This window comes from Paraburkholderia sp. TE9906 (genome assembly GCF_056279605.1).
The window spans coordinates 399696-514295 of record NZ_JBWCCT010000002.1 but is presented as its reverse complement, the minus strand read 5'-3'; the positions used below and the strand labels follow the sequence as shown (position 1 = coordinate 514295).

Annotated in this window: 102 protein-coding genes and 2 pseudogenes (1 of these 104 cut by a window edge); 49 read left to right on the top strand and 55 right to left on the bottom strand. The window is 63.9% G+C overall.

Going from position 1 to position 114600, the window contains the following annotated elements; translation table 11 throughout:
• A protein-coding gene (locus tag ACZ9H4_RS06200; RefSeq protein WP_408141546.1) for a c-type cytochrome crosses the window boundary here: on the top strand, positions 1-133 show its 3' portion. 209 nt of this gene lie to the left of the window's left edge; the window shows 133 of its 342 coding nt (coding positions 210-342); its start codon lies off the left edge, out of view; it ends in the stop codon at positions 131-133.
• 74 nt (positions 134-207) lie between these two features.
• On the opposite strand, the gene ACZ9H4_RS06195 is transcribed toward ACZ9H4_RS06200, so the two are convergent.
• From ACZ9H4_RS06195 to ACZ9H4_RS06185, 3 genes are all read right to left on the bottom strand, one after another.
• The gene (locus ACZ9H4_RS06195) at positions 208-1014 is read right to left on the bottom strand and encodes a DUF2486 family protein (RefSeq protein ID WP_476118497.1); all 807 of its coding nucleotides are present in this window, start codon (positions 1012-1014) and stop codon (positions 208-210) included.
• Between the two features lie 108 nt (positions 1015-1122).
• A complete protein-coding gene (locus ACZ9H4_RS06190) occupies positions 1123-1539 on the bottom strand; it encodes a DNA polymerase III subunit chi (protein WP_408324611.1) in 417 nt (138 codons plus the stop codon).
• 64 nt (positions 1540-1603) lie between these two features.
• Positions 1604-3130, bottom strand: a complete 1527-nt coding sequence (locus ACZ9H4_RS06185; RefSeq protein ID WP_408152903.1) for a leucyl aminopeptidase — start codon at positions 3128-3130, stop codon at positions 1604-1606.
• A 137-nt stretch (positions 3131-3267) separates the two neighbouring features.
• Here ACZ9H4_RS06185 and lptF point away from each other — a divergent pair, with 137 nt between their 5' ends.
• The 4 genes from lptF to ACZ9H4_RS06165 all read left to right on the top strand — a co-directional run bounded on the left by lptF (position 3268) and on the right by ACZ9H4_RS06165 (position 7037).
• Positions 3268-4365 carry an LPS export ABC transporter permease LptF gene (gene lptF / locus ACZ9H4_RS06180; RefSeq protein ID WP_408141542.1) on the top strand — a complete coding sequence of 366 codons (1098 nt, stop codon included), beginning with the start codon at positions 3268-3270 and terminating at the stop codon, positions 4363-4365.
• A 3-nt stretch (positions 4366-4368) separates the two neighbouring features.
• The gene (gene lptG, locus ACZ9H4_RS06175) at positions 4369-5517 is read left to right on the top strand and encodes an LPS export ABC transporter permease LptG (RefSeq protein WP_408141541.1); all 1149 of its coding nucleotides are present in this window, start codon (positions 4369-4371) and stop codon (positions 5515-5517) included.
• Between the two features lie 11 nt (positions 5518-5528).
• Positions 5529-5909 carry a sirohydrochlorin chelatase gene (locus ACZ9H4_RS06170; protein WP_408324613.1) on the top strand — a complete coding sequence of 127 codons (381 nt, stop codon included), beginning with the start codon at positions 5529-5531 and terminating at the stop codon, positions 5907-5909.
• Positions 5910-6584: 675 nt separating this feature from the next.
• Entirely contained in the window at positions 6585-7037 is a 453-nt protein-coding gene (locus ACZ9H4_RS06165) for a hypothetical protein (protein ID WP_476118495.1), read from the top strand.
• 119 nt (positions 7038-7156) lie between these two features.
• Here ACZ9H4_RS06165 and cobA read toward each other — a convergent pair whose 3' ends face one another.
• The 6 genes from cobA to ACZ9H4_RS06135 form a co-directional block, all read right to left on the bottom strand.
• A complete protein-coding gene (gene cobA / locus ACZ9H4_RS06160) occupies positions 7157-7912 on the bottom strand; it encodes a uroporphyrinogen-III C-methyltransferase (protein ID WP_476118493.1) in 756 nt (251 codons plus the stop codon).
• A 100-nt stretch (positions 7913-8012) separates the two neighbouring features.
• Entirely contained in the window at positions 8013-9329 is a 1317-nt protein-coding gene (locus tag ACZ9H4_RS06155) for a sulfate adenylyltransferase subunit 1 (protein WP_408141537.1), read from the bottom strand.
• 21 nt (positions 9330-9350) lie between these two features.
• Positions 9351-10313 carry a sulfate adenylyltransferase subunit CysD gene (gene cysD / locus ACZ9H4_RS06150; RefSeq protein ID WP_476118491.1) on the bottom strand — a complete coding sequence of 321 codons (963 nt, stop codon included), beginning with the start codon at positions 10311-10313 and terminating at the stop codon, positions 9351-9353.
• 119 nt (positions 10314-10432) lie between these two features.
• Complete coding sequence (locus ACZ9H4_RS06145; protein ID WP_476118490.1) at positions 10433-11176, bottom strand: phosphoadenylyl-sulfate reductase; 744 nt, start codon at positions 11174-11176, stop codon at positions 10433-10435.
• Positions 11173-11712, bottom strand: a complete 540-nt coding sequence (locus tag ACZ9H4_RS06140; RefSeq protein ID WP_408141534.1) for a DUF934 domain-containing protein — start codon at positions 11710-11712, stop codon at positions 11173-11175. The genes ACZ9H4_RS06145 and ACZ9H4_RS06140 overlap by 4 nt, the downstream gene beginning before the upstream one ends.
• 22 nt (positions 11713-11734) lie before the next feature.
• A complete protein-coding gene (locus ACZ9H4_RS06135) occupies positions 11735-13414 on the bottom strand; it encodes a nitrite/sulfite reductase (protein WP_408141533.1) in 1680 nt (559 codons plus the stop codon).
• A 235-nt stretch (positions 13415-13649) separates the two neighbouring features.
• On the opposite strand from ACZ9H4_RS06135, the gene ACZ9H4_RS06130 reads away from it, so the two are divergent.
• The 4 genes and pseudogenes from ACZ9H4_RS06130 to ACZ9H4_RS06115 all read left to right on the top strand — a co-directional run bounded on the left by ACZ9H4_RS06130 (position 13650) and on the right by ACZ9H4_RS06115 (position 16973).
• Positions 13650-14591 (top strand): CysB family HTH-type transcriptional regulator, encoded by a 942-nt coding sequence (locus ACZ9H4_RS06130; RefSeq protein WP_149671579.1) that lies wholly within the window; start codon positions 13650-13652, stop codon positions 14589-14591.
• Between the two features lie 35 nt (positions 14592-14626).
• A complete protein-coding gene (locus ACZ9H4_RS06125; protein ID WP_408141532.1) occupies positions 14627-15787 on the top strand; it encodes an ABC transporter substrate-binding protein in 1161 nt (386 codons plus the stop codon).
• 27 nt (positions 15788-15814) lie between these two features.
• Positions 15815-16633 (top strand): annotated as a pseudogene (locus tag ACZ9H4_RS06120) (efflux RND transporter permease subunit); the annotation flags it as partial.
• A gap of 79 nt (positions 16634-16712) precedes the next feature.
• Positions 16713-16973: a hypothetical protein gene (locus ACZ9H4_RS06115; RefSeq protein ID WP_408141531.1), complete on the top strand. Its 261-nt coding sequence runs from the start codon at positions 16713-16715 to the stop codon at positions 16971-16973.
• Positions 16974-16988: 15 nt separating this feature from the next.
• Here ACZ9H4_RS06115 and ACZ9H4_RS06110 read toward each other — a convergent pair whose 3' ends face one another.
• The 6 genes from ACZ9H4_RS06110 to ACZ9H4_RS06085 form a co-directional block, all read right to left on the bottom strand.
• On the bottom strand, positions 16989-18140 hold the full coding sequence (locus tag ACZ9H4_RS06110; RefSeq protein ID WP_476118488.1) for a Gfo/Idh/MocA family protein: 1152 nt from the start codon (positions 18138-18140) through the stop codon (positions 16989-16991).
• 14 nt (positions 18141-18154) lie between these two features.
• The gene (locus ACZ9H4_RS06105; protein WP_408141529.1) at positions 18155-19204 is read right to left on the bottom strand and encodes a sugar phosphate isomerase/epimerase family protein; all 1050 of its coding nucleotides are present in this window, start codon (positions 19202-19204) and stop codon (positions 18155-18157) included.
• 81 nt (positions 19205-19285) lie between these two features.
• Positions 19286-20248 carry a substrate-binding domain-containing protein gene (locus ACZ9H4_RS06100; RefSeq protein ID WP_408152910.1) on the bottom strand — a complete coding sequence of 321 codons (963 nt, stop codon included), beginning with the start codon at positions 20246-20248 and terminating at the stop codon, positions 19286-19288.
• Between the two features lie 112 nt (positions 20249-20360).
• Positions 20361-21374, bottom strand: a complete 1014-nt coding sequence (locus ACZ9H4_RS06095) for an ABC transporter permease (RefSeq protein WP_408141527.1) — start codon at positions 21372-21374, stop codon at positions 20361-20363.
• Positions 21355-22842: a sugar ABC transporter ATP-binding protein gene (locus ACZ9H4_RS06090; protein ID WP_408152911.1), complete on the bottom strand. Its 1488-nt coding sequence runs from the start codon at positions 22840-22842 to the stop codon at positions 21355-21357. Before ACZ9H4_RS06090 ends, ACZ9H4_RS06095 begins: the two co-directional genes overlap by 20 nt.
• Before the next feature lie 2 nt (positions 22843-22844).
• Positions 22845-23921, bottom strand: a complete 1077-nt coding sequence (locus tag ACZ9H4_RS06085) for a LacI family DNA-binding transcriptional regulator (RefSeq protein ID WP_476118485.1) — start codon at positions 23919-23921, stop codon at positions 22845-22847.
• 358 nt (positions 23922-24279) lie between these two features.
• On the opposite strand from ACZ9H4_RS06085, the gene ACZ9H4_RS06080 reads away from it, so the two are divergent.
• The 5 genes from ACZ9H4_RS06080 (at position 24280) to ACZ9H4_RS06060 (ending at position 28624) form a co-directional block, all read left to right on the top strand.
• A complete protein-coding gene (locus tag ACZ9H4_RS06080; protein ID WP_408141524.1) occupies positions 24280-24933 on the top strand; it encodes a protein-L-isoaspartate O-methyltransferase family protein in 654 nt (217 codons plus the stop codon).
• 71 nt (positions 24934-25004) lie between these two features.
• Complete coding sequence (locus ACZ9H4_RS06075) at positions 25005-25328, top strand: rhodanese-like domain-containing protein (RefSeq protein WP_121316736.1); 324 nt, start codon at positions 25005-25007, stop codon at positions 25326-25328.
• Between the two features lie 86 nt (positions 25329-25414).
• Positions 25415-26257: a TolC family protein gene (locus ACZ9H4_RS06070; RefSeq protein ID WP_476118483.1), complete on the top strand. Its 843-nt coding sequence runs from the start codon at positions 25415-25417 to the stop codon at positions 26255-26257.
• A gap of 376 nt (positions 26258-26633) precedes the next feature.
• Positions 26634-27092: a DUF2844 domain-containing protein gene (locus ACZ9H4_RS06065; protein ID WP_476118482.1), complete on the top strand. Its 459-nt coding sequence runs from the start codon at positions 26634-26636 to the stop codon at positions 27090-27092.
• Positions 27089-28624: a DUF3443 domain-containing protein gene (locus ACZ9H4_RS06060; protein WP_476118480.1), complete on the top strand. Its 1536-nt coding sequence runs from the start codon at positions 27089-27091 to the stop codon at positions 28622-28624. The genes ACZ9H4_RS06065 and ACZ9H4_RS06060 overlap by 4 nt, the downstream gene beginning before the upstream one ends.
• Positions 28625-28770: 146 nt before the next feature.
• Here ACZ9H4_RS06060 and ACZ9H4_RS06055 read toward each other — a convergent pair.
• Positions 28771-28935, bottom strand: a pseudogene (locus tag ACZ9H4_RS06055) (omega-aminotransferase AptA); the annotation flags it as partial.
• 302 nt (positions 28936-29237) lie between these two features.
• On the opposite strand from ACZ9H4_RS06055, the gene urtA reads away from it, so the two are divergent.
• The 13 genes from urtA to ureG all read left to right on the top strand — a co-directional run bounded on the left by urtA (position 29238) and on the right by ureG (position 42097).
• Positions 29238-30536: an urea ABC transporter substrate-binding protein gene (urtA, locus tag ACZ9H4_RS06050; protein ID WP_408144477.1), complete on the top strand. Its 1299-nt coding sequence runs from the start codon at positions 29238-29240 to the stop codon at positions 30534-30536.
• A gap of 343 nt (positions 30537-30879) precedes the next feature.
• Positions 30880-32529: an urea ABC transporter permease subunit UrtB gene (urtB, locus tag ACZ9H4_RS06045; RefSeq protein ID WP_408144475.1), complete on the top strand. Its 1650-nt coding sequence runs from the start codon at positions 30880-30882 to the stop codon at positions 32527-32529.
• 1 nt (position 32530) lies between these two features.
• Complete coding sequence (urtC, locus tag ACZ9H4_RS06040; protein ID WP_408144473.1) at positions 32531-33724, top strand: urea ABC transporter permease subunit UrtC; 1194 nt, start codon at positions 32531-32533, stop codon at positions 33722-33724.
• A complete protein-coding gene (urtD, locus tag ACZ9H4_RS06035; RefSeq protein ID WP_408144471.1) occupies positions 33721-34584 on the top strand; it encodes an urea ABC transporter ATP-binding protein UrtD in 864 nt (287 codons plus the stop codon). The genes urtC and urtD overlap by 4 nt, the downstream gene beginning before the upstream one ends.
• A 62-nt stretch (positions 34585-34646) precedes the next feature.
• Positions 34647-35339 (top strand): urea ABC transporter ATP-binding subunit UrtE, encoded by a 693-nt coding sequence (gene urtE / locus ACZ9H4_RS06030; RefSeq protein WP_408144469.1) that lies wholly within the window; start codon positions 34647-34649, stop codon positions 35337-35339.
• A gap of 164 nt (positions 35340-35503) precedes the next feature.
• Positions 35504-36409 carry an urease accessory protein UreD gene (locus ACZ9H4_RS06025; protein WP_476118477.1) on the top strand — a complete coding sequence of 302 codons (906 nt, stop codon included), beginning with the start codon at positions 35504-35506 and terminating at the stop codon, positions 36407-36409.
• 249 nt (positions 36410-36658) lie between these two features.
• Complete coding sequence (locus ACZ9H4_RS06020) at positions 36659-37471, top strand: transporter substrate-binding domain-containing protein (protein WP_408144465.1); 813 nt, start codon at positions 36659-36661, stop codon at positions 37469-37471.
• 238 nt (positions 37472-37709) lie between these two features.
• Complete coding sequence (gene ureA / locus ACZ9H4_RS06015) at positions 37710-38012, top strand: urease subunit gamma (protein ID WP_042327793.1); 303 nt, start codon at positions 37710-37712, stop codon at positions 38010-38012.
• An 18-nt stretch (positions 38013-38030) separates the two neighbouring features.
• On the top strand, positions 38031-38336 hold the full coding sequence (locus ACZ9H4_RS06010; RefSeq protein WP_121316726.1) for an urease subunit beta: 306 nt from the start codon (positions 38031-38033) through the stop codon (positions 38334-38336).
• 63 nt (positions 38337-38399) lie between these two features.
• Complete coding sequence (ureC, locus tag ACZ9H4_RS06005; RefSeq protein WP_408152919.1) at positions 38400-40106, top strand: urease subunit alpha; 1707 nt, start codon at positions 38400-38402, stop codon at positions 40104-40106.
• Positions 40107-40108: 2 nt separating this feature from the next.
• Entirely contained in the window at positions 40109-40765 is a 657-nt protein-coding gene (gene ureE / locus ACZ9H4_RS06000; RefSeq protein ID WP_476118475.1) for an urease accessory protein UreE, read from the top strand.
• Positions 40752-41432, top strand: coding sequence for an urease accessory protein UreF (locus ACZ9H4_RS05995; protein WP_408152978.1), 681 nt, complete (start codon positions 40752-40754; stop codon positions 41430-41432). Before ureE ends, ACZ9H4_RS05995 begins: the two co-directional genes overlap by 14 nt.
• Positions 41433-41443: 11 nt before the next feature.
• Positions 41444-42097, top strand: a complete 654-nt coding sequence (ureG, locus tag ACZ9H4_RS05990) for an urease accessory protein UreG (RefSeq protein WP_408324850.1) — start codon at positions 41444-41446, stop codon at positions 42095-42097.
• Here ureG and ACZ9H4_RS05985 read toward each other — a convergent pair.
• The 5 genes from ACZ9H4_RS05985 to ACZ9H4_RS05965 form a co-directional block, all read right to left on the bottom strand.
• The gene (locus ACZ9H4_RS05985) at positions 42052-42849 is read right to left on the bottom strand and encodes a Fic family protein (RefSeq protein WP_408324852.1); all 798 of its coding nucleotides are present in this window, start codon (positions 42847-42849) and stop codon (positions 42052-42054) included. The genes ureG and ACZ9H4_RS05985 overlap by 46 nt on opposite strands.
• Positions 42850-42977: 128 nt before the next feature.
• Entirely contained in the window at positions 42978-44291 is a 1314-nt protein-coding gene (gene waaA / locus ACZ9H4_RS05980) for a lipid IV(A) 3-deoxy-D-manno-octulosonic acid transferase (protein WP_476118474.1), read from the bottom strand.
• Between the two features lie 109 nt (positions 44292-44400).
• On the bottom strand, positions 44401-45285 hold the full coding sequence (locus ACZ9H4_RS05975; RefSeq protein ID WP_408144452.1) for a Kdo hydroxylase KdoO: 885 nt from the start codon (positions 45283-45285) through the stop codon (positions 44401-44403).
• A gap of 48 nt (positions 45286-45333) precedes the next feature.
• Positions 45334-46335, bottom strand: coding sequence for a lipopolysaccharide heptosyltransferase I (gene waaC, locus ACZ9H4_RS05970; RefSeq protein WP_408144450.1), 1002 nt, complete (start codon positions 46333-46335; stop codon positions 45334-45336).
• Between the two features lie 251 nt (positions 46336-46586).
• Entirely contained in the window at positions 46587-47981 is a 1395-nt protein-coding gene (locus tag ACZ9H4_RS05965; RefSeq protein WP_408144448.1) for a phosphomannomutase/phosphoglucomutase, read from the bottom strand.
• Between the two features lie 290 nt (positions 47982-48271).
• On the opposite strand from ACZ9H4_RS05965, the gene ACZ9H4_RS05960 reads away from it, so the two are divergent.
• The 8 genes from ACZ9H4_RS05960 to ACZ9H4_RS05925 all read left to right on the top strand — a co-directional run bounded on the left by ACZ9H4_RS05960 (position 48272) and on the right by ACZ9H4_RS05925 (position 57803).
• Positions 48272-49534: an oligosaccharide flippase family protein gene (locus ACZ9H4_RS05960; protein WP_408144446.1), complete on the top strand. Its 1263-nt coding sequence runs from the start codon at positions 48272-48274 to the stop codon at positions 49532-49534.
• The gene (locus ACZ9H4_RS05955; RefSeq protein ID WP_476118473.1) at positions 49531-50361 is read left to right on the top strand and encodes a glycosyltransferase; all 831 of its coding nucleotides are present in this window, start codon (positions 49531-49533) and stop codon (positions 50359-50361) included. The genes ACZ9H4_RS05960 and ACZ9H4_RS05955 overlap by 4 nt, the downstream gene beginning before the upstream one ends.
• 38 nt (positions 50362-50399) lie before the next feature.
• On the top strand, positions 50400-51548 hold the full coding sequence (locus ACZ9H4_RS05950; RefSeq protein WP_408144442.1) for a glycosyltransferase family 4 protein: 1149 nt from the start codon (positions 50400-50402) through the stop codon (positions 51546-51548).
• Between the two features lie 13 nt (positions 51549-51561).
• Positions 51562-52584: a UDP-glucose 4-epimerase GalE gene (gene galE, locus ACZ9H4_RS05945; RefSeq protein WP_476118472.1), complete on the top strand. Its 1023-nt coding sequence runs from the start codon at positions 51562-51564 to the stop codon at positions 52582-52584.
• A 256-nt stretch (positions 52585-52840) separates the two neighbouring features.
• The gene (locus ACZ9H4_RS05940; protein WP_476118471.1) at positions 52841-54055 is read left to right on the top strand and encodes an ABC transporter substrate-binding protein; all 1215 of its coding nucleotides are present in this window, start codon (positions 52841-52843) and stop codon (positions 54053-54055) included.
• Positions 54056-54206: 151 nt separating this feature from the next.
• Complete coding sequence (locus ACZ9H4_RS05935) at positions 54207-55082, top strand: branched-chain amino acid ABC transporter permease (RefSeq protein ID WP_408144437.1); 876 nt, start codon at positions 54207-54209, stop codon at positions 55080-55082.
• Positions 55083-55090: 8 nt separating this feature from the next.
• On the top strand, positions 55091-57031 hold the full coding sequence (locus tag ACZ9H4_RS05930) for a branched-chain amino acid ABC transporter ATP-binding protein/permease (RefSeq protein ID WP_476118470.1): 1941 nt from the start codon (positions 55091-55093) through the stop codon (positions 57029-57031).
• 37 nt (positions 57032-57068) lie between these two features.
• Positions 57069-57803 (top strand): ABC transporter ATP-binding protein, encoded by a 735-nt coding sequence (locus tag ACZ9H4_RS05925; RefSeq protein ID WP_408144433.1) that lies wholly within the window; start codon positions 57069-57071, stop codon positions 57801-57803.
• A 120-nt stretch (positions 57804-57923) separates the two neighbouring features.
• Here ACZ9H4_RS05925 and ACZ9H4_RS05920 read toward each other — a convergent pair whose 3' ends face one another.
• Positions 57924-59483: a methyl-accepting chemotaxis protein gene (locus ACZ9H4_RS05920; RefSeq protein WP_476118468.1), complete on the bottom strand. Its 1560-nt coding sequence runs from the start codon at positions 59481-59483 to the stop codon at positions 57924-57926.
• Positions 59484-59777: 294 nt separating this feature from the next.
• Here ACZ9H4_RS05920 and ACZ9H4_RS05915 point away from each other — a divergent pair, with 294 nt between their 5' ends.
• Entirely contained in the window at positions 59778-60878 is a 1101-nt protein-coding gene (locus tag ACZ9H4_RS05915) for an MraY family glycosyltransferase (RefSeq protein ID WP_408144429.1), read from the top strand.
• A gap of 71 nt (positions 60879-60949) precedes the next feature.
• Here the strand turns inward: ACZ9H4_RS05915 and ACZ9H4_RS05910 are convergent, their stop codons facing one another.
• Genes ACZ9H4_RS05910 through ACZ9H4_RS05900 form a run of 3 tightly spaced genes read right to left on the bottom strand, consistent with a single transcriptional unit; the run spans position 60950 to position 64874 of the window.
• The gene (locus tag ACZ9H4_RS05910; protein ID WP_476118467.1) at positions 60950-62830 is read right to left on the bottom strand and encodes a polysaccharide biosynthesis protein; all 1881 of its coding nucleotides are present in this window, start codon (positions 62828-62830) and stop codon (positions 60950-60952) included.
• Between the two features lie 11 nt (positions 62831-62841).
• Positions 62842-63870: an MraY family glycosyltransferase gene (locus ACZ9H4_RS05905; RefSeq protein WP_476118466.1), complete on the bottom strand. Its 1029-nt coding sequence runs from the start codon at positions 63868-63870 to the stop codon at positions 62842-62844.
• A 44-nt stretch (positions 63871-63914) separates the two neighbouring features.
• A complete protein-coding gene (locus ACZ9H4_RS05900; protein ID WP_476118465.1) occupies positions 63915-64874 on the bottom strand; it encodes a UDP-glucose 4-epimerase family protein in 960 nt (319 codons plus the stop codon).
• Between the two features lie 285 nt (positions 64875-65159).
• On the opposite strand from ACZ9H4_RS05900, the gene ACZ9H4_RS05895 reads away from it, so the two are divergent.
• From ACZ9H4_RS05895 to ACZ9H4_RS05855, 9 genes are all read left to right on the top strand, one after another.
• The gene (locus ACZ9H4_RS05895) at positions 65160-66128 is read left to right on the top strand and encodes a glycosyltransferase (RefSeq protein ID WP_476118656.1); all 969 of its coding nucleotides are present in this window, start codon (positions 65160-65162) and stop codon (positions 66126-66128) included.
• Positions 66129-66336: 208 nt separating this feature from the next.
• Positions 66337-68493, top strand: a complete 2157-nt coding sequence (locus tag ACZ9H4_RS05890; protein ID WP_408324868.1) for a glycosyltransferase family 2 protein — start codon at positions 66337-66339, stop codon at positions 68491-68493.
• Between the two features lie 4 nt (positions 68494-68497).
• Positions 68498-71038 (top strand): glycosyltransferase family 4 protein, encoded by a 2541-nt coding sequence (locus tag ACZ9H4_RS05885; RefSeq protein WP_408324869.1) that lies wholly within the window; start codon positions 68498-68500, stop codon positions 71036-71038.
• A complete protein-coding gene (locus tag ACZ9H4_RS05880; protein WP_476118464.1) occupies positions 71035-72099 on the top strand; it encodes a glycosyltransferase family 4 protein in 1065 nt (354 codons plus the stop codon). Before ACZ9H4_RS05885 ends, ACZ9H4_RS05880 begins: the two co-directional genes overlap by 4 nt.
• A 151-nt stretch (positions 72100-72250) precedes the next feature.
• Positions 72251-73228 carry a glycosyltransferase family protein gene (locus tag ACZ9H4_RS05875; RefSeq protein WP_476118463.1) on the top strand — a complete coding sequence of 326 codons (978 nt, stop codon included), beginning with the start codon at positions 72251-72253 and terminating at the stop codon, positions 73226-73228.
• A complete protein-coding gene (locus tag ACZ9H4_RS05870; RefSeq protein ID WP_476118462.1) occupies positions 73225-73872 on the top strand; it encodes a histidine phosphatase family protein in 648 nt (215 codons plus the stop codon). Before ACZ9H4_RS05875 ends, ACZ9H4_RS05870 begins: the two co-directional genes overlap by 4 nt.
• A gap of 3 nt (positions 73873-73875) precedes the next feature.
• On the top strand, positions 73876-74919 hold the full coding sequence (locus ACZ9H4_RS05865; RefSeq protein WP_408324875.1) for a glycosyltransferase family protein: 1044 nt from the start codon (positions 73876-73878) through the stop codon (positions 74917-74919).
• Positions 74920-74934: 15 nt separating this feature from the next.
• Positions 74935-75813: a hypothetical protein gene (locus ACZ9H4_RS05860; protein WP_476118460.1), complete on the top strand. Its 879-nt coding sequence runs from the start codon at positions 74935-74937 to the stop codon at positions 75811-75813.
• 66 nt (positions 75814-75879) lie between these two features.
• Positions 75880-76776, top strand: a complete 897-nt coding sequence (locus ACZ9H4_RS05855) for a methyltransferase domain-containing protein (protein WP_408324878.1) — start codon at positions 75880-75882, stop codon at positions 76774-76776.
• Positions 76777-76847: 71 nt separating this feature from the next.
• On the opposite strand, the gene ACZ9H4_RS05850 is transcribed toward ACZ9H4_RS05855, so the two are convergent.
• From ACZ9H4_RS05850 to ACZ9H4_RS05755, 20 genes are all read right to left on the bottom strand, one after another.
• The gene (locus tag ACZ9H4_RS05850) at positions 76848-80033 is read right to left on the bottom strand and encodes a hypothetical protein (RefSeq protein ID WP_476118459.1); all 3186 of its coding nucleotides are present in this window, start codon (positions 80031-80033) and stop codon (positions 76848-76850) included.
• 50 nt (positions 80034-80083) lie between these two features.
• Positions 80084-80881, bottom strand: coding sequence for a glycosyltransferase family 2 protein (locus tag ACZ9H4_RS05845; RefSeq protein ID WP_408324882.1), 798 nt, complete (start codon positions 80879-80881; stop codon positions 80084-80086).
• A gap of 36 nt (positions 80882-80917) precedes the next feature.
• The gene (locus ACZ9H4_RS05840; protein WP_408324884.1) at positions 80918-81274 is read right to left on the bottom strand and encodes a DMT family transporter; all 357 of its coding nucleotides are present in this window, start codon (positions 81272-81274) and stop codon (positions 80918-80920) included.
• Complete coding sequence (locus ACZ9H4_RS05835; RefSeq protein ID WP_476118457.1) at positions 81271-82104, bottom strand: sugar phosphate isomerase/epimerase family protein; 834 nt, start codon at positions 82102-82104, stop codon at positions 81271-81273. Before ACZ9H4_RS05835 ends, ACZ9H4_RS05840 begins: the two co-directional genes overlap by 4 nt.
• A complete protein-coding gene (locus ACZ9H4_RS05830) occupies positions 82101-82895 on the bottom strand; it encodes an NAD-dependent epimerase/dehydratase family protein (protein WP_408324887.1) in 795 nt (264 codons plus the stop codon). Before ACZ9H4_RS05830 ends, ACZ9H4_RS05835 begins: the two co-directional genes overlap by 4 nt.
• Positions 82892-84031: an NAD(P)/FAD-dependent oxidoreductase gene (locus ACZ9H4_RS05825; RefSeq protein WP_408324888.1), complete on the bottom strand. Its 1140-nt coding sequence runs from the start codon at positions 84029-84031 to the stop codon at positions 82892-82894. The genes ACZ9H4_RS05830 and ACZ9H4_RS05825 overlap by 4 nt, the downstream gene beginning before the upstream one ends.
• A 20-nt stretch (positions 84032-84051) precedes the next feature.
• Entirely contained in the window at positions 84052-85065 is a 1014-nt protein-coding gene (locus ACZ9H4_RS05820) for a glycosyltransferase (RefSeq protein ID WP_476118655.1), read from the bottom strand.
• A gap of 342 nt (positions 85066-85407) precedes the next feature.
• The gene (locus ACZ9H4_RS05815) at positions 85408-86538 is read right to left on the bottom strand and encodes a glycosyltransferase (RefSeq protein ID WP_408324892.1); all 1131 of its coding nucleotides are present in this window, start codon (positions 86536-86538) and stop codon (positions 85408-85410) included.
• 11 nt (positions 86539-86549) lie between these two features.
• Positions 86550-87809: a glycosyltransferase gene (locus ACZ9H4_RS05810; protein ID WP_408324894.1), complete on the bottom strand. Its 1260-nt coding sequence runs from the start codon at positions 87807-87809 to the stop codon at positions 86550-86552.
• Positions 87802-88923 (bottom strand): non-hydrolyzing UDP-N-acetylglucosamine 2-epimerase, encoded by a 1122-nt coding sequence (gene wecB / locus ACZ9H4_RS05805; RefSeq protein ID WP_408324896.1) that lies wholly within the window; start codon positions 88921-88923, stop codon positions 87802-87804. Before wecB ends, ACZ9H4_RS05810 begins: the two co-directional genes overlap by 8 nt.
• Positions 88920-90497, bottom strand: a complete 1578-nt coding sequence (locus tag ACZ9H4_RS05800; RefSeq protein ID WP_476118456.1) for a polysaccharide deacetylase — start codon at positions 90495-90497, stop codon at positions 88920-88922. The genes wecB and ACZ9H4_RS05800 overlap by 4 nt, the downstream gene beginning before the upstream one ends.
• Positions 90494-91876 (bottom strand): phenylacetate--CoA ligase family protein, encoded by a 1383-nt coding sequence (locus ACZ9H4_RS05795; protein WP_408324900.1) that lies wholly within the window; start codon positions 91874-91876, stop codon positions 90494-90496. The genes ACZ9H4_RS05800 and ACZ9H4_RS05795 overlap by 4 nt, the downstream gene beginning before the upstream one ends.
• A 279-nt stretch (positions 91877-92155) precedes the next feature.
• The gene (locus ACZ9H4_RS05790; RefSeq protein ID WP_121316686.1) at positions 92156-92932 is read right to left on the bottom strand and encodes an ABC transporter ATP-binding protein; all 777 of its coding nucleotides are present in this window, start codon (positions 92930-92932) and stop codon (positions 92156-92158) included.
• A gap of 4 nt (positions 92933-92936) precedes the next feature.
• Positions 92937-93755 (bottom strand): ABC transporter permease, encoded by an 819-nt coding sequence (locus ACZ9H4_RS05785; RefSeq protein WP_408324903.1) that lies wholly within the window; start codon positions 93753-93755, stop codon positions 92937-92939.
• A gap of 1 nt (position 93756) precedes the next feature.
• Positions 93757-95172 (bottom strand): mannose-1-phosphate guanylyltransferase/mannose-6-phosphate isomerase, encoded by a 1416-nt coding sequence (locus tag ACZ9H4_RS05780; RefSeq protein WP_476118454.1) that lies wholly within the window; start codon positions 95170-95172, stop codon positions 93757-93759.
• A gap of 288 nt (positions 95173-95460) precedes the next feature.
• The gene (rfbD, locus tag ACZ9H4_RS05775) at positions 95461-96387 is read right to left on the bottom strand and encodes a dTDP-4-dehydrorhamnose reductase (protein ID WP_476118453.1); all 927 of its coding nucleotides are present in this window, start codon (positions 96385-96387) and stop codon (positions 95461-95463) included.
• 12 nt (positions 96388-96399) lie between these two features.
• On the bottom strand, positions 96400-96951 hold the full coding sequence (gene rfbC, locus ACZ9H4_RS05770; protein WP_408324909.1) for a dTDP-4-dehydrorhamnose 3,5-epimerase: 552 nt from the start codon (positions 96949-96951) through the stop codon (positions 96400-96402).
• Positions 96936-97829 carry a glucose-1-phosphate thymidylyltransferase RfbA gene (gene rfbA, locus ACZ9H4_RS05765; protein ID WP_408324911.1) on the bottom strand — a complete coding sequence of 298 codons (894 nt, stop codon included), beginning with the start codon at positions 97827-97829 and terminating at the stop codon, positions 96936-96938. Before rfbA ends, rfbC begins: the two co-directional genes overlap by 16 nt.
• 10 nt (positions 97830-97839) lie before the next feature.
• Complete coding sequence (gene rfbB, locus ACZ9H4_RS05760; RefSeq protein WP_408324913.1) at positions 97840-98901, bottom strand: dTDP-glucose 4,6-dehydratase; 1062 nt, start codon at positions 98899-98901, stop codon at positions 97840-97842.
• Between the two features lie 494 nt (positions 98902-99395).
• Entirely contained in the window at positions 99396-100307 is a 912-nt protein-coding gene (locus tag ACZ9H4_RS05755; RefSeq protein WP_408324914.1) for a GDP-mannose 4,6-dehydratase, read from the bottom strand.
• 202 nt (positions 100308-100509) lie between these two features.
• Between ACZ9H4_RS05755 and ACZ9H4_RS05750 the strand changes: the two genes are divergently transcribed.
• On the top strand, positions 100510-101382 hold the full coding sequence (locus tag ACZ9H4_RS05750; protein WP_408324916.1) for a symmetrical bis(5'-nucleosyl)-tetraphosphatase: 873 nt from the start codon (positions 100510-100512) through the stop codon (positions 101380-101382).
• Between the two features lie 123 nt (positions 101383-101505).
• On the opposite strand, the gene ACZ9H4_RS05745 is transcribed toward ACZ9H4_RS05750, so the two are convergent.
• The 8 genes from ACZ9H4_RS05745 to ACZ9H4_RS05710 all read right to left on the bottom strand — a co-directional run bounded on the left by ACZ9H4_RS05745 (position 101506) and on the right by ACZ9H4_RS05710 (position 108670).
• Positions 101506-102339 carry a lysophospholipid acyltransferase family protein gene (locus ACZ9H4_RS05745; protein WP_476118452.1) on the bottom strand — a complete coding sequence of 278 codons (834 nt, stop codon included), beginning with the start codon at positions 102337-102339 and terminating at the stop codon, positions 101506-101508.
• Positions 102340-102404: 65 nt separating this feature from the next.
• Positions 102405-103685, bottom strand: coding sequence for a dihydroorotase (locus ACZ9H4_RS05740; protein WP_476118451.1), 1281 nt, complete (start codon positions 103683-103685; stop codon positions 102405-102407).
• A 167-nt stretch (positions 103686-103852) separates the two neighbouring features.
• Positions 103853-104878, bottom strand: a complete 1026-nt coding sequence (locus ACZ9H4_RS05735; RefSeq protein ID WP_121316675.1) for an aspartate carbamoyltransferase catalytic subunit — start codon at positions 104876-104878, stop codon at positions 103853-103855.
• A 187-nt stretch (positions 104879-105065) separates the two neighbouring features.
• On the bottom strand, positions 105066-105584 hold the full coding sequence (gene pyrR, locus ACZ9H4_RS05730; RefSeq protein WP_408324918.1) for a bifunctional pyr operon transcriptional regulator/uracil phosphoribosyltransferase PyrR: 519 nt from the start codon (positions 105582-105584) through the stop codon (positions 105066-105068).
• A complete protein-coding gene (gene ruvX, locus ACZ9H4_RS05725; RefSeq protein WP_408144374.1) occupies positions 105571-106011 on the bottom strand; it encodes a Holliday junction resolvase RuvX in 441 nt (146 codons plus the stop codon). Before ruvX ends, pyrR begins: the two co-directional genes overlap by 14 nt.
• A complete protein-coding gene (locus ACZ9H4_RS05720) occupies positions 106008-106586 on the bottom strand; it encodes a YqgE/AlgH family protein (protein WP_408144372.1) in 579 nt (192 codons plus the stop codon). Before ACZ9H4_RS05720 ends, ruvX begins: the two co-directional genes overlap by 4 nt.
• Positions 106587-106827: 241 nt before the next feature.
• Positions 106828-108249: a FimL-related protein gene (locus ACZ9H4_RS05715; protein WP_476118450.1), complete on the bottom strand. Its 1422-nt coding sequence runs from the start codon at positions 108247-108249 to the stop codon at positions 106828-106830.
• Positions 108250-108499: 250 nt separating this feature from the next.
• Complete coding sequence (locus ACZ9H4_RS05710) at positions 108500-108670, bottom strand: rubredoxin (protein WP_006047743.1); 171 nt, start codon at positions 108668-108670, stop codon at positions 108500-108502.
• A gap of 289 nt (positions 108671-108959) precedes the next feature.
• Between ACZ9H4_RS05710 and ACZ9H4_RS05705 the strand changes: the two genes are divergently transcribed.
• The 3 genes from ACZ9H4_RS05705 (at position 108960) to cysC (ending at position 111876) form a co-directional block, all read left to right on the top strand.
• Positions 108960-109820 carry a hydroxymethylpyrimidine/phosphomethylpyrimidine kinase gene (locus ACZ9H4_RS05705; protein ID WP_408144369.1) on the top strand — a complete coding sequence of 287 codons (861 nt, stop codon included), beginning with the start codon at positions 108960-108962 and terminating at the stop codon, positions 109818-109820.
• Positions 109821-110020: 200 nt separating this feature from the next.
• Positions 110021-111232, top strand: a complete 1212-nt coding sequence (locus ACZ9H4_RS05700; protein ID WP_408324921.1) for a sulfotransferase family protein — start codon at positions 110021-110023, stop codon at positions 111230-111232.
• A gap of 17 nt (positions 111233-111249) precedes the next feature.
• A complete protein-coding gene (gene cysC, locus ACZ9H4_RS05695) occupies positions 111250-111876 on the top strand; it encodes an adenylyl-sulfate kinase (RefSeq protein WP_408152945.1) in 627 nt (208 codons plus the stop codon).
• 140 nt (positions 111877-112016) lie between these two features.
• Here cysC and groL read toward each other — a convergent pair whose 3' ends face one another.
• A complete protein-coding gene (groL, locus tag ACZ9H4_RS05690) occupies positions 112017-113657 on the bottom strand; it encodes a chaperonin GroEL (protein ID WP_408144363.1) in 1641 nt (546 codons plus the stop codon).
• Between the two features lie 54 nt (positions 113658-113711).
• Entirely contained in the window at positions 113712-114002 is a 291-nt protein-coding gene (gene groES / locus ACZ9H4_RS05685; protein WP_007178996.1) for a co-chaperone GroES, read from the bottom strand.
• Positions 114003-114600: the final 598 nt, after the last annotated feature.

The following is a 114600-nucleotide window of genomic DNA, read 5'->3' as shown; positions in this document are numbered from 1 at the left end:
CGCCCTTTACCTGAAGCACAAGATTCTGGATGGCAGCACAGGCGTGTGGGGTCCGGTGCCGATGCCCGCGAATACCCAACTCACGCCCGATCAGGCGGCCACACTGGCGGCCTGGGTGCTGACGCTCAAATGAAACGGGCGCCGCATTGAAGGCGCCCGGTGCGGGCGTCCTCCGCGACGCCGCCTTGTACGATCCGCCGCGAACCTTTAGCCGCGGCTCGCGCGCCGCGCGATCTCTTCTTCCACCGCTTCACGCACCCAGCCGGTCATTTCGGTTTCCAGCGTCAGCGCCACTTCACGCGTGATCTGGCTGACGAGCAACGTGGTGTGCTCCTGCAAAGCATCGCGGCAACGCGCTTCGATGATGCCGCGTCCCTCGCCCGTCAGGAAACCCGCGAAGCGTCCGCGCAGACGCTCGGCAATGACGTCGGCGTCGAGATCCTGCTGTGGTGGCGCGGCGACTGCGGCTTCGTGAGCGATGTCCGGCGGCACGATCGTGCCCGCTTCGAGCGGCGCAGCCGGTTCGGTTCGGTCGAACACACCCGGCGATACATGCCCGTGGTCGTCGTGCTCAGTGCCATGATGCAGCCGCAAGCGCCTTTTCGGATGAGCGTGCTCCGCCGCATGCAGCGCTTGCGGCTCCGGTGTGACCACGGGCTCCGCTGGGTGCGCGGCTTGTGAGGGGCCCGAAGAAGCGGGCGTGAAAGCGGGTTCTGCCGCATGCGCAGGCTCCGGCGCAAGAACCGACTCCGGCGCGTGCGTCTGCTCCGACGCCAGCACCGGTTGCGGCGCCAGCTCAGGCTCCGGCGTCAGGCCAGGTTCGTTCGCCTGCGCCGGTTGCGGCGCAAGCGCGGGTTCCGTCCTGAAACCGGGTTCCCGCAGCCGGTCGGGTTGTTCGGGCGGCGCCGGCTGAGCCGCCGGTGCACCAGCCGTTCCTTCGCGCGCCTGGGGTTCGCGGCCCGGTACGAGAATCTCGTGCAGAACCGGAATCGAATTATCGTTGGGGTCGGACACGTGCGCTCTCCGTGTTTGAGTCGAAGCCGAAGCAGAATGCCAGCAAATCGCAGCCGTCGGTCATGCGCCTGCACACGACGAAACCGGCGCGATGCAGGCGGATGAAAACTAACTGCCTTGCTTGTAGTTGTTCAAAGCATAGCCGCGATCGCGATAGAAGCGATAACGCTCGCGGCCCGCAACGAGTTCCTCGTGTGCGTTACCGACCACTTCCAGCAATCTTTCGAAACGCGCGAACTGCGCCGGCACCGTCGCGCCGAGATTGAGCAGTATCTGGTGATGCGGCACGTCGTCGAGACTCGTGGTCAGCACGATCGGGGTTTGCGCGGCGAGCGGCGTGCCGGCCATGCAGTGCGGGACGAAGTCGAGCGGCGAAAAGGTCCACAACTGTTCATCGAGGGCCCGCAGGCGCGCGGGCTCGGCCAGCACGATGGTCGGCTGGCCCGCCTGATACGCCTTGCGCAGCAGGCGGCACGCATACAGCAGCGAGTCGCCGACGTTCGAGTGAAAATCGATTCTCGTCATCGGCGGCTCGCCCCAGCTTCCGCCGCAACGGTTGTGACTGCGCCCGCGGGCTGACTGCAATGCGTCATTGTGCGGCGCGACCGTCCGCGGCCCTGTCGATCAGGAACTGCGCGAGCAAAGGCACCGGACGGCCGGTGGCGCCCTTCGCCGCGCCGCTCTTCCACGCGGTGCCGGCGATATCCAGATGCGCCCACGGATAAGCGTCCGTGAAGCGCGACAGGAAGCAGGCCGCCGTGACGCTGCCGGCCGGACGGCCGCCGATATTGGCGATATCGGCGAAATTCGACTTCAACTGGTCCTGATACTCGTCGTCGAGCGGCAGGCGCCAGGCCGGGTCGGACGCTTCACGCGACGCGTCGAGCAGCTCGCCCGCGAGCGCGTCGTCTTTCGAGAAGAGGCCGCTGTTGTGATGGCCGAGCGCGATGATGCACGCGCCCGTGAGCGTGGCGATGTCGATCACCGCGGCCGGCTTGAAGCGCTCGGCGTAAGTGAGCGCATCGCACAGGATCAGGCGGCCTTCGGCGTCGGTGTTCAGCACTTCGATCGTCAGGCCCTTCATGCTGGTGACGATGTCGCCCGGCTTGGTGGCGGTGGCCGACGGCATGTTCTCGACCGCCGGGATGATGCCGACCACGTTGATCTTCAGGCCCATTTCGGCGACCGCGCGCAACGTGCCCAGCACCGAGCCGGCGCCGCACATGTCGTACTTCATCTCGTCCATGCCCTCGCCCGGCTTCAGCGAGATGCCGCCGGTGTCGAACGTGACGCCCTTGCCGACCAGCACCACCGGCGCGGCCTTCGCAGCGCCGCCCTGGTACTGCAGCACGATGAACTGCGCCGGTTCGACCGAGCCGGCCGTGACCGACAGGAACGAGCCCATCTTGAGCGCTTCGCATTGCTTCTCGCCGAGCACTTCGACCTTCAGCTTCCAGTCCTTGGCGAGTTTCTTCGCGGTGCTGGCGAGGTAGCTCGGCGTGCAGACGTTGCTCGGCAGGTTGCCGAGGTCGCGCGTGAGGTCCATGCCGTTGGCGAGCGCCGCTCCCTGCTTCGCGGCCAGCTTGGCGGCCTTCTCGTCGCCGGTATTCACGCTGAAGACGATGCGCTTCAAGGCGCGCGCCGAGTTGTCCGGCTTGCTCTTCATCTGCGTGAACTTGTAGGTCAGCTCGCGCAGCGCGAGGATCGCGGCGCGCACGCCCCAATCGGCGGTGCGCTCGAGCACCGGCAACTGGGCCAGCGTGAAGGTGACCTGGACGATCTTGGTGGGCAGCAGCGCACGCCATGCGGCCCGCACGGCGTCGCCATAGGCTTTCTGGCTGAAGGCATCCTGCTTGCCGAGGCCGACCAGCAGCACGCGCGACGCGCCGATGCCCGACACTTCGTGCAGGAACAGCGTGGTGCCGGCCTTGCCGTCCATGTCGCCGGCCTTGATGATGCGGGTCAGCAGGCCGCGGGTGGCCTCGTCGATCTCAAGCGCCGCGCCCGAGAGCGTTTGCGACTCGAACACACCGATTACGATGCAATCCGACTTCCCGGTGAGGAAACCGTTTGACGAGCCTTTGGTCCAATCACAGGCTTTTATGCTAAAGTCCATCGCGCTTGTCCTCGGATAAAATCTGGGCTTAGGATGAAAGCCGCAATTATCCGCTATTTTTCCCGCGGCGGCTGCACCGGAGGCGTGACGGGAACGAACCCGCGCGTCACTGAGAGCGCCCCCTCTCGTCATCAATAATGATCTTCGAACGCTCCCTCCAGCGCGAACTCGCGTATACGGCTGGTGCCGTGTTCATGGTTCTCCTCACGCTCGTGTTGACGACGATGATGATCCGCATCGTCGGCTTCGCGGCCCAGGGCGAGATCGACCCGCGCGACGTGCTGGTCCTGATCGGCCTCACCGTGATCGGCTATCTGGCGATCATGCTCGTCGCGACCCTGTTCGTGTCGATCCTGTTCGTCCTCACGCGCTGGTACAAAGACTCCGAGATGGTCGTGTGGCTGTCCTCGGGCGTGAGCCTCACGCAATTCATCAAGCCGATCGGTATTTTTGCCACGCCGATCATCATCCTCATCATGTTCTTCGTGTTCGTCGGCTGGCCGTGGTCGAACCAGCAGAGCAAGCTGATCCGCGCGCGCTTCCAGCAGCGCGACGAGGTCTCGCTGCTCGCGCCGGGCCAGTTCCGCGAGTCGGCTGCGAGCCACCGGGTGTTCTTCATCGAGAAGATGTCGCCCGACCAGGGGCGCGTCGAGAATGTCTTCGTGACCAGCACGGAAGGCGGCAAGGTCAACGTGGTGGTCTCGAAGTTCGGCCATACCGAGACGCACAAGAACGGCGACCGCTTCGTCGTGCTGGAAAACGGGCGGCGCTATGACGGCGAGCCTGGCCATCCCGATTTCCGCATCATGGAGTTCGAGCGCTATGGCGTGAAGATCCAGAGCCAGCCGGTCGTCAATACGCCGACCACCACCGGCACGCCCACGCTCACGCTGCTGCGCAATCCGACCAAAGACAACCTCGCCGAATTTGCGTGGCGCGCGGGGCTGCCGCTGATCGCGATCAACCTGATGCTGCTGGCCATACCGCTTGCGCACCAGAATCCGCGCCGCAGCCGCACCATCAATCTGGTGATGGCCGTGCTGATCTATCTGACGTATTCGAATCTGCTGAACGTGGTGCAGTCGTGGATCGAGCAGGGCAAGATGTCGTTCGGGGTGGGGCTCGTGATCCTGCACGTCATCGTGGCGGCAATCGTCGCGTTCATCTTCTGGCTGCGCGTGCGCAACCGGCCGCTCTTCACGCGGGCCATGTTCAGCCGTTCGCAGGGAGCCTGACCGATGCGCATCTATGAAAGGTATTTCGCGCGTCAGATCTATCTCACGTTCATCTTCATTCTGTTTGCGTTTTCGGGTCTGTTCTTCTTCTTCGACCTGATCAACGAACTGAACTCGGTCGGGCACGGCAACTACAAGTTCCAGTACGCGGTGCTGCGCGTTGCGTTGCAAACGCCGTCGCGCTTCTACGAAATCATTCCGGTCGCCGCGTTGATCAGCGCGATCTACGTGTTTGCGCAGATGGCGGCGAATTCCGAGTACACGATTTTTCGTGTGTCGGGCCTCGCGACCAATCAGGCACTGCGCTCGCTGATGAAGATCGGCATTCCGCTCGTGTTCCTCACGTATCTGATTGGCGAAGTGGTCGGCCCGTACACGGATCAGCTGTCGGAGCGGGTGCGGCTCGAGGCGCTGGGTTCGTCGGTGTCGACCAACTTTCAGTCGGGCGTGTGGGTGAAGGACACGCTCACCGCGCGCGCGGACGGCGAGCAGGTGACGCGCTTCGTGAACGTCGGCGAGTTGAAGCCGGACGCGACGATCGCCAACGTGCGCATCTATGAGTTCGATTCGAAGTTCCGGTTGTCGAATGTGCGCACCGCGCAAAGCGGCCGGTTTCAGCCGCCGGGGCACTGGCAACTGACGGGTGTCACCGATACGCAATTGCTCGACGTGCCCCCTCCTCCGGGCACGCCCGCCGATGCGCTCAATCCGGTGTATCGCGCGAAGCAGGTGTCGTTGCCGGAGTACTCGCTGCGCTCCGAATTGACGCCGCAGATTCTGTCGGTGCTGCTGGTGGCGCCGGATCGGATGTCGATGTTCAATCTGTTCCGCTATATCCAGCATTTGACCGAGAATCATCAGGACACCCAGCGTTATGAGATCGCGCTGTGGCGCAAGGTGCTGTATCCGTTTGCGGTGTTCGTGATGCTGGTGTTGTCGTTGCCGTTTGCGTATTTGCATACGCGGGCTGGGGTTGTGGGTGTGAAGGTGTTCGGCGGGATTATGCTCGGGATGAGCTTCCAGTTGTTCAATACGCTGTTCTCGCATATCGGGACGTTGAATACCTGGCCTGCGCCTTTGACTGCGGCTACGCCTGGGCTCGTTTATCTGGTGCTTGGGTTGGTTGGGTTGAAGTGGGTTGACCGGCATTAGGGGTTATCGTCATGGCTATGCATGGGTTGGTTCTGTTTGGGCATGGCGCGAGGGATGTGCGGTGGCGGGAGCCGTTTGAGAGGCTTGCCGACAAGCTGCGGGCCGTGCGCGGTTCTGGCGATGCTGGCGGGCCTGTGATGTTGGCCTTTCTTGAGTTGATGGAGCCGGATTTGCCTACGGCGGTGGATGGGCTTGTTGCTCAGGGATGTGATGGGGTTACCGTTGTGCCTGTTTTTTTTGGGCAAGGTGGGCATGTCAGGAGGGATTTGCCTGAAATCATCCAGCGGTGTCGTGAGTTGCACCCTTCTGTCGAGATTAAATGCGCTGGCGCTGTGGGTGAGGATGAGGGTGTGCTCGATGCTGTCGCGCTTTATTGTTTGCGGCAGGTTTGATGCCTGGTTTGTTTTGCCTGCGCGGCGCTTTGGGTGTGCTAGTCGGGTGTTGGCCTTTCCTTGAATTCACGGTGGTCTATTAGCGTTGCCCCTGTGCGGGGCGGCACTTACTTTCTTTGCCGCCGCAAAGAAAGTAAGCAAAGAAAGCGGCTTCACACCGCTAATTCTTAAGCGGGTCCCCTGGCTTGGAGGGGGCAGTGGTGCATCTGGAATCTGTGCTCTCGCACATTCCGCCCCCGTGACAAGGCAGTCATTCTTCCGGCGGCGCTGCGCGCGCCGTCGCGGTACTTCATCAAACATCCCCTACCTTTTACGCTGAAGTTTCTGCTCGGCACGCTGGCCTTCGTTCATCAGGCCATTCGGAAATTTCAGAAATGCTCGCTTCGCGCGCTCTTTAACGTGCCCACGTAATCACTCCCTGAGCGACACGTTTTAAACTGATTTCGCCGTCAAGACAGCAACGGTCAGGCTTGGCAGTCTGCACATCTCACACCCAACCTGGGCTCAGCAGAACGCGTCTGCTTCTGCACGTCCTTCTATGGGCGGGCCGTGATATAGGAGACCTCCGGGTCTGCTGGTGTGGGTGTGAGCCAGTCTGCCAACCTTGTCACTGTGCCCGCTCACCCCTTGCAAGCGAGTGTCGGGCGATCCAGCCAAGTTTCAGGGAGATCGCACATGAGTAAATCCGCCAAGCATTTTCGAACCGCCTCGCGCCCACCTGTTGATGCTCTCCAATACGAAAAACTCGCGCTATCCGCTTTCGGACTCATCGAAAGACAGATAAGCCAGTTGGACAAGCTGGTCACACTCGCAGCGTCGATCTACAGAAGCCCCGCTCTAACGCGAGACGAAAGATCGCGCCAGCGGAGACTGCCGGGACTATTGATCGATACGGGCGAGGATTACCAGCGAGAAGTAGAAACTGACCTGGAGTTGTACCAGGTCATCGCGCTGGATGCGAAGGGAATCGCCCAAAGCCGAATCACCGCCCGCCGCGCAACAAATCTTCTGGCAAAAGCGACAAGGGCGGCATCGGAGAGTCGCAAACGGATCAGCACATCCAAGGCCGCGCAACTCAAGCAGGTTCGCTTCAAGACCATCCCACGGTCCATCGCCGCAACACACTGACACAACCTCGCTGTGCCCTGCCCCAGACGTGAAAAAAGGCGCAATCAATGCGCCTTTCCCGTAGCAAGCAAGCGATGTCGCCGAACGCCGAACATTCCGTCAGCGCAGGCAACACAAACCTAAGCCGCCACCAACATCCCATCCACGATCCGCACCACCGACTGCCGCCGGTCAGCAAACGCCTCGCCGATCATCAGCAAACTCGGTTGCGATGCGTCCACCCACCGTTGCGCCTCACCCGCAGCCAGATCCTCGAGCGTCAGCGTGAGCATCCGCTCGCGCTCCGTGCTGCAAGCCTCGACGATCGCGACCGGCGTCGTCACCGGCTTCCCGGCATCGATCAGTTGTTGCGCGATTTCTACCCCGCTATCGCGGCCCATGTAAAACACGAGCGAATCCGCATTCACCTGCTCGCGAATCTCATCGGACCCGGGCGCACGGCTGAACGTCGCCAGCGCCACACTGCGCGACACGCCTCTTAGCGTCAACGACCGCTTCAACGATGCCGCACTCGCGAGCGCCGCGGTAATCCCCGGCACCACCTCATACTCGATGCCCGCCGCTTCCAGCGCCCGCATTTCTTCATCGGCACGCCCGAACAGCATCGGATCGCCGCCCTTCAGACGCACCACCACCTCGTGCTCCAACGCGGCATCCACGATCTGCTTGTTGATGAACTGCTGAGCCGTCGACAGTTGCCCGCAGCGCTTGCCCACCGCAATCCGCTTTGCGTGCGAAGGCGCGTAGTCGAGCATGGCCGGCTCGACCAGCGCGTCGTGCAGCACGACGTCGGCGGCGCCGAGCAGCCGTGCGCCGCGCACCGTAATCAGATCCGCCGCACCCGGCCCCGCGCCGATCAGATAAACCTTACCCATTTGCATCAACCTGTTGGTTAGGGCGCCAGCGCCGAGCAACGACGCATCACATCGCATCGCGCTGCATCGTCACACCGCGCCGCCGGACGCCCCTCTCCGCTTACGCCGAAAACGCCCGGATCATCCCGGCCGCGACGGTGTGGTGCGTCGCTTCGTCGATCAGCACGAATGCGCCCGTGCCCTGATGCGAGTCGTACACGTCGCACACCAGCGGCTTCTGCAACGTCAGCGCAACGCGGCCGATATCGTTCATCGCGAGTTCCTTGCGATCGGTTGCTTGCGACAGCGTATGCACGTCGAGCACTTCCTTGATCGCGCCGATTCGCGCGAACACCGTGCTGGTGGTCTGCTTCAACAGATACTTGCGCTGCGTCGACAGCGGCGTGTCGTCGAACCAGCACAGGTCTGCTTCGAGCTTCTTCGCCGGTTCCGGCGCCGCTTCACGCAGCACGAAGGTGTCGCCGCGCGACACGTCGACGTCTTCCGCGAGACGGATCGTCACTGTCTGGCCCGCGAACGCGCGATCCACCGCAGCCGTGCCGCCCACCACCGGCGCGATGATCTCGGCAACCGTTGCTTCACGGTTGGCCGGCAACACGACGATCGTGTCGCCGAGCTTCACTTCGCCCGCTTCGACACGGCCCATGTAGCCACGGAAATCGTCGGCCTGGTTGCCGTCCTGGCGCGCCACCCATTGCACCGGGAAACGCAGCGCCTGGCCGGTCGGCACTTCGACCGGCAGCGCTTCGAGCAGGTCCAGCAGCGGCTCGCCCGCGTACCAAGGCATGCTTTCGCTGGCCGTCACAATGTTGTCGCCCTTCAGTGCCGACACCGGCACGAAACGCACATCGGTCAGGCCGAGTTGGCGCGCGAGTTCGACATACGCGTCGCGAATCTCGTTGAAGCGTTGCTCGCTGTAGTCGACCAGATCCATCTTGTTGATGGCGACGATCGCGTGCTGCAAGCCGAGCAGCTTGACGATCGCGCTATGGCGCTTGGTTTGCGGCAGCAGTTGCGCGACGCCATCGACGAACGTCACGCGCGTCGCGTCGACGAGAATGATCGCCGCGTGCGCGGTCGACGCGCCCGTCACCATGTTGCGCGTGTACTGCTCGTGGCCCGGCGTGTCGGCGATGATGAACTTGCGCTTCGCGGTAGCGAAGTAACGGTACGCGACGTCGATCGTGATGCCCTGCTCGCGCTCGGCTTCGAGGCCGTCGGTCAGCAGCGACAGATCGATTTCGTCGCCGACGGTGCGCTTGTTCTTCGCGCGCGAGAGCGCCGAGAGCTGGTCGCTCAACACGGCCTTGCTGTCGTACAGCAGGCGGCCGATCAACGTGCTCTTGCCGTCGTCGACGCTACCCGCAGTGATGAAACGCAGCACGCCGAGGTCTTCTGGTTGATGAATACCACTCATGATTGTCTTACCCTCGTGTGCTTAGAAATAACCTTGCTTCTTACGCTGTTCCATCGCGGCTTCGGAGACCTGATCGTCCATCCGCGTCGCGCCGCGTTCCGTGATTTCGGTCACGGCCGTTTCGGCGATGATCTTCTCGATATCGTCCGCGTCGCTTTCCACCGGGCACGTGCAGCTGATGTCGCCGACGGTGCGGAAACGCACCTGCGCGTTTTCGCTGACTTCGCCTTCACGCATCGGCGTGAGCGGCGTGACCGGCACGAGCAGGCCGTTGCGGCGCACGATCTCGCGTTGGTGCGCGTAGTAGATCGATGGCAGTTCGAGCTGTTCGCGAGCGATGTACTGCCACACGTCGAGTTCGGTCCAGTTCGAGATAGGGAACACGCGCAGGTGTTCGCCGTTATGCAGACGCGCGTTGTACAGGCTCCACAGTTCCGGGCGTTGCGCCTTCGGGTCCCATTGGCCGAACTCGTCGCGGAACGAGAAGATGCGCTCTTTCGCGCGGGCCTTCTCTTCGTCGCGGCGCGCGCCGCCGATCAGCGCGGTATAGCCGTACTGTTCGATGGTTTCGAGCAACGTCACGGCTTGCGCGGCGTTGCGCGAATCCGTTTCGCGGCGCAGACGCACGGTGCCGCGCTTGATCGAATCTTCAACGTGGCCGACCACCAGTTCCGCGCCAATCTCCTGCGCACGGCGATCGCGGAAGTCGATCACTTCGCCGTAGTTGTGGCCGGTATCGATATGCACGAGCGGGAACGGCAACACGGTCTTGCGATTCGCGCCGATGCCGAAGGCCTTCAGCGCGAGGTGCAACACCACGACCGAGTCCTTGCCGCCCGAGAACAACAGTGCGGGCTTGCTGCATTCGGCGACCAGTTCGCGCAGGATGTGGATCGACTCGGCTTCGAGCCAGTCGAGGTGATCCATACGGTTCGCCGTGTTGGTAAGCGGAGCGTTCACAGTGGAATCGAGCGTGGTGCTCATGTCGGGTCCTTCGTTGATTGCCCGGCGAGCGGTTGCCCGCCGGAGCACAAGTATTCAAATCGATCCGGGCGGCGTTCAACCCGTTCAAACCGGGAGCCTGCCCTCAGTGTAGCGATATATCAGACCGAAGCGTTTTCGCTGCGTTCGACGATCGGGGTAATCGTCGTGATGTGCAGGCCGCATTCCTTCGTATCGCGCGACTCCCACCACCAGCGCCCTGCGCGGCTGTCCTCGCCGGGACGGATCGCGCGCGTACACGGCTCGCAGCCGATGCTCGGATAACCGCGCGCATGCAGCGGATTGACCGGCACGTCGAACGCTTTCAGGTAATCCCACACTTCAGCTTCGGTCCAGTCCGTCAGCGGATTGAACTTGGCGATGTTGCGCGCGGCGTCGTGCTCTTCCGCGTGCAGTTCGGCACGCGTCACCGACTGCTCACGGCGCTGGCCCGTCACCCAGGCGCTGACATCCGACAGCGCGCGGTTCAACGGCTCGACCTTGCGAATCTCGCAGCAGCGCTTGCGCAGATCGACGCTTTCGTAAAACGCATTCAGACCGTGCGAGCCGACGTATTCCTCGACTGCCGCTGCCTGCGGATGAAACTGTTCGATCTCGTAGCCATAGCGCTCTTTCACGCGATCGAGCATGCCGAGCGTTTCCGCATGCAAGCGGCCCGTATTCAGCGAGAAGATGCCGACCTTCACGCCGCGCGAGAGGATCGCGTGGGTGAGCAGCATGTCTTCCGCTGCGAGGCTGCTGGCAAGCTTCACGTTCGCGTGGCGCGCGGCGATCGAGTCGAGCAGCGCATCGAGGCGCTCGACCTTCGCGGCGAGTTCCGGTGTCAGCGTGTGAGCGTCGCTCATACCGGCGCCTTTTGCAGTTCGCCTGCCTCGCGGCGACGGAACAGCGGCGACGAATTCACCGCGCCCTGATAGTTGAAGCTGAATTCGTCGAACGCCTTCAGCGCATCGTCGAAGTCCTTGTCCGCGCGCAGCGCATACGCGTCGAAGCCGCAACGGAACATGAACGTGATCTGATCGCGCAGCACGTCACCGATTGCGCGCAGCTCGCCCTTGTAGCCATAACGCTCGCGCAGCAGGCGGCCGATGCTGTAGCCGCGGCCGTCGCGGAACACCGGGAAATCCACGGCGATCAGCGCAATCTTGTCGAAGTCGGCGACGATATCCGCCGGTTCGCTGTCCGGCGCGAGCCACACGCCGATCTCGGCCGCACTGCGCGACGCAGCGAGCGCTTCACGCTCAGCCTGCCACAGCGCGAGCGGCACCAGCACCTTGCCGGCCGGCAATTCGTTCACCGCGGGCAGCGCGCCGTCTTCCGCCGGACGCACAAGGGTCCAGTCATCGTTGACGATTGCGCGGTTCTTGATGATAGAAGCCATCTGTTCAGTATCCTTTTCGCGGTTACGCGTGAGCCGGTTGACGCGAGGCGTACACACGTTCCTTGAACGGGGTGATGCCGATGCGGTTGTACGTTTCGATGAAGCGCTCGCCTTCGTGGCGGTTTTCCACGAAGGTGTCGATCACCTTGCTCATCACGTCCGGCATTTCTTCCGCCGAGAACGACGGGCCGATCACGCGGCCGAGGTGCGCGCCGGTCGCGCCCGTGCCCTGCTCGCCGCCGAGCGTCACCTGATACCACTCCGAGCCGTCCTTATCGACACCCAGAATGCCGATGTTGCCGACGTGGTGGTGACCGCACGCGTTGATGCAGCCCGAGATGTTCAGCGACACGTCGCCGAGGTCGTACACGTAGTCGAGATCGTTGAAGCGTTCCTGGATCGCGAGTGCGATCGGAATCGACTTCGCATTCGCGAGCGAGCAGAAGTCGCCGCCCGGGCACGCGATGATGTCGGTCAGCAAGCCGATGTTCGGCGTGGCGAAACCTTGTGCCTTGGCCTTTTCCCACAGCGCGAACAGATCGCGCTTCTTGACGTTGGCGAGAATCAGGTTCTGTTCGTGCGACACGCGGATTTCGCCGAGCGAATACTCGTCGGCCCAATCGGCGACCGCTTCCATTTGCGTGTCGGTGGCGTCGCCCGGAGCGATGGTGGTCGGCTTCAGCGACAGCGTCACCGATGCGTAGCCCGCAACCTTGTGCGGCCGCACGTTACGCTCGACCCAGCGCGCGAACGCGCGGCTTTCCAGCAGATGCTTTTCGTACGACGCATCCGTATCCGGCAGCTTCTCGTACACCGGCGGCTGGAAGTACTGGACCACGCGATCCACTTCAGCCTGCGTGAGCGTCGACGGGCCGTCCTTCAGGTGCTGCCATTCTTCTTCGACCTGCGCCGAGAATTTCTCCGGGCTCAACGCCTTCACGAGAATCTTGATGCGCGCCTTGTAGATGTTGTCGCGGCGGCCATAGCGGTTGTACACGCGCAGCACGGCTTCGCAATACGTCAGCAGGTGTTGCCACGGCAAATCTGTACGGATGATCGCGCCGATGATCGGCGTACGGCCCATGCCGCCGCCGGCCAGGATGTCGGCCACCAGCTCGCCCTGCTCGTTCTTCCTCAGATACACGCCCATGTCGTGAACCTGCACAGCGGCGCGGTCTTCCTTCGAACCCGACACGGCAATCTTGAACTTACGCGGCAGCCACGCGAATTCCGGGTGGAACGTCGACCATTGGCGCAGGATTTCCGCCCAGGGACGCGGATCGACCACTTCGTCCGGTGCTACGCCGGCGAACTGGTCGGCGGTGATGTTGCGGATGCAGTTGCCCGAGGTCTGAATGCCGTGCATCTGCACCGCAGCGAGCTTGCGCAGGATTTCCGGCGTTTCTTCGAGCTTGATCCAGTTGTACTGGATGTTCGAGCGCGTCGAGAAATGGCCATAGCCGCGGTCGTGTTCACGCGCGATCTGCGCGAGCACGCGCATCTGGTCGCTGCGCAGGTTGCCGTACGGAATCGCGATGCGGTGCATGTACGCGTGGCGCTGGTAGTACAGGCCGTTCTGCAGGCGCAGCGGACGAAACTCCTCTTCGCTCAATTCGCCCGACAAGCGGCGGCGAACCTGATCGGCGTATTGCGCGACCCGTTCATCGACGATGGTCTGGTCGTACTGATCGTATTGGTACATTCGGGGACCCCAATTTTTTGGCGTGACACACGGCGGTCCGGCGGCCGGCGCACCGGTTCCGCCGCGCCTTGAATATCCGTCTTAGTCAGCTGCCGCAAACGAGCGTTTAGACCCATCTCTCATTTGCTTATGACAAAGACAGATATCCATATTGAAAAAGATGGACAGATCGTAATAAACTCGCCTTATATTTCAAACGACTAAAAAATTCTTTTTATATGCGGAGAGGTTATATATGAACCTGCATCAATTCCGCTTCGTCCGCGAGGCTGTGCGGCAGAACTTCAACCTCACCGAAGCTGCGAAGGCGCTGTTTACCAGCCAGCCGGGCGTTTCCAAGGCGATCATCGAGCTCGAGGACGAGCTGGGCGTCGAAATCTTCACGCGGCACGGCAAGCGCGTGCGCTCGCTGACCGAACCGGGACGCATCATTCTGCAGTCGGTCGAGAAAATCCTGCAGGAAGTCGAGAGCCTGAAGCGCGTCGGTAAAGATTACGCGGCGCAGGATCAGGGCAATCTCGTCATCGCCGCGACCCACACCCAGGCGCGCTACTCGCTGCCCGCCGCGATCGCCGAGTTCAAGAAGCGCTTCCCCAAAGTCCACCTTTCGATTCTGCAAGGCAGCCCGACGCAGGTCGCCGAGATGGTGCTGCACGACCAGGCCGATCTCGCGATCGCCACCGAAGCGATCGCCAACTATAAGGAACTGGTGTCGCTGCCGTGCTTCCAGTGGCACCACGTCGCGGTGATGCAGCCGGATCATCCGCTGCTCGACCGCAAACTTTTGGCGCTGGATGATCTGACCCAGTATCCGCTGATTACCTACGACAACGCATTCGCCGGCCGCACCAAGATCAACGAGGCGTTCCGTCTGCGCGGGCTGCATCCGGACATCGTGCTGGAGGCGATCGACGCCGACGTGATCAAGACCTATGTGGAACTGGGCCTCGGCGTCGGCATCATGGCGGATATCGCGTTCAACGCCGAGCGCGACCGTCATTTGCGCGCAATGCCGGTCGGCCACCTGTTCGGCAGCAACGTGACGCGCGTCGCGCTCAAACAAGGTGCCTATCTGCGCAGCTATGTGTACACGCTCGTCGAACTGCTGTCGCCGAGCATGAACCGCAAGCTGATCGAACAGGCGCTCAAGGGCGAACACGAAACCTACGAACTTTGATATCACCTCGCTTCCTGCTACGGAGACCCTTCTCGATGAAGTCGCATAAGAACAAACTTCGCGGCATCGCCGCTCTCGGCGCGCTCTTGCTCGCCACCGCAGCCCATGCCGACCTCAAGGTCGGCATCGATCTGTCGAGCACGGGTCCTGCGGCCGTGATCGGCATCACCAGCAAGAACGCGATGCTGATGTGGCCCGCGACGATCGCCGGCCAGAAAGCCGACTACATCTTCCTCGACGACGCATCCGACCCGGGCTCGGCCGTGCGCAACATCCGCAAGCTGATCAACGAGGACCACGTGGACGTGATCGTCGGCCCGAACATCACGCCGGCCGCGATGGCCGCGCTCGATCCGGTCGCCGAAAGCCAGACGCCGATGATCACGCTGATCGGTTCGGCCAGCGTGGTCGAGCCGCAGGAAGGCAAGAAGGTGTGGGCCTACAAGATGGCGCAGACCGACAGCGCGATGGCCGACGTGATGACGCGCTACATGGCCAATCACAACGTGAAGACGGTGGGCTTCATCGGTTTCGCGGACGGCTACGGCGAGAGCTGGCTCAACGAGTTCAGCAAGTTCGCGGCGCTGCGCCATATCCAGCTGGTTGCGACCGAGCGCTATAACCGCACGGACGCGAGTGTCACCGGGCAGATTCTCAAGCTGATGGCCGCCAAGCCCGATGCGATCCTGATCGCCGGGGCCGGTACGCCGACGGTGCTGCCGCAGCGCACGCTGATCGAACGCGGCTACAAGGGACCGATCTACCAGACGCACGGCATCGCGACGCCGGAGTTCATCAAGCTGGGCGGCAAGGACGTCGAAGGCACGCTGTTCCCGACCCAGCCGGTGGTGGTCGCGCGCACGCTGCCGGCCGATCATCCGGCGAAGAAAGCGGCGCTCGCCTTCACCAACGAGTATGAAGCGAAGTACGGCGCGGGCAGCGTGACGCAATTCGCGGGCGATGCGGCGGGCGTCTATCCGCGTTTGCAGGACGCGGTAGCGCGTGCATTGAAGACGGCGCAGCCGGGCACGCCGGCGTTCCGCGCCGCGTTGCGCGACGAGCTGGAACATGCCCATGAACTGGTGGTGCCGAACGGCGTCGTCAACACGAGCCCGAAGGACCACGTCGGCCTGGATCAGCGCGCAAGCGTGATGGGCACCATCAGGAACGGCAAGTTTGTTTATCTGAGCCAGTAAGCAAAGCGCAAATGCCCGTGCGCGCGGCTGATGATCGCGACCAACCGCACCGATGCAAACGGCGCGCCGGTGCTGGTGCCGCTGCGGCAGATCGCGGACATCGTCAAAACGACCGGGCCCGACGTGTTGAACCGGCGCGATCTGCAACGCGAGGTGATGCTCTCGGCGAACGTGAACGGCCGCTCGCCGGGCGAGGTCGCCGCCGACATCGCGAAAACGCTCGATGCGATGCATCTGCCGGCCGGCTATCGCTACCGCTTCGAGGGCTCGACCAGGAGCATGCAGGAGTCGTTCGTGTACGCGATCGAGGCGCTCGCGCTGGCGGTGATTTTCATCTACATGATTCTCGCGTCACAGTTCGCGAGCTTCGCGCAGCCGCTCGCGATCATGGCGTCGCCGCCGCTCACGCTGATCGGCGTGCTGATCGCGCTGCTGCTGTTCGGCAGCACGCTGAACATGTTCTCGATCATCGGCTTCGCGATGCTGATGGGGCTCGTGACCAAGAACGCGATTCTGCTGGTGGACTTCGCGAACCAGGCGCGGCGCGGCACCTTCCTCGATGCAGCCGGCCAGGGCCGCATGATGGAGCGGCGCGAGGCACTGCTCGAAGCGGCGCGCGTGCGTCTGCGGCCGATTCTGATGACTACGCTCGCGATGATCTTCGGCATGCTGCCGCTCGCCGCCGCGCTCGGCGAAGGCGGCGAACAACGCGGCCCGCTCGGGCAGACGGTGATCGGCGGGGTGATTACGTCGTCGATTCTGATGCTGGTGGTGCTGCCGGTGGTGTATACGGTGCTGCAGGATCGGGCGGACTGGTCGCGCGCGGTGTTCCGGCGTAAGGGGTAGTCAGGCGCTGACGCCATGCCGCGCCGCGTCGGCGAAATTGTTAAAGTAGCAGTCTCTCCCCGATCAGCAGTCCCACACCATGCGCACCACCCGAGCCATCCACGCCGTCGAACGGCTGAAAACGCGCAGCGGCAATCCGCTGTTCGCCGCGATCAGCCTGTCAGGCGGCCTGTTCTATCTGGTCGACAAATCGAGCGGCTCCGACAAGAAAGTCTCTGACCCGTTGACGCTCGACGACTTCGTCAAGTTCGTCGACGCGTACGGTCCGCAGAAACCGCGCAAGGCGAGCAAGCTCGATATCGCGTTCGAAGAGCAGATCAGGAAGAGTAAGGGCGGCTAAGCGGCCCTCCTCGCTTCACGCCCTTTCAATCTCGCGCCACTGCCCATCCGCCGCGCTACTCGCGAGCACGGCATCGATGAAGCGCAGCCCCGCGATACCATCGTCCACCGTCGTGAGTAGCAGACTCTCCGCAGGCAGCGCGCGGCCTTCGTCCAGCGCGTCGATCTGCAACGCCGCGTCTTTGTACAACTGCGCGAACGCTTCCAGATAACCTTCGGGATGTCCCGACGGCACACGCGTCGCGTGCGCGGCGAGCGCGCTTTGCACGCGCCCTCGCGTCAAGCGCTGCGCCAGCCCGCCTAGCGGTGTGAACCACAATTCGTTCGGCTGCTCCTGATCGAATGCGAGGCCGGCCTTCGTTCCATACACCCGCAGACGCAGCGCATTCTCCGCGCCGCTCGCCACCTGGCTCGCCCACAACATGCCGCGCGCGCCGTTCGCGTAACGCAGCATCGCCTGCACGTGATCGTCGATGCGGCGTCCCGGCACGAAGGTGTGCAACTCCGCCGACAGCGCCCGCGGTGTCATCGCCGTGACGAAGGACGCGAGGTGATACGCATGCGTGCCGATATCGCCGAGACAGCCCGCCGGTCCCGCCAGCGACGGGTCCGTGCGCCAGCCGGCCTGTCTGTTCGCGCCGCTTGTCTCAACCGGTTCGGCCAGCCAGTCCTGCGCGTATTCGACCTGCACCACGCGAATCTCGCCCAGTTCGCCGCGCTCGACCAGTTCGCGCGCATGACGCACCATGGGATAACCGGAGTACGTATGAGTCAGCGCGAAGAGCTTGCCCTTGTCGCGCGCGAGCTTCGCGAGCGCTTCGCCTTCGGCGAGTGAAATCGCCAGTGGCTTGTCGCAGATCACGTGGATGCCCGCTTCGAGGAACGCCGTCGCCACCGGCGCATGCAAATGGTTCGGCGTGACGATCGCGACCGCGTCGATGCCGTCGTCGCGAGCGGCTTCGGCGCGCGCCATCTCGCGCCAGTCCGCATAGCTGCGCGCGATGCCCGCCTCGGCGGCGCTCGCCTGCGCACGCTGCGGGTCGGACGACAAGGCACCCGCCACCAGTTCGAAACGATCGTCGAGCCGCGCCGCGATCCGATGCACCGCGCCGATGAACGCACCCTGCCCGCCGCCGACCATGCCCAATCCAAGCCTTCTGTGTGGCATCGCGTTACTCCTCATCAAAGCCCCAGCACACGCTTCACCTGCGCATCATCCACGCCACTCCCCGCAAAATCGTCAAACGCATGCTCGGCCACGCGAATGATGTGCCGCCGAATGAACTCCGCGCCTTCACGCGCACCGTCGTGTGGATGCTTCAGCGCGCACTCCCATTCGAGCACGGCCCAGCCGGGGAAATCGAATTGCGCCATCTTCGAGAAGATCGCGCCGAAGTCGATCTGGCCGTCGCCGAGCGACCGGAAACGCCCCGCCCGTTCGACCCAGCCGCTATATCCGCCATATACGCCCTGCTTGCCGTTCGGCCGAAACTCCGCATCCTTCACATGGAACGCCTTGATGCGCTCGTGATAGATGTCGATGAACGCCAGGTAGTCGAGCTGCTGCAAAACGAAATGGCTCGGATCGTAGAGGATGTTCGCCCGCGCATGCTGCCCGAGCGCGTCGAGAAAGCGCTCGAACGTCACGCCGTCGTGCAGGTCCTCGCCCGGATGCAATTCGTAGCAGACATCCACGCCGGCTTCATCGAACGCATCGAGAATCGGCCTCCAGCGGCGCGCGAGTTCGTCGAAGGCAGCGTCGACGAGGCCCGCCGGACGCTGCGGCCACGGGTACAGATACGGCCACGCCAGCGCGCCGGAAAACGACACGTGCGTGCTCAGGCCCAAACGCTGCGACGCCTTGGCCGCAAGCTTCAACTGGTCGATCGCCCACTGCGTGCGCGCGGCGGGGTCGCCGCGCACCTGCGGCGCGGCGAAGCCGTCGAACAACGTGTCGTACGCCGGATGCACGGCGACCAGTTGCCCTTGCAGATGCGTCGACAGTTCGGTGATCGTCACGCCCGCATCGTCCGCGATCTCGCGCAGTTCGTCGCAATAGGCCTGACTCGCGGCCGCCTGCTCCAGATCGATCAGGCGCGCATCGCACGGCACCTGAATGCCCTTGAAGCCGAGCCCCGCGGCCCAGCCCGCCAGATGCGCGAGATTGTCGAACGGCACCTCGTCGCCCATGAACTGGGCCAGAAAGATCGCCGGCCCTTTGATGGTTTTCATCGTACTGTTCCTCGAACGATCACGCGCCCGCCATGCTAGTGCGGCAAAACCACGGCGAGCGCGCTGACTCGACACTCACGCTCAGAATGGCGAGTCCGGAAAGTAGAACTGCTGCGCGTTTTCCTTCGTGATCAGCACCGACGGAATGATCGTGGTCGCCGGCAGCTTCTCGCCCTTCAAACGCGCCTCGGCGGTGAGCTTGATCGCGTCGTAGATGAATTTCGGCGAGTACGACACGTCGGCCTTGATCATCGGCGCGCCGTCCATTACGTTCTTCACCATGCCCTTCGAACCCGCGCCGCCGAACACGATCTTGATGTCGGTGCGCTTGGCCTGATCGATCGCCTTGATGACGCCGACCGCCATGTCGTCGTCGGCGGCCCAGACGGCGTCGATGTGCTTGAAGCGGGTCAGATAGTCCTGCATCACCTTGAACGCGTCGTCGCGATTCCAGTTCGCGTACTTGCCGTCGAGAATCTTGATGTCCGGATAGTTCTTCAGCACGCCGGTGAAGGCGGCCCAGCGCTCGTTGTCGAGCGTGGTCGGAATGCCGCGCAGCGCGACGATGTTGCCCTTGCCGCCCAGCTCCTTCGCCAGAAACTCGGCGGGTATCTTGCCGAACGCGGTGTTGTCGCCGGCCACGTACGCATCCTGCGCGCTGGTGTCGGTCAGGCCGCGATCGACCACCGTCACGTACACGCCCTTCTTTTTCACCTGCGCGACCGGCTGCGTGAGCGAGGCCGATTCGAACGGGAAGATCACGAGCGCGTTGATCTTGTTGACCGTCACGAGATCCTGCAACTGGTTCGCCTGTTCGGGCGCGCCGGCCGCGGTCTTGACGATCACTTTCAGGTCGGGGTGCGCTTTCTCCAGATCGGCCTTCGCCTTGTTCGCCCACCAGACGATGCCGCCCGTGAAGCCGTGGTCGGCTGTCGGAATCGCCACGCCTAGTGTGACCTTGTCGTCGGCGCGCGCAGCGCCTGCCGCACCCAGTATCCCCAACGCCAGCATGCCGGCGCCGACCGCTCGAATGACGTGTTTCATGGTTGTGTCTCCATCCAGTTGGTGAGGCGTTCCGGCGCCCCGATTTTTGGACCTGCTGGTTTTGCCTGCTATTGCCTGGTGTTACCCGGTATTGCAGCTTGAAGCACTAAAACTATCGCCGTCCGCGCTGCACGAACGCGACGAAGATAATCACCACGCCCTGCACCGCCGCGTTCAGATACACGCTGATGATGCTGGTCAGGTTCAGAATGTTGGCGATCACCGAAAGCAGAATCGCGCCGATCACCGTGCCGATCACGCGCCCTTCGCCGCCTTTGAGCGCGGTACCGCCGACCACCACCGACGCGATCGCCTCCAGCTCCCACAGGAGCCCCGTGGTGGGCGTGGCCGAGCCGAGCCGCGGCACGTAGAGCACGGTCGCCACGCCGACGCAGATGCCGAGCAGCACATACGTGACGATCTTCACCGTGTCGACGCGGATCGCCGCATAGCGCGCGACCTGTTCGTTCGAGCCGATCGCCTGCACGTGCCGGCCGAACGCGGTGCGATTGAGGATCAGCGCGCCGCCCGCCGCCACGACGAGAAACACCCAGATCGGCACCGGCACGCCGAACAGGCTCGCGTAATACACCGGGCCGTATAGATCGGATAACGAATTATCCAGAGTCAATGCGCCGCCGTCGGCGAGCCATGTGAGCACCGCGCGAAAGATCCCCAGGGTGCCGAGCGTGACGATGAACGGCTCGATCCGTCCTTTGGTGATCAGCAATCCGTGCGCGCAGCCGAACAACCCGCCGAGCACGAGCGCCGCGACGATGCCGATCGACACGATCGCGAGCGGCGCGAACGTGTGCCCGGCCGCGCCCGACGCGAGCCCGTTCATCAGCCAGATCATGCTGCCCGCGATCAGTGCGGCCATCGAGCCGACCGACAGATCGATGCCGCCCGAAATGATCACGAAAGTCATGCCGACCGCGATGATGCCGATGAACGACGTACGCGTGAGCACGTTCATCATGTTGTCGACGGTCGCGAAATCGCGGTTCAGCAGCGTGCCGATCACGCACAGCAGAATCAGCCCGACGAGCGGCCCGAGCGCATACAGACGATGCGCGAAGCGCAGCGCGCGGCCGGCTTGCACGGCTTCAGTGGGTGCCGGTCGCATGAGCGATCAACTCCTCTTCGGTCAGATGTTCGAGCGTCAACGTGGCTTGCAGGCGCCCCGCGCGCATCACGGCAACACGGTGGCACAAGCCGATCAGCTCGATCAGTTCGGATGAAATGACGATCACCGCGCGGCCTTGCGCGGCGAGCCGGTGAATCAGGAAATAGATGTCGCGTTTCGCGCCGACATCGACGCCGCGCGTCGGCTCGTCGAGCACGATCACGTTCGGGTCCGGCTGCAAAAATTTGGCGAGCGCGAGCTTCTGCTGGTTGCCGCCGGAGAGCATGCGCGCGCGGCTCGACAGATCGCCGGTGCGGATGCCGAATTCGCCGACCGCTTTCGTCAACGCCGCGCGTCCCGCTTTCAGGTCCAATAAAGGATGCGCGTAGCGTTCGAGCGTCATCAGCGTGACGTTGTCCTGCAGGCTCAGGTTCACGTGCAGGCCCTTGCCCTTGCGGTCCTCGCTGAGGTACGTGAGCCCGTGGCGCATCGCGTCGCGCGGGCTCTTCAGATCGGCGCGCCGTCCCGCGATTTCGATTTGCCCCGCCGTGCGCTTGCGCAGACCGATGATCGCTTCGAACGCCTCGGTGCGGCCCGCGCCGACGAGGCCCGCGAAGCCGAGCACTTCGCCCGCGCGCACGTCGAAGCTCAGATCCTCCACCCACTCGGGCACCGCGAGCCCTGTGACTTTCAATGCAAGCGGCGCGTCGGCGGGCACGGTGAGCTTGTCGGGGAACATGTCGGACAGCTCGCGCCCCACCATCAGGTTCGCCATCTGCTGGCGCGAGAGCGACGCGGTCTCGCCGCGCGCGACGAAGCGGCCGTCGCGCATCACGATGACTTCGTCGGTGATGCGTTCCACTTCGTCCAGCTTGTGCGAGATGTAGACGATCGTCACGCCGTCGGTCTTGAGCTTCGCCATCAGCGTGAAGAGCCGCTCGGTTTCAGACGGCGTGAGCGTGGCGGTCGGCTCGTCCATGATCAGCAGACGCGCGCGGCGCGACAGCGCCTTCGCGATCTCCACCATCTGCTTTTCCGCGACGATCAGCTCGCGCACCCGCGTCTCCGGCGCTTTCTCCAGCCCGACCTGCGCGAGATAGCGCGCGGCGTCGGCGCGCATCGCGGCATCGTCGAGGAACCAACCGCGCCGCTTCTCGTGGCCGAGGTACATGTTCTGCGCGATCGTCAGATGCTCGGCGAGATTGAACTCCTGATGGATCAGCACGATGCCTTGCGCTTCGGCGTCGCGCGAGCCGGTGAATTGCTGCGTGCGGCCGTCGACCAGCAAGCTGCCCGACGTCGCGGTTTCGTAGCCCGCGAGAATTTTCATCAGCGTCGACTTGCCCGCGCCGTTCTCACCGAGCAAACCGTAGATGCGCCCCGGCGCGAGTTCGAAGCTCACGCCGTGCAGTACGCGCACCGGGCCGAAGTCTTTGCGGATGTCGTCGAAGCGGATCGCGAGGCTCATGGTCACGCGCTCCCGCGAATCACCAGCCGATGCGGCAGCAGCACGCCCGGCACGTTCGCCAACGGATTCGCGAGACGCTGCAACAGCAGACGCGCGGCGGTTTCACCCAGTTCGCGCATCGGCTGCGCGATGGTAGTAAGCGGCGGATCGATCTGCGCGGCGAGCGAGATGTCGTCGAAGCCGACCACCGCGACGTCGTCGGGCACGCGCTTGCCCGCGCTGCGCAAGCCGTGGATCACGCCGATCGCCAGCGTGTCGGACACCGCGAAAATCGCGCTAGGCGCGTGCGGCTGCTCGGATAGCGTCACGGCGGCCGACGCGCCCGCTTCGTAGTCGAGACTGTTCAGGTTCATCCGCCAGCGCGGGTCCGGCGCAATGCCCGCTTCGATCAGCGCGTCGAGATAGCCCTGCTGACGCTGCCGCGCGTACAGGTAGTCGACGTCGGAATTGATCAGGCCGATGCGCCGGTGGCCGCGCGCGAGCAGGTGCCGCACCGCGTCGCCGGCCGCGCGGTAGTTGTCGATGCCGACGTACGGCACGCCGACCGCCGGATCGAACTCGCAGCACGCGACCCACGGCAGCGCGTGCGACGCCTCGCCGAGCGCCTGCTGGATGGTGGCGGGGTCGAGACAGATCGCGCCGTCGGCGCGGCGGCGGCGCAGCAGGTCGAAGTAGCTGCGCTCGCGCCCCGGGTCGGCGCCCGTGTCGCACAGCAGCATGAAGTAGCCGTGCTGACGCGCGACGCTGTCGATGCCGCGCACGATCTCCGCGTAAAACGGATTGCCGACGTCGGGCACCATGGTCAGCAGCAGCCGGCTCTCGGCGGTGCGCAGATTGCGCGCGAGTTCGTTGACACGGTAGCCGCTCGCGTCGATCGCGGCGAGCACCTTGTCGCGCGTGGCGGGCCGCACGTTCTCGTGGCCGTTCAGCACGCGCGACACCGTCGCCACCGAGACACCCGCCTGCTCGGCCACGCCGGCGATCGACAGACCATCGGCGGCGCGCAGCGGCCGAATCCCGGGCGGAGGTCGCGCTCCGGACTGGGGCGCCGGGGCCGCTTTGGACGACGATCTGGTCAAGTGAGTTCGCGCCGAAAATGTAATCGATTACATTTTTGAGTGATCGAAGCGCGAAGCGCAAGGACAGATCGCTAGGGATTAACACGGGGGCCCCCACGGCTGACGACGGACCGCGCCGGCGCGCGAGCCATGTTCCACGCAGCCCGCCGCCCTGCCCGCGAGAACCCGGCTGCCCGCCGCCATTTGGTACAATCCCGCAGTTACCCTGGCGCGGCTTGCATCCCGAATCGTTTTCGCGAAGCGGCCGGTCAGAGGCAAAAAGTCAGCGGCGGCGTTGGCCGGGCTTGGGGGCCAACCCCGGCCAAATCCACGGTCAAGCTCGTCGCCCGCTCGCCAAACCAAAACCGCCGAATCCACCATGAACATCGAGCAAGCGCGTTTCAACATGATCGAACAGCAGATCCGCCCCTGGGAAGTGCTCGACCAGGACGTGCTGAATCTGCTCTCGATCGTCAAACGTGAGAATTTCGTCCCCGCCGTCTACCACGAGCTGGCCTTCGTCGACTTCGAAGTGCCGCTGCCGGCCGGCCAGCACATGCTGGCGCCGCGCATCGAAGCGCGCGTGCTGCAGGAACTGGCGGTGAAGAAGCACGAAAGCGTGCTCGAAATCGGCGCGGGCTCGGGTTACATGGCGGCCTTGCTCGCGCATCGCGCGCAGCACGTGCTGACGGTGGATATCGAACCCGAACTGGCGGAGCTGGCCAAAACCAACCTGATCGCCAACGGCGTGCTGAACGCGGAAGTCGTGACTGGCGACGCGTCGCGCGGATGGGCTGGCGCGGCGCCTTACGACGTGATCTGCGTGTCGGGCGGCCTGCCGGTGCTGCCGCAGGAAATCCTCGAACACCTGAAGATCGGCGGGCGCCTCGCGGCCTTCGTCGGCACCGCGCCGGTCATGAAGGCGCAGATCATCACGCGTATCGACGAGAAGCAGTACCGCATCGCCGACGTGTTCGAAACCTACGTCGAGCCGCTGATCAACGCGGTGCAGCCGCCGCGTTTCAAGTTCTAAGCGATACACAACGCTATACGTCGATCCGCACGGCCGCCACGCGGCCGTCATCTGAACTGGATGTTCCGCTGATGCAAAATCTGACCGCTCCGGCGCTCGCCGAATGGCTCGCCGACACTTCGCGTCCCGCGCCCGTGCTGCTCGACGTGCGCGAGCCGTGGGAACTGCAAACGGCGTCGATCGCCGGCGCCGTGTCGATCCCGATGCGTGAAATTCCCGCGCGCAGCGAAGAACTCGACGACGACGCGCAGATCGTCTGCGTCTGCCATCACGGCGCGCGCAGCGCCCAGGTCGCGATGTTCCTCGAATCGCGCGGCCACACCAACGTGTTCAATCTTCAAGGCGGCATCGACGCGTGGTCACGCCAGGTCGATCCGTCCGTTCCCACCTACTGAGCTCACTGCCGCGATGACGCGCCAGCGGGCGCCGATCCGCGCGGCCGTTCTGCGCTGACGCTGGCCGGCGCGTTTCACACGCTGCCGTGTGGGCCGTTGGCCTGCCCCAACTCTACGACGAGGCGCTCGCCAGCGACGCGCAACTGCAAAGCGCGCGCGCGGCGCTCGCTGCCAACAGCGAGGAACTGCCGCTCGCTCGCGCCAGGCTGCTGCCGCAAGTCTCGGCATCGCTCACCGGCAGCCGCCAGAACACCGATTTCGGCGGCGGCTTCCCCGCTTCTTCCGGCAATAGCAACGGCTTCGGCAGCGGCGCGAACACGCTGCCGGGTGGCACACCGGCGCTGGCTGCGGAACTGGGCAACCTGGGGTCGTCGTACACGAACAGCACGATCGGCGTGCAGGTGACGATTCCGATCTTTGCGGGCGGCGCCACGCAAAGCCGCGTGCGTCAAACGCTCGCGCTCGAAGACCAGGCCGCCGCCGATCTCGACACGGCGCGGCGCAACCCGGCGCTGTCGGCGCGGCAGGCGTTTCTCGGGGTGGTGAGCGGGCTCGCGCAGGTGCGCGCGCTGCAGACCGCCGAGCGGTCCGCGAGCACGTCGCTCGAATCGAATCTGCTCGGCTATCAGGTCGGCGTGCGGATCAACATCGACGTGCTCAATGCGCAGGACCAACTATTTTCGGCGCACCGCGATCTCGCGAAGGAGCGTTACGACACCTTGGTCAACAGTCTCAAGCTGAAGGCGTCGAGCGCGAGTCTCACGGATCAGGACGTGCTGCAGTTGGGCGCGCTGCTGTCGCCGCTCGACGACGGCACGCTCGCCGCGCTGCCGCAGGCGCCGACGGTGCCGCATCCGGGCGTGGCGGCTAAAGGCGCGGCGGGGAAGCCTGGGCGACGGGTGGTGCCGGATGGGGGTGGGCAGAGGTAGGGGCGTGCGCGCTTTGGTTCGTCGCTTCTGTGCTTCTCCGCTTCGTTTCAACCAGCCTGCCTACAACCCTGATGGCAACCGGCAACGCGGTGCTCGGCAACGCCGGCCGTTACTTCGTAGCTCCCATCGACAACCGCATGCGCCTTTGTGGACTGTCGTCCTTCCATGGCCCCAGCGTCTATACGCTGATCGGCACTGTGACGACCGGCCAACGGAGCGGGCTGTTCGTCGCGTGCTAACGACAGCACGAATGCGTGAGCGACGCTAGCCGATCGCGCCATCCAACGCCCTTTCCCATCCTCCATTCTGAATTTTCCTGCAATCCCAATAACGGCCCACGGGCATCATGCTCCGATCTGTTTTCCGGAGCATTGAGATGAAATTTTTGAAGATCGCGCTGGCGCTCGCGGCGTTGGCGCCGCTTGCCGCTTACGCGGCATTGGGCGCGGCGCCAGTCGCGCGCACGCACGCGATGGCGGCGTCGCGATCGCTGCTGCAGTCGTCGGTGACAACCGGCGCTTCGGCTGCGTCGTACACGGTGCGCGAGGCGAAGGACGCCGACGGCGTGACGATCCGCGAATACGTATTGCCCACCAACGTGGTGTTTGCCGTTACGTGGCAAGGTCCGGTGCGCCCGGACATGAGCGAACTGCTCGGCAGCTACTTCCCGAACTTCGCCAACCCCGGCGAAGGACGCGCGCAAGGCATCGGTCCGATGGTCCAGCACAACAGCGCGTTCCATATCGAGTCGGCTGGCCATACGGGCTACTTTTTCGGCAAGGCCTATCTGCCGCGCCTCGTTCCCGCCAACGTCCGCATGGAGACCCTGCAATGAAGCGGCGCGTGCATTCATCGAACTGCAACGCCATGACCTTATTCAATAAGAAACTTTGCTGCGCGCTTGTGAGCGCCAGTGTGGCGCTGTCCGCGTGCGGGGGTGGCGGGGGCGACGAGGGTGGCGATCAGACGGCGCCGACGCCGACTCCGACTCCGACTCCGACTCCGACCCCAACTCCGACTCCGACCCCAACTCCGACCCCAACCCCAACTCCAACTCCAACTCCAACTCCAACTCCAACTCCAACCCCAACCCCAACCCCAACCCCAACCCCAACCCCAACTCCAACTCCAACTCCAACTCCAACCCCAACTCCAACTCCAACTCCAACCCCGACCCCAACTCCAACCCCAACTCCAACCCCGACCCCAACTCCAACCCCAACTCCAACCCCGACACCAACTCCAACCCCGACACCAACTCCCCCCACCAACACCGTCCCCCTGACCGTGGAACGATGGACGAGCTACGTCAACATGCCCTACGTCAGCGTCACGATCTGCATCCCAGGGGGCCAGGGCGCGAACCAATGCGAGACGATCGATCACATGCAGGTCGACACCGGCTCGGTCGGCGTGCGCGTGCTCGCCAGCGCATTAAGTTCGGCGCTCACCGCCAGCCTGCCAGCGCAATCGGGCGCCACCGACGATCCGACGGGTAGCGCAGCGATCGCCGAATGCGCACAGTTCAGCTCCGGTTTCACATGGGGAGCAGTCAAGCGCGCCGACGTAAAGATCGGCAGCAAGATGGCGGGCAACATGCCCATCCAGGTCATCGCCGACGGCAAGTATTCGACACCGTCGGAATGTCTGTCGCGCGGCGGCACCAACCTGAACACGAAGGCCCTGATGGGCGCGAACGGCGTAGTCGGCATTTCGACGGCACGGCGCGATTACGCGGCGGCCGCGAACACCGCGCTGCCGGCAACCTATTACTACTGCTCGTCCGCGGCGTCGTGCACGAGCACGCGTGTGCCGCTCGACATCCAGGTCATGAATCCGGTCGCCAATTTCACATCGGATAACAACGGCACGATCATCCGTCTACCCGCGTTGCCGGCGGGTGGCCAGGCCAGCGCGACCGGTGAACTGGTGTTCGGCATCGGCACGCAGGCGAACAACGCGCTGCCGTCGAATGCGAGCATTCTCACGCTGAATCCGAACGGCTATTTCACGACCACGTACCAGGGCTATTCGTATCTCAGCGCAATCGACAGCGGCTCCAATGCGAACCTCTTCACGGACTACACGACGCCTTATTCGGGCGACTGGTTTGTGCCTGCCACCACGCTCAGCCTGTCCGCGATCCTGGTGGGCACCGCCAGCGGATCCACGCCGGTGAGCGTGCCATTCTCACTGGCGAATGGATTTACGCTTCTGGCTAATCCGTACGCGGCCTATGACAGCCTCGGCTCACCCATGTACAGCATGTTCGTCTGGGGGCTGCCGTTCTTTTACGGCCGCAGCGTCTACACCGCACTCAACAACGCAACGATCGGCGCCCATACAGGGCCGTTCGTCGCGTTCTGATCGGGCGACACAAGCAACGGATCGAAACAGAAAGGCCGGCACCTCACGGCGCCGGCCTTCTCGCCAGCAGCACGATCGCATCGTCCACGACAGGCACGCGCGGATCACGCAAGAGCCATCCCTACTCGAATCGCAACGACCAGCGCCTACTCCGTCTCCCTCAACACCTGCGCCACCGTTCCGAAAATCCCCTCGAGCTGCGCCTCCTCGACGATCAACGGCAGAGAGAACGCCAGAATATCCCCGGTATAACGCGTCGACAGACCCTTCTCGAAGCAGCGCACGAGCATGTCATAAGCACGCGCGAGCGGCGCATGCACAAAGGCGCGGCGGCCATGCACCGCGGACGCCCGCTGGCGGATACGCGCGCTTCGTTGCGGCGCGGCACGCACCCGAACGAGGCGCCTACCGCGATCCTGCACCACTTTCGCGCGGCTGCGCGCCCCGCCGCCCCGCGCGCAGCCGCGCCGTGGCGCGCTGCCTATGCGATTCGAGTCGAAATTGCCGCATGGCATGTGGCTTGCAGTACAGGAGCGGCAAGTCATGCGGGATAAGCCCTGCTGGCTGAAATCGATGCCCATAAACAGTCACCATCAATGGCAAGGGGAAACACATGAAACGTCGCAGTCTGTTGAAGTTCGGTTCCATGTCCGGCGCATTGGCGCTTGCTGGTCAGGTGCCGTTCGCGAACGCGCAGTCCGGCAGTGGTCCGATCAAGGTGGGCATTCTCCATTCGCTGTCGGGCACGATGGCCATCTCCGAAACGTCGCTGAAGGACACCGCGTTGATGACCATCGCGGACATCAACAAGAATGGCGGCGTGATGGGCCGTCAGCTTCAGCCGGTGGTGGTCGACCCGGCGTCGAACTGGCCGCTGTTCGCCGAGAAAGCACGTCAGCTCATCACGCAGGAAAAGTGCGCTGTGGTGTTCGGCTGCTGGACGTCCGTGTCGCGCAAATCGGTGCTGCCGGTGTTCGAGGAACTGAACGGCCTGCTGTTCTATCCGGTGCAGTACGAAGGCGAGGAAATGTCGCGCAACGTTTTCTACACGGGCGCAGCGCCGAATCAGCAGGCGATTCCCGCGACCGAATATCTGATGAGCGCGGAAGGCGGCGGCGCCAAGCGCTTCTTCCTGCTAGGCACCGACTATGTGTATCCGCGGACGACCAACAAGATCCTGCGCGCGTTCCTCAAGTCCAAGGGCGTGCAGGAAGCCGATATTCAAGAGGTCTACACGCCGTTCGGCCATAGCGACTATCAGACCATCGTCGCGAACATCAAGACCTTCTCGCAAGGCGGCAAGACCGCGGTGATCTCGACCGTGAACGGCGACTCGAACGTGCCGTTCTACAAGGAACTCGGCAACCAGGGGCTGAAGGCGTCGGACGTGCCGGTGGTCGCCTTCTCGGTCGGCGAAGAGGAACTGCGCGGCATCGACACGAAACCGCTGGTCGGCAACCTCGCCGCATGGAACTACTTCATGTCGTTGCGCAACCCGGCCAACGAAAAGTTCAAGAAGGAATGGGCGACCTGGGTCAAGGACAACAACCTGCCGGGCGGCTCGAAGCGCGTGACCAACGACCCGATGGAAGCGACCTTCGTCGGCATCCATATGTGGAAGCAGGCAGTCGAGAAAGCGAAGAGCACCGACGTCGACAAGGTGCGCGTGGCGATGATCGGCCAGACCTTCGCGGCGCCGTCGGGCTTCACGCTGGAGATGGACGGCAACCACCATCTGCACAAGCCGGTGATGATCGGCGAAGTACGCGCCGACGGCCAGTTCAACGTGGTGTGGCGGACCAAGACCGCGATTCGCGCGCAGCCGTGGAGCCCGTTCATCGCCGGCAATTCGAGCAAGCCGGATGTGGTCAGCTCGATTCCGGCGTTCCTGAAGCGCTCGCGCGTCGCCTGAGCGGACTGACAGGACGGCTCGACGCGGCGGTGCGGTTGTTGGCCGCTTAGCCGCGTCGCGAGCCGATGTAGGTGATTCCACCGAGGGCGCGCTCGCCGCACCGCGCGTTCAGCCGGCGTGAAACGGGTTGGGTCACGGCTGTGCGTTCGCATCGCCGGCCTGGATTGGCGCGGTTGAAGTCGCGCAAGTCACGCCCTTGCACGAACCCGCCGCCTGCTTCTTCGCAGTCGCGGCGGCCGAAGCGGATCCACGGCGCGCACCCGCGACGCAGTAACCCGACAGCGCGGCACGACAGCTTGTATTGCATCCACGCCGCGCTGCCGGTTTTTCTCCAAAGGCCACCATGGCGTTTTCATTTCTCACAGACGCACGGCGATTCGCACGACGGCTCGCACAGCGCAGTATCGTCGGCGCGGCGCTGGTGCTCGTCGCCGGCGCTCCGCTCGCCGCGTTCGCGCTGACTCCCGCCGATGTCGCGCCGCTCGCCGGCGACGACTTCGACGCCAAATCCGCGGCGATCGACAAGCTGATCGCCAACCACGACAAGGAATCGCTCGCGGTGCTCAAGGCGCTGTCCGACGACAGCGCGCTCGCCACCGACGCGGGCGCCGTGCTGCTGCAGGACGGCGACACCGCACGCGATGCCGTCACCGGCAAGACGGTGGCCGCCGGCGACGCGCAGCCGGTCACCCTGAACAACCTGCTGCGCTCGAAAGTGTCGGGCGCACTTGCGGGTCTGCAACTCGATTCGCCGGACCGCGCCACGCGCGAAGCCGCGATCGGCGCGCTGCTGCAAAACCCCGATCCGGCGATCAAGCCGCTGGTCGACGCGGCCCGCGCAAAGGAAACCGATCCGGCCTTGAAGAAGCGCCTCGACACGCTGTGGGCGATGACCGCGCTGCACGACGCCGACCCGGCCAAACGGCTGGAGGCCGTGCAACTGGTGGCCGCGCGGCACGACCTCGACATGAACGAACTGCTGCGCCCGCTGGTCGCGAAGAAAGCGGACGGCAGCTTCGTCGAAGCCGACGAGCGCGTGCGCGCCGCCGCGCAAACAGGCATCGACGAACTCGATGCGATCCAGCGCCGCGGCCAGATCGCCGGCACGCTGTTCGCCGGGTTGTCGCTCGGCAGCGTGCTGCTGCTCGCCGCGCTCGGCCTTGCGATCACGTACGGGCTGATCGGCGTGATCAACATGGCGCACGGCGAATTCCTGATGATCGGCGCCTACGCCACCTACGTCGTGCAGAACCTGTTTCAGCGCTTCGCGCCCGGCGCGTTCGACTGGTACCCGCTGCTCGCGGTGCCGGCGTCATTCGTGGCGGCGGCGCTGGTCGGCATCGTGCTCGAACGGCTGGTGCTCAAGCATCTGTATGGCCGTCCGCTCGAAACGCTGCTGACCACCTTCGGCGTGAGCCTGATCCTGATCCAGGCGACCCGCATGCTGTTCGGCGCGCAGAACGTGCAGGTGATCAACCCGGCCTGGATGAGCGGCGGCGTGACCGTGCTGCCGAATCTGATCCTGCCGTACAACCGCCTCGCCATTCTGGCGTTTTCGCTGATCGTCGTCGGCATCGCGTGGGCGGTGTTGACGAAGACGCGCCTCGGCCTGTTCGTACGCGCGGTCACGCAGAATCGCCGCATGGCTGCGTGCGTCGGCGTGAAGACCGCGCGCGTCGATTCGTATGCGTTCGCGTTCGGCGCGGGCATCGCGGGTCTCGGCGGCTGCGCGCTGTCGCAGATCGGCAATGTCGGACCGGACCTCGGCCAGAGCTACATCATCGATTCGTTCATGGCGGTCGTGCTCGGCGGTGTCGGGCAACTGGCGGGCACTGTCATCGGCGGCTTCGGGCTCGGGCTCGTCAGCAAGGCGATCGAGCCGTTCTGGGGCGCGGTGCTCGCGAAGATCGCGGTGCTGGTGCTGATCGTCCTGTTCATCCAGAAGCGTCCGCAGGGCATGTTCGCCCTCAAGGGCCGTAGCGCGGAGGCATGAGATGACTTCTGCTACTTCGACGACCTCGTCGGCTCACGGCGGCGCGGCGAACGGCGGCGCAGCCGCCGCGCGCGACGCGCAGTCCGGCTTCGCGCTCGGCCTGCCGCCGCGTCCCGCGCTGCTGTCGCGGCGCGCGTGGCTCGCGCTGATTGCGCTGATCATCGTGTTCGGACTCGGCGTGCCGTTCGCCACGCTGGTGCTGCCGGAGACGAGCCCGCTGCATCTGTCCGCGTACGCGACGACGATCACCGGCAAGTTCATGTGCTACGCGATCGCAGCGCTCGCGCTCGATCTCGTGTGGGGCTACTGCGGCATTCTCAGCCTCGGCCATGCGCTGTTCTTCGCGTTGGGCGGCTACGCGATCGGCATGTACCTGATGCGCGCGATCGGTCACGACGGCAAGTACGGCAGCGATCTGCCCGATTTCATGGTGTTTCTCGACTGGCATCAACTGCCGTGGTACTGGCAGGGCACACAGCATCTCGGCTACGCGCTCCTGCTGGTGGTGCTGGTGCCGGCGGTGGTCGCGTGGGTGTTCGGCTTCTTCACGTTCCGCTCGCGCGTGAAGGGCGTGTACCTGTCGATCATCACGCAGGCGATGACGTTCGCCGCGATGCTGCTGTTCTATCGCAATGAAACGGGCTTCGGCGGCAATAACGGCTTCACCGACTTCAAGCGCATCGGCGGTTTTCCGATCACGCATGCGGGCACCCGCACCGCGCTCCTGCTGATCACGTTCGCGGTGCTGATCCTCGCGTTCCTCGGCGCGCGCGCGATCGTCACGTCGAAGCTCGGCCGCGTGGTCACCGCCGTGCGCGACGGCGAAACGCGCCTGATGTTTCTCGGCTACAGCCCGCTCGCCTACAAGCTGTTCGTGTGGACCGTGTCGGCCGTACTGTGCGGGATCGCGGGTGCGTTATACGTGCCGCAGGTCGGCATCATCAATCCGGGCGAGATGTCGCCGGGCAACTCGATCGAGATGGCGATCTGGGTCGCGGTGGGCGGACGCGGCACGCTGATCGGGCCGATCATCGGCGCGTTCGCGGTGAACGGCGCGAAGAGCTTCTTCACGGCGAATTTCCCTGAATACTGGCTGTTCTTTCTCGGTCTGATCTTCGTGCTGGTCCCGCTGCTGCTGCCCAACGGCATCATGGGGCTGATCGAACTCGTGACGCGCAAAAGGAACCGCTCATGAACGAAAACCCGATGGTTCCTGATCTGGCTTTACCGGAGGCACCCGCCGAGCATTCGCTGAGCGGCGTCGCGAACATGGGGCACGTGGTGGTGCCCGGCGAGATCGACGTGTCGCACGGCACGATCCTGTATCTCGAAGACGTGACGGTGAGCTTCGACGGCTTTCGCGCGTTGAACGCGCTGTCGCTCGCGATCGACGCCGGCGAACTGCGCTGCATCATCGGCCCGAACGGCGCCGGCAAGACGACGATGATGGACGTCATCACCGGCAAGACCGAGCCGGACTCCGGCAAGGTCTTTCTCGGCCAGTCGATCGACCTGACGCGGATGAACGAGCCGTCCATCGCGCGGGCGGGGATCGGCCGCAAGTTCCAGAAGCCGACCGTGTTCGAGCAGCACCCCGTGTGGGAAAACCTCGAACTGGCGATGAAAACCGACAAGGGCTGGTTTGCGTCGTTGCGCGCGCGGCTGGATCGTCAAGCGCAGGCGCGCATCGAAGAAACGTTGGCGCTGATCGGTCTGGAAAGCGAAGCGCGGCGCTCAGCCGGAGAGCTGTCGCACGGACAGAAGCAGCGCCTCGAAATCGGCATGCTGCTGATGCAGCAACCGGCGCTGCTGCTGCTCGACGAACCGGCCGCCGGCATGACCGACGACGAAACCATGCAATTGGCCGAATTGCTCAACCATCTGCGCGGCACCTGTTCGATGATGGTCGTCGAACACGACATGGAGTTCGTGGCGGCGTTGTCGGGCGACACCGGCAAGGTGACGGTGATGGCCGAAGGCCGCGTGCTCGCGCACGGCACGCTCGACGAGGTCAAGCAGGACGAGACGGTGATCGAGTCGTACCTTGGTCGATGAGCGGCCAATGAGCGGCCAATGAGTGAGCCGATGAATCAAAGCTTCGAACGGATAAAACGACCATGCTGGAAGTAGACAAACTGAACCAGTACTACGGCGGCAGCCACATCCTGCGCGATGTGAAGCTCACCGTGCCCGACGGCAAGCTCACTGTGCTGCTCGGCCGCAACGGCGTCGGCAAGACCACGCTGCTGCGCTGCCTGATGGGCGTGGTGCAGACGAAGAGCGGCTCGATCGCCTGGCGCGGCACGCCGATCACCAAACTGCCGACCTATTCGCGCGTCGAACACGGGCTCGCCTATGTGCCGCAAGGGCGCGATATCTTTCCGCGGCTGACCGTCGAGGAGAATCTGCTGGTCGGCGCGGCCAGCAAGAAGGCGCCGAAGAAAATCCCCGACCGTATCTACGAACTGTTCCCGGTACTCAAGGACATGCGCAGCCGGCGCGGCGGCGATCTGTCCGGCGGTCAGCAACAACAGCTCGCCATTGGCCGCGCGCTGATGAGCGATCCGCAATTGCTGATTCTCGACGAACCGACCGAAGGCATTCAGCCGTCGATCATTCAGGACATCGGCCGCACGCTGCGTCAGCTGGTCGAGGAAATGGGCATGACGGTGCTGCTCGTCGAGCAGTACTACGACTTCGCAAAGGACATCGCCGATCGCTACTGGGTGATGAGTCGCGGCGAAATCGTCGCGGGCGGCGAAGGTGCAAATATGGACACGGATGGCGTGCGCGCGTTGATCGCAGTTTGATCATCGGGTCATCGCCGTGTGACCGGCACGCGCCGACGCGCGTGCTATTCTCGCCGCATCGTCAGGCGGCGCGGCTCGCGTCCGCGTGGCGCACGCAGGCTCGCTTCGCCCTAATACGGCGCCTTCATACGCCGCTCCAACACGTCGACCGCACGTCCATTCGCATGTCGCTTCACGAAAATCACGCCACGCTCGCTAGTGCGCAACCTCCGGCACAACCCGCCGCGCAAAGCGCCGCGCCTTCGACATGGCGCGCGCGTCTCGAACTCGGCTTCGTCAAACAGGACGCGCGCACGACGCTCGTGCACCGGCTGCATGACGGACCGTTGCGCGTGCAGCGCACGCTGCATCCCGAAGGCCAGGCGATCTGCCATGCGGTGATCGTGCATCCTCCCGGTGGCATTGCGGGCGGCGATCAGCTCGATATCGACGTCGCGCTCGGCGCCGGTTCGCATGCGGTCATCACCACGCCCGGCGCAACCAAGTGGTACAAGTCCAACGGCCGCGCCGCGCGCCAGCAGATCGCCGTGCGTGTCGGCGAGCAGGCGAAGCTCGACTGGCTGCCGCAAAACAACATCGTGTTCGACCACGCGAACGCGCATCTGGACTTCTCGCTGACGCTGGCCGACGGCGCCACCGCGTTGGGATGGGATGCGACCCAGCTCGGCCGGCAAGCCGCCGGTGAACGCTGGTCGGATGGCCGCTTGCGCGCCGTCTCGCGGATCGTGGGTCCGCAAGGCGAGCTGCTGTGGCTCGAACGCGCGGCCCTCGACGCCGCCGATCCGCTGCGTAACGGCCCCCAGGGGCTCGCTGGCTTCCCCGCCTATGGGACGCTATGGGCCGTCGGCGCCGCGTGCGACGACGCGCTCGCCGAGTCGCTCACCGCGCAACTGCCGTTCGACGATTCGCTGCGCGCCGCCGCTTCGTGCGTGACGAACGGCGTGCTGCTCGTGCGCGCGGTGTCGCGCTCGATGGAAACGCTTCAGCACGCATTGACGCGCTGCTGGCTGCAACTGCGGCCGGTCGTGCACGGCGTCGCGGCGAAGCCACTGCGAATCTGGTCGACCTGAACGATCCGGCGAGGGGCTCGCCCGTTCGCACAGCCTTTCACCTTCGCAAGGCCACTCGCGCACCACGGCGGCGCAGTCGCGCGCCCCAATCGGGTGCGTTGTCCGCCTTTTCGCCCGCTCGCTCAAGCTGCACCGCGATGGCACACACCTTGCATCGTCCAGCGCCACGATGCTGCCGCAACTCGACGGCAGCCGGCCGGCTCACCGCCGTCACGACACCATCACCACACCGCGCCACCGCTGACGACCATGAAACTTTTGCTTACCCGCCCCGCGCGCCGCGCGTTGCTCGCCGCGCTGCTGTCCGTGCCCATCGTCGCGCACCTCGCCTTTCATGCGGTCGCCGCTCACGCGGACACGCTCGACAACATCGCCAAGGCGGGCGTGCTGAAAGTGGCCGTGCCGGAAGACTATCCGCCGTTCGGCGCGGTCGGCCCCGACATGAAGCCGCAAGGCTATGACATCGACACCGCGGCGCTGCTCGCGAAGTCGATGAACGTGAAGCTCGAACTCGTGCCGGTCAATAGCGCGAACCGGATTCCGTATCTGCAAACGGGCAAGGTCGATCTGGTGATCTCGTCGCTCGGCAAAACGCCGGAGCGCACGAAGGTGATCGACTTTTCGAGCGCCTATGCGCCCTACTACCAGGGCGTGTTCGGTCCCGCCGACATCAAGGTGAGCGGTCCCGCCGATCTCACCGGCAAGACGGTCGGCGCGACGCGCGGCGCGCTCGAGGAAATCGGACTGTCGCAGATGGCGCCGAACGCGACCATCAAACGCTTCGAGGACAACAACGCGACCATCGCCGCGTTCCTGTCGGGCCAGGTGCAGTTGATCGCCGCGGGCAATATCGTCGCCGCCGCGATCATCGCGAAGAATCCGCCGCGCCGGCCGGAGCCGAAGTTCGTCATCAAGAATTCGCCGTGCTTCGTCGGCATGAACAAGAACGAGCCGCGCCTGCAGCAGAAAGTGGACGCGGCGATCGCCCAGGCCAAACACGACGGCACGCTCGACACGATGTCGAAGAAGTGGTTCGGCGCGCCGTTGCCGGCCGACATGTAAGCGAGGCCCGCTTGTAAGCGAGCCGTTAGCCGGACTTGATACGGTGACCGGCCTGGCCGGTTTATCCGGCGTGATCTGCGTCGCTCACTCGCCGCATGCGCATCGCGTGCTCGCGGCCGCGACGCACAACGCCTATCATGGTCGCGGCCGACGGTCCCTGCGGGGACCGCCCTAACGACCTATCCGGACCACAACTCGGACCACCCTCCGGACCGTCATAACCGAACCCACACATTCGATGAAGCTCACACCTCGCGAGAAGGACAAGCTGCTGATCTTCACCGCCGCGCTGCTTGCCGAACGGCGCCGCGCACGCGGCCTCAAACTCAACTATCCGGAAGCGATCGCGTTCATCACCGCGGCGCTCATGGAAGCGGCCCGCGACGGCAAGACCGTCGCCGAGGTCATGTACTACGGCACTACGCTGCTCACCCGCGACGACGTCATGGAAGGCGTGCCCGAGATGATCCCCGACATCCAGGTCGAAGCCACCTTCCCCGACGGCACCAAGCTCGTCACCGTTCATCACCCGATCCCTTAAGCGTACAAGGCAAGCCCCATGATTCCCGGCGAACTCATCACCGACGACGGCGAACACGAGCTCAACGCAGGCCGCGCCACGGTCACGGTGGTCGTGTCGAATACCGGCGACCGCCCGGTGCAGATCGGCTCGCACTACCACTTCTACGAGGTGAACGAGGCGCTCTCGTTCGATCGCGACACGGCGCGCGGCTTCCGGCTGAATATCGCGGCGGGCACCGCCGTGCGCTTCGAACCCGGCCAGGAACGTACCGTCGAGCTGGTTGCGCTGGCGGGCGAGCGCGTCGTCTACGGGTTCAACGGCAAGGTGATGGGCAAGCTCTGACGCCCTGCATGCGTCCTACGCACCCCCTGCCCGAACCGCCCTGCTCCATTCCGGACTCACACCATGACCTTACGCATTGACCGCCGCGCGTACGCGGAAATGTTCGGCCCCACCACCGGCGACCGCGTGCGTCTCGCCGACACCGAGTTATTGATCGAAGTCGAACGCGACTTCACCACCTACGGCGAAGAAGTCAAATTCGGCGGCGGCAAGGTGATTCGCGACGGCATGGGCCAGTCGCAACGCGTGCACGCCGACGTGGTCGACACCGTCGTCACGAACGCGGTGATTCTCGACCACTGGGGCATCGTCAAAGCCGACATCGGCATCAAGAACGGTCGCATCGCCGCGATCGGCAAGGCGGGCAATCCCGACATCCAGCCGAACGTGACGATCGCAATCGGCGCGTCCACCGAAGTGATCGCGGGCGAAGGCCTGATCGTGACGGCGGGCGGCATCGACACGCACATTCACTTCATCAGCCCACAGCAGATCGAGGAAGCGCTCGCGAGCGGCGTGACGACGATGCTCGGCGGCGGCACCGGTCCGGCGACCGGCACCAACGCGACCACCTGCACGCCGGGTCCGTGGCATCTCGAACGGATGCTGCAGGCGGCCGACGGTTATCCGATGAACCTCGGCTTTCTCGGCAAGGGCAACGTGAGCCAGCCGCAGCCGGCGCTGGAACAGATCGCCGCCGGCGCGATCGGCCTGAAGCTGCACGAGGACTGGGGCACGACGCCCGCCGCGATCGACAACTGCCTCTCGGTGGCGGACGACACCGACACCCAGGTCGCGATCCACACCGACACGCTGAACGAAGCGGGTTTCGTCGAAGCGACGGTAGCTGCGTTCAAGGGCCGCACGATCCACACGTATCACACGGAAGGCGCGGGCGGCGGCCACGCGCCGGACATCATCAAGGTGTGCGGCGAGGCGAACGTGCTGCCCTCGTCGACCAATCCGACGCGCCCCTACACCGTCAATACGCTCGACGAGCATCTCGACATGCTGATGGTGTGCCACCACCTGGACCCGTCGATCGCGGAAGACATCGCGTTCGCCGAGTCGCGCATCCGCCGCGAGACGATCGCCGCCGAAGACATCCTGCACGACCTCGGCGCGCTGTCGATGCTGTCGTCGGATTCGCAGGCGATGGGGCGCGTGGGCGAAGTGATCATCCGCACGTGGCAGACCGCGCACAAGATGAAGGTGCAACGCGGCGCGCTGCCTGAAGACACCGCGCGCCACGACAACTTCCGCGCGAAGCGCTATGTCGCCAAGTACACGATCAACCCCGCGATCACGCACGGCATCGCGCATGAAGTCGGCTCGATCGAACCGGGCAAGTGGGCCGATCTGGTGTTCTGGGAACCGGCGTTCTTCGGCATCAAACCGTCGCTGATCCTCAAGGGCGGCATGATCGCAATGGCGCAGATGGGCGACCCCAACGCATCGATCCCGACGCCGCAGCCGGTGCATTATCGTGAGATGTTCGCGACGCGCGGCGGCGCCCTCGGGCGCACCTCGCTGACCTTCGTCTCGCAGATGGCCGCCGATGCGGGCGTGGCCGAACGCTATGGGTTGAACAAGCGTATCGTGGCCGTGAAGAACTGCCGCAACATTTCGAAGGCCGACATGATTCACAACGCGTGGCGCCCGGCGATCAGCGTCGATCCGGAAACCTATCAGGTGATCGCCGACGGTCAGTTGCTGACCTGCGAGCCGGCGACCGTGCTGCCGATGGCGCAACGCTACTTTCTGTTCTAACCATGCGTACTCTCGACAAACTGCTGGCGCCGCATCTGAAGCTCGCGCCGGTGCTGATCAAGCGGGCGCCGACGCTGACGCTCGCCTTCGACGAACGGCGCAAGAGCCGCCTCGCGGCCACGCTCGATAACGGCGAAGAAGTCGCGCTGCTGCTGCCGCGCGGCACGGTGCTGCGCGACGGCGACGTGCTGGTCGCCGACGACGGCGGCCTCGTGCGGGTCGTCGCCGCGCCGGAAGCGGTGCTGTACGTGCGCGCGAAAGATGCGTTGACGCTGACGCGCGCCGCGTATCACCTCGGCAATCGTCATACGCCGGTGGAAGTGGGCGCGGACTATCTGAAGCTCGAATACGATCCGGTGCTGGCCGACATGCTCAAGCGCATCGGCGCGACGGTCGATCAGGTGTCGATGCCGTTTCAGCCCGAGTCCGGCGCGTATGGCGGCGGGCATAAGCATGGGCATGACGAGACGTTCGCCGAGGACTATGCGCTCGCGCAGCAGGTGTTTGGCGAGCATCATGGGCATTCGCATGAGCAGGGTCACTCGCATGACCATGACCATGTGCACGGTCATTCGCACGACCATGACCACGATTCCAGCGGTCACGTACACGACGAATCCTGCGGCCACGCACATCACGCGCACCATGCGCATCGCTGAACTCACCGCGCTGCTGCATCTCGCCTCGCCGGCCTTGCCGATCGGCGCGTTCAGCTATTCGCAGGGTCTCGAAGCGGCGATCGAAGCGCAGCTGATCACCGACGCCGACTCCGCGCGCGCATGGATCGAGCGCGGTCTGACCGACGTGCTCGCGCACGGCGAGCTGCCGTTCCTCGCGCATCAAATGGAGCGCTGGGGTTCGCATGACGCCGCCGGCCTCGCTGAAGCCAACCGCGAATTCCTCGCGAGCCGCGAGTCCGCGGAACTGCGCCGCGAAACGGAACAGATGGGCTGGTCGCTACGGCAATTGTGCGTGTCGCTCGAATGGGGCGATGCTGAAAGACGCGCGACGCTCGCCTCGCTCACGCCGCTCGCGCAGCCCACCGCGTTCGCCTTCGCCGCCTACGCGCACGACGCCGCCCTCGATGCCGCGCTCGCCGCTTACGCCTTTAGCTGGGTCGAGAACCAGGCGGCCGCCGCATTGAAGGCCGTGCCGTTGGGACAGCTCGCGGGTCAGCGCATCATCGTCGCATTGCGCGCGCCGATCGATGCCGCGGTTACGCGCGCGCTGGCCACCTCGCCCGAGAACATCAACACGTTCGCGCCGCAACTCGGCATTCTGTCGGCGCGTCACGAGTCGCAGTATTCGCGGCTTTTCCGCTCATAAACCGATCCATCATGAACGCACCTCATCATCCCGCCCACTCGTCCGTCCGTACGAAGAAACTGCCGCCGTTGCGCGTGGGCGTCGGCGGCCCGGTCGGCTCCGGCAAGACCACGCTGCTCGAAATGCTCTGCAAGGCAATGCGCGACCGGTACGACCTCGTCGCGATCACCAACGACATCTATACGAAAGAGGATCAGCGTCTGTTGACCGTGGCGGGCGCGCTGCCGGCCGAGCGGATCATGGGCGTCGAAACGGGCGGCTGCCCGCACACGGCGATCCGCGAGGACGCGTCGATCAATCTCGAAGCCGTCGACCGCATGCTGACGCGTTTTCCCGATGCGGACATCGTGTTCATCGAATCGGGCGGCGACAACCTCGCGGCGACCTTCAGCCCGGAACTGTCGGACCTGACGATCTACGTGATCGACGTGGCGGGCGGCGAGAAGATTCCGCGCAAGGGCGGACCTGGCATTACGAAGTCGGATCTGCTGGTGATCAACAAGACGGACCTCGCACCGATGGTCGGCGCGAATCTCGACGTGATGGCGTCGGATGCGAAGAAGATGCGCGGCGAGCGGCCCTTCGTGATGTGTAATCTGAAGGCGCTCGACGGGTTGGATCAGGTGGTGGGGTTTATCGAGCGCAAGGGGTTGCTGAAGGTTTGATGCCTCACTCGCCCGGATGACATTCCAGCAGGAATGCCATCATCTCGGAGCCATCCTTCGACAGATAAAAGCGCACCATCTTTTCGTTGAAATCGGCCGCGCGCTGTGCCGGAACGCTGATCGCATCGATGCCGTTTGCCATCAGCACGCCGTTCATCATGAAGCGCGACGTCCGCTTGTTGCCGTCGAAGAAGAACTGCTGCAATGCGCCGAACAGGAAGAACGCGCAGCCGCGCTCGAACGCATTCGAAACCTGCTCTACAAGCGCGCGCGCCTGCGGTAAAAACCCGGTTGAGTTCAGGCGCGCCGGGCAAAGTCGGCAAAGGCGTATGGCGACCTGCCTCACCCAACGCGACGTCAGGCGTATATCGCGTCTCCTCTCCCTCTACCCGGAAGACGCCCCATTCAAGCGCTTCATTACGCGCGACAAGGCGGTGCAAATCGCAGAATGTGGTCTTGTCGAGCGCGAATCGACCGTTCTGCACAATCGCGAGCAAGTGCTTCGAACTCTCCGCGAGGTTCAGGATTTGCTCCTGATCGGATATCTTCCGACCACCCACGGTGACACCGTCGAGCAGCGTCTTCACCTCGGGAAACGTAAAGGGATTTCCTTCGAGCACGCTCGCATCCCACACGAATTCCGGCAGCATGCGATGAAAGCGGAAGCACACCCGTTTGATCGAGTGAACCGGGATGTCTTGAGGAATCGCGGCGCGGTCCCATTGAAAGCCGAGGTCGGAGAAAAGCGTCATTGCAGGTGGTGGGAAAGCGGTTCAGGTCATAGGGCCGCAGTTGCATGAGCCCAATCTGCGCAGAATATGGTATTTATTGACGAGCGGAGCGATGAACCGCGCTCCGCGTGTCACGGCGCCCCGTCCCCTCACTCCGGCACCAACGCCATCAACACATCCACCGTCCGCGCCGTGGCCCCGCGATGCCGCGCGGCGAATGCCGACGCCGCGCCGCCCATCGCGAGCCGCCGCGCCTTGTCGCCGAACAGTTCGCGCAACGCTCGCGCCAGATCGGCCGGGTCCTGCACCTGCACCGCGGCGCCCGCCGCGACCGCATCCGCGGTGGCTTGCGTGAAGTTGAACACGTGCGGCCCGATCAGCACCGGCACACCAACGGCGCACGCTTCGATCAGATTCTGCCCGCCGAGCGGCAGCAGACTTCCGCCGATAAACGCCAGATCCGCGGCGGCATAGTAAGCGCCCAATTCACCCATCGAATCGCCAAGCAGCACCGTCACCCCGGCTGGCAACGTCGGCACGGCGCCACCCGTCGCCATGCCCGCCGACGCCACCTTCGCATCCGGCGCCCACGTCGAACGCCGTTCGAGCCGCAGCCCCGCTTTCTCGACCAACGCCGCCACTTCATTGAAACGCTGCGGATGACGCGGCACCAGAATCAGCAGCGCGTCCTCGACATTCAGCGCCGCGAACGCCTGCAACACCAGCGCCTCTTCCCCCTCGCGCGTGCTTGCCGCGACCCACACCGGCCGCGTGCCGATCGCCGCACGCCACGCATGACCGCGCGCCGCCAGCTCCGGCGGCGTGCTCATATCGAACTTCAGATTGCCGAGCACCGCGACGTTGCGCGCGCCGAGCGCGGTGAGCCGCTCGGCATCCGAGGGACTCTGCGCGAGCACGCGCGAGAACCCGCCGAACACGTCCTTGGTCGCGCCGCCGAATTTGGCCGCGCGCTTATACGAGCGCGCCGACATCCGCGCATTGGTCAGCACGAGCGGCACATCCGCGCGACGGCATTCGTCGATCAACGTCGGCCACACTTCGGTTTCCATCACCAGACCGACCGAGGGACGCCACGCACGCAGGAAACGTCGCACCGCATGCGGCATGTCGTACGGCAGATAGCTGCGCAACACGCGGTCGCCGAAAATCTCCGTGCCGGTGGCGCGACCGCTCGGCGTCATGTGGGTCAACAGAATGCGCGCGTCGGGACGCGCCTTGATCAGCGCTTCGATCAGCGGCTGCGCGGCGCGCGTCTCGCCGACCGACACCGCATGCACCCAGATCAGCGGCCCGTTGTCCTCGGGCAAACGCCCGCGCGAATAGCCGAAGCGCTCGCCGATATGCTCGCGGTAACCGCGTTCCTTGCGCGAACGGATCAACAGACGCAGCACGGCGAGCGGCGCGATGATCCACCAGAGCGCGTTATAAATCGCCCTCAGCATCGGCACTCCGCGAAGGCGAAAGCCGCAGCCTCCCGCGCAGGTTCCGCATTCTTCACGCGCTCGAACGCACAGGCGCGCGCGCCTCGCCCCGCCATCAGGAAAGCGGCGCTCAAACCAGCGCCCTGCCCTTCAGGCGTTCGAGAATGCCGAGCGGCGCGCATTCGGGCTGCGCCATCGCCTTGACCGGCAGGAAGAAAGTCTGCTCCAGCATGAACTGGCCGGACATCACCGCGTGCGAGGTCTGGTCGGAGAAACACACCCACACGCAGCCCGGCGGAAACGGCATGGTCTCCTGCGGGCTCGACTTCTGATAGTCGAGATCGGCCTTCATGCCGTCGTGCAGATGCAGCATCAGATGGTCGTACTCGCTGCGCGGCGACTTGGTCACGTGCAGCAGATTCAGCAGCCATGCCGCGCCCGGCATCTGCGGCTTGATGCGCGGCAGGAAGCGCCTCGCCATGTCCTCGAATGGCTCGCCGACGCGCCACACGCGCGGCGCGCCGTGCGGGTTGACGTTGGTGAACACGCGCAGAATCCGCTCGCCGTAGTTGGGCCGCGACGGAAACGCGTCGACGTGCAGCCGGCTGTCGTCCTTGCGCCATGAGGTTTCGCGCGTTTCCACCTGATGCAGCCGCAAGCTGGTCGGCGCGACGCGCAGCCGGCCGTTGTATTCGGGAAAGAGCCCGTCGACCAGCGTGCGGGCATTGGTCTGATAGCGCGCGATCAATGCGCGCACCGCGGATTGCGTGACGGCGTCGCCGGCCACGCCGTGCAACGCGCCGCCGTTGGGTTCGAGGCTGATGTTCTTGCGGCTCGGATCGGCGAGCGCGGGATCGAGCAGCGCCTGTTCGCCGCCTTCGATCGCAAAGCGCAGGTTCGGGAAGTACAGCACCTTGCCGCGTTCGACGCCGGCAAGCAGCGTCTCGCGCGGCACGGACAGGTTGCGTGCGTGCCAGTCGGCGTTCGCTACTTCGATGATCTGGGTTTCGTTCATGGTCGCCCTTGAGAACGGAGGGTGCGCAAGGCGAAGCGCACCGACGGGTTACAGCAGGCCAAAACCGGCCAGCGCCGACTTGACCTGCTGCAGCGTGGGCGGCTGCCCGGCCGAGCCGAGATTGACGACGTTCGGCGACCAGTATCCGCCAGTGCGCCACGCGGTCGAGAAATTGTACAACTCGACCGTGGGCCGCTTCAGCGCCGCCGCGATGTGAACCAGACCTGTGTCAACGCCGACCGTCGCCGCCGCGCCTTCGATCAGGCCGACCACCGCGGGCAACGACAGCTTCGGCGGCACGATCGCCGCCGCGCCGAATTCCTTCGCGAGACGCTCGCTGGTCGCGCGCTCGGCGTCGCTGCCCCACGGCAGCACGATCGACGCGCCACGCCGCACCAGCGACTGCCCCAACTCGATCCACGCGGTGTCGGGCCATTGCTTGTCGGCGCGCGAGGTCGCGTGCACGAACACGACGTACGGTACCGGCAGGTTCAGATTCGCCTCCGACAACGCCAGCGCCGCGCGCCCGGTGTCGAGACCGAAGTCGATTTCGTCGGTGGGTTGTGGCTGCGGGTCGTTCAGCGCCGCGGCAACCAGTTGCCGCGTGCGTTCGACCACATGGGTGCGCGGCTCGATCGGCACGCGCTTGTCGTAGAAGAAACGCACCGGCCATTCGAAGCCCGCGCCGTCGGTGCGGTTCGCGAGGCCGACGAGCGGCCCGCGCGCCATGCTCGCGACCCACGCGGTCTTGATGAGCCCCTGGCAGTCGATCACGAGATCGTAGTGCTCGGCGGCGAGCGCGCGCCGGAACGCGCCGATCTCGCGCCAGTTGTCGACCGACAGGATGCGCTTGCGCCAGCGCCGCAATGAAACGGGAATCGCCCGTCGCACGCCGGTGACGAGTTGCACGAGCCCGACGAAGCTTTCCTCGACGAGCCAGTCGATCTGCGCATCCGGATGGCGGCGTCGGATGTCGGCGATCACCGGCATGTTGTGAACGACGTCGCCGAGAGACGACACCCTCACGATGAGTATCTTTTGCACGCTCAAGAGTGAGAAAACCGGCTATCCGGCCCGAAGATGCGTTGAGAGAGCCCCAACCTGCCGCTGCGCGTCAGGCTCCCCAAGGGATGAGAAAGTGTGGGACGGCCCGGCGCTTTCTCACGAGGACCGCAATTTTAGCGCGTCGCATGTCAAAGACATGAAAAAACGCGGCGCGGTAATTAAACCCGCGCCGCGTTCAACCGCGGCGCCGCTTCGGGCCAGGCGAACCCAGCCGAACCGCGCCGCCGCTTCAGCCGTTAGAACGGCAGTTTCGCGTCGGCCTTCTCCGCGAGAATCACGCGGCGGAAGTCTTCCTGGATGCGTTTGAGCGCCGCGTCGTTATCGGCTTCGAAACGCATCACCACGACCGGCGTGGTGTTCGACGAACGCGCGAGGCCGAAGCCGTCCGGATATTCGACGCGCAGGCCGTCGATCTTCACGACGTCGTCCGCGCCGGTGAACTTCGCGTTCTGCTGCAAGCGCGCGATCAGTTCGAAATTCTCGCCCTCTTCGAGCTTCAGTTGCAGCTCCGGCGTGGAGTTCGAGTTCGGCAGCGAGTTCAGCAGCTTGCTCGGATCGGCGACGCGCGTGAGGATTTCGAGCAGACGTGCGCCCGTGTACAGGCCGTCGTCGAAACCGTACCAGCGGTCCTTGAAGAACACGTGGCCGCTCATTTCACCCGCGAGCGGCGCGCCGGTTTCACGCAGCTTCGCCTTCACGAGCGAGTGGCCCGTTTTCCACATCAGCGGCTCGCCGCCCTTGTCCTTCACCCACTTCGCGAGGTTGCGCGTGCACTTCACGTCGTAAATGATCTGCGCGCCCTTGTTGCGCGACAGCACTTCTTCGGCGAACAGCATCAGTTGGCGGTCCGGATAGATGATCTGGCCATCTTTGGTGACGACGCCGAGGCGGTCGCCGTCGCCGTCGAACGCGAAGCCGATTTCCGCATCCGTTTCCTTCAGCGCGCGAATCACGTCCTGGAGGTTTTCCGGGTGCGCCGGGTCCGGGTGATGATTCGGGAAGTTGCCGTCGATCTCGGTGAACAGTTCGACCAGTTCGCAGCCGAGCTTTTTGAACAGCTTCGGTGCGAGGCCGCCGGCCACGCCGTTGCCGGTGTCGACGACGATCTTCATCGGGCGCGCGAGCTTGATGTCGCTGGCGATGCGATCGAGATACGCATCGGCAATGTCGTACTCGGTGTAGGTGCCGCTGCCGTCGCTGAAGTTTTCGTCGACGATGCGCTGGTGCAGCGCGAGGATCTGTTCGCCGTAAATGGCCGCACCGCGCAGGACCATCTTGAAGCCGTTGTAGTCAGGCGGATTGTGGCTGCCCGTCACGACGATACACGAGTCGACGCGGCGCTCGCCGCCCGCGAGCTGCAACGGCACGCTGGCCGCGAAGTAGCCGACCGGCGTCGGCACCATGCCGACGTTGACCACGTCGACACCAGCCGCACGCAGACCGTCCGACAATGCCTGAATCAGCTCGGGACCCGACAGGCGTCCGTCGCGCGCGACGACGACCGCGTCGCCGCCCTGTGCGCGCACTTCGCTGCCGAATGCGCGGCCGATGGAGCGTGCGGCATCGGCGTCGAGCGTCTTGCCGATCACGCCGCGAATGTCATACGCCTTGAAAATGGATTTGGAGATCATGTTGGCTCACTTACGTGCAATGGAAAATTTTGACCGGCGCACCGCTGACCATCGGTAAAACTAGCGGTAATACGAGCGATGAAAAGTAGCACTGACATGCTGCGGTGCGCCCTTGCCGGAAGCGATCCGGTTCCAACTTATAATTGCGTTCTTCTGACCCGCCTGAATAACGCCATTCTAATGCTTAGACGCCCTCCATTTGTAAAGTTGCCGCTACAGTCGGCCGGGTGGGCGAACGCGCGCAGTGCCGCTGCGCATTCCGCATACGTGCTCCGGCAAACGGCCAGCGGATGCTGACGCTCAAACGCTTCGCCAATCCCGACGTCACGCGCGCCTTCACGAACATTGTCTGGCTCGGGCTCGAAAGACTCACACAAATCGGTGTCGCGATTGTGATCAGCGGCATGCTGGCGCGCTACTTCGGGCCGGATGTATTCGGCAAATGGCAATACGCGAACACGCTGCTGCTGGTGCTCTCGCCGATCACCTGGGTGTGCGGCGCGGAGATTCTCGTGCCCACGATCGTCAACCGGCCGCCCGCGCAACTCGGCACCGTGCTCGGCAGCGCGTTCGTGTTGCGCTTTGCCGTGTCGGTCGGCGCGTTGCTGCTCACGTGGCTCGGCATCGCGCTGCATGTGTTCGAGCCGCTCGTCGGCGCCATGCTCGCGGGCCTCGCGGTCACCATGCTGTTTCGCGAGCCGTTCGTCGGTGTGATCAACGCGTGGCTGCAAAGCCTGACCTACAGCAAGCCGCAGTTGCTCACCAGCATGAGCACCGCCGTGCTCAAGGCCGGCTGCGTATATCTGCTGGTGCGCGCGGCGGCGGCGCCCGCGCGCTTCGGCTGGCTGTGGGCGCTCGAATCCGCGGCGATCGGCGCGGTGCTGCTGATCTACTTCGTGCGCCGCCACGGCGGCCGGCTGAACTGGCGCTTCGACCGTTCGCTCTTCGCGCATTTCGCGAGCGCGGGCACCGTGTTCTGGCTCGGCCTGATCTGTATGTATCTGTTCCTGAAACTGGATCGCCTGATGCTCGAACGGGCCATTTCGTTCGCTGACCTCGGACGCTATTCCGCCGCCCAGCAGTTGAACGAAAACTGGATCACGCTCGCGCTGATGCTCGCCCAGACCATCGCGCCCGCATTCGTCTACCGCGTGCAGGAGGCCGCGCGACTGCGCCGCAATATGTGGCGGCTCACCGCGATGACCGCCGCATTGATGGTGAGCGGCGCGCTCGTGCTGGACCTGCTCGCCGGTGTCATCATTCGCCGCGTGTTCGGACCGGACTTCGAAGGTGCGATCGACATCTTCCGCTGGGCCGTGTGGCTGTCCGTGCCGGCCGGCATCGAAGCGATCGGCAATCTTATCGTACTGAAGTATCAGGCGAGGTTCGTGTTGCTGTCCAAATGGCTGCTCGCACTGGCCGTCGCGTTCGTGGTGAATCTGCTGGCAATCCCGCGGCTCGGCGCTTATGGCGCGTTGGTGGGTCTCGCGGCCGGCTATCTGGCGGCCGCGTCGGTTAATCTTTATTACATCCGTTTCAAATTGCGCCCATGACGAACGCATCCGCCACCGCGCAAACCGCTCTCGACGACGTCGCGGTGCTAATGCCCGCGTACAACGGCCAGGCCGACGTCGATCTCACGCTCGCCTCGTTCAGTGAAAGTGCGCTGGTGCACGTACTGATCGTCGATGACGGCAGCACGCCGCCGATCGTCGCGCCGGCGCTCGCGAACATGAAGATCGACGTGCTGCGCATGGCGCAGAACGGGGGCATCGAGCGCGCGTTGCAAACCGGCATCGACGCGCTCGCGCAACGCGGCTTCCGCTATGCCGCGCGCATCGACGCGGGCGACCGCAGCGTGCCGCAACGGCTCGCGAAGCAGCGCGCGTTCATGCAGGCGCATCCGAACGTGGCCGGGCTCGGCATGTGGACCCAGGTCGTCACGCGCGCGGGCGAGCCGCTCTTCATGCTGACGCCGCCCGCCGAGCCGAACGCGATCCGCCGCGTGCGCTTCTTCCGCTCATGCTTCGCGCATCCTTCGATGATGCTGCGCATCGACGCCGTGCGCGCGGTCGGCAACTACCGCGCCGAGTACCGCTCCGCCGAAGATCTCGATCTGTTCGTACGTCTGATGGAACGCTATGACTGCGCGAATCTGCCGGAACTCGGGCTCTATTACGAACTGAACGAAGGCGGCATCAGCGCGACCAAACGGCGCCGCCAGATTACCTCGACAATGCGTTTGCAATTGCGCTACTTCAACGCCGCCAATCCGTACGACTGGCTCGGCCTCGCGAAAAATCTACTGCATCTGGTGATGCCGTACCGCGCGCTGCAGCGGGTCAAACGCGTGCTGCTCGCGCCGCGCGCGAGTCACTGACCCTCCACCGTCCCATTCACCGCCGAACCCGCTCCCGCATGAAGCCTGCCCTGAAGTCGACGCCCGCGCTGCGTATTACACTCGTTTGCAATACTGCCTGGGCAATCTATACCTATCGGCAAGGACTGATCCGCATGTTGGTGGGGCGCGGCGTCGACGTGACGGTGCTCGCGCCGCGCGACCGCACCTTCGAGCTGCTCACCGCGATGGGCTGCCGCTGCATCGAGTTGCCGGTTGCCTCCAAGGGCACCAATCCGCGCGACGATCTGCGCACGCTCGCGTCGCTCTACCGGCAATACCGGACGATCCGCCCGCACGTGGTGTTTCACTACACGATCAAGCCGAACATCTACGGCTCGATCGCCGCGAAGCTCGCGGGCGTGCAGTCGGTCGCGGTCACGACCGGGCTCGGCTACGTGTTCATCCAGCAGAGCCGCGCCGCGCAGGTGGCGAAAAAATTGTATCGTTTCGCGTTCCGCTTCCCGCGCGAAGTCTGGTTTCTGAATCGCGACGACCAGGACGCGTTTGTCGAGCAGAATTTGTTGGTGCATCCTGAGCGGGCGCGGCTGCTGCACGGCGAAGGCGTCGATCTCGAACAGTTCGCGTTCGCACCGTTGCCTGAGCGGCCGGAGTTTAAATTCGTGCTGATCGGGCGGCTCCTATGGGACAAGGGCGTCGGCGAATATGTAGAGGCCGCGCGCCGGTTGCGTGAACGATATCCGCACGCGCGGTTCCAACTGCTCGGCCCGGTGGGCGTCGACAATCCGAGCGCGATCACGCGCGACGAAGTGGCGGCGTGGGAGCGGGAAGGCATCATCGAGTATCCTGGTGAAGCGCACGACGTGCGTCCCTTCATCGCCGATGCCGATTGCATCGTGTTGCCGTCGTATCGTGAAGGCGTGCCGCGCACGCTGATGGAAGCGTCGGCGATGGGCCGCCCGATCGTCACGACCGACGTGCCGGGTTGCCGCGAGGTGGTGGCCGACGGCGTCAACGGTTTGCTGTGCGAAGCGCGCAGCGTAGAAAGCCTCGCCACGCAACTCGCGCGCATGCTCGACATGAGCCACGCCGAACGACGCGCGATGGCGGAACGCGGCCGGCAGAAAGTCGCGCAAGAATTCGACGAACGGGTCGTCGTCGAAACATATAAAGACCTGGTGCAGAAAATGACGGGCGTTTTACTTTAACGGAGCAAACAGCATGACCACGAAGGGCACGATTCTGGTAACGGGCGGCGCCGGCTTCATCGGCTCGCATACTTGTGTCGAACTGCTCAACGGCGGCTACGACGTCGTGGTGATCGACAATCTCGTGAACAGCAACCGCGAATCGCTGCGGCGCGTGGAAAAAATCACCGGCCGCGCCGTGACCTTCTACGACAACGACGCGCGCGACGTCGACGCGCTCAACCGTATTTTCGATGCGCACCCGATCACGGGCGCGATTCACTTCGCCGCGCTGAAGGCGGTGGGCGAATCGGTCGCGAAGCCGATCGAGTACTACAGCAACAATGTCGGCAGCCTGCTGGCGCTGCTCGGCGTGATGCGCGACCGCAACGTCAGGCAGTTCGTGTTCAGTTCGTCGGCAACGGTGTACGGCGTGCCGAAAAGCTCGCCGATCGATGAATCCTTCCCGCTGTCGGCCACCAATCCGTACGGCCAGTCGAAGCTGATCGCCGAGCAGGTATTGCGCGACCTGGAACTGTCCGATCCGTCGTGGCGCATCGCCACGCTGCGCTACTTCAACCCGGTCGGCGCGCACGAGAGCGGTCTGATCGGCGAAGATCCGGCCGGCATTCCGAACAACCTGATGCCGTATGTCGCGCAGGTGGCGGTCGGCAAGCTCGACAAGCTGCGCGTGTTCGGCGGCGACTATGAAACGCCCGACGGCACCGGCGTGCGCGACTACATCCACGTGGTCGATCTGGCGCGCGGGCACCTCGCCGCGCTCGACGCGCTGGTCAAGCGCGACGCGAGCCTCGTCGTGAACCTCGGCACGGGCCAGGGCTATAGCGTGCTGGACGTGGTGCGCGCGTTCGAAAAGGCGTCGGGCAAGCCGGTGCCGTACGAGATCGTCGCGCGCCGTCCGGGCGACGTCGCGTCGTGCTTCGCCGATCCGGCGGCCGCCGAGAACATCATCGGCTGGCGCGCGCAGTTCGGCATCGAACGGATGTGCGCGGATCACTGGCGCTGGCAGTCGAGCAATCCGCGCGGATTTGCCTGACGCGGCCACGGCAACCCACCGGTTGCCGGAAAAATCGACGGGGGCGCGAGCGGGTCCGGCAGGTTGTACCGCACGGACTGCGCCGCCGTCGATTGCGGGATTGCACCAAGCGGGTAAGTCCGAATATTACTAATCCTTTACGATTTCCTATACTGCTTCACCGACGCGACGGTCAGGCTTCCTAAGAACGTCCGGTCGGCGCGCATGGGAGCCGAATCGAGGCTCCGTGCAGAAAAGACATGCTACGGAGACTGCTATGGGAATTCGCTTGAAGAGCGTGGTGAGCGCGCTCGCGCTGTATGCCTTCGCCAACGTCAGCTACGCGGCCGACCCGATCAAGATCGGCGTCGACGGACCCTTCACCGGCGGGTCGTCTTCGATGGGCGTGAGCATGCGCGACGGCGTGCGTCTTGCCGCCGCTGAGATCAACAAGGGCGGCGGCGTGCTGGGCCGCCAGATCGTGCTGGTCGAGCGCGACGACGAAGCGAAAAACGAACGCGGCGTGCAGATCGCGCAAGAGCTGATCAACAAGGAAAAAGTCGTCGCGGTGGTCGGCTACATCAACACCGGCGTCGCGCTCGCCTCGCAGCGCTTCTTCCAGGAAGCAAAGATTCCCGTCTTCAACAACGTCGCGACCGGCAGTATCGTGACGAAGCAATTCACCGATCAGCCCGATAACTACGTGTTCCGCAATGCCGCCGCGGACCGCATTCAGGCGCCGATGATCGTCGACGAGGCCGTCACCAAGCGCGGCTTCAAGAAAGTGGCGATTCTCGCCGACTCGACCAATTACGGCCAGCTCGGCCGCGAAGACCTCGAAAAAGCGCTCGCCGCGAAAGGCGTGAAGCCGGTCGCCGTCGAAAAATTCAACATCAAGGACGTCGACATGACCGCGCAGCTGCTCAAGGCCAAGGAGGCCGGCGCTGAAGCGGTGCTGACGTACGGCATCGGGCCGGAGCTCGCCCAGATCGCCAACGGCATGGCCAAGCTCGGCTGGAAAGTGCCGCTGATCGGCAGCTGGACGCTCTCCATGGCGAACTACATCGACAACGCGAGCACCAACGGCGAAGGCGCGCGCATGCCGCAGACCTTCATTCAGGAAGCCAATACGCCGAAACGCAAGGCATTCATCGACGCGTACCTGAAGGAATTCAAGCCGAAGAACAATCGCATCGACTCGCCGGTCTCCGCCGCGCAGGGCTATGACTCGATCTACCTGCTGGCCGCCGCCATCACCCAGGCCGGTTCGACCGACGGCCCGAAAGTGCGCGCCGCGCTCGAAAACCTCAATACCAAGGTGGAAGGCGTCGTGATGGTCTACGACAAGCCGTTCACGCACGACGACCACGAAGCGATCAGCCCGAACGTGCCGGTGGTCGGCGAGGTCAAGGGCGGCCGCGTGATCTATGCGTACGAGGCCGACCGCAAGGGCGGCAGCCAGCTGCGCACCAAGCAGGCGTCGTCGAACTAGGCGCGTATCGACGCGGGCCCGACGCGCACCTCGCGCCGGGCCCGTGGCCAAGCCGCGCGCATAACGCGCGGCAGCACGCTCCGGGAGCCGCACCCGCCTGACGGCGGGCGCGGCTCTGCCTCATACGCGGTGAATACGAAGGCGCTCGACGATGGCCATTCTTCTGCAGCTCATCTATAGCGGCATTGCGCTCGGCATGATCTACGCCGTGATCGCATTCGGCTATCAACTCACGTTCGCCACGTCCGGCACGCTGAACTTCGGCCAGGGCGACGCGCTGATGCTCGGCGCGCTGGTCGGCCTTACGCTGGTGTCATTGGGTGTCAATTACTGGCTGATGATTCCGCTCGTCTGCCTGTTCGGCCTGCTGCAAGGCGCGTTCGTCGAGCGGATCGGCGTGCGGCCCGCGATCAGGATCAAATCCGAATTCGGCTGGATCATGTCGACCATCGCGCTCGGCATCATCTTCAAGAACGTCGCGGAAAACGTCTGGGGCCGCGACGATCTGCGCTTTCCGTCGCCGCTGCCGGAAGCGCCGCTCAAGGTGCTCGGCGCGAACGTGCTGCCGATGGAACTGCTGGTGGTCGGCGGCGCACTCGTGATGATGCTGGCGGTCGAGTTCTTCAACCGCAAGACGATTTTCGGCAAGGCGGTGGTGGCCACCGCGAACGACCGCGACGCCGCCGCGCTGATGGGCATCAACACCGGCCTCGTGATCACGTTTTCGTATGCGCTGTCGTCGCTGACGGCCGCGTTCGCCGGCGTGCTGATCGCCCCGCTCACGCTGACCGGCGCGACGATGGGCGCGGTGCTCGGGCTCAAGGCGTTCGCGGTGGCGATCATCGGGGGGCTGTCGAGCGGGCTCGGCATCGTGGTGGGCGGCGTGATTCTCGGGATTGCGGAGACCACCACGGGCTTCTATATCTCCACCGGCTACAAGGACGTGCCGGGGCTCGTGCTGCTGCTGATCGTGCTCGCGCTGAAACCCGCCGGCCTGTTCGGCAAGACCTCGATCAAGAAAGTGTGAGGCCCGCCGTGAATCTGAAGAAACTCATTGCGTCGGCTCTGGCGCTGGTCGCGCTCGCGGTGTTCCCGGTGCTGTCGGGCAACCCGTACTACATCCATCTGTTCGAGACCATCATGATCTACGCGATCCTGCTGTTCGGTCTCGACATCGTGGTCGGCTATACCGGCCAGGTTTCGCTCGGTCATGCGGGGCTGTTCGGGGTCGGCGCTTATACGGCGGGCGTACTGTTCATCAAGCTCGGCATGCCGTTTTTCGTCACCGCGCCGCTCGCGATCCTGATCACGGCCGGCTTCGGCGCGATTCTCGCGCTGCCTGCGCTGCGCGTGTCCGGCCCGTACCTCGCGATGGTCACGCTCGCGTTCGGCACGATCCTGCAGATTCTCATCAACGAGATGGATTTTCTGACCAACGGGCCGATGGGCGTGAAGATTCCGAAGCCGTCGCTCGGCGGCCGGCCGATGAACGAAGTCGAATACTACTGGCTCGTCGCGGCGCTGCTGGTGGTGTCGCTGATCGTCGTGCACCGCGTGCTCAAGTCGCACCTGGGCCGCGCGTTCGAAGCGCTGCGCGACAGCCCGATCGCGTCGGACTGCATGGGCGTGTCGGTCTATCGCTACAAGGTCTACGCGTTCGTGATCAGCGCGGGCTTCGCGGGGTTGGCCGGCTGCCTCTATTCGTATTCGGAGCAGTACATCTCGCCGAACACCTACAACTTCGAGCTGACCATCCTGTTCCTGCTCGCGATCATCATGGGCGGACGCAAGACGCGCACCGGTGCGCTGCTCGGCTCCGCGATCATCGTGCTGCTGCCCAAACTGCTCGACGACATCGACATGTTCCGCATCGTCGCGTCGGTGCTGGCGGCGGTGGTCGTGATCGGCGCGGGCGTGGCGCTCGCGCGCAAGGTATCGACGCCGCGCAAGGTGGCGATTCCGGTGCTCGGCACGGTCGGGCTCGCCGCGTTCTCGTACCGCATCGACACGCTCGCCGACTGGCGGCTGACGATCTTCGGCCTGATGATCCTGCTCGTCGTGTACTACCTGCAGGACGGCGTGGTCGGCTTCGTGCGCAAGATCGTGCTGCATGGCCGGGTGCGCACGGTCACCGTCGATACGACGGCGCCCACGACGGTCGGCGGCGATGCGATTCAGGCCGTGCAGGCGGGCGGCACCGAAGACATCCTGCAGTTGCGCGGCATCCTGATGCAGTTCAGCGGCCTGAAGGCGCTCAACAATGTCGATCTGAGCGTGCAGCGCGGCACGATTCACGGGCTGATCGGCCCGAACGGCTCCGGCAAGAGCACGATGATGAACGTGCTGACCGGCATCTACGTGCCGACCGCCGGCACGCTCGACTATCGCGGCACGTCGCTCGCCGGCAAGACCTCGGCGCAGATCGCGCTGGCGGGCATCGCGCGCACGTTTCAGAACGTGCAGCTGTTCGGCGAGATGACCGCGCTCGAAAACGTGCTGGTCGGTCTGCATCACACGTTCCGCGCCAATCTCGCCGACGTCGGGCTGATGTCGCGGCGCTACCGGCGCGAGGAAGCAGCCGCCCGCGAGCGCGCGTTCGGCATGCTGCGTTTCGTCGGGCTGGAGAAGGTGGCCGGCGAGGAAGCGCGCAACCTGCCCTACGGCAAGCAGCGGCTGCTCGAAATCGCGCGGGCGCTCGCGCTCGATCCGCAAGTGCTGCTGCTCGATGAACCGGCCGCGGGCCTCACCGCGCCGGACATCAAGGAGCTGATCGCGATCATCCGCAAAGTGCGCGATCACGGCATCACGGTCGTGCTGATCGAGCATCACATGGACGTCGTGATGAGCGTGTGCGACCGCGTGTCGGTGCTCGACTTCGGGCAGAAGATCGCGGAAGGCAATCCGGCCGAGGTCCAGTCGGACGAAAAAGTCATCGAGGCTTATCTCGGCGGCCAGGCGGCCGGGCAAGCGGCCTGAGCGGCGCGCACAGGTCTTGAGACTCACAGGAACACACATGCTATCGATCAGAAATCTGCATGCGGGCTATGGCAAGGTCAAAGTGCTGCACGGCATTTCGATCGACGTGCCGAAGGCGTCGGTCGTCACGCTGATCGGCTCGAACGGCGCAGGCAAAACCACCACGATGCGCGCGATCTCCGGGATGATCCGTCCGAGCGCGGGTGAAATCACGATGGGCGTGGGCGCGAGCGCGAAGCGGATCGACGCGCTCGACTCGCACCGCATCGCGCGGCTCGGCCTTGCGCATTCGCCGGAAGGCCGGCGCGTGTTCGCGACGATGAGCGTGACCGACAATCTGATTCTCGGCGCGTTTCCGCGCCTCACATGGGCCCGGCCGCGCGGCGACGTGAACGCCGATCTGGAGCGCGCGATCGAACTGTTCCCGCGTCTGAAGGAGCGGCGCAATCAACTGGCCGGCACGCTGTCCGGCGGCGAGCAGCAGATGCTGGCGATGGCGCGCGCGATCATGCTGAACCCCGAACTCGTGCTGCTCGACGAACCGTCGATGGGGCTCGCGCCGATTCTCGTCGAAGAGGTGTTTCGCATCATCGAGAATCTGAAGGGCCAGGGCGTGACGATGCTGCTGGTCGAGCAGTTCGCCGCGGCGGCGCTCAATGTGGCCGATTACGGTTACGTGCTGGAAAACGGCCGGATCGCCGCGCATGGGCCGGCGCTGCAATTGCGTAACGATCCGTCGGTGAAGGCGGCTTATCTGGGCACGAGTCATTGACTCGACGGGCATGAGCCGTCATCGCGATGGCAGCCCCGACTGCGGGCCGCCATCGATGAGCCTATCGCGCTCGCATCGCCACGCGGCGCCCTGCGCCAGCCCGCGAGCGGTACGATTTGCCTACGCCGTCAGCGCGTCGAGCTGAAACACCGCGACGGCGTCCTTCAAAATGGCCGCCTGCTCTTCCAGCGACTTCGCCGCGGCCGCGGCCTGCTCGACGAGCGCCGCGTTGTGCTGCGTGACTTCGTCGATCTGCGAGACCGCCTTGTTGACCTGCTCGATGCCGTCGCTCTGCTCGAGCGCGGAAGCCTCGATCTCGTTCATCACGCCGGTGACGCGCTCGACCGCGCTCATCGCTTCGTGAATCGTCTTCTGCGCGTCGGACACGAGCGAGGCGCCCTGCTCGACCTTGGCCGCCGATTCGCCGATCAGCTCCTTGATCTCCTTGGCCGCCGCGCCCGAGCGCTGCGCGAGACTGCGCACTTCCGAGGCAACCACCGCGAAGCCGCGCCCCTGTTCGCCCGCGCGCGCCGCTTCCACCGCCGCGTTCAACGCGAGAATGTTGGTCTGAAACGCGATCCCTTCGATCATGCCGATGATCTCCGTCACCTTGCGCGAGGACTCGCTAATGCCGTCCATCGTTTCGGTGACGCGCGACACCACCGTGCCGCCGCGCGTGACCGTATCGAGCGCGCCGTGCGCCAGCCGGTTCGCCTGCCTGGCGTTGTCGGCGTTCTGCTTCACCGTCGCCGACAACTGCTCCATGCTCGCCGCCGTCTGCTGCAACGCGGCCGCCTGCTGCTCGGTACGCGCGGACAGGTCCGCGTTGCCCGACGCGATTTCGTTCGCGCCCTGGGTGATCGCGCTCGTGCTGCCGCGCACCTTGGCGACGGTTTCGACGAGGCCGTCGCGCATCTTCGTCAGCGCGCCGAGCAACTGCCCCATCTCGTTGCGCGAGCGCACCTTGATGGCGACCGTCAGATCGCCGGCGGCGATCCGCTCGAAGTGCTTGACGGTCGCGGCGACCGGCTTGATCAGCGCCGCCGAGAGCGCCATGCGCGCCGCCACGCCGATCACGAGCGCGATCACGCCGATTGCGACGAACAGCAGCGTCGCCAGCTGGAAGCGCTGCGCGCCGGTGGCGGCCTGCTGGTGCTGGCTCTCGACCTGCGCGCTTTCGAGCGCGTCGATCGCTTTCGAATAGGTCGCGTAGAAGCTGTTCGCAGTGTCGCCCTGGATGTTGCGGAAGGTGTTGAAGTCGAAGTCGGTGAGCGCCTTGAATTCCGGCTCGATCGCCTTGTCGACCAGCGCGGCGCGCGTCTGCTCGACGCTTTGGGCGAGCTTGCGCTCGGCGTCGCTCGCGAACGGACCCGCCATGTAGTTGCGAAAGTCCTTGTTCGATTCGACGAGCACCTTGTGCGCGGCCGGCAGCAGATCGTCGGTCTGCTTGCCGACGCTAAAGAGCGTCTGATACGTGCCCAACGCGAGCTGCACCTGGAGAAGCTTTTCGGAACTCGCCTTCAGATGCGACAGCGCGACCGCGCTGCGCTGCGTGTCGTCGAGGCTGCTGTTGGCGAGTTTGAGCGCGCCATAACCGACAGCGATCACCGTCAGAAGGAAAGCGACGAATACGCTGATGACCAGCGTCAGGCCGCCACGAATTGTGATGTTATTTAGCATTGGGTCTCCAGAACGTCTTGCCGATCTGCGGCGAAACAGGTTGGCAGTTGCACGCGCCGCCGCTTGACGGTGACTCGTTGCGCGTGACTTACACTTCGCCGCATCCAGGTTAACGACCCCGCGCCGGCTCCGCTGGATAGGTGAAATCCATGACTGGCGCGCCTTTGCGCCCGCTTTGCACCTCACTATCTGGGATCGGCCGCGCGTTGCGCGACAATGACGGGTGGCGCGCCGCCCGGCCGGCGCCCGACGTTTCGTTTGTATAATTCGCCGTCTTCGCTCAGGCCCACTTTCATGCTTAGTTTTGCGCTCGGCTTTCTCGTTTCACTGCTGATCACGCTGTTGATCGTGCGCTATGCGCATCTGCATGAAAAATTCTCCACCGATACCGATCTGGCCGGCGTGCAGAAATTCCACGTGCGGCCGGTGCCGCGCATCGGCGGGACCGGGATTCTGCTCGGGCTGATTGCCTCGGCGGTGCAGTTGCATCGTGCGTATCCGGCCGTGTCGGGCGGCATTCTCGGGCTGATCGCGTGCGGCATGCCGGCGTTCGGCTCGGGTCTCGTCGAGGATCTGACCAAGCGCGTGTCGCCGCTCGTGCGCCTCGTCTGCACGATGGTGGCCGCCGCGCTCGCCTTTTTCCTGCTCGATATCGCGGTCACGCGCATCAGCGTGCCGCCGCTCGACTTTCTGCTCTCGTACGCGGTGGTCTCTTTCGCGGTCACGGTGCTGGCCGTTGCGGCGCTCGCCAACGCGATCAACATCATCGACGGTTTCAACGGCCTCGCGTCGATGGTCGCGTTCATGATGTTCGCGTCGCTCGCCTACGTGGCGTTCCAGGTTCACGATCCGATCGTGCTGTCCGCGTCGTTCATGATGATGGGCGCGGTGCTCGGCTTCTTCATCTGGAATTTTCCGGCGGGGCTGATCTTTCTCGGCGACGGCGGCGCGTACTTCATCGGCTTCATGCTCGCCGAGCTGTCGATCATGCTGGTGATGCGCAATCGCGACGTGTCCGCGTGGTATCCGGTGCTGCTGTTCATGTATCCGATCTTCGAGACCTGCTTCTCGATCTACCGGAAGAAGTTCATTCGCGGCATGTCGCCGGGTATTCCCGACGGCGTGCATCTGCATATGCTCGTGTACAAGCGGCTGATGCGCTGGGTGGTCGGCACGCGCACCGCACGCGAGCTGACGCGGCGCAATTCGCTGACTTCGCCGTATCTGTGGCTGCTGTGTCTGATCGCGGTCGTGCCGGCCACGCTGTTCTGGCGGCATACGCTGCATCTGTTCTGCTTCGTGGTGGTGTTCGCGGCGACTTATGTGTGGCTGTATGTGAGCATCGTGCGCTTCAAGTCGCCGCGGTGGATGGTGGTGAGGAAGGGGAAGCGGTAAGCGGAAAAAGGCGCGAGCGCCTTTTTCTTTATGTGTGTCTCTGAGCGATTACGACACTGCCGCCGCCGTCGCTACGACGCCCGCGTCACCGGCGTCACGCTGCGCAGCGCGGCAGCCGTGGCCGGCTGATATTCGGGCACCCAGCGACGCAGATCACGGCGCACTTCATCGTCGGACGGCACGCGGTGCTGCATCAGCCACGGCAGCAGATTGTCGATCATACTGTCGGGCACTTCACGCGCCCGCGCGATGCGCAACTTCGGATGCGGTGTGCGCGTGGTCGTTTCATCATCGGCCAGCAGTTCTTCGTACAGCTTCTCGCCGGGACGCAGCCCGGTGAATACGACGCGAATCTGCTCTTCCGTGAAGCCATACAGACGGATCAGATCGTGCGCGAGATCGGCGATGCGCACCGGCTTACCCATGTCGAGAATGAAGATCTCGCCGCCGCGTCCCATGCTCGACGCCTGCAACACCAGTTGCGACGCCTCCGGAATCGTCATGAAGAAGCGGGTGATCTCCGGGTGCGTGACCGTGACCGGACCGCCGCGCGCAATCTGCTCCTGGAACTTCGGAATCACGCTGCCGGCGCTGCCGAGCACGTTGCCGAACCGCACCGTTTCGAACTGCGTGCGCCGCGACCCCTGCGCCTGCAACGCCGAGCAGGCCATCTCCGCGAGACGCTTGCTCGCGCCCATCACGTTGGTCGGGTTGACGGCCTTGTCAGTGGAGATCAGCACGAAATGGGCGACGTCGTGGCGGATCGCCGCGCGCCCCACGCGATACGTGCCGAGCACGTTGTTGCGTACGGCCTGCCACGTGTTCACCTCTTCCATCAGCGGCACGTGCTTATAGGCGGCCGCATGAAACACGATGTGCGGACAGTAGCGCGCCATCACCTGATCGAGCAGCAGCGAGTCCTTCACGTCACCGATGATCGGCACCACCGACACTTCCGGATACTTGTCGCGCAGCTCTTCGTTCAGCCGATAGATCGAGAACTCGGAGATGTCGAACGCCACCAGCTGCACCGGACCGAAGCGCAGGATCTGCCGGCACAGCTCCGAGCCGATCGAGCCGCCCGCGCCGGTCACCATGACGACGCGGTTCTTCAGCAGCGCTTCGACGTGCTCCGTGTCGATCGTCACCGGATCGCGGCCCAGCAGGTCTTCGAGATCGATCTGACGCACCCGCGACAGGAACGCCTGGCCCTGCGTCAGCGGCGTGAGCGCGGGCAGCGTCATCGCTCGCACGCCCGCGCGCACGCACAGCGTGGCGATGCGCCGGTGCGCTTCGACGGAAGCGGACGGCACCGCGATGATCACGTGCTCCACTTTCAGTTCGGCGGAAATTTTCTGCAGATCGCTGATCGCGCCGAGCACGCGATAGCCGTAGATTTCGCGGCCCTGCTTGACCGGATCGTCGTCGAGCAGACCCGCGAGGCGCCATTCGCCCGAGCGCTTCAGTTCGCGCACGAGGTTCGCGCCGGCGTTGCCCGCGCCGAGCACCAGCACCGGCTTGCCCTGCCCGACCAGACCGCCGTAGCGATAGAACTCCTTGGCCGCGCGATAGAGCGCGCGCGAGCCGCCCATCGTGAGGAACAGCAGCATCGGCGAGACGATCAGCACGGAGCGAGGCACCACGGGTGCCGGCTGCAGCAGCGCGGAGCCGATCACGACGCACAGCGCGCCGACGCCGATCGCCTTCGCGATACGCACCAGGTCGGGCAGGCTGGCGAACACCCACATGCCGCGATAGAGCCCGTAGCTGCGGAACATCACCGCGTAGATCAGCAGCACCCACACGAGCGCATGCAGACCGCTCGACCAGAACGCGGCGGGCACCGGACCGTTGAAACGGATCACGTAGGCCAGCATCCAGGCCAGAGCCACCGCGCACAAGTCGAACGCAAACGCACTGAACGAAAGCCATCGGGCTTTAAATCTTTTCATTGCGCAAAACCTCAGGATTGCCCGGAACGGGGCGCGTGGCGCCGCCAGCGGCGATCAATGCACAGCCCGGCGACCGCCAGCACGGCAGCCCAAACGACGACAACCAGCCATTGATACAGGACGGCAAATTGTAGTGCCCATATAGCAAGCATTATGCCCGCCGCCATGAACAAATACCAAACCCATGCCGTCGATGCGTGTCCCAAACCGGACTGCACCAGTCTTTGATAGTAGTGTTCGCGGTGCGCTTCCCAAAATTTTTCACCGCGCAGCAGGCGTTTGAGCAGCGTCACCGACGCATCGCCGATGAATGGCGCAAAGCACAGCGCGGGAAACCACACCGGCCACACGCCTTCGCGCCAGCCCCAGTAGCCGAGCGCGCCGGCGAGGAAGCCGAGCGGGATCGAACCGGCGTCGCCGAGAAAGATTCGCGCGGGGTGGAAATTGAACAGCAGAAAGGCCGCCGCCGACCCGGCCACCACCATGCTGGCCAGCGCGAGCGCGACATCGGGATGGGCCGCGGGGCCCGCCGGCAGGGACGCGGCGATTGCGTAGCCGCCGAAGCCGAACAGCGCCATGCCGCCGGCGAGCCCGTCCGAGCCATCCATGAAGTTATACAAATTGACCAGCCAGACGAGCAGAACCGCCATGGCCGCCAGCGCCCACCAGGGCACATCGGCCGGATAGACGGCGACCAGCGCCGCCACCGCCGCCGCGTGGCCGCCGAAGCGCACCCGCGCGGGCAAGCCGCGACGGTCGTCGATCTGCGACAGCGCCGCAAGCAGCGCCGCCGCCAGCGCAGGCAGCCAGAGCGACGGCGCGACCAGCCAGATCAGCACCACGCTCACCGGCACGATGCCCCAGCCGCCGACGCGCGGCGTCGGCCGGGTGTGCAGCGAGCGGTCGTTGGGGATGTCGGTGGCGAGCCGCCACGCGAGACCGCTTCTGAGGAGCGCCCACAGGATCGCCGCGCACGCGCCCAGCGCAAGCGCGCCGCACAGCAGCAGATGGACCACCGGGTGGGCGGAAAATGAAGACATCGGGAGCAGGTTCAATGCAGGTCAGTGCGTTCAGTTCAGTGTGATCAGTGTGTGGAGCGATACCAGGCGGCAGTCTCCAGCAGGCCATGCTCGACGGTGTGCGGTGGATACCAGCCGAGGCACTCGCAGATATGCGAACTGTCGAGGCGCAATTCGCCAACCAGCCGCTCGACCTGCGCCGAGCGTCCCGTCAGACGGCCCGCGAGCCTTAGCACGCCGACCGGCACCGCCACTAGACGCTGCGGCGCGTGCAGTTGCGTGGCCAGCGCTCGCGCCAGCTCCGACACGCTCAGATCGCGGTTGTCGGTGACATGGAACGTGTGGCCGGCCGCGCGCGGATCGGTGGTGCAATGCACGAGCGCGTCCGCGAGGTTGTCGACGAACACGAGGCTGCGGCGCGCGGCGATCGCGCCGAGCGGCAGTGGCACGCCCCGGGCGATCGCGTTCATCAGTTGCAGGAAGTTCGCGCGCACGCCAGGGCCGTAGACCAGTGGCGGCCGCACGATCACGATCTCGAGACCCGACTCGCGGCCGTATTCGAGCAACGCCCGCTCGGCTTCGAGCTTGGAGATGCCGTAGGGATCGGACGGCGCGGGCGGATCCGTTTCCTTGATGGGCCGGCCGATGCTGCTTTCCGCCATCGCCTTGATGCTGCTGACGAACACGAAGCGGCGAGCGCCCGCGCGACGGGCCGCGGCGGCGACGCGCAACGCGCCGTCGACGTTGGTCGCGCGATAGGCGGCGAGCGGCTCGGCGGTGGTGTCGTGCATCACGTGGACGCGGGCGGCGAGATGAATAACCGCATCGCATTGCAGCGTCACCGGCCAGCGTTGCTCGATGCCCTGGAAATCGTCCGCGTCGAGCAGCCATTCACGCACGCCTTGCGCCGAGGTCTGGGCGCGGCGTACCGCGCCGACGACCCGGTCGCCGCGCTGCAGCAAGGCTTTGGAGACCGACTTGCCGACGAAGCCGTTGGCGCCGGTGATCAGAACCGTATGACTCATGTTTTATCCACCAGGACGATCGGGTTGCGCAGCGCGGTCATGCCACGCCAGGCGGCAGATCGAACGTAAGCGCTGCTGCGCGCTCGCGCTTGAGGAACTGGCAACGCGTCCCCGGACGCGCACGGTCTGACGCACGGAATGGCAAACGAAGCACGGTACAATACGGCATCTGTAGGGTCGAAGGCGGCATGCCGCTATGAGTTCAGGCCGCATATTGTAAGCGGGTTAACTCCCTGGCAAACGTTGTCGGGAAATTCGAGAGATCGAGGACATAAGCTCAAATTTATGAAAGTGCTGTTTGCAACGTACCCCATGGCTTTCCACACACCTGGCGGTGGAGAGATACAGTTGCTTGCGTATCGCAAACATCTTCCGGCGCACGGCGTAGAGGTCGACCTGTTCGATGCTTGGAATCCGCGCTTTCTCGAGCATGACGTCGTGCACTTCTTCTCGTGCGTCGGCGGCTCCGTGCACTTCTGCAACTTCGTCAAGCAGTTGGGCTTGCCGCTCGTCGTGTCCTCCAGCCTGTGGATCACCGACGCGACGAGGCACCTCTATCCCGTCGACGAAATCAGGCATCAGTTCTCGCTGGCCGATCGCGTGGTGGCGAATTCGGACATCGAGTGCGACACGCTCGCGCAGGTGTTCCAGCTGCCCCGCGAGAAATTCGTCACGGTCTACAACGGTGTCGAAGAAGCGTTTTACGAGCCGGTGCCGGCGCAACTGTTTCGCGACCATTTCAATCTTCGCGAACCCTTCGTGCTCAACGTCGGCAATATCGAGCCGCGCAAGAACCAGCTTGCGCTCATGCAGGCCATGAAGTCCATGCCGGAGCGCAAGGTGGTCCTGATCGGCCATCAGCGCGACCCCGAGTATGCGCGTGCCTGCCTCGAAGCCGGCGGCGATCAGGTGATCTATCTCGGCGTGCTGCCGCACGACTCGCCGCTGCTGCGCTCGGCCTACGCCGCATGTGACGCGTTCTGTCTGCCGAGCACGCTGGAGACGCCCGGGCTCGCCGCGCTCGAAGCGCATGCGGCCGGCGCTCGCATCGCCGTCACGCAGGTCGGCTCCACGCGCGAGTATTTCGCGGATCAGGTGGCCTATCTCGATCCGGACGACGTCGCTAGCATCACGCGGTCGATCCGCGAGGCGTTGACACGCGAACGCGGCACCCTCCGGCACGATCGCGATCTGCGCTGGCGAGCGGTGCTTGCTCCATTGAAAGACCTGTATGCATCGCTGTCGGCGCAATGACGTTCGGGCCTCGCTCAAATAAATCCGCCGTGCCTATCCGGCCTTCCACGGCGGCCAGGCGGCGATGATCCACTATTCGAATCGACCTGCGAGGAGAGTTCGCCAAGCAACATCGTACCCGTGCCGTTCGACATTAGCCTCTCGATGCTGGCCACATACCCGACAATGTCGTCCATCATAGATATATAGCCAAAGCTCCTCATTCAACATGAAACTTGAACTGCAACCACTCAATAACGTTGAAGTATTCTCGGGTGCCGAATACCAATGGAACGCAACGACAAACGATCCGCAGTTTGCCATTGCGGGTTGGGAGCACATGCGTGGACGCACCGTACATCTGTCTTTTACGCTAGCAACGGGCAAGGCGCCGAAGACGCCATGCATGCTGTATGTCGACAAGGGCGACGGCATGTCGGAACAGGGTGCGGTCTGGCTCCGCGCGGACGCCAACGACCATGTGGACCAGACCATCTCGTTCCCATGGACGCTGCGTGCGGTGCGCTTCGATCCGCTCGCGTTTCCCGGGCCGTTCTCGTTGAACGACTTCGCGCTGGTGGTCGACGAAGACTCGTTGCCGTTCGGTGAAGCAGACGAGGCCGCGCTTGCCCAGGCCGACGCGGTGGCCGCGCTCGGCACCCCGCTGCCGGCTACCTACGAGAACTGGATTGCGATCAACGAGGTGGCGGCGGATCGCTATCCGGGTCTGGTGGAAGCGGCGCGCGAGTGGCAGCGCCAGCCGCTCATCAGCCTCGTGATGCCGACGTACAACTCGCCGGCCGAGTATCTGCGCAAGGCCATCGATTCGGTCGTCGATCAGATCTACACGAACTGGGAACTGTGCATCGCGGACGACAAGTCCACGCAGCCCCACGTGAAGGAAATTCTCGACGAGTACGCGGCGCGCGACCCCCGCATCAAGATCATCTACCGCACGGCCAACGGTCATATCAGCGCGGCGAGCAATAGTGCGCTGGCGTTGGTCAGCGGCGAATACACCGGCCTGCTCGATCACGACGACGAGTTGCATCCTCTGGCGCTGTACTACGTGGCGGAGTTGATCGAACGCGAGCCGCAGGCCGCGTTGATCTACAGTGACGAGGACAAGGTCACGATCGAAGGCAAGCGCTACGATCCGTATTTCAAGTGCGATTTCAACTACGACCTGTTCCTCAGCCAGAACATGATTTCGCATTTCGGCGTCTACAAGACCGCCGTGTTGCGGCAGGTCGGCGGCTTCCGCGAAGGCCTGGAAGGCTCGCAAGACTACGATCTCGCGCTGCGTGTCATGGAAGCGGCCGGCCCGCAGGCAATCCACCACATCCCGCGCGTGCTGTATCACTGGCGCGTGCTGCCGGAAAGCACCGCGTCCGGCGCGGAAGCGAAGCCCTACGCGACGATCGCCGCGGCCCGCGCGGTCCAGGAGCACCTCACGCGCAGCAAGATCGCCGGGACGGTGCGATCCGCTGACGACGCGGTGATGTACCAACGGATCGTCTACGCGTTGCCCGAGCAGGAGCCGCTGGTCGAAATCATCATTCCGACGCGCGACGCGGCCAATCTCGTCAAGCAGTGTGTCGACTCCATCAAGGAGCGCACCACGTACCGGAACTACCTGATCACCATCATCGACAACGGCTCGGTCAAACCCGAAACCTTCGATCTGTTCAGGAGCTACGAAGGCGACCCGCGTATTCGCGTGGTGCGCGACGACTCGCCGTTCAATTACTCGGCCCTCAACAACCGCATCGCGCTCGCGAGCGAGGCCGAGTTCGTCTGCCTGCTGAACAACGACATCGAAGTGATCACGCCGGAATGGCTGAGCGAACTCGTTTCGGTCGCGCTGCAAGACAATGTGGGCGCGGTGGGCGCGAAACTGCTCTACCCCGACGACACCATCCAGCATGCCGGCGTTTATCTCGGCATGGGCGGGCTGGCAGGCCACGGCCACAAGTATCTGCCTCGCAATGCGCCGGGCTACTTCTGCCGGGCGGTGCTGCGCAATGCGGTCAGCGCGGTCACTGCGGCGTGCCTGGTGATCCGCACGAGCATCTACCGTGAAGTGCGCGGACTCGACGAGGGTCTGGTCATCGCCTTCAACGACGTCGATTTCTGCCTGCGCGTGCGCGACGCCGGCTATCGCAACGTGTGGACCCCGTTTGCCGAGTTGTACCACCACGAGTCCGCTTCCCGCGGTTATGAAGATACGCCCGAGAAGATGGCGCGCTTTGTCGAAGAAATCGAGTTCGTGAAGAAGCGTTGGGGCGACGCCTTGTGGAACGACCCGTTTTATTCGCCCAATCTGTCGATCGACTCGACCGACTTCGTGATGACCATGAGCCCGCGTCTCGCGGGCCATCAATAACACCATGCCATTGACCAAAGACTGGGCCACGGAGTGCCGGCATCCGTCTCCCACCGTACTGTTTGCGCTCCCCAACGCAATCTATTTTCTGTTGAAGTTCCGGTCCGACCTCGCATCGTTCGAGCATCAAACGGTCGAGAGCCGGATCACGCTGTATTTCTGGTGGAAGGCTTACGGCGAGCGCGACTATCCGGATTTCGAGTGGGTGCTCGGCGAGGCGGATGTCGCGTATGTCGCGCAACTGGACACGCAGACGCTGGTCGACAAGTTTCCGCAGGCCGTCAGCTTCTGGCTGGCTGGCAATGCGCCCGATATTCTGGATGACAAAGCATTGCTCGAGACGCTGCTGCGCAGCGATCTGGAGATCGGGCCGACGCGCGCCCGGCTGCCGCGCGTCATGACCTTGCTGATCGACGCGCGCGCGGACCTGCGCGCCAACCTCGATCTCGGCGCGTTCTCGGGTCAACTCGCCGCTTTGAGCTGGTGGGAAACGCATGGCCAGTTTGAATATCCGCGCCTGTCATGGTCACCGAATCCGGTCTGGGACAGCCTGAACGAGCTGGGTAGCAAGCATCACCCCACCCAGATCGACGTCCCGGCCTTCCTCGAACTGCTGGTCAACAGCCGCCCCGACCTGCGCTCCAGCATGGACATGACAACGTTCGCCGGACGCCTTGGCGCATTGATCTGGTGGGACGAACACGGCAAGTTCGAGTACCCGAGGCTGGTCTGGCAAACCTCCACTGCCATTCTTCAGCTGAACGAGATCGAGCCCGACGAGCGAGGCACGCTGATCGATATTCCGCGTTTCGTCGCGCCCCTCGTCAGCGGTCGACCGGACCTGAGGAGCATGATCGACCTCAGTAGCTTCAAGGGCCGCTTCAGCATGCTGTTGTGGTGGGATACGCACGGCAAGCGCGAATACCGCCGGCTGGACTGGCCGACGGCGAAGATTTTCGACCGTCTGAACGAACTCGATAACGGCGATGAACGCGGGCTGCTCAAGACACCGCATTTTCTCCCGCTTCTGATCGAAAGCCGGCCGGATCTGCAGGCGCTCTTCGACCTCGACACGTACCTCGGCCGCCTCGACGTGATGCAGTGGTGGATGGGCGGCGGCAAACAGGAATATTCGAGTCTCCATTGGCCGATTCAGGAAACGCTCGACGACCTGCTGCGCACGGACTCGATGCCTGCCGCTGCGATCCCGTTGCCCCGACTCCTGCTCGGCATCCGTGAGAACCGGCCCGACCTGACTGAGGCCTTCGACATCACGACGCTGCAAGGTGCATTGGGCCTCGTTGCGTGGTGGTACACGTCCGGCCGGCTCGAATATCTGCAATTGCGGCACTTGCGCCTCTTGCCGACCGAGATCCGCGATCAGGCGGTAACGCAGCTCAGTGACCAGCAGCCTCGCATCCAGATGCGGCCGTTCGGCGTGAATATCGTGGGCTTCCCGCAAGGCGTGCTCGGTCTCGGCGAAGACGCGCGGATGGCCGCGCAGGCCATGCAGCTCGGCAATATCGACGTTGCGCTCATCAATGCACCGATGAGCGGACCGGCCCGGATCGATACGTCCGTCAACCACCTGCTGCGCGACGAACCCGACTATCAGGTCAGTCTGTTCTGCCTGCCGCCGCCAGAGATGGTGCGGCTCGCGCTCGAAGGCGGGCGCCGCATGATCGAGTCGGACACGTACCGGATCGGCGCGTGGCCGTGGGAACTGCCTCACTGGCCGAGTGCGTTCGGGCAAGCCCACGCGTTCGTCGACGAGATCTGGGCGCAGAGCCGTTTCGTTGAAGCCGTGTATGCGAAACTGGGCCGCACCAAGGTGCGGCACATGCCCATGGCCGTGGTCATTCCGACGCCGCAATCCATTGACCGTCAACGCTATGGCCTGCCGAAGGACGACTTCCTGTTCTATCTGATGTTCGACGGCAATTCGTGGCTGACGCGCAAGAACCCGGTCGCCGGAATCATGGCGTTCAAGCAGGCTTTCGCGAAAGAAACCAGCGGCGTCGGCCTTGTCATCAAGGCGATGAACGTTCGCGGCGACGACCCGACATGGCAGCAGGTGCTCGAACTGGCGGCTGCGGACGAACGCATCCATATCGTCTCCGAGCGGCTGAACCGGCAGGACACGATCGACTTCATGGCCTGCTGCAACGCGTACATCTCGCTGCATCGCAGCGAAGGCTTCGGTCGTGTGATTGCCGAGGCAATGGCCTTGGGTCAGCCGGTCGTCACCACCAATTTCTCGGGCAACGTGGACTTCTGCGACGAGCAGACCGCATTCCTCGTCGACGGCGAACTGGTGCCGCTGCGCCCTGGAGACTATCTGTTCCACGAAGGACAGTACTGGTGCGATCCTGACGTAGGGATTGCCGCCGGCCAGATTGCCCGCGTCTTCGGCGACGCCAATCTGCGCGAGGGCATTGCCCAGGCGGGTCGTGAACGTATCGAAAGAGACTATTCGATGGCGGCGGTGGCGCGCGCGTATGCGCAGCGTCTCAATGAAATTCGACAAACAGTGAGCGCGCGATGAGACTCCTGATCTGTGCACCGGACATCTTTGAAGGCGACGCCGTCGGCAACCATTGCCTCGGGCTGGCTGCGATGGCTGAGCGCGCAGGTTGGGAGTCGCGCGCGTACGCGAAGGACTTCGACGCGGCGATCTCAAAGGTGCGGCCAATCGAGACGCTCTTCGCAGAAGCCACGAGCGAGGATCTTCTGTACGTCAGCTATTCGATCTTCGCGCCGAATCTCGATCGATTGCTGGCCTTGCCGTGCAGGAAGATCTGCTACTACCACGGCATCACCGATCCCGCCTTGCTGCGCGAATTCGAGCCGGTGACGGCCGACTTGTGCGAGCAGGCCTTTTTGCAGCTGCCCAAGTTGGCGGGCTTCGATCTCATCGTCACCAACTCGAAACATGTGGCGCAGGATCTCGCACCGTATGTCGACATTGCGAGCATCGTGGTCATTCCACCCGTGTTCGAGACGCTGCCCACTCTTGCGGACAGCGCGGTCGCGCGCCCCACCCCGGACCTTTTCAACATGCTGGTGCTAGGCCGTGTCGTGCCGCACAAGCGGGTTGAAGATGCGATCGAAGTACTCGCGCATGTCGTCGAAGGCGGCGTCGATGCGACGATGACGATCGTCGGCACCATGCCGAACTACGATTACAGCAAATTCCTGCTCAAACGCGCTCGCGCGCTTGGCGTGCTGACGCGGATTGATTTCACCGGCATGGTCGACGACGCGGATCTGCTGTCGAGTTATGACCGAGCTTCGCTGTTGCTCTCGATGAGCCGCCACGAGGGCTTCTGCATCCCCGCGCTGGAAGCGATGCATCGCGGCATTCCCGCCGTGGTGCGAGCCGGTCACGCGGCCGCCGAAGTGGTCAACGACGCCGGCCTGGTCAGCGATATCAGCGAGACAGCGGAGCAGATCGCCGCGCGGATTATTGCGCTGCGCAACGATGCATCGCGTTGGAACGCATTGACACAGCACGCGCGTGAGCGCGCCGGCAATCTGCTGCAACTTACGTCCTGGCGGCATTGGTCGGAAGTGTTCGACGGGGTTTGTCGCCGCACGGGCTCGTGAGAGTCGTGTAACGAGTGTCGGCCCGAGGGTCAGCGGCCCCGACCCTCGTGCCCCGATCGAACAATGAGCACGGGAATTGCTCCACTAGAAGAAGCGCCTCACAATTCAGACTGCGCGCCCCCAATCAGCAAGCGACTCGGTAGCACCGGCAATGAAAGCTCAACCCAAAATTCTGGTTACCACTTACCACTCCGCTTTTCTCGCCAAGGGCGGGGGCGAATTCGAAATCGTCAGCCTCGTCGACAGTCTGAAGAAACAAGGCTACATCGCCGATATCTACGGGCCGTTTTCGCAGTCCATCGACAACTACGACGTCGTTCTGCATTTCTCCGTACACGGCGGCGGACTCGAATTGCTACGCTCCGTCGCAGCGGCGGGCAAGCCGATCGTGCTATGGCCCAACCTCTGGATCAACGCCGAGCAGCCGCCGCCCCCCGAGATGATCGCTGAGCACGTGAGGCTCGCGAAATACATCGTCTTCAAATCGGTGGCCGAGAAAGAGCATTTCTGCTCGCACTTTCCCGCGCCCGAAGAAAAGATCCGGCTGGTGCCCGCCGGCGTCGACGTCGTGTTCACGAAAGACGCGCCGCCCGGACTGTTCCGCACGATGTACGACCTCGACGAATACGCGATCTGGTTCGGCGTGATCGAGCCCAGCAAGAATCAGCTGCTGGCGATCCGGGCGCTACGCGACAGCGGCATGCCGCTGGTGTTCGTCGGCCGCTCGCGCAACCGCGCCTACTATGAGATGTGCCGCCGCGAAGCGCCGGCCAATTCCCTGTTCATCGACGGCCTGCCGTACCGGTCGGAAATCATGCGCGCGGCGTTGCAGGAAGCGAGCTATTACATAGAGATTTCGAAAGAGCCGGCCGGCCTGTCGGCGATTGCCGCCGGGCTCGCCGGTTGCCGGCTGGTGTTAAGCGACTCGGCGTGGACGCGCGAACACTTCGACGGCTTTGCGCAGTTCGTCGATCCCGACTCCGAGACCAGTGTGCGTAGCGGCGTGGCGGCGTGCCTCGCGTCGAATCCGCACATGCAGGAGTTGCGCCGGCATTTGCAGAAACACTGCCTGCCGGACGCCATCATTCCGTTGCTGAATGTCTTCGACGAAGCGGTAGCGATGCCATGATGCTCTACCTGTTCCGTCATGGGAAATCACACGCGAATACCGCGCGGCTCGTCACGGGCACGCCGGCGGATACGCTCGTCGACGAAGGCCGGCGCCAGGCCGAAGCAATGCAACGCTGGCTGGATCAGGTGCAACTGGATGCGGATCACTTCTTCACCAGCACGTGGCAGCGCGCACAGGAAACCGCGCGCCTGATGTTTCCGCGAGCCGAATGGCGGATCGACGCGCGTCTCGGCGAGACCGATGCGGGTTCGGTGGCCGGGTGGCCGCTCGTGGAATTCGTCGCACGGCAGCCAGGGTTCTACCACAACAACGCGACGCCCTACCCAGGCGGCGAGTCTCATGAAGACCTGAACCGGCGCGTGATGAACTGGCTCGACGAGCTGCTGGCGCAACAGGCGGCCGACGCGCGGATCGTGGTGGTCGCGCATTCCGGGCCGATCGCGTGCCTGATTCAGCATGCGCTCGGCATCGGCATGGAGCGGTTCCCGGTGCTGCTGCCCGCGCATGCGAGCCTGACGGTCATCGAGTATGCGGACGGCGGCGCACATGCCGACGCAAACGCGCGCAAGGCGACGCTGAAGGGCTTCTCGCTGACGCCGGCCGAAACCGCAGCCCCCATGCTGACCCCAACGAGGCAATGAGAGATGATGAAGGTGTTGGCACTCCAGCGGGTTTCCCACGTTGCGGCGGATGCGCTGTCGCTGTCCGTGGAAGCGCGTGTCACCGAGGCATTGGACTACCTGACCGATCAGGGTCAACTCGTCTATGCCGCGATCGCTGAGAACCATGATCGCGTGCACGCGGCGCTGAACTGGGCCGACGTGCTCATTCTGAGCAAGCACAGTTCGCATGCTGCCGTGGAAATCGCCACGCAGGCCAAGAAGCGCGGTCTGCGCGTGATCTACGACGTCGACGACTGGATCTTCTCATTCCCGTCGTATAGCAACGCGAAGAAAATGTCGCGACAACTCGACGCGATTCAGGCGCTGATCGGACTCGCGGACGTCGTGACCGTGGCGAACAAGAATCTGTATGCCGGCATCAAGGAGTATTGCGAGCACCCCGTGCTGCTGCCGAACGGCATGTATGTCGAGAAGTACATTCCGGAGAAGCGGGGCTGGGAGAATGCCGAGTCCGATCCGCCGAGAATCGTGTTCACGAATGCGGATCTCATCAAGGTGCACAACAGCAAGGAAGTGCTGCTGAGAGTGCTGCAGGACTTCTTTCATCTGCACCCGGAATACACGCTGGATTTCTACGGCGACCCTTTCCCGGAAATCTTCTCGCTGCCGTTTCTGCACTACACGAGCCGCAAGCAGTACGCCGATTACGTGCAATCGCTGATCGCGGGCAATTACGCGTTCTCGATCACGCCGCTGGGCGGCGCGGAAGATGCGGAGAGCCTGTTCTTCAACAGTTGCAAGAATCCGTTCAAGTACCTCAATTACGGCACTGCGCGAGTCGCGGGCATCTATTCGCGCAGCCCGATCTACGAAGACTGCATCGAGCACGGACGAACCGGCCTGCTGGTCGACAACACCTACGAGGCCTGGCTCTCGGCGATGGAGTCGATGGCGGCGGACGCTCAGTTGCGCCGCGACATCCGCGAACGGGCGTACCAGGACGTGCACGACCGGCACCATATCCGCTTCAGCGCTGAAGTCCTGACTTCCGTGTTGACGAACTGAAGCCGGAGAGACGAGATGCGCAAATACGGAATGTACGAGCCGCTCTATCAGCCCGGGCAGCAATTGTCGAGCGACGCATTCCTGCCGCTCGAGATTCGCGACAACCGGGCGGCGGCGTGGCGCGAGTTCAGGATGCTGGTCGATCTGTACCGCAGCGGGGTCCATTTGAAGCACGCCGCCACCGGGCTCTTTTCACCGAAGTTCACGCTGAAGTCCAGGGTTAGCGCCGAGCAATTCACCGCGTTCGTGGATGCGCAGCCTGACTGCGACGTGTGGTTCATCAATCCGTTTCCGCAGCTTGCATATTGGTCGTTCAATGTGTGGATGCAGGGCGAGCACGCGCATCCCGGCTTGCGGCAAGCGGCCCAGGCACTGCTGGATGCATCGGGAATCGACTGGCAGTTGAACGATGTGCCGCGCCAGGGTCACGGCACGCTGTCCTACTGCAATTTCTGGGTCGGCTCGCCGCGCTTCTGGGATGCCTATGTCGGACAGGTTCTCGTACCTATCGCCGACTTTCTGGAGAACAACGCGGATCACCCGGCCGCGCGCGCTGTGATGCTGGACACCACGCATACCGATCCGGCGCCGTTCCTGCCGTTCATCGTCGAACGGCTGTTCAGTACTTATCTGTCGCTGACGCCGCAATGCAAGGTGGCGTCGTATGCGATTTCCTGCGAGCAGGTCGCGGACTACTGCATCGACGACTTCGAACGCCTGCTGGTTCGCAACATGCGACCTCTGGTGGAGCGCGCGGACATGTCTGGCGTCTTCGATCAGCGGCTCACCGGGCAGATGGATTTCATGTGTGCCATCTGGCAACAGCATTTCTTCGACGTCTACACGCAAACGCCGCACCCACACACCGGCAGATTAATAGCGCCGCCTGTTTGACAGCTTAGTTCGGCTATGATGAGGGCTCGGTAAGAATCTGGAAGTCTCTTCAAGCAGGAGAACCCGATGTCTGCATGCCGTACCCCCCTCACCCGCAAGCACAAGCTCCTCGCCGGGCTGGATCAGAAAAGCAGTCTTGGCCTGGAGATCGGGGCGCTATGCCGCCCGTTTCTTCTCAGGGACGACGGGCCCGTCATCTATGTCGATCACGCCAACACGCAAACACTGCGTGAAAAATACCAGAACGACCCTAATGTGAACGTGGACGCCATCGTCGACGTCGATGCCGTATGGGGCGCCAACACGCTTCTGCAAGCATTGGGCGGCAGGCACGTCGACTACGTGGTCGCTTCGCATGTGGTCGAACACGTGCCGGACCTCATCGCGTGGCTGCACGAGTTGCGCTCGGTGTTGAATCCCGGCGGCGAGGTCAGGCTGATCGTGCCGGACAAACGCTTCACGTTCGATTACTTCCGCGAAGAAACGCGGATCCCGGCGGTCCTGCACAGCAACCTGGTCGGCGCACGGGTTCCGCAACCGCAGGTCCTGATCGACTACTGCATCAACGTCGCAAAAGTGGATTGCGCGTCAGCCTGGAGAGCGCCGCTCGACCCGTTCGCGGTCGAACGGCATCACGATCTCGACACCGCATTGGCGGTGGCGCAGGATTGTCTGCAGAATGGCGCCTATCACGACGTGCACTGCTGGGTATTTTCGCCGCGCTCGTTCGCTCGCCTGTTTCGTGAAATGGCGGAACTCGGGCTGATCGACCTCGCGTGCGGCAACTTTTTCGACACCGAGCGAAACGATATGGAGTTCTTCGTTTCGCTCAAACCGTCCAACGACAGGTCGCAGACGGTCGAGAGTTGGCGCCGGATGGAAACGCAAGCTCGTGACGATGCGCCCGGTCGCCCGTTCTGGAAAGCCCGGCGTGCATTGCGATTCGCAGCCCAACGCCGCTGAGTGTGGCCGGTGAGCCGGGGCCAGGTGAGCCCGGCCACCGGCCACCAGAAGCGGCCCGTGCGAACACACGCCTAGCGGAAAATATTCCGCTGATACAGCGCTACGTCCCTGATGCCGAATGCACCGCACGCGTTCGGGTCGGCAAGCGTCATTTGCAGCCCCTTGACCCGTTCGAGCGTGAGCCAGCGAGGATACGCATCCAGCGGGACGATCAGCACACCGTCGTCGGCGGTGAAGGTCAAACGGGCTGCATCGGCCGGACCCTGTTGCTGGTCGCCCCACCATGCGATTTTGAATCGCGGCGTCGCGCGACGGTCCACGCAGGAAAACTCAAAACGAAGCATGCCCGCGGCATGACCGGACACGCCGAGTGCGGACAGATCGAAGCTCAATTGCGAATTGCCGCCCGTGACCTTATAAAGGCCGGATTCCTGAGTCAGATCGCGCAAGGTCGGCGCCGGCGCGTCGAGCGACGCGACCCGTGTCATCTTCTTCGAGAGCGATTTGTCCGAACGTCCCCAGGCCACCGGAATCTTGCCCAGCTCAGGCGTCGCGAACGACGCGTCCTGCAACGTCCACCGGTACTCCGCTTGCAGCGCAGGCTCAAGCGTCACGTCGACGACGCCGGGATACCCTGCCTGTGCCGGATCGAGCGGGCCACCGTCGAGCCAGATCGCATGCTGTTCAGTGGATATCTTCGTGACGCTGCGTGTCTCGCCATTGCGCAAACGAACCGGCGTGCCCGGCGCGAACGCGACCATCGGCGTGCTCGGGTCTAGCGACAATGCGGCTTCGCTGCGGCTGACGCCCCTGTCCCACCTGTCGTCCGTCAGGTTGCGTATGCCAGCCGTCAACCGTTGCCCCTGCTGCGCGATCATCGCCGGCGCGCTCAAGCCGAGAATGACGCCGTCCGCCCACACCGGCGTGTAGTGATCCATTACGAACCGGTACAACACGGGGTCTCGTAATGCGAGTCCGCCGCCGTCATACGTAATGTTGTCCGCCGACAGCAGCGCGATGCTGGGCAAGTCGCGCTCCAGCCTCGCGACCGCTTGCTGCTGTTGCCGAACCGGCGCCATGTTGTATGGCGCCGTGACGGCCATCGTCACCGGGCGGCCGAAATAGAAAGTCTGTGCGTTGTGCGAGGTCAGATCGAGGTAGCCCACGCCCGGCGCGAGCTTGCTGTTGAGCAGCGTGTTGAGCTTGACGAGCCGCGCCCATTGGTCGTCCTGCACCATCCCCTGGCCGACGTTGGGCATACCCCAGTCCACGCCGTTTTTCATCGGCAACACGGGAATGGACGGCGCCGCGGAAAACACCGCCGTATAAAACGCCAGAGTCGTGTAATTCAACGTCGCGCTCATTCCCGCGACGAGCACGATCAACGCCGTGCGGTTGAACCGGAGCGTCGAGTGCCACGCGACAATCGGAATCAGCACGGACCAGCCGAAAATGGCCGCGAGCCCCGCACGGGACATATCGCCCGCATCGATGCGTCCCATCGAATAGGGTGTCAGCAGTAGCGCGAACAGCATCACGACAACCGCCGGCAGGAACGCCGCACTGCGCGTCGCGCGATTCCTGATGCCGGTGTAGACCATGATCAAACAGAAAGCGGGCGCGCCGAGCCACAGCATCCGGATCGCTTCGAAAACCAGGCCGGACTTCGGGCTGCCGGGATTCCAGCTGATCTCCCACGGAATACCATACGCGACCTGATTGATCGGACCGTTGTCGAGTACATAGCGGATCGCGCCGAACAACATGACGCCCAACGGCGTCACCACCGCGAGCACGAGCAGCACGACGCAGACCACCGCGAGCGTCTTCCAGTCTTCGCGCTCGCCACCCCGCCACATGCGCCATACCGCTTCGAGCGCGAGGATGCCGGAGGCGGCGGCGAGCAGCAGACCCGCGGGCGGCACGCCCAGCACCACGATCGTCGCGCTCACGAGCCACACCGCGAGCCAGCGGGCCGGCCGCGCCCGCAGCGAACGGCTGAACCACAGGCACATAAACGGCGTGAAAAACAGAAAAGCCGTTCTGCCGCCGATGAAGAACGTCGAAACCAGTGCCAGACCCAGGCTGCCGGAAAACCCGTAGAGCGCAAAGAAAGCGACGAGCGCGAGCAGCGTCGAACTCAGCCGGGTTGCATCGAAAATACTCGTCGCCGTGCCGTCGTAGAACACAACCGACAGCAGTCCGGGCAGATCGTCCTCCATGAAGCCGTGAGGAGAGATATAGCCGACATACGGCACCACACCCTTCAGGTACGACCACCAGCCGACCAGGTTCTGGCCGAACTCGTAGTCGTTCGGCGAAAGCGAAGGGCCGAGCGTGTTGCCAAACTTGAATGCGATCAGGAGGCCAAACAAAGCAAGCGGCGAGAAGAGGACTTTGTAGCTCTGCCGCTCGTCGCGGCAATAGCCAACATAGCGCCGGAAAACATCGATGACACCCGCGACGGCCAATGCAATCACGAGCCCCTTCAACGCCCAGGTCGTCGGGTATTTGGTGAGCGCGCCGTCAGGCAGCGCGAGCCGCGCCGGATACATCGCGAAGAAAAACAGCGGCAAGCCCAACTGGCCGATCAGGATGCTTTTTGGCAAGACGCGCAACGTCAGTCGCGGCGTGAAGGCCGAAGCCAGCACTGCAAGAAAGAGCACGCCGATCAGCAGATGCGATACTTTGGCGTAGCGTGTCACGTCCACATGGCCGCTCACGCCCACCGGCAAGCGGCCTACCACGAGCGCAATTTCGAGCGGCACGAGCGCGATCAGAAACGCCGAGAACAGGCTCAGCCCGGTCAGCCATGGCGACACCCGCTCGGGCTTTTCCGCCTGCAACCACGCCGACACGCCGAGCACCAGCAAGCCCGCGGCGGAGACAAGCTGGATGGTTCGGTCGATCGACGCGCCAGTGATCAGACCCGCGACCACCACCACTGACGGCACCGACCACCATAGCAACTGCTCCGCAAAATCACGCGCATGCGAACCCTGCGTGCCGTGGTTCTTCAGGGTCCTGATCTGCGCCGACAGAAAGGCCAGACCACCGAGCAGCACCGCCATGAAAAACAGTGGCGCGAACAGATCCTGAAACTTCGTATTCGCGCTCCAGGTGATGCTCCCGACGATGAAATCCGCGTACGCCGGCGCCAGCGTCAAGCGAAGACCCAGCGCCAAGGCTGCGGCGGCCAGAGAGGCCGACGCCACCACCACGCTCGTTTTTTCTGTGTTTGTCAGTTGGTTTGGCATTGAACATCTCTTTCATCGCAGATCCGGCGCGTGCAAGCCGCGCTAGCACTTCACGACGGGTTATAAGCGCCGAAACACGCCTTGAACAACACTTGCAACACCGAGAGGTTGCCCTTCACGCTGCTGATCTTGGTGGGCACTTCGCCCTTTGGATAGCGACGCGTGGTCGCGACTTCGAGGCAGCGGTAGCCAAGCTTCGGCGCACGATACGACAGGTACGCCAGCAGCTCGTAGGTATCGAACACGTCGCGAAACGGCGCGACGCGCGGGTCGAGCAGCATCTTGCGGCTGTAGGCCCGGAAGCCCTGGGTCGTGTCGGTCCAGTGAAAACCGGAAAAGAGGCTGAGCATCGGCGCATGAATCAGCCGGATCGCCAGATCGCGCGACTTCGGCGTGTTCTCCGCCACGCCGCCGGACAGGTAGCGCGACGCCTGCACGAAATCCACGCCGCGCTTCAACTCGTCGATGAAGCGCGGAATCGCGTCGGGATCGTCTTTGTCGTTTCCGTCGATCGTGACAATGCCCTCATAGCCCTGGTCCAGCGCGAACGCGTAAGCGCAGCGCAACTGCGCACTCAGCTTGCCGGGCCCCGTCTTGAGCACCAGCGTGTGCACGCCCTGGCGCTTCAGGAACTCGAGATCGAGCGAACCGTCGGTACTGCCGCCGTCGACGATGATCACATCCGCCGTGGCGGGAATGCCCAGCGCCGCCATCCGCTCGAGCAGATTGCGGATGCGCGCGCCCTCGTTGATCACCGGGATCACCACACACCACGGACTGCGCGGCTCCGACGTGAGCTGAATTCTGAAAGCGGGAACCTGCCAGGCGGCGCGGGCTTCTTGGGACATATCGAGTTTCATTGAAGTCTGTGATCCTTTTTTATTTCACCCTACGCGGGCCGTGATGAGTGCAACGCCTGCGATGATGAACAGGATCCCCGCACCGACGGTCCAGGGAAAAGGCTCACGGAATATCACCACCGACAGGATCGCCACGGTCGCGATCGCGCCGGCCGTCAGTACCGGTTGAGCAACGTTCAGGGGCAGCCTGCCGAGCGCCGCCGCGTACAGCAGAAAAGCCGCGCCGTACAGTGCGAGGCCGAGCCAGAAAGGTCCATTCTTCAGCGCGCCGACCGGATCGCTGAGACTCGGAAATTGCCTTGGCGGCATCATCGCGATTTTCACCAGCACGCTTGCGGACGCATTCGATGCGATGCCCAGCACCAGAATGAGCCATTTCATGCGGACGCTCCGCCGTCGGCGCGGTAGCATCGAACGGCCTCGCCGACAGCGCGACGCACCGCGTCCACCGCCGAGCCGGATTTCGGCGCCAGCATTTCGATCGACACCACCTGCTCGGGCAGCAACTCGGCCAGCACCTCGGCTACCGCGCGATGGTTCGTCCCGCCCTCGCCGAGCGTGACGAGATTCGGTTCGCTCGCGTGCACGTGGCCGATCAGGTGCGCGTATCGGGTGACGACGTCGCGCGCGTCTTCTGCGTTGATCGTGACCGCCCCCGTATCCAGTTGCATACGGATTGCCGGATGCGCGACGGCCTCCACGACCGTCGCCGTATCGCGGCTGTTGGTCATGAAATTGGCGCCATAGCACGTCGGATTGGGTTCGAGACAAACGAACACGCCCTGCCCGGCAGCGATGTCGCCCAGGCGGCGGAAGAACGTCATCGCGATATCGTGCGCGGCATCGTCGGCAAGACCCGTGCGATCACGATTACGGGGCGAGCCGAATACGAGCCGCTGCGCGCCCAGGCCCGAGCCGATCCGGCACACGGCGCGCAAATGCTCCAGCATCGCTTGCTGCGATTCGGCCGTGCCAAACAGATTCAGCCCGGTTGTCCCGAACAGCAGCGACTGCATCCCCGTGATTGCGATTCCGCGATCGGACCACCACGCGCGAACGCGTACGATGTCCGCCGCCTCGGCGGTCTTCGGGTCCGGAAAATATTTGCCGGGCGCTACGTCGATCGCGTCGACGCGATGCTGCTGCAAAATGTCCGCGACCAGTTGGTCGTCGGCGACTTCCCAGGCGATGTTCGAAATGGCGATTCTCATGCCTTACCCGCCGATTCGACTGTGGCTTTCAGCGGCTCGGATTGCGCATAAGAGCGCACCGCCTGAATGGTTTCGCGCTTGCTGTACTGATACGAGCCCGTGGCCCCGAACAGACCGGCGTGCACGGTGCGGAAGTCGTAGCTGGCGGGGTGCGTCACCGTCGCCTGATCGAACGGTTTGCCAAAGCCGGCTTCCGAGACCTCTGCCACGGTGACCGGCTCGGCGGTCAGATGCACGAGCTTGAGACCGGCCGTGAGAGCAGTCTGAATGTCATCCCAAAGGTTCACCATCGGATAGAACTGGAACGAGCCCCGGCTATCGATCGCATGCAGATTGTTGTTGTTCAGGAAATCGAAAATAACGTTCTTGCGCAGCCCCGGCCCGACCAGTCCAGGCAGACGAACGATCAAATGACGGGGAAAGTGCGACTCGACGAATTTCTCCAGCAAGCGCCGGTGCAGGCCATAGGCATGCAGACCTTCCTCGTCCACCGGCGTGTTCTCATCGACGCCGAGCGGATTGCCGAACACGTCGACCGTGCTGATCAGCACGAACGTGTCGCACTGAACCGTCGACAGATGATCGATCAGCCCTTCGATCTTTTCGCGGTCTGCTTCCGGTTGTGCATTCGCGATCCACTTCTGAGCCGGCGCTCCCGCACCGACCACGAGGCCAAACGACGACCCGCGGATCTGCTCGATATTGGTCGAACGGAATTGCGCATCGAAATGCTTTTGCTTCAGCAGGGTCGATCCCACAAACCCCGTATATCCAATCAGTGCGTCGCTCATTTGCGTGTTCCCAATACTGTTTGCGTTTGTGAAGTGGAAACGAAGGTCTCCGCGTCCAGCTTCTCAAGCACGTCGTAGATGTTGTCGATCTTGCCGCCCAGGATCGAATACAGGCCATCCGACGCGGCGTATTTCTCGAACAATATCGGACGACCGTCGTCCCCTTCGTTTTTCACGAGAACCGTTTTGACCTCAAAGAGCGATTCGACGTAACGCGCATCATAAACCGCGGGAAAGTAGCGCCCCACATCCCGCACCATGCGGTCCACGCGGCTGTCGCGCGGGTACTCGCTCAATCTCCTGTACGGGTCCTCGCCGGGCGCGTCCATCCAGCTCGAATGCGGTGTGTAGCGCACGTGCGAGAGCGTATGAAGGCCACGGGCCGGAAACGGCATCATCGAGAAAAACGGACCGTCCATCACGGTCACGCCGAGCCCGCGCAATTCCGGCACGGTCTCGACCAGCGCCATCTCGGTGATCTCGTGCTTCAGCTTCGTTTGCGTGCCGCGAAAGTCGCCGGCGAACTGATTCAGGCCGCTATAGGTGCAGTTAAAGACATACCTGGCATGCAGGGTCGAGCGATTCGCGTCGTCGCACTCCAGCGCGAAACCTTCGTCAAGCCGATGAATGTGCACGACTCGCGTGTTCAGCCTGACGTCGATATCGAACCCGGCCAGTTCGCGCCTCGCCCAGTCCGCAAGTTTGGTGGAATCGAATGCATACTCTTCCACCAGAAACACCTGCTCGATCAGACGCGGTTCGAACAGATCGCGAATCTGCTGCGGAGCCGTTTCGAGGCTCGCGCCGATCTCGCGGCAAAACCGTTCGAATTGCCGCGCCGTCACTTTGGAATTGCGCCGCGCGATCGCGTAGACCTTGGTGAAGTCGCGCTTCACCACATCGGGAAAATCGCGGACGAAACGAGGCAGGTTGATACGGCTGCGAAACGCGGTCGTGAAGCTGCGCGGATAGTGATAGCCGTTGTGGACGCGCGCCTGATTGTTGTACGAAGCACGCGCCAGCAATGCCGGCTCGCGCTCGATCAATGTCACCGTTTTCAGGCCGCGCTGCTTCTTGAGGTAAATCGCGATCGCCGTTCCGTAGAAGCCACCGCCGATGACCACAGCATCTTGCATGAGCAGATCCTCCCGTTCACTCAGGAGGAATGCATGGAGTCGTTCACATCCGCGCGGTGTGGCTCAGGCAATCTGACGTCTTCGATATTCAGTTTCTGGCGACGCGTCATCACGGTGCTCGTGAATTCCTGGGCAACATGGTACAGAGGACCTTCGTTGCTCAGTCGCGCCATTTGCAGGATGTACTCGCCAAGCACCAGCAGCACGAGCGAGATCAGAAAGAACATGCCGGATTGCTGCAGCGACAGTGTCACCCAGCCTGGCGCCACGTTCGACTTCATCAAACCGATCGCGATCACGTAGATCGAGTAGACCAGATTCGACACCGCGCCAAACAACGAAAGCGCGGTCACGAGCCGCATCGGCGCCTTTGTGGTCGACACGAGCAGGCGGATACCGCGATCGATACTGTGCGACAGACGCTTCGCATGCGCGGCCTTGGGCAGCGCGCTGTAAGTCAGATTCACGCGTGCAAAACCGCCGGTGGCCGGCAGATAGCGATAAGTCATCGCGGGCATCGGATGCTGCAGCATGAAATTGATCACGCGTTTGCTGAGCAGCCGGTACTGGGGCGCGTCTTTAGCCAGGTGCACGCCGTTGGACCATTTGTACAGCGCATTGAACGCGCTCAGGCAAGTGCGATAGGCCCAGCTTTGCACCGGCTGCTGTTCGTTCGCGGCGAATACGACGTCCGCGCCGCTCGCGGCCTTGTCGAGCATGGTCGGCAGGAACCGGATGTCGTCGGCCAGCGGGTCGACGACCGCAACGAAATCACCGAGGGCATTTTCCAGACCCACCCACGAAGCCGTATCCGAATCGACCTCCTTGGTCAGCGCGTACACCTGCAGATTCGGCAAGCCGCGGTCGCCCGCGAGCTGCTTGAGTGCGCCGACACTCTCGTCCTCGGACGCGTTGTCCACGACAATCAGTTCGTAGTCGCTGACAAGCGTGCTCAGGACCGAGGCTGCGTCCATCAGGATGGGTTCGATATCCCGCGCCTGATTGCGAACGACAAATACAACGGACAAAAACACCGGGAAAAACACTACCTGCCTCCTTGGCAATGACCTGGCCTGCGCGAAACCCTTCCATGAATCTCCGGCGCCGACACCGTGCAGCACATTCAAGCGGCACGATCGACATCTTTACGGACGTGACAGAAGAGTGCAATGCGCAATATATGCGGGGCTTGGGACGGCTCTGGCCGCCTCGGCCGTCATGCACGTTCGTGCAAACAGAGTTGGGAAATTGCTTCCGAACCTCGCCAGGCCCGAAAAATTGAGTCTAACTATGCCGTCAGCGGCTCTTTATCGCAAGTTGTTTCAAACTGTAAGCGGAGCGCGCAACGATGCGCGCAGGCGTGTCCGCACGCGCTGTTAGCGCTCCAATATCTCTTCATAAAGCGCCCGATACGCATTGCCCAGCGCCGGCCCGGAGAAAAGCCGCTCATACCGCTCACGCGCCGCCGCCCCCATCCTTTGGGCAAGCGCTTCATCCCGCACGAGTTGGTTGACCGCCGCCGCAAACTCCACCGGCGACTCGGGCGGCACCACGAAACCCGTCACCCCATGCTCGTTCACATACGACGTGCCCGAGCCCATCTCGCAGCAGACCATCGGCTTGCCGAACATTTCCGCTTCGACGAGCACCATCCCGAACGCCTCCGAGCGCAAATGCGACGGCATCACCAGTGCACGGCAGCCGCTCAGCAACGCGACCTTCTCTTCGTGCGACACCTGCCCTGCGAACACGACGTTCGACGCACCCACCTGCTTCGCCAGCTCCGTGAGCCGCTCCATTTCCGGCCCCGACCCGGCGATGACGATTTTGCAGCCGATCGACGGCGCCGCCTCGATCAACGTGTGCAGTCCCTTGTAGTAGCGCAGCACGCCGAGTGCGAGCACGTACGGCTCGCTGCCGAGCATCAGCCGGTCGAGGCATTGCGGCGCGAAACGGCCCAGTTGCGGATCGTCACGGTAGTCGATGATGCCGAGCGGAATCGCCTTCAGACGCTCACTGTCGACCACGCTGGTCAGCACGGCGCTGCTGCGCGCGTAGACGGCCGAGGTGGCCACCACCGCCGACATCGAACGCAGCGTCGAGCGCATCAACGGCCCGTACACATAGCCGAGCGCGCGCTGGCGCACCACGTCGGAGTGATAGGTCATCACCGCAGGCTTTTTCACGCGTCCGAGCAGATGCAGCACGTCAGCGAACGGCCACGGAAAATGGAAATGCAGCACGTCGGCCTGCTCGGCCTGCGCGCGATACTGCCGCAGCGACTCGAAGCCGCCGAGGTCGCACGAAGCAGGCGCGGCCCACGAGCGTGAGCGCGTCACGACGCCTTCGGGAAACTGGATGTCGCGCGGCACCGGATTCGGCGACAACGTGAAAATCCGCGGATCGACTCCACACGCCCGCGTCGACAGGCTGATCTGGCGGATCGCTTCCTGAAGTCCGCCGGGAGGATCGGGAAAATACGTGCGATAAATGTGAAGAACTTTCATACCGGCGCCGCTCATGCAACCGCGTCCAGCGAAGCCGGCCTGCCGTTGCCGGCGGCATGGCCGCCAAACGTAATTCCGAGCATCTTGTCGAGCCGCGCTTCCCACGTGTTCTCACCGACCGCCGCGCGTGCTTCGTCGGCGCTCAGCTTGCCGCGCGCCAACTGCTTTTCGATGGCCGCGACGAACGCGTCGAGCTCACCGCCCACTTCGAGACCCGCGCGCGGCTCTTTCGCGAAATCGAGCGGGGTCGACACGACCGGCAAGCCGGCCGCGAGGTATTCGTAGAACTTCATGGGGAACATCGAACGGGTGTAGTCGTTGAGCAGCGTCGGCAGCACGCCGACCTGCATGCCGCGCAAGTACTGCGGCAGGATGCGATACGGGCGATAGCCGAGCAGATGCACGTTCGGCAGGCGCGCCAGTTGTGCGAGCAGCTCGCTGCGCTGCCCTTCGCGCTCCTCGCCGATGATGATCCACTGCCAGTGCGGCCGCGCCTGCGCGGTTTGCAGCAGCAACGGAAAGTCGACCTTGAAGTCGGACAGCACGCCGTGATAGACGAGCCGCGGTTCGGGAATCGCGGCAAGCTCGGCGGGCAGCGGACCTTCGCTGCGCGCCTCGCCGAAGTGCGCGTCGTCCACCACGTTGCCGAAGAAATGCGTATTGCGGTTGAACGGCAAGCACACTTCCTTCAGCGACATCGCCGTCGTGAACACCGCCTCGCAGCGGCCGAGCAGCGCCTGCTGCGCGTTACGGAACGCCACGACGTCGACGCCCGGAATCTCGGCGATATCGTCGACGCAGTGATACACGAGCGGCCCGCGCGGCAGCGTCTCGATCGCATCGAGCATGTACGGGTGATACGTCCAGACCACCGGCTTCCTGAAGCGCCGCGATCTCGCGAAGCGCGTCACGGAAAAGCGCAGCAACGCCTGGTTCAACGCGCGCACGAACGGCAGGTGATGCCCGGCCGGCACCATCAGCGGCGACAGCACCCAGACGTTGTCCGCGCGCCGCGGCGGTCCCATCACAAGCGACTGCACACCGCGCCACAGGCGGCGCCACAAACGCTGCCAGTCGCGGCCGCTGCCCACCTTCGGCGAACGGAAGCCGACGCTTTCCACATACAGAATCCGCCAGCCGCGCGCGGCGAGAATGCTCGCCGTGTGCTGCTTGTTGGTCCAATACGGTTCGTCCCAATCGGCGGTGGAAAACAGTACGCAGTCCTGGGCGGCCAATGCGCTTTCGTTGCCCTGAAACTTGCCCTCAACCAACGAACACCTCGACCGCGCGGCCCTGCAAACTCTGGACAATCCGCTCCGAAGCCAGCCCGTCGCCATACGGATTCGCGCGATTGCGCAGCGCAGCGCGGCGCGCCGGATCGTCGAGCCAGCCGCACACCGCGCCTTCGATGCTCGCCGCGGCCTGGCCGGCCAGCGTCGCGAAGCCGGCGTCGACGCCTTCGCGGCGTTCGGTGTGATTGCGCATCACGACCACCGGCACGCCGAAGGTCGGCGCTTCTTCCTGAATGCCGCCGGAGTCACTGACAACAACAGCGCTGCCGCTGATCAGATAGAGGCTCGTCGGATAGTCGACCGGTTCGATCAGCGCGAGGTTCGCGATGCCGTCGAGTTCGCGATGCACCGGCGCGCGCACGGAAGGATTCAGATGCACCGGAAACACCCAGCGGTAGTCGCTATAACGCTGGCAAAGATCGCGCAGCACGCGGCAGATGTCTTGCAGCACGTCGCCGAAATTTTCCCGCCGATGGCAGGTGACTAGCACATGCTGCTTCTGCGCGCCGTGCCATTCAGGCAACGGACTGCGCGGCGGCGTCTTGCTCCAGCTTTCGCGCACCGCGCCGATCGCATCCACCACTGTGTTGCCGGTCACGACGATCTTCTGCTCGGCCACGCCTTCGCTCAGCAGATTGCGGCGCGCCAGTTCGGTGGGCGCGAAATGCAGCGTCGCGATGCGGCTCAGCAGACTGCGGTTCGCTTCCTCGGGAAACGGGCTCGCGAGATCGCCGGTGCGCAGCCCCGCTTCGACGTGGCCCACGCGGACGCCGCGATGAAACGCCGCGAAACCGGCGCAGAAGGCGGTCGTCGTATCGCCCTGAACGATCACCCAGTCGGGACGCACTTCGTCGAGCGCGCGGTCGAGCGCCGCGATCAGGCGCGACGACAACGCGTTCAGCGACTGCCCCGGGCTCATCGTATCGAGCGTGATGTCCGGTTCGATGCCGAAGAATTGCAGCGCCTGCGCGGCCATATCCTTGTGCTGCCCGCTCGCGCAAACGACCGTGTCGAATTCGCCGCGCAACGCGCGCACGACCGGCGCCAGCTTGATCACCTCGGGCCGCGTGCCCATCACCACCATGACTTTCATTGCAGTGCTTTCCCCGACTCGACCTGCGTGTGTGCGCCCCGGAACTCGACGCCGAGCGTCAACGGGGTCGTTTGACTGGATGGCGTGACGACGCGGAACGCGCCGCCCTCTTCGACGATCTGCGTGAGCGACCTGAAGCGCAGAAAGTCGAGCGCGGCATCCTCGTGCAGGAACAGCGGCTGGCGCGCCTTGCTGCGCATGTACGCGATGAACTGCTCGTGCGCGTCGATCCGCGACGCCTCGTCCTTCCAGCCGTACGCATAGCGCTCGGAGAAAGGATGGTCGAGATAGCCGAACAGCGTGTTGGTGGCGTATGCGTAGTCGAAGGCCTGCTTGAATACGGCGAGCGGATCGCCTTCTTCGAGCATGCATTCGCCATGCAGCATGCACTGCTGGCTGTGCCCAACGAAGCCCGTCGGCATGCCGGCCAGCGCGCCACCGCGCGCCGTCAGAAACTCGGGGTCGTTGCGAATGATCCCGCCGATGCAGCCGTCATAGCCGGCATCGGCGAGGCCACGCATCGCGTACGGCGGCGACTGGTGAAACGGCGACACCGCGTAACGGACCGGCACACCGGTCACCGCCTCGATGAGTTGCGCCGACTGGCTGCCCTCCGCGAGCGCGCAGTCATAACTGCCGCCCCAGTTCGGCGCGTGCGTGGCCGTGTGCGACAGCACCGCGCCCTGTTGCCGGTCGGCGAGCAGTTCGCGAAGAATGCCGTGATGTTCGGTGCGGCTCAGGTTCTGCGAGTTGACGGCCAGGCTGAACGGCACGCCCATGCGCTGATACGCTCGCCACAGTGGACGCGCCGACTCGATGTCTTCGTCGCAATCGAGCCGCGAGGTGATCGCCGCGTCGTAGCCCCATGGCAGCTCGCTCAGGACCGGCTGACACGGCAGCGTGTCCGCGCGGTAGCCCGACACGAATTGCTCGACCATGCGCCATTCGAACGAATCGCACGGGCCGACCGGCCGGTTGAACCACAACACGCTCGAGCCGTCGACATCCCATAGCGCGGCGTAGGCGAACTGCCGCTCGCCGGCCACCTCGAGCGCCGCGAGTTCCGCTTCGGCGGGCACCTGCACCGCTTCCCTGAGCGACCAGATCGAGCCGTCGCAACGAATCGCGCCGTAGCCGAGGTTGTTCCACTCGTCGGTGAAATCGAAGCGCTCGAACGGACGATGCCACGGCGCGCAGCCGAGCGTCTGCGCCAAGGCGCCGTAGCGCACCGCCGCCGCGCTCTCGCGCGATGCATGCGCCGGCGCCGCCGCGCTGCGGCTCGCGGCGGGGAGGTTCACCGGCAAGCCGGTCGCCTGATAACCCAGCATATCCGCGAGCGCGATCGGCATGTGGCCGAACACCACGAGCTTGCGCGGCCTCGCGCGCAACCATGCGATCAGGTCCGCGCTCCAGCCATCGGGCGCGTCGACCGCGACCACGAGGTCCGGCGCGCGCTCGCGCACCGTGCTGCGCGTAATCGACTGCGCCTGGGTCGCGCTGACCGAGCGTTGCAGCGCCGCCAGCACGTACTGGCCGGCTTCGGCCGCCGCGTTCGGAAACAGAACGCCGATCATGCGGTCACCACGTGACGGAACTTCGCGCGGCTGCCAACCCGCACGAAATCGTCGTGGCCGACGTAGGCGATCGTGAACGCGTCCTGCCAGAAGTGGCGCAGCTTCGCCGTCGTCTCGTCCGCGTTGGCCGACGGTTCGAGCACGATGCGCAAGGTCGGCGGCGTCGTGCGCAGATCGATCTGGAATTCCTGAATGCCGCCGACACGATGGTCCAGCATGTCCTGGATGTGATGGGTCGGATGCGCGACGCCGTTGATCGGCACCACGTCGTGAATCCGCCCGACGACGTCGGTCAGAAAGAAGCCTTTGGCCGTTTCCTGCACGCGCGCGAGGTCGCCGGTCGCGTAGCGGATCAGCGGCATCAGCCTGTTGCGGAAACCGGTGAACACGAGTTCATGCGCGCCGTCCGGGTTGTCTTGCGCTATGCGGCTTTCGGGCCAGCCTTCCGATTCGAGAATCTGGAAGCCGCCTTCATGGCCGTCGAGTTCGTAGGCCATCACGCCGAGTTCGGCGAGACCATAGCGGTCGATCACCCGGCAGCGCAGCGCCGACGCGATCATCTCGCGCGCATGCGGTTCGAGCAGTTCGCCGCTCGATTCGAACACCTGGAAGGCCTTGCCGCCGCCGTACTTGCGCTGCACGTAGCAGGCGAGCGCGTACATGGTCGACGGATGCGAGTGCGCGAGATACGGCTTGCGGCGCTTGAGCGTGCGCCACATCTCTTCGAGGCCCTGATCGTCGATGCGGTCGAAGAAAATGTTGCTGCGGTTCATCGCGAAGCATTTGAAGTCTTCGCGCGACGGCCACTCGGGCATCACCTGATCCGGGAAGCGGCACGCGAAGTGCAGCTCCGAGCGATGCCGCAGCTTGCCGATCCGCTCACGGCAGTAGCTGGTGACCGCCGACGAGTAATCCGCGCCCTGCTGATCGTAGTAGATCGTGGTGGAGAGCCCCGTCGAGCCGCCGGTCTTGCACGCGTGATGCCGGCCCGCTTCGAGCGGTCCTGACAAAAGGCGCGGCCCCTGCTCGCGGATGATGTCCTTGGTCAGATACGGCAGTTCTTCCAGATAACGCGCATCCTCCTTGACCTTGGCCGGCTCGAACTGCAAAGCCTTGAACAGGTCGCGGTAATACGGCACCTGCGCGCCGGCGAATTCGAGCATGCCGGCGAGGCGTTCGAGCGCGATGCGGCGGCGATGCGGCATCGGCAGCGTGTAGTGCTCGCGCAGTTCGCGGATTTTGGCCCGCACGTTGCGTTTTTCGCGGTTCTCGGCAATCGGATACGCGATGTAGCCGCCCGCGAAACCCTTCAACGTGCGAAACGGCTGGCGCACGAGCAGGGATTCGGAGTAGCGCAGAAATGGGTGATTAGCTCGCATGAAGTTCGAACCTTGTTACGCCTGTGGCGCGTCTATGTTGCGCCTCGGGTCGCGCCTCTGGGTGCGCTTGTGGGTTACGCCTGTCCGGCTCGCGGCGGACGCGCCGCGACGCACTCGCAGGCGCTTTCCTGGCAATGATTGTAGGGGCCACGAAGCCTCGCCGGGAAACGGCAAATTCGCTATGCACGGCGCACGACAGGCAATGCGTGCAACGGACCACGGTGCGATGTCCGGCACCGTGCCATCCGCTGCAGCCGCTCGGGACGGCAGCCGGTGCAGTTAGTGCGGCAATTGCGCGGTCTGGCTGACGAGCGGCCCGTCGCTTTCCTGCGGCGGGCTCACGGGTTCGTCCGCCACCATCCGGCCGTGCTCCATCGAAATCTTGCGGTTGCACACGCGCGCCACCAGCTTCGGATCGTGCGACGCCACCACCAGCAACGCAGCCTTGCCCACGAGGCTCTCCAGCCGCTCGGCCGCCTTGATGCTGAACTCGGCGTCGCCCACGCTCAGCCACTCGTCCATGATCAGGATGTCGGCTTCGACGCTGGTCGAGATCGCGAACGCGAGACGCAGCATCATCCCGCTCGAATAGGTGCGCACCGGCAGATTCAGGTAGTCGCCCAGTTCGCTGAAATCGGCGATCTCGTCGATCTTGCTGCGGATGCGCGCCGGCTTCAGGCCGTCGAGAATGCCGCGCAGATAGATGTTCTCGAAACCGGTGGCGTCCGGGTCGAGACCCATCGATACGTCCAGCAGCGACGCGATCTTGCCCTGCACCTTCAGTTCGCCGCGCACCGGCGCATAGACGCCCGACAGCGTACGCAACAGCGTCGTCTTGCCGGAGCCGTTATGACCGATCAGACCGACGCGCTCACCTTCGGTGAAGCTGAAGCTGAGGTCGTCGATCGCCCGGACGATCGCATGGCGGCCTGCATCCTGGCCGATCCGGCCACCCGTCGTCAGATTGAGCACCGCCTTTTTTAGCGAGCGGTGAGAGTTCTCGTAAATCGGAAATTCGACGGAGATGTTACGAGCGACAATGGATGAAGAACTCACAATATCAAAGCCAGTAAGGAACGCGATTACGGAAACGTTTCATCAGGAATTGCGCGAACGCAAAGCCGACGATCAGCAAGCCGATCGACCAGGCCCACGATTCCCAATGGGTCGGACGGTTGGTGAGCGGCGCACGCACCGTTTCGATCAGGTGATACAGCGGGTTGTATTCGGCGACCCACGCGCGGTCTTTCAGAATCTCCGGCGACCACATGACCGGCGTGAAGAAGAACACGACCTGGATCAGATTGGTGACGATCGGCGGAATGTCGCGAAAGCGCGCGCACAGCACGCCGAGCGTCACACCGAGCCACACGCCGTGCAGCAGCAGGATCAGCAGCGCGAACGGCACCAGCACGAATTCCCAGCCGGGCCAGTGGCCGAAGATGAGCAGTAGCACCACGACCACCGGCAGGCTGTGCAGCAGGATCACGAAGTTGCGCCATGCAATCCGGCACACATGGACGGTGAGTGGTAGACGGATCTGCTTGATCAGATACGCGGCACCTATAAAGGCCATGCAGCCTTCATTGGCGACCGAGGCCAGATAGGCCCACACGACCAGCCCCACCGCGAGATACGGCAGATAGTCGGAGATTTCCTGGTGCAACAACGTGGAGTACAGCGCGCCGAGCACGACGACCATGATGACCGTACTCAGCGTGAACCAGAACGGCCCGAGCACCGAGCGGCGATAGCGTTGCCGGATGTCGTGCCAGCCAAGCGTGCCCCACACGCGCACCGATTTCATCCCGACGAGCAGGTCGTCGTTCTCGGTGTGACGCGTCAGATCTTCCGAGTCGTTAGTAAAGCTGATATCCATCTCAAGTACGTCCGTAAATGTCTTCAAAGCGAACGATGTCGTCTTCGCCCAGGTATTCGCCGCTCTGCACTTCGATCATCACGAGCTCGACCACGCCGGGATTTTCGAGGCGATGTTTGTGACCCGCCGGAATATAGGTCGACTGGTTGGTCGACACGAAGAACTCTTTGTCTCCGTTGACGACCTTGGCCATACCGCTCACCACCACCCAATGCTCGTTGCGGTGATGATGCATCTGCAAGCTGAGGCTCGCGCCCGGCTTGACTTCGATGCGTTTGATCTTGAAGCGCGTGCCCTCTTCGAGCACCGAGTACGTGCCCCAGGGGCGATGCACCGTGCGATGCACCTTGTAGGTTTCATGCCCGCGCAACTTCAGTTCGGCGAAAATCTGCTTCACGTCCTGCGCGCGGTTTTTATCTGCGATCAGCAACGCGTCGGGCGTGTCGATCACGATCAGATTGTCGACGCCCACCGCGCCGATCAGCCGCTCGCCGCCGCGCAAATAGCAGTTCTTCACGTCGATCAGCAACGCTTCGCCTTCCACGCGATTACCGCACCCGTCCGCCGGCGACAGGTCGGAGAGCGCGGTCCACGAGCCGACGTCGGTCCAGCCGATGTCGCAACGCACCACCGCCGCGTGTTCGCACTTCTCCATCACCGCGTAGTCGAACGAGAGGTCCGGCACCGCGCCGAAGCTGCCCGGCTCCAGCCGCACCTGCGCGCCGTCCTTGCCGGCGGCGGAGGGTGACTTGTCCATGCAGGCGCTCGCCGCGTCGAGAATGTCCGGACAGTGCTGCCGCATTTCCTTCAGGATCGTGCCCGCAGTGAAGCAGAACATGCCCGAATTCCACACGAACTTGCCCGACGCCAGATATTCGCGAGCCTTCTCGAGCGACGGCTTTTCGACGAAGCGCACGACCTCGTTGCCACTCGCTTCGATGTAGCCGTAACCGGTTTCCGGCGTCTCAGGATGCACGCCGAAGGTCACGACCTTGCCCGCTTGCGCGAGCGTCTGCGCTTCCGCCACGGCCGCCGCGAAGGCAGCCTGGTCGGCGATCAGATGATCGGCGGCGAGCACCAGCATGACGGTTTGATCGCCGTGCACGCTGGCCGTATGCAATGCCGCCGTGGCAACCGCTGCAGCCGTATTGCGGCCGAACGGTTCGAGGATGAACGACGTGGCGTAGCCTTTCGCGTTCACTTCGCGGAAATCGTCTTCCGTCTTGAAGAACAGATCGCGATTGGTTACCGTCAGCACTTCCTTCACGCCAGGCAGCGCCACCGCGCGCAGGAAGGCTTTTTGCAGCAGGCTTTCGCCGTCCGCGAGCCGGATGAACGGCTTCGGGTGCAGTTCGCGCGAGACGGGCCATAGTCTCGACCCCGCCCCGCCACACAGGATGATCGGTAACAAACTCACAGCGTCCTCTCAGTACCGTATTTATTACGCGGCTCGTGGCCGCACCGGTGTTGGATAGTCGGCACGACCCTCGAACCACGCGGGTCGTACGGCCATATGCGCGCCGTGACTGTTCGCGCGCCGTACCCGTCGACGGACCGGCGCGAGTCTCCTTCGTCGAATGATATTCTACCCCCGACCCCTTTCGATATCGTTAGACAGCGTGCGGGTGGCGGTGCGGCAGCGAGCAACAGATCAGGCGCATCGCGTGGCGCATCTCATCACAAAAGCCCATGCCGAAACCGCGCGTCAGGGACGCGCGGCGGGCGACTTCGGAAAACCGTCCGTCAGACACAGCTTCAGCGCGTCGCGCCAATGCGGCGCGGCCAGCCCGAACACACGCGCCAGCTTCTCGTTCGACATTCTTGAGTTGGCGGGACGTGCGGCCGGCGTAGGATAGTCGGCTGCGGGGATCGGCAGCGTGTTCGGCTTGTTCGGCAAGTCGGCGAGTTCGAAGATTGCCGATGCGAAGCCGTGCCACGACGTCGCGTCGCCGGCGCACAGGTGATAGACGCCCGAGCGTTCGCTCCACCACTTCGCGCTGTCTTCGGCGGCGAAGGCCTGGGCGCTCAGGTGCGCGGTCAGCGTGGCGATCGTGTTGCACCAGGTCGGCGCGCCGAACTGGTCGGCGACGACCTTCAGCTCGGGCCGCTCGGCGCCCAGGCGCAGCATGGTGAGCAGAAAATTCTTGCCGCGCGTGCCGTACACCCAGCTCGTGCGCAGCACCAGATGATTGACCCCGGTTGCCGCGATGGCCTGCTCGCCCGCGAGCTTGGTGCGCCCGTAGGCGTTTTGCGGATCGGTCGGGTCATCTTCGACGTAAGCGCCGTCCTTCTCGCCGTTGAACACGTAGTCGGTCGAATAGTGGATCAGCGCCGCGCCCAGCTTCTTCGCTTCTTCGGCGAGCACACCCGGCGCTTCGCCGTTGATGCGCATGGCGAGGTCGAACTCCTGCTCCGCCTTGTCGACCGCGGTATAGGCGGCGGGATTGACGATCAGCGCGGGCCGCACGTCGCGGACTACGGCGCGAATCTGATCGGGATTCGACAGATCCAGCCTCGCCCGGTCCACCGCGACCACGGGGCCGAGCCCTTGCAGCGTTCGCGCGAGCTCGTAACCTACCTGGCCGTTCACACCGGTGACGAGAATCGTCCGCGTGGCATTGTGTGCGCTCATCCGGCCACCCCCTTATGCGTAGACTTCGGCATCGGCCAGACGCTTGCCCGCCGCGTCTTTCGCGGCCAGCAGCGGTTCGAAATCGAACGGCCATTCGATGCCGATCGCCGGATCGTTCCAGACGATGCTGCGCTCGTACTCGGGGAACCAGTAGTCGGTGGTCTTGTAGAGGAACTGCGCGGATTCGGACAGCACCACGAAGCCATGCGCAAAACCGGGCGGCACCCACAATTGCCGCTGGTTTTCCACCGACAGATGCACGCCCACCCACTTGCCGAAATTCGGCGAGCTCTTGCGGATGTCGACGGCCACGTCGAATACTTCACCTTCGACCACGCGCACCAGCTTGCCCTGCGCATTCTGGATCTGGTAATGCAGGCCGCGCAGCACGCCCTTCGCGGAGCGCGAGTGGTTGTCCTGCACGAACTCGACGCCTGCCTGTACCTTCTCGGCAAACTCGATCGCATTGAAGCTCTCGAAGAAAAATCCTCGCGCATCGCCGAACACCTTCGGCTCGATGATCTTGACTTCGGGCAGCGCGGTAGCGGTTACTTGGATGGCCATGCCACTTGGTCCGTAAGAATGTTTTGCAGATACTGTCCGTAGGCGTTCTTGGCGAGCGGTTTGGCGAGCGCCAGCAGTTGCTCGTCGTCGATCCAGCTGCGCCGGTACGCGATCTCTTCCGGACACGCGACCACCAGGCCCTGGCGCTTTTGCAGCGTCGCGATGAACGTGGCCGCCTCGATCAGCGAATCGTGCGTGCCCGTGTCGAGCCACGCATAACCGCGGCCCATGATCTCGACATTGAGCGCGGCATTGGCGAGGTAACGCGAGTTCACGTCGGTGATTTCGAGCTCGCCGCGCGGCGACGGCTTGATGTCCGCCGCGATATCGCAAACCTGCTTGTCGTAGAAGTACAAGCCCGTGACCGCGTAGTTAGAACGCGGTTTGGCCGGCTTCTCCTCGATCGACAACGCGCGAAACTGCTTGTCGAATTCGACCACGCCGTAGCGCTCCGGATCGTGCACGTGATACGCGAACACGGTGGCGCCATCGTCCTGGTTATTCGCGCGTTCGAGTTGCTTCGCGAGATCGTGGCCGTAGAAGATGTTGTCGCCGAGAATCAGCGCCGACGGATCATGGCCCACGAAGTCGCGGCCAATGATGAACGCCTGCGCGAGACCGTCCGGCGAAGGCTGCACCGCGTACTGGATGTTCATCCCCCACTGGCTGCCGTCGCCGAGCATCGCTTCGAAGCGCGGCGTGTCCTGCGGCGTGGAGATGATCAGCACGTCGCGAATACCCGCCACCATCAGCGTGGACAGCGGGTAGTAGATCATCGGCTTGTCGTAGACCGGCAGCAGTTGCTTGGAGACGACGTGCGTGATCGGATAGAGGCGGGTGCCCGATCCGCCCGCGAGAATAATGCCTTTGCGCGCCATTGCCGTGCCTTTACGCGCGCTGCGCGTAGTTGGTCTCAACCCACTTGCGATATTCGCCCGAGGCGACTTCGTCGGACCAGGCCTGGTTGTCCAGATACCATTGGACCGTCTTCGCGAGCCCCGTCTCGAACGTTTCCGCCGGCTTCCAGCCGAGTTCGCGTTCGAGCTTGCGAGCGTCGATCGCATAGCGGCGGTCGTGGCCCGGACGATCCTTCACATACGTGATCTGATCGCGATACGAAGCGCCCGCCTTCGGACGCAGCTGATCGAGCAGGTCGCACAGCGTGTGCACGACTTCGAGGTTCTTCTTCTCGTTCCAGCCGCCGACGTTGTACGTCTCGCCCGGCGTGCCGCGCGCGAGCACTTCCCGGATCGCGCTGCAATGGTCGCCGACGTACAGCCAGTCGCGCACGTTCTGGCCGTCGCCGTACACCGGCAGCGGCTTGCCGCCGAGCGCGTTGGCGATCATCAGCGGAATCAGTTTTTCGGGGAACTGGTACGGGCCGTAGTTGTTCGAGCAGTTCGTCGTCAGCACCGGCAGGCCATACGTGTGATGGTAGGCGCGCACGAGGTGATCGGAGCCCGCCTTGGTTGCCGAATAAGGACTGTTCGGCGCGTACGGCGTGGTTTCGGAGAATTGCGGATCGGTAGCGGACAGCGAGCCGAACACTTCGTCGGTCGACACGTGCAGGAAGCGGAATGCCGCCTTATCGGATTCGCTGAGCGTGTTCCAGTAGCTGCGGGTGGCTTCGAGCAACGTGAAGGTGCCGACCACGTTGGTCTGCACGAAGTCGGCCGGGCCGTGAATCGAACGATCCACGTGGCTCTCGGCGGCGAAGTGCAAAACGGCACGCGGCTTGTGCTCGGCGAACAGCGCGTCGAGTGCCGCGCGATCGCAGATATCCGCGCGCACGAAGACGTGCCTGGGATTGCCCTGTTGCGACTTGAGCGTGCCAAGGTTGCCAGCGTAGGTCAGCTTGTCTACGTTGAGCACCGCTTCGTCGGAGGCATCGAGCCAGTCGAGCACGAAATTGGCGCCGATAAAACCGGCGCCGCCCGTTACCAGGATCATGAAATTCCCTTCTAGATGTTAGTGGCAGGTCGGAATGGGTTCGCCGGCCTGCTCACCCCATGTGGTGATGTTCCGACTCTGCAGGCGCCCGTTTTCTCCGTCCTTACGCACGCAGACGCTCAGACGCCAATTTTATGATGCCCCGATTATAAAGCCGCCCCCGGCAAAAACTAGCAACCCTAACAACTTGAAACAGCTTGACAAGTTTAGTTGCCATTGACCTGAATTATGAGATTTTTGATGTGGGACGCCTGCGGGAGCCGGTGTTGCAGGCCGCGTCGAGGCGCATGCAGCGATGCCTGCGTGGCGGGAAAGATGGCGCGTCGTGTTGCGCCCGACGAGCGAAGCACAATCAGCGGAAAGCGACCACCGTGCACGCGCCCATGCCCGAAACGGCATGCAGGCGCGTGCACGACGACGCAATAGCAGACTGCAGTCGGCTAGCGATGAGCAACGCAAATAGCGATGCGATCGCTAATCGCGGATGCCGCGCGTTATGCAGCGAGCATCCATCGCAGCGTTTCGATGAACGGAATCGACTCGACCGCCGGCACCAGCGTGCGCAATTTGGCCGGCGAACCGGCCAGCACCTTCACGTCGGTTTTGCGCACGAATGCGGAATTGATGCGAACTTCGATCTCATGCCCGGTCAGCTCGCTGGCCGCCGAAAGAATGCTGCGCAACGTGTAGGGCGTTCCAGTGCAGACGTTGACGGTTTCGGATGCGGTATCGGAATCGAGCAGCGCTTCGTACGCGCTCGCCACGTAACGCACGTCCGAGAAGTCGCGCGCGACGTCGATGTTGCCGAGTTCGATCGACGGCGCGCGGCGCGCGAAATGCTCGACGATCTTCGGCACGAGGAAGTTCGACGCCTGGCCCCGACCGGTGTAGTTGAACGGCCGCACGATCAGGATCGGCAAGCGCTCGAACCACGTGCGCACCATTGCTTCCATGGCCGCCTTGCTGGCCGCATAGTGATTGACCGGCGTGAGCGGAAAGCTTTCGTCGATCGCGTCACCCGTCACGTTGCCGTAGACATTCGCGCTGCTCGCGATCAACACCTTGCGCGGCGTGTGGCCGACGGCGTCGCACGCCTCCAGCAGATTCAGCGTGCCGAGCACGTTGACGCGGTAGAAGTCGAGCGGATCGCTATGGCCCACGAAGCTGATCGCGGCGAGGTGCACAATGTAGTCGGGCCGTGCGGTCTCGATCACGCGCCGGCAGGCCTCCGGCGACGTGATGTCGAGCCTGAGCCGCGTCGGCGTTTCAGGTTCATCGCGGCTGGCCGTCGTTTCGATCACGGTGTGGCCGCGGCCGAGCAGCTTTTCAACCAGATAGCGGCCGGTGAAACCGCTCGCACCGGTGACGAGCGTGCGGATAGGTGGCTTCGCATGGATAGACGACATGCATTCTCCGTTCACGGGGGTCATCCTGTTGTGTTGCAATATCGCGCGCAGTGCACGCGAGGCCGCCTGCTAGCGGCAGCCGACGCGGCCCGGCGCGAAACCGAAGCATCAAACGGGCTATTATGTCACGCTAGCATGTTGCACTGCCCAACGCGGCACGCCTCGTGCGTCACCGCGAGTATCGAACCGCACCGACTCCTTGATGACACCCTCAACCACTTCCACTGCCTCCTCTCATTTGGTCCCTTTGGCTTTCGGCGATCTGCAGGGCTGCCGCAAGCCGTTCCAGCAACTGCTCGCCAAGGCCGCGCCGCCGGCCGGCACGCCGCTGTGGTTCGCGGGCGATCTGATCAACCGGGGCTCCGAATCGCTCGCCACGCTACGCGACGTGATCGCGCTCGGCGAGCGCGCCGTGCCGGTGCTGGGCAATCACGATCTGCATCTGCTGTCGGTGTCGGCGGGGATTCGCAAGTCGAAGAAAGGCGACACGATCGACGAGATCCTCGCCGCGCCCGACGCCGCCGACCTGCTCGAATGGGTGCGCCACCGCCCGCTCGCTTACTTCGAGAATGGCATGCTGATGGTGCATGCGGGCGTCCTGCCGCAATGGGACGTGAACCTGACGCTCGAACTCGCCGACGAGTTGCAGCGCGCGTTGCGCGCACCGAACTGGAAAGAAACGCTCGCCGGTTTGTACGGCAATGAGCCCAATCGCTGGAAGCCTGGCCTCAAGGGCATCGACCGCTTGCGCGTGACGTGCAGCGCGTTGACGCGCATCCGCTTCTGCGATGCCGACGGCGCGATGGATTTCAGCAGCAGCGGCACCTTGAACTCCGCGCCGTCGGGCTGCGTGCCATGGTTCGACGTGCCGTCGCGCAAGACAGCGGACGTGACCGTGGTGTTCGGTCATTGGGCCGCGCTCGGTTTGCTGATGCGTGAGAACCTGATCGGACTCGATTCGGGTTGCGTGTGGGGCGCGAAACTGTCCGCGGTGAGGCTTGCGCAAGATCCCGCACAACGCACGCTGACGCAGGTCGACTGCGAGTCCTGCCGCGTGCCGGGTGGCGGCAACTAGACCTGTGCGAGCCGGTGCGTGGAAAACGCGCCGGAGCGCCAGAGAGAACGCTGAAGCAGACGCCGGCGCAAGTCGCGCGGCCCGGCGTCAAACCCGGCGCTCAAGCCGGCACCCGGCCAGACATCAAGCCGAATGGCCCGACCGGTCGGCGGGCTCGATCATCGCGCCCGTCGCAGCGGACAACGTGGTCTCTTCCGCCACTACCGCCCCCGCATTTGCGGTGCCTCGCTGCATCTCCCGCAATGCTTCGCCGATGATCGCTTCCGCTTGCGCAGCCAGCGCCCGCCGGTCCGCGCCCGCCGCGAGCGGCTCGCCCACATACACGTGCGCGGTCAGCGGCCCGCCGCGCAACAGCAGGTTCAGCGAATCGGCAAGCGACAGGTCGTCGATATACGCGGGCGCCGTGGACTGCCGGCCCTGCGCGTCTTCATACATGATGCACAGCGGCTGCACGGGCGCCGCCGCCGACACCGCCGCCTGGAACATATTCGCGTGAAACGGCAGCAGCGCGAGCCCGTTGGACGTGGTGCCTTCCGGAAACACGCACATCAGCTCGCCGGCGCTCAGACGGTCCGACAACTCGTGCATGATGCGCTTCGCGTCGCTGCGCTTCTCGCGCTGGATGAACACCGTATCCAGTTGCTGCGCGAGCCAGCCGACCACCGGCCATTGCCGGATCTCCGCCTTCGACACGAACGGCGTGGGCCGCCACGCATTGATCACGTAGATGTCGATCCACGAGATGTGATTGGCGACCACCAGCGCGCCGCGGTCGAGCCGTGCATTGTCGTTATGCACGACGAGCCGCATGCCGCACAGGCGCAGCATTTTCAGCGACCACGCGCGATTGAGCGCGTGGCGCCGTTCAGCGCCGGCGCCGGGAAAACGCGTCGCCACGGTCCACATGCCGTGCAGCAGATGCGCGATCAGACGGGCTTTGCGTAACGCGAGCTTCATGGTCGGGGCGTTCCGTGACTGGACAATGGACCGTGCGTGTTATGAGCGACGCGATGCCGTGGCGATCAACGCTGCTCGAACGCGACGTGACCGGATACGATGGTCGCCCGCACGCGCGCCGGCAGTTCGTAGCCGAGGAACGGCGAGTTGTGCCCCTGGCTCTTCAATGCGCGCGGCTCGACGCGCCAATGCGCGTGACGGTCGAACACGCAGAGGTCGGCCACCGCGCCCACCGCGATGCGGCCGGCCGCGCTCAGATCGAGCACGTCGGCCGGCGCCGCCGTGATGCGGTTCAGCGCCTTGGCGAGCGGCACGCCCGCTTCGTCGGCCCATTTCACCGTTAACGACAGGAACAGTTCCAGCCCGGTTGCGCCCGGCGTGGCTTCGGCGAACGGCAGCAGCTTTTCGTCGTCGTCGACTGGCGTGTGGTCGGAGCAGATCGCGTCGATCGTGCCGTCGACGAGACCCGCGCGGATCGCTTCGCGATCGCGCTGCTGACGCAGCGGCGGGTCGAGACGGAACTGCGCGTCGAAGTAACCGATGTCGAGATCAATCAGGTGCACGTGATTCACGGTGACGTCGCACGATACCGGCAAGCCCTCGGCCTTCGCCGCGCGCATGAGCGCAATGCCCGCCGCCGACGACACATGCGACAGATGCACGCGCGCGCCCGTCACGCGCACCAGTTCGAAGATAGTGTGCAGCGCGATCGTTTCCGCCGATACCGGCACGCCCGAGAGCCCGAGCCGCGACGCCAGCGCGCCGCTCGCGGCGACGCCGCCCTTGCCGAGGTAGGCGTCGACCGGACGCAGCCACACGGTATAGCCGTAAGTCTTCGCGTATTGCAGCGCACGCATCAGCACCTGGGTGTCGACCACCGGCACGTCGGCCTGCGAGAAGCCGATGCAGCCCGCCTCCGTCAGTTCGACCATCTCGGTGATGACCTGCCCCTTCAAGCCGACTGTCAACGCGCCGAGCGGATACACGTGCGCCTGGTTCAGGTTGCGCGCGCGAAACTTGAGCATCTCGACGAGGCCCGGTTCATCGAGCGTCGGGTCGGTGTCCGGCGGACAGACGAGGCTCGTCACGCCGCCCGCGAGCGCCGCGGCCATTTCGGATTCGAGCGTCGCCTTGTGTTCGTAGCCAGGCTCGCGCAAACGCGCGGACAAGTCGACGAGACCCGGCGCGATGTGCAGGCCCTTCGCGTCGATCGTCTTCGCCGCGTGGAAGTCGGCCGGCGCCTGGCCGATGGCGACGATCTTGCCCGCCGCGATAAAAATGTCCTGCTGCTGTTCGGTGCCCGCTGCCGGGTCGATCAGCGTGCCGCCTTGAATATGAATCTTCATGCGCTGCCTTATGTTCAGCTTGGTGGTTCAGCTTGGTGGTTCAGCTTGATGTTCAGCCAGGTCACGCGTGACTTACCGCGTGGGTCGTACAGTGTGTGGGTGCCGGGATAACGGTGTGACTCGATGCCGCCACGCCTGTTGCAGCGCGGCGCCCGAATCTGGCGAACTCAATCGTGATTGCCCGCGACGATGCCCATCACCGCCATGCGCACCGCGATACCGAATGTCACCTGATTCAGAATCACCGATTGCGGACCGTCGGCCACCTGCGAATCGATTTCGACGCCGCGGTTCATCGGACCGGGGTGCATCACGATCGCGTCGGGCGCGGCGAGCGCGAGACGCTCCGGCGTCAGGCCCCAGCTCTTGAAGTACTCCTGCGCCGACGGCAGCAAGGCGCCGCTCATACGCTCGTTCTGCAAGCGCAGCATGATGATCACGTCGACGTCCTTCAGGCCTTCGTCGAGATTGTGGAAGACCCGCACGCCCATCTGTTCAAGGCCGCCCGGCAGCAGCGTGCGCGGACCGATCGCGCGCACTTCCGGCACGCCAAGCGTAGTCAGCGCATGGATGTCCGAACGCGCGACCCGAGAATGCAGAATGTCGCCGACGATCGCCACGCGCAGCTTCGTGAAGTCCTTCTTGTAGTGGCGGATCGTGTACATGTCGAGCAGACCCTGGGTCGGGTGTGCGTGACGGCCGTCGCCGGCATTGATCACGTGCACGTGCGGCGCGCAGTGCTGGGCGATCAGGTAAGGCGCGCCGCTCGATGCATGGCGTACGACGAACATGTCGGCATGCATCGCCGACAGGTTGTTGATCGTATCGAGCAACGACTCGCCCTTGCTGGTCGACGACGCGTTGATGTTCAGATTCAGCACGTCCGCCGACAGACGCGTCGCGGCAATTTCGAAGGTGGTGCGGGTGCGCGTCGAGTTCTCGAAAAACAGGTTGAACACCGACTTGCCGCGCAACAGCGGCACCTTCTTCACTTCACGGTCGGTCACGCTGACGAACTGGTCGGCGGTGTCGAGAATCTGGTTGACGATCGCCTTCGGCAAACCCTCGATCGACAACAGATGTTTGAGCTCGCCGTTTTTCGTGAGCTGCGGGTTGCCCTTCAGGAAGCCATAGCGGAAGCGCTCGCTGGCGCTGTCGGCGGAATCCTGCGGGGCCTGGGTGGCGGTGTTCATGGTGTACCTGCTTCAAATACGGGCTTCAACGTGATCGATGTCGATGCTGACTGCGTGTGACGATTTCGCGCCGGCCTTCGCGCGCCATGCGGCGGCGGCCGGCTTCGGATTCTTTTTGGCGTGGTTTGCCCGATGCGTGACGCGACGCGCGGCCGGTTGCGGCGCCGTGCACCGTGTCGCGACCGGTTCAATCGACGCGTGCTTCAGTGTGAAAAGTGAAACGCGGTGCGCCCGCTTCGCCGTTCTCTTCGCGGGCCAGCACGAGCGTGGCGTCGGCGGGCACGTTCACCACGCCGCCGACGAAGCGCGCCGCCACCGGCAACTCGCGCCCGCCGCGATCGGCGAGCACCGCCAGTTCGACCGACGCCGGACGGCCATAGTCGTACAGTTCATTGAGCGCTGCGCGAATCGTGCGGCCGGTGTACAGCACGTCGTCGACCAGCACGATGCGCGCGCCGTCGACCGAAAACGGCAGCGAGGTCGGGCTCGCCTGCGAATGCAGGCCTTTTTTCGCGTAGTCGTCGCGGTGCAGCGCGACGTTCACCACGCCGAAGCTCGGCAGGTTCAGGTCGCGCGCGAGCCGCTCGGCAAGCCACGCGCCGCCGCTGTAAATGCCGGCCAGCACGAAGCCGGGCTGATCGCCGTACACCGCGCGAATCTGGTCGAGCAACGCGCGATAAAGCGCTTCGGCGTCAATGGAGCTCATGATCGTCGGAAAGTCCGTCTAGATATTGCTGGAGGATGATGCTGGCGGCTTCGGCGTCGAGCATATCGGCGCGGCCTTTGCCGGCGCGGATTTCCGCTTTCGCCTCGACCGACGAATAGCGCTCGTCGATCCACGTCACCGGCAGATTGAAGCGGCCGTTCAGCTGATTGCCGAAGCGCTTCGCGAGTTGAGTCATTTCGTGGGGCGTGCCGTCCGGGTGCATCGGCAAGCCGACTACCAGCGCGTCAGGCCGCCACTCGGCGATCAGCTTGCCGACTTCTTCGAAGCGGTATTCGCGGCTGCGGTTCTGCACGATGACGAGGGGACGCGCACTGCGCGTCAGCGAATTGCCGACCGCCACGCCGATGCGTTTTTCACCGTAGTCGAACGCAAGCAGCGTCGCCTCACGTCCGGCCGGCAGGTTCATGCGTGGCCCGCCTCGCCCGAGAGCATCGACAGCGAAATGCCGAGCAGCGCGAGCGCGGCTTCGAGACGCTCTTCGGCGGGCACGTCGAAGATGATTTTCGGGTCGGCTTCGACCGTCAGCCAGCCGTTCTTCGAGATCTCTTCTTCGAGCTGACCCGCGCCCCAGCCGGCGTGGCCGAGCGTGAGCAGGAAACGTTCCGGACCGGTGCCGCTTGCAACGGCTTCGAGCACGTCTTTCGAGGTGGTCATTTCCAGACCGCCCGGCACCGACATCGACGAGGTGTACGCGTTGCCGTCTTTCGGATCGTGCAGCACGAAGCCGCGCTCGGTTTGCACCGGGCCGCCGAAATACACGGGCACATGGAGAAGGGGTTCGATTTCGAGCTTGAGGTCGATGCGATTGAAGAGCGCTTCGAGGTCGATGTCGGTCGGCCGGTTGATCACGAGGCCGAGCGCGCCGCGCTCACTGTGATCGCAAAGGTAGACCACCGTTCCTGAAAACGTCGGATCGGCCATGTTCGGCATGGCGATCAGGAACTGGTTGGTCAGATTGATGCGATCGGTACTCTTGGACATAGTTCGGATTTTAGCAAAGACGATGCAGGATGGCGGGCTTTGAGCGTGGAACCGCGATGCGTGTCATGAAACATGCCGCGAGCCATCGACGACGAATCAAGTTGCACTCTATCACGCACGCGGGCCTGAGCCACGGTGTGGGTGAGGCATGTGGGCGGTACGGGGCGGGGTTTTGACCTGGCGGGGGTGGCAGGGTCGCGGGAACGTGAGGTTCGGACAAGGAACCGGCCCCAACAGCAACTCACCCACCGCCCTGCTCGATCGCACGCGTCAGCGTGGCGAGCGTCGTCTGCGTGAGGCCGCCGCCCGGTGGCACGACGCCCGCGGCGACCTTGTGCAGCGTCGCGCGCAGCGCTTCGGCCGCCTGTTCGAGCGTGCCGGCCGCTGGCGCGCCGACGATCACATGCGCACGAACCGCCGGCGTCGACACCCCCGCGTGCGCACGCCGGCGCCACGCGAGCCCGAGCGCATCGGCCAGCAGCGCCACGTGGCCGAGACCCAGCGCGCACGCGGCGGAACCGAGCCGGTAGGCGGCATCGCCGGCCTGCAGCGCTTCGCTGGGATCGGCCTTCTCCGGCTGATCGGCCGCGCGGGCGTGCTCGGTCAATGCGGCGATCGACGCGTCGGCCGTCTGCAGGAAATCTTCGTAGGCGTTTGCGTTGACCGTCAGCACGCCCAGATCGCGGGTCAGCGAGACGCGCGCCGCGCTGATCGACTGCGCCTCGAGCGCGCCCGCTTCCCAGAGCATTTCGGACGACTGGGTGCCCGCCACGTGCCAGTCGACGGTCAGGCCGTAGTCGTGCAAGACCTCGACCTGATCGGCATCTTCCGCCGCGGCGCCGAACAACGCGTAGTCGCGCCACAGGAGCGCCAGGGTCGCGCGCACCAGCGAGTGCGGTGCACGTTCGACGCCGCGCGCGTGGTCGGCCAGTGCCAGATTGCAGCGCGCGTAGAAGCGCCGCGCCTCGGTTTCGCCGGTCGCGTGGCCGCCGACCCGCAGGGCCTTCGCGCAGGCTTTGGCGAGACGCCAGAAGTCGTAGGGGTCCGGGCCGGCGAGCTCGGTGAAAACCGCGTCCAGTTCGTCGAGGGCCGCGTTGGTGACGGCCAGCACCGCCGCGCTGCCCGTGTCGGCCTGCGAGCGGAGCACCGGCAGCAGCGCGCGCTCGTAGCGCGCGCGCAGATGGGCCAACTGATCGGCGGACTGCGCGTGCAGCGACGCCGGCGGCACCGGACGCGCGCTCAGCGCGAGATCTTCGAAAGCGACGGTGGAACCGGGCGTGTGCTCGGACAGATGCGCACAAAGCGCGCGGTAATGATCGAACAGCTTGGGCGAGCAGCACAGCTCGCGCAGATTGTGGCGCTCGAGCGCGGCGCGAAAGTCGCGCAATGCCGCACCGAACACGGGCCGCGTGCTGTAGGCGTCGGACGGATCGCCCGTTGTGAGCGGCGAAAGCCGCACCAGCGCATCCGCGAAACGCTGTGCGCTGAGCCAGCCGGCGCCACGCAGCGCCTGCGACGCACGCAGCAGCGCCGACGCGCTCTCGTGATTCTGTTCGAATGCCAACGACGCTTCGGCCAGCGCCAGCTCCGCGGGCCGGACAGCACCGCCGCGGGGATTGGGCAAAGCGTCGAAGGAAACGGGTGCAGCGGATCGAAGAGTCATGGGCAGGCGACACGAAGCTGACGGGCCGTCGCTTCACGCTGCGCGCAGACTGATCGGCTAACGCGCGAACCGGCGACAGGACAATGACAGACTACCGTTGCGACACGGCACAGTCGACGATGTTCCGCGCCGACGCGGTGGGGCAGGATTAAGGGCACCGACGGTGCAGCAGCGGGCAAATGGCGGCTGCCGCTTGCGTGCAATACACGCCGCGGGCCCCGGCCGGCCAATGCCGGCTACCCGACCGATTTCAGATCTGGACCATTTCGAAGTCTTCTTTGCGCGCGCCGCATTCCGGGCAGGTCCAATTGATGGGAACGTCCTCCCAGCGCGTGCCCGGCGCAATGCCTTCGTCCGGCAAACCGGCTTCTTCGTCGTAAATCCAGCCGCAAATCAGGCACATCCAGCTTTGATATTCCATTCTTGTGTCGCGTCGTAGAGTCCGTGGAAACGGGAGCCATGATGGTACCGTGTTGCCGCCCCAATGCCTAGCAATCAGAAACGCGGAGTCGCCGCGTGTGGCGGCACCCCTCTGGCGTTGCGCGTGCCAGTTGCGACGGTACGCGCGGCGTACCGCCCGACGAGCAGCCGCCCGCTGACGGCATCCGGCTCGCGCGTGCAAAAAAACGCCCCCGCAACGGATTAGGCCGCATAATTGAGCCGATTGCGCACCTCCCGCGCCAAAATCCTGCACCTTTTTGTCAATCTTCATGCCCAGCGACACGCCTCCGATCGTCCTCACCTTCGGCCTTTCCGACCCCACCGGCGGCTCCGGCCTGCAAGCCGACCTGATGACCCTTGCCAGCATGGGCTGCCACGGCGTTTCCGTGCTCACGGGCTACACCGTGCGCGATTCGGCGAGCTGCGACGAAGTCACCGGGCTCGACCCCGAAGTCGTCGCGACCCAGGCGCGGATGCTGCTCGAAGACATGCCGATCGCCGCGTTCAAGGTCGGCGCCTGCACGCGCGCGGAAGTGGTGAGCGCGATTGCCGAAGTCGTCGCCGATTACGACGACATTCCGCTGATTCTCGCCCCCGACTTCACACTCGACGACGAGCACGTGCTCGCCGCCGACGAACTGCGCGAAGCGATCGCCGATCTGCTCGCGCCGCAAACCACCCTGCTGGTCGCCGATTCGGCCACGCTCCTCGCGCTCGCCCAGCCGGACGGCGACGCCGAAGCGCCGAGTCTGGACGCCGCGATCTCGCATCTGCTGTCGCAAGGCTGCGAATACATTCTGTCGACGGAAACCGGCACGCACCGGCTCGTCAATACGCTCTTCAGCGAAGACGGCCAGTTGCGCCAGGACATGTGGGACCGTGGCAGCCATCGGATCATGGGCCTCACGGACACGCTCGGGTCGGCGATCGCGGCACTGCTGGCCAATGGCCAGGAACCTGCGGAAGCGGTGCGCGAGGCGCAGGAGTATCTGTATCAGGCGGTGCGCAACGCGTTTCGGCCTGGCATGGGCGCGTATATGCCGGACCGTTTCTTCTGGGCGCGCAGCAGCGACGACGAAGCGCCACCGACCGCCGGCAAAGACGCCGCGCCGGATGAAGCGCGGCACTGACTGCTCACGCGCGGTGGAAACCGCATGTATCAAACCCGCATTTATGCGGGTTTTTTTATTTCCGGCCCCGCCTTATCGATTTAGCATAAATTCTGCTTGCACGGCATTACGGTGCGCTGTATCGCGTAATTAAACGTTACAACGTGGTCGTAGGCGCCACGCTAGACTTGACGATTCACGAACTTGACATATGTCTCCATATGCCCTTTCCGATTTTTTTCATCCATCCTCCCAAAAGCGGCGGTTCCACCGTCATTTCATTTTTCGATCTGAATGTGGGTAAAGACCGGTTCGCGAATTTCGTGTGGGATCGGGAAGGTTGGGGAAGCTGCCGCGCCAAACTGCTGGAAAGCGGGATCGGCGGCGGCCATCACCCGTATGGCATGCACCGGACAATCAAGCATCCGGTGCGCTACTGCACCATTCTGCGCGACCCGCTCGCGCGCCAGATATCGCACTACTGGTATGCCGCGAGTGGCAAGAACGGCGAAGTGAAGCGAGGGGTGAGCGTGTCGATGCCCGAGGCCCTCGTCCAGCAAGGCGCGATGTCCCTCGACGAATGGGTCGGTGAATCGCTTGCCGGGAAGAATCTGTTTGTCCAGATGCTGAGCGGTCATTCCGTGCTCAACGAAAGCAGCCTTGCGGCCGCGCAAAGCCATCTTCGCCAGCACATCGGCACGGTCGGCCTCTGCGAGAACATGAGCGAATTTCTGCTCCGGCTCGCCGGTATGAACGGATTGAAATTACCGTTCTATTTCGAAACCAATAGAACGATCGGCACGCCGAAAGGCAACAGCCCTTTAAGCGATGCAGCCAGACAAAAGTTTCTGGAAGACAATCGCCTCGATTACGAACTTTTTCACGACGCCAAACGGCTGATCCAAAGCCAGGTGGATGAAGGGGGCGACGTCTTTTCGAATGCGCTGGAGCTGGTCCAGGTTATTCAGAAGGAAATCAATCGGCTTGAAAACCCGCACATCTACAGTTCGATGGTTTTCGGCTTCGACGAAGCGTTCCTCGCCAAAGTCGAGAGCGTCATCCGCCGATTCGACCTCGCGCCGATCAATGCCTACCTGGAGTTCGCGCAAAGCCGCCAGCCCGTTCTCGCAGACATGTTCGAAGGTTTCGTCGACACGGTTTACAACGGCGCCGTGACGGGCTGGGCCGTCAATCTCAGCCGGCCGGAAGAAAAAGTGCCGCTCGAGGTCCGGGTGGGCGACGAGGTCGTCGCGAGAGGCTGGAGCGGCGAGTCGCGCCCCGACGTGGCTGGCGCAGGCTACCCGAGCGCCCACAGCGGATTCTCCATTCCGCTGCCGGCCCATCTCCAGGGCGGCTTTCACGTTGCAATCGCAAATTCGCCCGAGAGCCTGAACAACGCGGGAATCTGGCAACAAGGCTGGCACTGCGCCTGAGCGCCGAGGAACTCACCATGGAACAGCCCCACACTTTCGTGCAGCGTTGCCACGGCGCGATCGGCACTCAGGACCGGATGCGCATCTTTCGTCAAAGACCGGTCACGGTCTGGCTCACCGGTCTATCCGGAGCGGGCAAGTCCACGATCGCCTTCGAACTGGAACGGCAACTCGTCGGCTTGGGCCATGCCTGCTACGTGCTCGACGGCGACAACGTCCGCCACGGCCTGGCTCGCGATCTCGGCTTCGACAGGAAAGATCGACACGAAAATATCCGCCGCGTGGCGCATGTAGCCCAACTGATGAACGATGCGGGCCTCATTGTCATCACCGCGCTCATCTCGCCGATGCGTGAAGACCGGGCGATGGCGCGCGATATTATCGGGCGAGACAAATTTATCGAGACCTATCTCTCCGCGCCGCTCGACACTTGCGCACGACGCGATCCGAAAGGTCTCTATGCGAAAGCCTTGTCCGGCGAAATCAGTTCGTTTACCGGCGTATCGGCCCCTTATGAAGCCCCGGACGACCCCGAGCTTCGCATCGATACGGCCGCTCTGACGCCAGGAGAAAGCGTCGCACGCATATTCGCCCACTTGCGTGAGAACTCGCTGGCGACTGCGGGCCAGGAAGCCGGCGCGTAACGACGCAAGCGCCACCCGCTTTCACTCGTCTCAAAAGAAAAAACCCGCATTTCTGCGGGTTTTTTCTTTTGAGAAGCACGCCTTGCGACGTACTTCCCCATGCACTTCCAACCGGGCCTCGCAAGGAGGCCCAAGCGGAATTACATGTCCATGCCCATGCCGCCCATGCCGCCGGGCATACCGCCAGGCATCGGTGCATCTTCCTTCGGCAGTTCGCAAACAGCCGCGTCGGTCGTCAGCAGGAGACCAGCAACCGATGCTGCGTTTTGCAGCGCCGTGCGCGTCACCTTCGTCGGATCCACGACACCTGCGTCAACCAGGTCGACGTACTCGCCGGTTGCTGCGTTGTAGCCGTAGTTGCCTTGGCCAGCAGCAACCGCTGCCACCACGACGCTGGCTTCTTCGCCACCGTTCGTGACGATCTGGCGCAGCGGCTCTTCCATCGCGCGCAGCACGATCTTGATACCTGCGTCCTGATCGGCGTTAGCGCCCTTCAGGCCGGCGATTGCCGTACGTGCACGGATCAGCGCGACGCCGCCGCCAGCCACGATGCCTTCTTCCACAGCTGCGCGCGTTGCGTGCAGTGCGTCTTCGACACGTGCCTTCTTTTCCTTCATTTCGACTTCGGTCGCAGCGCCGACCTTGATCACTGCAACGCCGCCTGCCAGCTTGGCAACGCGCTCTTGCAGCTTTTCACGGTCGTAGTCCGACGTTGCTTCTTCGATTTGCGTGCGAACTTGCTTCACACGTGCTTCGATGTTGGCAGCTTCGCCAGCGCCGTCGATGATCGTCGTGTTTTCCTTGCCCACTTCGATACGCTTTGCCTGGCCCAGTTCAGCCAGCGTTGCCTTCTCGAGCGTCAGGCCGGTTTCTTCAGCGATGACCTGACCGCCGGTCAGGATCGCGATGTCTTCCAGCATCGCCTTACGACGATCGCCGAAGCCCGGAGCCTTCACAGCAACGGTCTTCAGGATGCCGCGGATGTTGTTCACCACCAGCGTTGCCAGTGCTTCGCCTTCGACGTCTTCAGCGATGATCAGCAGCGGACGGCCAGCCTTCGCGACTTGCTCGAGTACCGGCAGCAGATCACGGATGTTCGACACCTTCTTGTCGTGCAGCAGCACGAACGGGTTTTCGAGCACAGCAACTTGCTTGTCCGGGTTGTTGATGAAGTACGGCGACAGGTAGCCGCGGTCGAATTGCATACCTTCGACAACGTCCAGCTCGTCTTGCAGCGACTTGCCGTCTTCAACGGTGATGACGCCTTCCTTGCCGACCTTGTCCATCGCTTCAGCGATACGGTCGCCGATCGACGAATCGCTGTTGGCCGAAATCGAGCCGACTTGCGCGATTTCCTTGTTGGTCGTGCACGGCTTGCTGATCTTGCGCAGTTCTTCGATCGCTGCGAACACAGCCTTGTCGATACCGCGCTTCAGGTCCATCGGGTTCATGCCCGATGCGACATACTTCATGCCTTCGCGGACGATCGACTGAGCCAGAACCGTTGCGGTCGTGGTGCCGTCACCTGCGTTGTCGCTGGTCTTGGAAGCGACTTCCTTGACCATTTGCGCGCCCATGTTCTGGAGCTTGTCTTTCAGTTCGATCTCTTTTGCGACCGACACACCGTCCTTGGTGACCGTCGGGCCGCCGAAGCTGCGTTCCAGGACAACGTTGCGGCCCTTCGGACCCAGCGTGACCTTCACAGCGTTCGCGAGAATGTTCACGCCTTCGACCATCTTGGCACGGGCGGAATCACCGAATACGACGTCTTTAGCTGCCATCTTCTAACTCCTTGAATTCTTTGGATATGACCGGGAAAAGTAGCGGCTTTGCGCTTACTTCTGCACCACGGCCATGATGTCTTCTTCGCGCATCACGAGCAGTTCGTTGCCGTCGACCTTGACGGTCTGGCCTGCGTACTTGCCGAACAGGACACGGTCACCAACCTTCACGTCGAGCGCGATTTGTGCACCCTTGTCGTCACGCTTGCCCGGGCCGACTGCGAGGATTTCGCCTTGATCCGGCTTTTCCGCTGCGGCTTCGGGGATCACGATGCCCGACGCGGTCTTGGTTTCTTGATCCAGACGTTTGACGATCACGCGATCATGCAAAGGACGAAGGTTCATACATACTCCTCTCTTGATTGAGACTGAAGAACGCTGAGAAAACCCGGTTGGCCTAGCCAACCGGCGATGTTGTTAGCACTCTCGTGCAGCGAGTGCTAATTATATGGATGGGTGGTGACAAATTCAAGAAGGGATGGCGCGGCATTGGCGAGATTCATGTCGAGACTCGCTTAACTTTGAAGGTTGTTCACTTGAGTCTGAACTCGCGATCCGTATCCGGACGCCGCAGTGAGGCGCACCTCCCATAAAAAACAACCACTTAGGTATGAAATCCCTGTTTTTACGGGGTGACACGTGCAGCACGACACCCAAGCGTTTTGGGCAGCATCCATTCGCAAATCTTGGGGATCAACTCTTTGCGATCAGTATTCACTCAAGGGTAAACACTGGAGTGATCTTACCGTTAGGCACGCTGGGTAGGTCGAAACATGATGCGAGCGGCGGCCACTATCCTATCGCTCACTGCGTCCGGCGGCTTCGGATTCAGTGGCTCGATCAGTTCATCGAGCCATCCGACAAAGGCAGCGCAAAGGTAACAGCGCATCGACCTTGATCGCCACCTTTTCTTTCCGCCGAGTCCAACATCCTGCGAATTGAC

What these genes read in the sequence shown, in the direction of transcription:
- ACZ9H4_RS05830 (WP_408324887.1), bottom strand. Translation starts at nt 82,895, where the DNA reads ATGAGCGACGCACTGATTGGATATACGGGGTTTGTGGGATCGACCCTG.
- ACZ9H4_RS06080 (WP_408141524.1), top strand. Translation starts at nt 24,280, where the DNA reads ATGAACATCGAGCAAGCGCGTTTCAACATGATCGAACAGCAGATCCGC.
- galE (WP_476118472.1), top strand. Translation starts at nt 51,562, where the DNA reads ATGACCACGAAGGGCACGATTCTGGTAACGGGCGGCGCCGGCTTCATC.
- ACZ9H4_RS06060 (WP_476118480.1), top strand. Translation starts at nt 27,089, where the DNA reads ATGAAGCGGCGCGTGCATTCATCGAACTGCAACGCCATGACCTTATTC.
- ACZ9H4_RS06165 (WP_476118495.1), top strand. Translation starts at nt 6,585, where the DNA reads ATGAGTAAATCCGCCAAGCATTTTCGAACCGCCTCGCGCCCACCTGTT.
- cysD (WP_476118491.1), bottom strand. Translation starts at nt 10,313, where the DNA reads ATGAGCACCACGCTCGATTCCACTGTGAACGCTCCGCTTACCAACACG.
- urtA (WP_408144477.1), top strand. Translation starts at nt 29,238, where the DNA reads ATGAAACGTCGCAGTCTGTTGAAGTTCGGTTCCATGTCCGGCGCATTG.
- urtD (WP_408144471.1), top strand. Translation starts at nt 33,721, where the DNA reads ATGAACGAAAACCCGATGGTTCCTGATCTGGCTTTACCGGAGGCACCC.
- ACZ9H4_RS05960 (WP_408144446.1), top strand. Translation starts at nt 48,272, where the DNA reads ATGCTGACGCTCAAACGCTTCGCCAATCCCGACGTCACGCGCGCCTTC.
- ACZ9H4_RS05800 (WP_476118456.1), bottom strand. Translation starts at nt 90,497, where the DNA reads ATGATCGGCGTTCTGTTTCCGAACGCGGCGGCCGAAGCCGGCCAGTAC.
- ACZ9H4_RS06185 (WP_408152903.1), bottom strand. Translation starts at nt 3,130, where the DNA reads ATGGACTTTAGCATAAAAGCCTGTGATTGGACCAAAGGCTCGTCAAAC.
- ACZ9H4_RS06010 (WP_121316726.1), top strand. Translation starts at nt 38,031, where the DNA reads ATGATTCCCGGCGAACTCATCACCGACGACGGCGAACACGAGCTCAAC.
- ACZ9H4_RS05735 (WP_121316675.1), bottom strand. Translation starts at nt 104,878, where the DNA reads ATGAACACCGCCACCCAGGCCCCGCAGGATTCCGCCGACAGCGCCAGC.
- ACZ9H4_RS05920 (WP_476118468.1), bottom strand. Translation starts at nt 59,483, where the DNA reads ATGCTAAATAACATCACAATTCGTGGCGGCCTGACGCTGGTCATCAGC.
- ACZ9H4_RS06140 (WP_408141534.1), bottom strand. Translation starts at nt 11,712, where the DNA reads ATGGCTTCTATCATCAAGAACCGCGCAATCGTCAACGATGACTGGACC.
- groL (WP_408144363.1), bottom strand. Translation starts at nt 113,657, where the DNA reads ATGGCAGCTAAAGACGTCGTATTCGGTGATTCCGCCCGTGCCAAGATG.
- ACZ9H4_RS05740 (WP_476118451.1), bottom strand. Translation starts at nt 103,685, where the DNA reads ATGAAGATTCATATTCAAGGCGGCACGCTGATCGACCCGGCAGCGGGC.
- ACZ9H4_RS05955 (WP_476118473.1), top strand. Translation starts at nt 49,531, where the DNA reads ATGACGAACGCATCCGCCACCGCGCAAACCGCTCTCGACGACGTCGCG.
- ACZ9H4_RS06095 (WP_408141527.1), bottom strand. Translation starts at nt 21,374, where the DNA reads ATGCGACCGGCACCCACTGAAGCCGTGCAAGCCGGCCGCGCGCTGCGC.
- ACZ9H4_RS05935 (WP_408144437.1), top strand. Translation starts at nt 54,207, where the DNA reads ATGGCCATTCTTCTGCAGCTCATCTATAGCGGCATTGCGCTCGGCATG.
- cysC (WP_408152945.1), top strand. Translation starts at nt 111,250, where the DNA reads ATGGAACAGCCCCACACTTTCGTGCAGCGTTGCCACGGCGCGATCGGC.
- ACZ9H4_RS05925 (WP_408144433.1), top strand. Translation starts at nt 57,069, where the DNA reads ATGCTATCGATCAGAAATCTGCATGCGGGCTATGGCAAGGTCAAAGTG.
- ACZ9H4_RS05940 (WP_476118471.1), top strand. Translation starts at nt 52,841, where the DNA reads ATGGGAATTCGCTTGAAGAGCGTGGTGAGCGCGCTCGCGCTGTATGCC.
- ureC (WP_408152919.1), top strand. Translation starts at nt 38,400, where the DNA reads ATGACCTTACGCATTGACCGCCGCGCGTACGCGGAAATGTTCGGCCCC.
- ACZ9H4_RS05915 (WP_408144429.1), top strand. Translation starts at nt 59,778, where the DNA reads ATGCTTAGTTTTGCGCTCGGCTTTCTCGTTTCACTGCTGATCACGCTG.
- ACZ9H4_RS05720 (WP_408144372.1), bottom strand. Translation starts at nt 106,586, where the DNA reads ATGTCCAAGAGTACCGATCGCATCAATCTGACCAACCAGTTCCTGATC.
- ACZ9H4_RS06115 (WP_408141531.1), top strand. Translation starts at nt 16,713, where the DNA reads ATGCGCACCACCCGAGCCATCCACGCCGTCGAACGGCTGAAAACGCGC.
- ACZ9H4_RS05745 (WP_476118452.1), bottom strand. Translation starts at nt 102,339, where the DNA reads ATGAAGCTCGCGTTACGCAAAGCCCGTCTGATCGCGCATCTGCTGCAC.
- ACZ9H4_RS05910 (WP_476118467.1), bottom strand. Translation starts at nt 62,830, where the DNA reads ATGAAAAGATTTAAAGCCCGATGGCTTTCGTTCAGTGCGTTTGCGTTC.
- ACZ9H4_RS06065 (WP_476118482.1), top strand. Translation starts at nt 26,634, where the DNA reads ATGAAATTTTTGAAGATCGCGCTGGCGCTCGCGGCGTTGGCGCCGCTT.
- ACZ9H4_RS05875 (WP_476118463.1), top strand. Translation starts at nt 72,251, where the DNA reads ATGAAAGCTCAACCCAAAATTCTGGTTACCACTTACCACTCCGCTTTT.
- lptF (WP_408141542.1), top strand. Translation starts at nt 3,268, where the DNA reads ATGATCTTCGAACGCTCCCTCCAGCGCGAACTCGCGTATACGGCTGGT.
- ACZ9H4_RS06170 (WP_408324613.1), top strand. Translation starts at nt 5,529, where the DNA reads ATGGCTATGCATGGGTTGGTTCTGTTTGGGCATGGCGCGAGGGATGTG.
- ACZ9H4_RS06110 (WP_476118488.1), bottom strand. Translation starts at nt 18,140, where the DNA reads ATGCCACACAGAAGGCTTGGATTGGGCATGGTCGGCGGCGGGCAGGGT.
- ACZ9H4_RS05870 (WP_476118462.1), top strand. Translation starts at nt 73,225, where the DNA reads ATGATGCTCTACCTGTTCCGTCATGGGAAATCACACGCGAATACCGCG.
- ruvX (WP_408144374.1), bottom strand. Translation starts at nt 106,011, where the DNA reads ATGAACCTGCCGGCCGGACGTGAGGCGACGCTGCTTGCGTTCGACTAC.
- ACZ9H4_RS05895 (WP_476118656.1), top strand. Translation starts at nt 65,160, where the DNA reads ATGAAAGTGCTGTTTGCAACGTACCCCATGGCTTTCCACACACCTGGC.
- ACZ9H4_RS05815 (WP_408324892.1), bottom strand. Translation starts at nt 86,538, where the DNA reads ATGAAAGTTCTTCACATTTATCGCACGTATTTTCCCGATCCTCCCGGC.
- ACZ9H4_RS05905 (WP_476118466.1), bottom strand. Translation starts at nt 63,870, where the DNA reads ATGTCTTCATTTTCCGCCCACCCGGTGGTCCATCTGCTGCTGTGCGGC.
- ACZ9H4_RS05750 (WP_408324916.1), top strand. Translation starts at nt 100,510, where the DNA reads ATGACACCCTCAACCACTTCCACTGCCTCCTCTCATTTGGTCCCTTTG.
- pyrR (WP_408324918.1), bottom strand. Translation starts at nt 105,584, where the DNA reads ATGAGCTCCATTGACGCCGAAGCGCTTTATCGCGCGTTGCTCGACCAG.
- ACZ9H4_RS06190 (WP_408324611.1), bottom strand. Translation starts at nt 1,539, where the DNA reads ATGACGAGAATCGATTTTCACTCGAACGTCGGCGACTCGCTGCTGTAT.
- ACZ9H4_RS05705 (WP_408144369.1), top strand. Translation starts at nt 108,960, where the DNA reads ATGCCCAGCGACACGCCTCCGATCGTCCTCACCTTCGGCCTTTCCGAC.
- ACZ9H4_RS05985 (WP_408324852.1), bottom strand. Translation starts at nt 42,849, where the DNA reads ATGACGCTTTTCTCCGACCTCGGCTTTCAATGGGACCGCGCCGCGATT.
- rfbA (WP_408324911.1), bottom strand. Translation starts at nt 97,829, where the DNA reads ATGGCGCGCAAAGGCATTATTCTCGCGGGCGGATCGGGCACCCGCCTC.
- ureA (WP_042327793.1), top strand. Translation starts at nt 37,710, where the DNA reads ATGAAGCTCACACCTCGCGAGAAGGACAAGCTGCTGATCTTCACCGCC.
- ACZ9H4_RS06130 (WP_149671579.1), top strand. Translation starts at nt 13,650, where the DNA reads ATGAACCTGCATCAATTCCGCTTCGTCCGCGAGGCTGTGCGGCAGAAC.
- urtC (WP_408144473.1), top strand. Translation starts at nt 32,531, where the DNA reads ATGACTTCTGCTACTTCGACGACCTCGTCGGCTCACGGCGGCGCGGCG.
- ACZ9H4_RS06105 (WP_408141529.1), bottom strand. Translation starts at nt 19,204, where the DNA reads ATGAAAACCATCAAAGGGCCGGCGATCTTTCTGGCCCAGTTCATGGGC.
- ACZ9H4_RS06100 (WP_408152910.1), bottom strand. Translation starts at nt 20,248, where the DNA reads ATGAAACACGTCATTCGAGCGGTCGGCGCCGGCATGCTGGCGTTGGGG.
- ACZ9H4_RS05885 (WP_408324869.1), top strand. Translation starts at nt 68,498, where the DNA reads ATGCCATTGACCAAAGACTGGGCCACGGAGTGCCGGCATCCGTCTCCC.
- ACZ9H4_RS06020 (WP_408144465.1), top strand. Translation starts at nt 36,659, where the DNA reads ATGAAACTTTTGCTTACCCGCCCCGCGCGCCGCGCGTTGCTCGCCGCG.
- ACZ9H4_RS05825 (WP_408324888.1), bottom strand. Translation starts at nt 84,031, where the DNA reads ATGCAAGATGCTGTGGTCATCGGCGGTGGCTTCTACGGAACGGCGATC.
- ACZ9H4_RS05975 (WP_408144452.1), bottom strand. Translation starts at nt 45,285, where the DNA reads ATGAACGAAACCCAGATCATCGAAGTAGCGAACGCCGACTGGCACGCA.
- ACZ9H4_RS06135 (WP_408141533.1), bottom strand. Translation starts at nt 13,414, where the DNA reads ATGTACCAATACGATCAGTACGACCAGACCATCGTCGATGAACGGGTC.
- ureE (WP_476118475.1), top strand. Translation starts at nt 40,109, where the DNA reads ATGCGTACTCTCGACAAACTGCTGGCGCCGCATCTGAAGCTCGCGCCG.
- ACZ9H4_RS06125 (WP_408141532.1), top strand. Translation starts at nt 14,627, where the DNA reads ATGAAGTCGCATAAGAACAAACTTCGCGGCATCGCCGCTCTCGGCGCG.
- ACZ9H4_RS05860 (WP_476118460.1), top strand. Translation starts at nt 74,935, where the DNA reads ATGCGCAAATACGGAATGTACGAGCCGCTCTATCAGCCCGGGCAGCAA.
- ACZ9H4_RS05785 (WP_408324903.1), bottom strand. Translation starts at nt 93,755, where the DNA reads ATGGATATCAGCTTTACTAACGACTCGGAAGATCTGACGCGTCACACC.
- waaA (WP_476118474.1), bottom strand. Translation starts at nt 44,291, where the DNA reads ATGCTGAGGGCGATTTATAACGCGCTCTGGTGGATCATCGCGCCGCTC.
- ACZ9H4_RS05710 (WP_006047743.1), bottom strand. Translation starts at nt 108,670, where the DNA reads ATGGAATATCAAAGCTGGATGTGCCTGATTTGCGGCTGGATTTACGAC.
- ACZ9H4_RS05890 (WP_408324868.1), top strand. Translation starts at nt 66,337, where the DNA reads ATGAAACTTGAACTGCAACCACTCAATAACGTTGAAGTATTCTCGGGT.
- ACZ9H4_RS05715 (WP_476118450.1), bottom strand. Translation starts at nt 108,249, where the DNA reads ATGACTCTTCGATCCGCTGCACCCGTTTCCTTCGACGCTTTGCCCAAT.
- urtE (WP_408144469.1), top strand. Translation starts at nt 34,647, where the DNA reads ATGCTGGAAGTAGACAAACTGAACCAGTACTACGGCGGCAGCCACATC.
- ureG (WP_408324850.1), top strand. Translation starts at nt 41,444, where the DNA reads ATGAACGCACCTCATCATCCCGCCCACTCGTCCGTCCGTACGAAGAAA.
- ACZ9H4_RS05845 (WP_408324882.1), bottom strand. Translation starts at nt 80,881, where the DNA reads ATGTCCCAAGAAGCCCGCGCCGCCTGGCAGGTTCCCGCTTTCAGAATT.
- rfbC (WP_408324909.1), bottom strand. Translation starts at nt 96,951, where the DNA reads ATGGCCATCCAAGTAACCGCTACCGCGCTGCCCGAAGTCAAGATCATC.
- ACZ9H4_RS05855 (WP_408324878.1), top strand. Translation starts at nt 75,880, where the DNA reads ATGTCTGCATGCCGTACCCCCCTCACCCGCAAGCACAAGCTCCTCGCC.
- ACZ9H4_RS05700 (WP_408324921.1), top strand. Translation starts at nt 110,021, where the DNA reads ATGCCCTTTCCGATTTTTTTCATCCATCCTCCCAAAAGCGGCGGTTCC.
- rfbD (WP_476118453.1), bottom strand. Translation starts at nt 96,387, where the DNA reads ATGAGCGCACACAATGCCACGCGGACGATTCTCGTCACCGGTGTGAAC.
- ACZ9H4_RS05950 (WP_408144442.1), top strand. Translation starts at nt 50,400, where the DNA reads ATGAAGCCTGCCCTGAAGTCGACGCCCGCGCTGCGTATTACACTCGTT.
- wecB (WP_408324896.1), bottom strand. Translation starts at nt 88,923, where the DNA reads ATGAAAGTCATGGTGGTGATGGGCACGCGGCCCGAGGTGATCAAGCTG.
- ACZ9H4_RS06025 (WP_476118477.1), top strand. Translation starts at nt 35,504, where the DNA reads ATGTCGCTTCACGAAAATCACGCCACGCTCGCTAGTGCGCAACCTCCG.
- ACZ9H4_RS06155 (WP_408141537.1), bottom strand. Translation starts at nt 9,329, where the DNA reads ATGAGTGGTATTCATCAACCAGAAGACCTCGGCGTGCTGCGTTTCATC.
- ACZ9H4_RS05880 (WP_476118464.1), top strand. Translation starts at nt 71,035, where the DNA reads ATGAGACTCCTGATCTGTGCACCGGACATCTTTGAAGGCGACGCCGTC.
- cobA (WP_476118493.1), bottom strand. Translation starts at nt 7,912, where the DNA reads ATGGGTAAGGTTTATCTGATCGGCGCGGGGCCGGGTGCGGCGGATCTG.
- lptG (WP_408141541.1), top strand. Translation starts at nt 4,369, where the DNA reads ATGCGCATCTATGAAAGGTATTTCGCGCGTCAGATCTATCTCACGTTC.
- ACZ9H4_RS05865 (WP_408324875.1), top strand. Translation starts at nt 73,876, where the DNA reads ATGATGAAGGTGTTGGCACTCCAGCGGGTTTCCCACGTTGCGGCGGAT.
- ACZ9H4_RS05850 (WP_476118459.1), bottom strand. Translation starts at nt 80,033, where the DNA reads ATGCCAAACCAACTGACAAACACAGAAAAAACGAGCGTGGTGGTGGCG.
- rfbB (WP_408324913.1), bottom strand. Translation starts at nt 98,901, where the DNA reads ATGATCCTGGTAACGGGCGGCGCCGGTTTTATCGGCGCCAATTTCGTG.
- ACZ9H4_RS05900 (WP_476118465.1), bottom strand. Translation starts at nt 64,874, where the DNA reads ATGAGTCATACGGTTCTGATCACCGGCGCCAACGGCTTCGTCGGCAAG.
- ACZ9H4_RS06090 (WP_408152911.1), bottom strand. Translation starts at nt 22,842, where the DNA reads ATGAGCCTCGCGATCCGCTTCGACGACATCCGCAAAGACTTCGGCCCG.
- ACZ9H4_RS05795 (WP_408324900.1), bottom strand. Translation starts at nt 91,876, where the DNA reads ATGCGAGCTAATCACCCATTTCTGCGCTACTCCGAATCCCTGCTCGTG.
- ACZ9H4_RS05995 (WP_408152978.1), top strand. Translation starts at nt 40,752, where the DNA reads ATGCGCATCGCTGAACTCACCGCGCTGCTGCATCTCGCCTCGCCGGCC.
- ACZ9H4_RS05755 (WP_408324914.1), bottom strand. Translation starts at nt 100,307, where the DNA reads ATGTCGTCTATCCATGCGAAGCCACCTATCCGCACGCTCGTCACCGGT.
- ACZ9H4_RS05840 (WP_408324884.1), bottom strand. Translation starts at nt 81,274, where the DNA reads ATGAAATGGCTCATTCTGGTGCTGGGCATCGCATCGAATGCGTCCGCA.
- ACZ9H4_RS05965 (WP_408144448.1), bottom strand. Translation starts at nt 47,981, where the DNA reads ATGATCTCCAAATCCATTTTCAAGGCGTATGACATTCGCGGCGTGATC.
- ACZ9H4_RS06145 (WP_476118490.1), bottom strand. Translation starts at nt 11,176, where the DNA reads ATGAGCGACGCTCACACGCTGACACCGGAACTCGCCGCGAAGGTCGAG.
- ACZ9H4_RS05835 (WP_476118457.1), bottom strand. Translation starts at nt 82,104, where the DNA reads ATGAGAATCGCCATTTCGAACATCGCCTGGGAAGTCGCCGACGACCAA.
- groES (WP_007178996.1), bottom strand. Translation starts at nt 114,002, where the DNA reads ATGAACCTTCGTCCTTTGCATGATCGCGTGATCGTCAAACGTCTGGAT.
- ACZ9H4_RS06075 (WP_121316736.1), top strand. Translation starts at nt 25,005, where the DNA reads ATGCAAAATCTGACCGCTCCGGCGCTCGCCGAATGGCTCGCCGACACT.
- urtB (WP_408144475.1), top strand. Translation starts at nt 30,880, where the DNA reads ATGGCGTTTTCATTTCTCACAGACGCACGGCGATTCGCACGACGGCTC.